At 39.8% G+C, this 91,581-nt stretch carries 85 protein-coding genes and 1 pseudogene; 48 read left to right on the top strand and 38 right to left on the bottom strand.

Annotated features, from left to right (window positions below):
- Positions 1-165 precede the first annotated feature (165 nt).
- Entirely contained in the window at positions 166-1,008 is an 843-nt protein-coding gene (locus tag NL42_RS13260) for a class I SAM-dependent methyltransferase (protein WP_461313082.1), read from the top strand.
- Between the two features lie 55 nt (positions 1,009-1,063).
- On the opposite strand, the gene NL42_RS13255 is transcribed toward NL42_RS13260, so the two are convergent.
- Positions 1,064-2,377, bottom strand: coding sequence for an alpha/beta fold hydrolase (locus NL42_RS13255; RefSeq protein WP_461313081.1), 1,314 nt, complete (start codon positions 2,375-2,377; stop codon positions 1,064-1,066).
- A 299-nt stretch (positions 2,378-2,676) separates the two neighbouring features.
- On the opposite strand from NL42_RS13255, the gene NL42_RS13250 reads away from it, so the two are divergent.
- On the top strand, positions 2,677-3,942 hold the full coding sequence (locus tag NL42_RS13250; RefSeq protein WP_461313080.1) for a glutamate-5-semialdehyde dehydrogenase: 1,266 nt from the start codon (positions 2,677-2,679) through the stop codon (positions 3,940-3,942).
- 73 nt (positions 3,943-4,015) lie between these two features.
- Here NL42_RS13250 and NL42_RS13245 read toward each other — a convergent pair whose 3' ends face one another.
- The 4 genes from NL42_RS13245 to edd all read right to left on the bottom strand — a co-directional run bounded on the left by NL42_RS13245 (position 4,016) and on the right by edd (position 8,594).
- Entirely contained in the window at positions 4,016-4,528 is a 513-nt protein-coding gene (locus tag NL42_RS13245) for a gluconokinase (protein ID WP_461313079.1), read from the bottom strand.
- A 17-nt stretch (positions 4,529-4,545) separates the two neighbouring features.
- Complete coding sequence (locus tag NL42_RS13240; protein ID WP_005036945.1) at positions 4,546-5,904, bottom strand: GntT/GntP/DsdX family permease; 1,359 nt, start codon at positions 5,902-5,904, stop codon at positions 4,546-4,548.
- Between the two features lie 186 nt (positions 5,905-6,090).
- The gene (gene eda, locus NL42_RS13235; RefSeq protein WP_461313078.1) at positions 6,091-6,720 is read right to left on the bottom strand and encodes a bifunctional 4-hydroxy-2-oxoglutarate aldolase/2-dehydro-3-deoxy-phosphogluconate aldolase; all 630 of its coding nucleotides are present in this window, start codon (positions 6,718-6,720) and stop codon (positions 6,091-6,093) included.
- A gap of 20 nt (positions 6,721-6,740) precedes the next feature.
- Positions 6,741-8,594, bottom strand: coding sequence for a phosphogluconate dehydratase (edd, locus tag NL42_RS13230; protein ID WP_461313077.1), 1,854 nt, complete (start codon positions 8,592-8,594; stop codon positions 6,741-6,743).
- 658 nt (positions 8,595-9,252) lie between these two features.
- Between edd and NL42_RS13225 the strand changes: the two genes are divergently transcribed.
- From NL42_RS13225 to NL42_RS13205, 5 genes are all read left to right on the top strand, one after another.
- A complete protein-coding gene (locus tag NL42_RS13225) occupies positions 9,253-9,372 on the top strand; it encodes a hypothetical protein (protein WP_461313076.1) in 120 nt (39 codons plus the stop codon).
- A complete protein-coding gene (locus NL42_RS13220) occupies positions 9,354-10,556 on the top strand; it encodes an acetate/propionate family kinase (protein WP_461313075.1) in 1,203 nt (400 codons plus the stop codon). The genes NL42_RS13225 and NL42_RS13220 overlap by 19 nt, the downstream gene beginning before the upstream one ends.
- A 41-nt stretch (positions 10,557-10,597) precedes the next feature.
- The gene (gene pta, locus NL42_RS13215) at positions 10,598-12,742 is read left to right on the top strand and encodes a phosphate acetyltransferase (protein ID WP_461313074.1); all 2,145 of its coding nucleotides are present in this window, start codon (positions 10,598-10,600) and stop codon (positions 12,740-12,742) included.
- Positions 12,743-12,971: 229 nt separating this feature from the next.
- Positions 12,972-14,498, top strand: a complete 1,527-nt coding sequence (locus NL42_RS13210; RefSeq protein WP_461313073.1) for a fumarate hydratase — start codon at positions 12,972-12,974, stop codon at positions 14,496-14,498.
- A gap of 142 nt (positions 14,499-14,640) precedes the next feature.
- On the top strand, positions 14,641-15,195 hold the full coding sequence (locus tag NL42_RS13205; protein ID WP_461313072.1) for a DUF2059 domain-containing protein: 555 nt from the start codon (positions 14,641-14,643) through the stop codon (positions 15,193-15,195).
- Positions 15,196-15,219: 24 nt separating this feature from the next.
- On the opposite strand, the gene NL42_RS13200 is transcribed toward NL42_RS13205, so the two are convergent.
- From NL42_RS13200 to tig, 4 genes are all read right to left on the bottom strand, one after another.
- On the bottom strand, positions 15,220-15,936 hold the full coding sequence (locus NL42_RS13200) for a DUF2846 domain-containing protein (RefSeq protein ID WP_005036950.1): 717 nt from the start codon (positions 15,934-15,936) through the stop codon (positions 15,220-15,222).
- Between the two features lie 154 nt (positions 15,937-16,090).
- Positions 16,091-17,404 (bottom strand): ATP-dependent Clp protease ATP-binding subunit ClpX, encoded by a 1,314-nt coding sequence (clpX, locus tag NL42_RS13195; RefSeq protein ID WP_005302193.1) that lies wholly within the window; start codon positions 17,402-17,404, stop codon positions 16,091-16,093.
- Between the two features lie 105 nt (positions 17,405-17,509).
- Positions 17,510-18,115 (bottom strand): ATP-dependent Clp endopeptidase proteolytic subunit ClpP, encoded by a 606-nt coding sequence (gene clpP, locus NL42_RS13190; protein ID WP_003654845.1) that lies wholly within the window; start codon positions 18,113-18,115, stop codon positions 17,510-17,512.
- Positions 18,116-18,308: 193 nt separating this feature from the next.
- A complete protein-coding gene (tig, locus tag NL42_RS13185; protein WP_336165992.1) occupies positions 18,309-19,643 on the bottom strand; it encodes a trigger factor in 1,335 nt (444 codons plus the stop codon).
- 414 nt (positions 19,644-20,057) lie between these two features.
- Here tig and NL42_RS13180 point away from each other — a divergent pair, with 414 nt between their 5' ends.
- From NL42_RS13180 to rdgB, 7 genes are all read left to right on the top strand, one after another.
- Positions 20,058-22,349 (top strand): TonB-dependent receptor, encoded by a 2,292-nt coding sequence (locus NL42_RS13180; protein ID WP_461313071.1) that lies wholly within the window; start codon positions 20,058-20,060, stop codon positions 22,347-22,349.
- A gap of 104 nt (positions 22,350-22,453) precedes the next feature.
- Positions 22,454-23,137, top strand: coding sequence for a Fe2+-dependent dioxygenase (locus NL42_RS13175; RefSeq protein WP_461313070.1), 684 nt, complete (start codon positions 22,454-22,456; stop codon positions 23,135-23,137).
- Between the two features lie 459 nt (positions 23,138-23,596).
- On the top strand, positions 23,597-25,294 hold the full coding sequence (leuA, locus tag NL42_RS13170; RefSeq protein ID WP_461313069.1) for a 2-isopropylmalate synthase: 1,698 nt from the start codon (positions 23,597-23,599) through the stop codon (positions 25,292-25,294).
- Between the two features lie 83 nt (positions 25,295-25,377).
- Positions 25,378-26,538 carry a homoserine O-succinyltransferase MetX gene (metX, locus tag NL42_RS13165; RefSeq protein WP_461313068.1) on the top strand — a complete coding sequence of 387 codons (1,161 nt, stop codon included), beginning with the start codon at positions 25,378-25,380 and terminating at the stop codon, positions 26,536-26,538.
- On the top strand, positions 26,538-27,131 hold the full coding sequence (metW, locus tag NL42_RS13160) for a methionine biosynthesis protein MetW (RefSeq protein ID WP_001217230.1): 594 nt from the start codon (positions 26,538-26,540) through the stop codon (positions 27,129-27,131). The genes metX and metW overlap by 1 nt, the downstream gene beginning before the upstream one ends.
- Positions 27,128-27,715 carry a tetratricopeptide repeat protein gene (locus NL42_RS13155; protein WP_016801941.1) on the top strand — a complete coding sequence of 196 codons (588 nt, stop codon included), beginning with the start codon at positions 27,128-27,130 and terminating at the stop codon, positions 27,713-27,715. Before metW ends, NL42_RS13155 begins: the two co-directional genes overlap by 4 nt.
- 174 nt (positions 27,716-27,889) lie before the next feature.
- Positions 27,890-28,516 carry an RdgB/HAM1 family non-canonical purine NTP pyrophosphatase gene (gene rdgB, locus NL42_RS13150; RefSeq protein ID WP_461313067.1) on the top strand — a complete coding sequence of 209 codons (627 nt, stop codon included), beginning with the start codon at positions 27,890-27,892 and terminating at the stop codon, positions 28,514-28,516.
- 241 nt (positions 28,517-28,757) lie between these two features.
- Here rdgB and NL42_RS13145 read toward each other — a convergent pair whose 3' ends face one another.
- Positions 28,758-29,633: an AEC family transporter gene (locus NL42_RS13145; RefSeq protein ID WP_461313066.1), complete on the bottom strand. Its 876-nt coding sequence runs from the start codon at positions 29,631-29,633 to the stop codon at positions 28,758-28,760.
- 251 nt (positions 29,634-29,884) lie between these two features.
- Between NL42_RS13145 and NL42_RS13140 the strand changes: the two genes are divergently transcribed.
- From NL42_RS13140 to NL42_RS13120, 5 genes are all read left to right on the top strand, one after another.
- Complete coding sequence (locus tag NL42_RS13140; protein WP_003654829.1) at positions 29,885-30,103, top strand: Sec-independent protein translocase subunit TatA; 219 nt, start codon at positions 29,885-29,887, stop codon at positions 30,101-30,103.
- A gap of 12 nt (positions 30,104-30,115) precedes the next feature.
- A complete protein-coding gene (gene tatB / locus NL42_RS13135; protein ID WP_461313065.1) occupies positions 30,116-30,550 on the top strand; it encodes a Sec-independent protein translocase protein TatB in 435 nt (144 codons plus the stop codon).
- The gene (gene tatC / locus NL42_RS13130; protein ID WP_004794778.1) at positions 30,547-31,317 is read left to right on the top strand and encodes a twin-arginine translocase subunit TatC; all 771 of its coding nucleotides are present in this window, start codon (positions 30,547-30,549) and stop codon (positions 31,315-31,317) included. Before tatB ends, tatC begins: the two co-directional genes overlap by 4 nt.
- Positions 31,318-31,493: 176 nt before the next feature.
- The gene (locus NL42_RS13125) at positions 31,494-33,674 is read left to right on the top strand and encodes a PhoX family protein (protein WP_461313064.1); all 2,181 of its coding nucleotides are present in this window, start codon (positions 31,494-31,496) and stop codon (positions 33,672-33,674) included.
- 175 nt (positions 33,675-33,849) lie between these two features.
- Complete coding sequence (locus tag NL42_RS13120; protein ID WP_461313063.1) at positions 33,850-36,042, top strand: PhoX family protein; 2,193 nt, start codon at positions 33,850-33,852, stop codon at positions 36,040-36,042.
- A 48-nt stretch (positions 36,043-36,090) separates the two neighbouring features.
- Here the strand turns inward: NL42_RS13120 and NL42_RS13115 are convergent, their stop codons facing one another.
- Positions 36,091-36,870 carry an NRDE family protein gene (locus tag NL42_RS13115; RefSeq protein ID WP_461313113.1) on the bottom strand — a complete coding sequence of 260 codons (780 nt, stop codon included), beginning with the start codon at positions 36,868-36,870 and terminating at the stop codon, positions 36,091-36,093.
- Between the two features lie 93 nt (positions 36,871-36,963).
- Between NL42_RS13115 and lgt the strand changes: the two genes are divergently transcribed.
- The 8 genes and pseudogenes from lgt to msrA all read left to right on the top strand — a co-directional run bounded on the left by lgt (position 36,964) and on the right by msrA (position 42,541).
- Positions 36,964-37,782 carry a prolipoprotein diacylglyceryl transferase gene (gene lgt / locus NL42_RS13110; protein WP_461313062.1) on the top strand — a complete coding sequence of 273 codons (819 nt, stop codon included), beginning with the start codon at positions 36,964-36,966 and terminating at the stop codon, positions 37,780-37,782.
- Positions 37,783-37,860: 78 nt separating this feature from the next.
- Positions 37,861-38,220 carry a hypothetical protein gene (locus NL42_RS13105; protein WP_016139329.1) on the top strand — a complete coding sequence of 120 codons (360 nt, stop codon included), beginning with the start codon at positions 37,861-37,863 and terminating at the stop codon, positions 38,218-38,220.
- A gap of 11 nt (positions 38,221-38,231) precedes the next feature.
- Positions 38,232-38,595, top strand: a pseudogene (locus NL42_RS13100) (hypothetical protein); the annotation flags it as partial.
- Positions 38,596-38,765: 170 nt separating this feature from the next.
- Positions 38,766-39,608 (top strand): thymidylate synthase, encoded by an 843-nt coding sequence (thyA, locus tag NL42_RS13095; protein WP_461313061.1) that lies wholly within the window; start codon positions 38,766-38,768, stop codon positions 39,606-39,608.
- A gap of 44 nt (positions 39,609-39,652) precedes the next feature.
- The gene (locus NL42_RS13090) at positions 39,653-40,162 is read left to right on the top strand and encodes a dihydrofolate reductase (RefSeq protein ID WP_461313060.1); all 510 of its coding nucleotides are present in this window, start codon (positions 39,653-39,655) and stop codon (positions 40,160-40,162) included.
- A gap of 14 nt (positions 40,163-40,176) precedes the next feature.
- Entirely contained in the window at positions 40,177-41,232 is a 1,056-nt protein-coding gene (locus NL42_RS13085; protein ID WP_461313059.1) for an Lnb N-terminal periplasmic domain-containing protein, read from the top strand.
- Positions 41,233-41,380: 148 nt separating this feature from the next.
- Positions 41,381-41,881: an SRPBCC family protein gene (locus NL42_RS13080; RefSeq protein WP_461313058.1), complete on the top strand. Its 501-nt coding sequence runs from the start codon at positions 41,381-41,383 to the stop codon at positions 41,879-41,881.
- A gap of 135 nt (positions 41,882-42,016) precedes the next feature.
- Positions 42,017-42,541: a peptide-methionine (S)-S-oxide reductase MsrA gene (msrA, locus tag NL42_RS13075; RefSeq protein ID WP_252610459.1), complete on the top strand. Its 525-nt coding sequence runs from the start codon at positions 42,017-42,019 to the stop codon at positions 42,539-42,541.
- Between the two features lie 56 nt (positions 42,542-42,597).
- Here the strand turns inward: msrA and NL42_RS13070 are convergent, their stop codons facing one another.
- The 5 genes from NL42_RS13070 to NL42_RS13050 all read right to left on the bottom strand — a co-directional run bounded on the left by NL42_RS13070 (position 42,598) and on the right by NL42_RS13050 (position 46,489).
- The gene (locus NL42_RS13070; RefSeq protein ID WP_016139336.1) at positions 42,598-43,002 is read right to left on the bottom strand and encodes an ExbD/TolR family protein; all 405 of its coding nucleotides are present in this window, start codon (positions 43,000-43,002) and stop codon (positions 42,598-42,600) included.
- Entirely contained in the window at positions 43,002-43,622 is a 621-nt protein-coding gene (locus NL42_RS13065) for a MotA/TolQ/ExbB proton channel family protein (RefSeq protein WP_042894723.1), read from the bottom strand. Before NL42_RS13065 ends, NL42_RS13070 begins: the two co-directional genes overlap by 1 nt.
- 39 nt (positions 43,623-43,661) lie before the next feature.
- Positions 43,662-44,477, bottom strand: a complete 816-nt coding sequence (locus NL42_RS13060) for an energy transducer TonB family protein (RefSeq protein WP_461313057.1) — start codon at positions 44,475-44,477, stop codon at positions 43,662-43,664.
- A 380-nt stretch (positions 44,478-44,857) separates the two neighbouring features.
- Positions 44,858-45,721, bottom strand: a complete 864-nt coding sequence (gene purU, locus NL42_RS13055) for a formyltetrahydrofolate deformylase (protein ID WP_016139339.1) — start codon at positions 45,719-45,721, stop codon at positions 44,858-44,860.
- A 75-nt stretch (positions 45,722-45,796) separates the two neighbouring features.
- Positions 45,797-46,489, bottom strand: a complete 693-nt coding sequence (locus NL42_RS13050; RefSeq protein ID WP_005302132.1) for a TetR/AcrR family transcriptional regulator — start codon at positions 46,487-46,489, stop codon at positions 45,797-45,799.
- Between the two features lie 112 nt (positions 46,490-46,601).
- Here NL42_RS13050 and NL42_RS13045 point away from each other — a divergent pair, with 112 nt between their 5' ends.
- From NL42_RS13045 to NL42_RS13030, 4 genes are all read left to right on the top strand, one after another.
- Positions 46,602-48,050, top strand: a complete 1,449-nt coding sequence (locus NL42_RS13045; RefSeq protein ID WP_461313056.1) for a coniferyl aldehyde dehydrogenase — start codon at positions 46,602-46,604, stop codon at positions 48,048-48,050.
- A gap of 167 nt (positions 48,051-48,217) precedes the next feature.
- Positions 48,218-48,454 (top strand): 50S ribosomal protein L28, encoded by a 237-nt coding sequence (gene rpmB, locus NL42_RS13040; RefSeq protein ID WP_000048256.1) that lies wholly within the window; start codon positions 48,218-48,220, stop codon positions 48,452-48,454.
- Positions 48,455-48,466: 12 nt separating this feature from the next.
- Positions 48,467-48,622 carry a 50S ribosomal protein L33 gene (gene rpmG, locus NL42_RS13035; protein ID WP_003654787.1) on the top strand — a complete coding sequence of 52 codons (156 nt, stop codon included), beginning with the start codon at positions 48,467-48,469 and terminating at the stop codon, positions 48,620-48,622.
- A gap of 150 nt (positions 48,623-48,772) precedes the next feature.
- Positions 48,773-50,482, top strand: a complete 1,710-nt coding sequence (locus NL42_RS13030; RefSeq protein WP_348949662.1) for a cation:proton antiporter — start codon at positions 48,773-48,775, stop codon at positions 50,480-50,482.
- Positions 50,483-50,519: 37 nt separating this feature from the next.
- Here NL42_RS13030 and NL42_RS13025 read toward each other — a convergent pair whose 3' ends face one another.
- The 10 genes from NL42_RS13025 to NL42_RS12980 form a co-directional block, all read right to left on the bottom strand.
- Entirely contained in the window at positions 50,520-50,798 is a 279-nt protein-coding gene (locus tag NL42_RS13025; RefSeq protein WP_003654767.1) for a hypothetical protein, read from the bottom strand.
- A 112-nt stretch (positions 50,799-50,910) separates the two neighbouring features.
- Positions 50,911-51,414, bottom strand: a complete 504-nt coding sequence (locus NL42_RS13020; protein WP_003654765.1) for a DUF6586 family protein — start codon at positions 51,412-51,414, stop codon at positions 50,911-50,913.
- A gap of 81 nt (positions 51,415-51,495) precedes the next feature.
- Positions 51,496-51,858, bottom strand: coding sequence for an ASCH domain-containing protein (locus NL42_RS13015; protein WP_461313055.1), 363 nt, complete (start codon positions 51,856-51,858; stop codon positions 51,496-51,498).
- 9 nt (positions 51,859-51,867) lie between these two features.
- A complete protein-coding gene (locus NL42_RS13010) occupies positions 51,868-52,107 on the bottom strand; it encodes an RNA recognition motif domain-containing protein (protein WP_003654760.1) in 240 nt (79 codons plus the stop codon).
- A 72-nt stretch (positions 52,108-52,179) separates the two neighbouring features.
- Positions 52,180-54,159, bottom strand: coding sequence for an ATP-dependent helicase (locus NL42_RS13005; protein ID WP_461313054.1), 1,980 nt, complete (start codon positions 54,157-54,159; stop codon positions 52,180-52,182).
- A gap of 115 nt (positions 54,160-54,274) precedes the next feature.
- Positions 54,275-54,847, bottom strand: coding sequence for an HdeD family acid-resistance protein (locus NL42_RS13000; protein ID WP_461313112.1), 573 nt, complete (start codon positions 54,845-54,847; stop codon positions 54,275-54,277).
- 135 nt (positions 54,848-54,982) lie between these two features.
- Positions 54,983-55,741 carry a hypothetical protein gene (locus NL42_RS12995; RefSeq protein WP_461313053.1) on the bottom strand — a complete coding sequence of 253 codons (759 nt, stop codon included), beginning with the start codon at positions 55,739-55,741 and terminating at the stop codon, positions 54,983-54,985.
- An 88-nt stretch (positions 55,742-55,829) separates the two neighbouring features.
- The gene (gene topA, locus NL42_RS12990; RefSeq protein WP_461313052.1) at positions 55,830-58,466 is read right to left on the bottom strand and encodes a type I DNA topoisomerase; all 2,637 of its coding nucleotides are present in this window, start codon (positions 58,464-58,466) and stop codon (positions 55,830-55,832) included.
- A gap of 35 nt (positions 58,467-58,501) precedes the next feature.
- Positions 58,502-58,951 carry a hypothetical protein gene (locus NL42_RS12985; protein WP_004794821.1) on the bottom strand — a complete coding sequence of 150 codons (450 nt, stop codon included), beginning with the start codon at positions 58,949-58,951 and terminating at the stop codon, positions 58,502-58,504.
- Between the two features lie 148 nt (positions 58,952-59,099).
- Positions 59,100-59,474 (bottom strand): winged helix-turn-helix transcriptional regulator, encoded by a 375-nt coding sequence (locus NL42_RS12980; RefSeq protein ID WP_461313051.1) that lies wholly within the window; start codon positions 59,472-59,474, stop codon positions 59,100-59,102.
- 99 nt (positions 59,475-59,573) lie between these two features.
- Between NL42_RS12980 and NL42_RS12975 the strand changes: the two genes are divergently transcribed.
- Entirely contained in the window at positions 59,574-60,584 is a 1,011-nt protein-coding gene (locus NL42_RS12975) for a zinc-binding alcohol dehydrogenase family protein (RefSeq protein WP_461313050.1), read from the top strand.
- Between the two features lie 54 nt (positions 60,585-60,638).
- Here the strand turns inward: NL42_RS12975 and NL42_RS12970 are convergent, their stop codons facing one another.
- The gene (locus NL42_RS12970) at positions 60,639-60,884 is read right to left on the bottom strand and encodes a SlyX family protein (RefSeq protein ID WP_003654743.1); all 246 of its coding nucleotides are present in this window, start codon (positions 60,882-60,884) and stop codon (positions 60,639-60,641) included.
- A gap of 32 nt (positions 60,885-60,916) precedes the next feature.
- On the opposite strand from NL42_RS12970, the gene NL42_RS12965 reads away from it, so the two are divergent.
- The 4 genes from NL42_RS12965 (at position 60,917) to NL42_RS12950 (ending at position 66,158) form a co-directional block, all read left to right on the top strand.
- Positions 60,917-62,827 (top strand): ATP-binding cassette domain-containing protein, encoded by a 1,911-nt coding sequence (locus NL42_RS12965; protein ID WP_461313049.1) that lies wholly within the window; start codon positions 60,917-60,919, stop codon positions 62,825-62,827.
- A 231-nt stretch (positions 62,828-63,058) separates the two neighbouring features.
- Positions 63,059-63,691, top strand: a complete 633-nt coding sequence (locus NL42_RS12960) for a LysE family translocator (protein WP_461313048.1) — start codon at positions 63,059-63,061, stop codon at positions 63,689-63,691.
- A 116-nt stretch (positions 63,692-63,807) separates the two neighbouring features.
- Positions 63,808-64,743, top strand: coding sequence for an LpxL/LpxP family Kdo(2)-lipid IV(A) lauroyl/palmitoleoyl acyltransferase (gene lpxL / locus NL42_RS12955; RefSeq protein ID WP_461313047.1), 936 nt, complete (start codon positions 63,808-63,810; stop codon positions 64,741-64,743).
- A 314-nt stretch (positions 64,744-65,057) separates the two neighbouring features.
- On the top strand, positions 65,058-66,158 hold the full coding sequence (locus tag NL42_RS12950) for a glycosyltransferase family 4 protein (RefSeq protein WP_461313046.1): 1,101 nt from the start codon (positions 65,058-65,060) through the stop codon (positions 66,156-66,158).
- A gap of 59 nt (positions 66,159-66,217) precedes the next feature.
- Here NL42_RS12950 and gltP read toward each other — a convergent pair whose 3' ends face one another.
- On the bottom strand, positions 66,218-67,504 hold the full coding sequence (gltP, locus tag NL42_RS12945; protein ID WP_004794835.1) for a glutamate/aspartate:proton symporter GltP: 1,287 nt from the start codon (positions 67,502-67,504) through the stop codon (positions 66,218-66,220).
- 699 nt (positions 67,505-68,203) lie between these two features.
- Positions 68,204-69,313 (bottom strand): endonuclease/exonuclease/phosphatase family protein, encoded by a 1,110-nt coding sequence (locus NL42_RS12940; RefSeq protein WP_461313045.1) that lies wholly within the window; start codon positions 69,311-69,313, stop codon positions 68,204-68,206.
- Between the two features lie 187 nt (positions 69,314-69,500).
- Here NL42_RS12940 and asd point away from each other — a divergent pair, with 187 nt between their 5' ends.
- The 5 genes from asd (at position 69,501) to truA (ending at position 75,320) form a co-directional block, all read left to right on the top strand.
- Complete coding sequence (asd, locus tag NL42_RS12935) at positions 69,501-70,619, top strand: aspartate-semialdehyde dehydrogenase (RefSeq protein WP_461313044.1); 1,119 nt, start codon at positions 69,501-69,503, stop codon at positions 70,617-70,619.
- Positions 70,620-70,767: 148 nt separating this feature from the next.
- Positions 70,768-72,108, top strand: coding sequence for a type IV pilus assembly protein FimV (locus NL42_RS12930; protein ID WP_461313043.1), 1,341 nt, complete (start codon positions 70,768-70,770; stop codon positions 72,106-72,108).
- A 59-nt stretch (positions 72,109-72,167) separates the two neighbouring features.
- A complete protein-coding gene (locus NL42_RS12925) occupies positions 72,168-73,481 on the top strand; it encodes a hypothetical protein (RefSeq protein WP_461313042.1) in 1,314 nt (437 codons plus the stop codon).
- Positions 73,482-73,536: 55 nt separating this feature from the next.
- Positions 73,537-74,508, top strand: coding sequence for an asparaginase (locus NL42_RS12920; protein WP_461313041.1), 972 nt, complete (start codon positions 73,537-73,539; stop codon positions 74,506-74,508).
- Between the two features lie 14 nt (positions 74,509-74,522).
- A complete protein-coding gene (truA, locus tag NL42_RS12915) occupies positions 74,523-75,320 on the top strand; it encodes a tRNA pseudouridine(38-40) synthase TruA (protein WP_461313040.1) in 798 nt (265 codons plus the stop codon).
- Positions 75,321-75,535: 215 nt separating this feature from the next.
- Here truA and NL42_RS12910 read toward each other — a convergent pair whose 3' ends face one another.
- Positions 75,536-76,546 carry an AraC family transcriptional regulator gene (locus NL42_RS12910; RefSeq protein WP_461313039.1) on the bottom strand — a complete coding sequence of 337 codons (1,011 nt, stop codon included), beginning with the start codon at positions 76,544-76,546 and terminating at the stop codon, positions 75,536-75,538.
- A 263-nt stretch (positions 76,547-76,809) separates the two neighbouring features.
- Between NL42_RS12910 and infA the strand changes: the two genes are divergently transcribed.
- On the top strand, positions 76,810-77,031 hold the full coding sequence (infA, locus tag NL42_RS12905; protein WP_001284370.1) for a translation initiation factor IF-1: 222 nt from the start codon (positions 76,810-76,812) through the stop codon (positions 77,029-77,031).
- Between the two features lie 51 nt (positions 77,032-77,082).
- Here the strand turns inward: infA and NL42_RS12900 are convergent, their stop codons facing one another.
- Positions 77,083-77,454 (bottom strand): lysozyme inhibitor LprI family protein, encoded by a 372-nt coding sequence (locus NL42_RS12900; RefSeq protein ID WP_461313038.1) that lies wholly within the window; start codon positions 77,452-77,454, stop codon positions 77,083-77,085.
- Positions 77,455-77,624: 170 nt separating this feature from the next.
- Here NL42_RS12900 and NL42_RS12895 point away from each other — a divergent pair, with 170 nt between their 5' ends.
- Positions 77,625-78,032, top strand: coding sequence for a hypothetical protein (locus tag NL42_RS12895; RefSeq protein WP_461313037.1), 408 nt, complete (start codon positions 77,625-77,627; stop codon positions 78,030-78,032).
- A 54-nt stretch (positions 78,033-78,086) separates the two neighbouring features.
- On the opposite strand, the gene leuB is transcribed toward NL42_RS12895, so the two are convergent.
- The 4 genes from leuB to leuC form a co-directional block, all read right to left on the bottom strand.
- Complete coding sequence (gene leuB, locus NL42_RS12890) at positions 78,087-79,166, bottom strand: 3-isopropylmalate dehydrogenase (RefSeq protein ID WP_003654715.1); 1,080 nt, start codon at positions 79,164-79,166, stop codon at positions 78,087-78,089.
- Between the two features lie 38 nt (positions 79,167-79,204).
- Positions 79,205-79,789, bottom strand: coding sequence for a hypothetical protein (locus tag NL42_RS12885; RefSeq protein WP_016139366.1), 585 nt, complete (start codon positions 79,787-79,789; stop codon positions 79,205-79,207).
- A gap of 112 nt (positions 79,790-79,901) precedes the next feature.
- Positions 79,902-80,549: a 3-isopropylmalate dehydratase small subunit gene (leuD, locus tag NL42_RS12880; protein WP_461313036.1), complete on the bottom strand. Its 648-nt coding sequence runs from the start codon at positions 80,547-80,549 to the stop codon at positions 79,902-79,904.
- Between the two features lie 18 nt (positions 80,550-80,567).
- On the bottom strand, positions 80,568-81,986 hold the full coding sequence (leuC, locus tag NL42_RS12875; protein ID WP_461313035.1) for a 3-isopropylmalate dehydratase large subunit: 1,419 nt from the start codon (positions 81,984-81,986) through the stop codon (positions 80,568-80,570).
- Between the two features lie 237 nt (positions 81,987-82,223).
- Here leuC and NL42_RS12870 point away from each other — a divergent pair, with 237 nt between their 5' ends.
- Both NL42_RS12870 and NL42_RS12865 read left to right on the top strand, forming a co-directional pair.
- On the top strand, positions 82,224-82,478 hold the full coding sequence (locus NL42_RS12870; RefSeq protein ID WP_171068112.1) for a DUF2061 domain-containing protein: 255 nt from the start codon (positions 82,224-82,226) through the stop codon (positions 82,476-82,478).
- 115 nt (positions 82,479-82,593) lie between these two features.
- Entirely contained in the window at positions 82,594-83,454 is an 861-nt protein-coding gene (locus NL42_RS12865; RefSeq protein ID WP_461313034.1) for a LysR family transcriptional regulator, read from the top strand.
- Between the two features lie 5 nt (positions 83,455-83,459).
- Here the strand turns inward: NL42_RS12865 and NL42_RS12860 are convergent, their stop codons facing one another.
- Positions 83,460-83,711 (bottom strand): hypothetical protein, encoded by a 252-nt coding sequence (locus tag NL42_RS12860; RefSeq protein WP_461313033.1) that lies wholly within the window; start codon positions 83,709-83,711, stop codon positions 83,460-83,462.
- Positions 83,712-83,792: 81 nt separating this feature from the next.
- Positions 83,793-84,452, bottom strand: coding sequence for an HAD family hydrolase (locus NL42_RS12855; RefSeq protein WP_461313032.1), 660 nt, complete (start codon positions 84,450-84,452; stop codon positions 83,793-83,795).
- 182 nt (positions 84,453-84,634) lie between these two features.
- On the opposite strand from NL42_RS12855, the gene NL42_RS12850 reads away from it, so the two are divergent.
- From NL42_RS12850 to katG, 3 genes are all read left to right on the top strand, one after another.
- Complete coding sequence (locus NL42_RS12850) at positions 84,635-85,120, top strand: RNA pyrophosphohydrolase (RefSeq protein WP_004794866.1); 486 nt, start codon at positions 84,635-84,637, stop codon at positions 85,118-85,120.
- Between the two features lie 85 nt (positions 85,121-85,205).
- Complete coding sequence (gene ptsP, locus NL42_RS12845) at positions 85,206-87,500, top strand: phosphoenolpyruvate--protein phosphotransferase (protein ID WP_461313031.1); 2,295 nt, start codon at positions 85,206-85,208, stop codon at positions 87,498-87,500.
- A gap of 521 nt (positions 87,501-88,021) precedes the next feature.
- Positions 88,022-90,178: a catalase/peroxidase HPI gene (katG, locus tag NL42_RS12840; RefSeq protein WP_461313030.1), complete on the top strand. Its 2,157-nt coding sequence runs from the start codon at positions 88,022-88,024 to the stop codon at positions 90,176-90,178.
- 71 nt (positions 90,179-90,249) lie between these two features.
- Here the strand turns inward: katG and NL42_RS12835 are convergent, their stop codons facing one another.
- The gene (locus NL42_RS12835; protein WP_461313029.1) at positions 90,250-91,302 is read right to left on the bottom strand and encodes an MBL fold metallo-hydrolase; all 1,053 of its coding nucleotides are present in this window, start codon (positions 91,300-91,302) and stop codon (positions 90,250-90,252) included.
- Positions 91,303-91,581: the final 279 nt, after the last annotated feature.

The raw sequence follows: 91,581 nt of genomic DNA, 5'->3' as shown, positions 1-91,581 counted from the left end.
CAAAACAAAAGTAGGTCGAACCGAAGGTTACTCCCGAAATGAAACATTTACACAGTAAAACTCCGCCGTGATGTACTAGTCAGCTTAAATGACATAATTTCAATACAAGATCTTATAGTCAGGCAATTAAGATCACAGAAAAACAATAAATTGAGCTCAGGACGAATGACACAACAACTTTCAAAACACCGCCATATCTCTTTTACAGCCCATTATACAGGCTATATCTGGTATCAAATGGGGATCTCTCATGAAGCACTTGCTACAACCAAAGGCAAATCACTGGCGTATTTGGTTCATCCGATAGAATCTTGGGCTGAGAAATATGTGGGCGGTAGCATGCGCACTACGCTCAAACAACGCCACACCATGCTTGATCACCATTTAGAACAACTCATTCAAGAAAGTCCTGATTTACAAGTTCTAGAAATAGCATGTGGCCTGTCTCCACGCGGTTGGTGGTTTAGACAGCATTACCCTTCAATTACCTATCGGGAGCTTGATTTACCCGATATGGCGCAAACCAAACAAAATGCGTTACAGCAAATTGAAAAAAATGCACCTGAAGTTTTATCAGTTGATTTATTTACAGAAGCTTTTGCACAAGCATTTGAAGTGTTTGCCCCCAATCGCCCATTGGTTGTAATCAGTGAAGGGTTAATTAATTATTTTGATAAAGATTTATTAAAACAGCTGATTCAATCGATTGCTCACTATGGCGCTTCTTTTAAAAATTTTCATTATTTAACCGACCTCTATCCTGAACCAGTTAAAAACAAACTTGCCAGTATTATCTGGAATAGTAGTAAATTATTGAAATTAATGTCTCGAAGCTCGTTTAGTTTTCACTTTAAAAACCCAAAAGAAGTTGAAGACTTTTTTAAAGATACAGAGTTTGATCAAGTTAGCGTGGAACAACCACAAATTTTCTTTGGACAAGCTTCTCAAGATAGTCATGAGCAACATTTAGGTGACTTGGTCTGGACTATTCACGCGCAAATAAAATGACAAATATAAAAAATGGAAGCTCGAAATAAACGAGCTTCCATCTATAACAATATTATTAAGCTGCTTGTTTTTGACGAGCAATAAAACGGCTTAAACGATCAGCAAGCTCAAAGCTACCATGTTTAAATAAAGCTCGAATACCCTGCTCTGTACTTTCAAAAATTAAGCACTCAATTGCAAAAGTACCTTCCTCATCTTCTAAATGCAGTGCCAAGTCACGCGGATGATCGTTCACAAAACCAAGCTGCGAAACATCATCCATTTTTAAATACATGCCGAAGAAAGTAACATCAACAATCTGCACAGATACCTGTACATCAGACTCTCGATGAGTAAGTTGAGTTTTTGGCTGCAAAACCCGAACTCGCTCTTCACCACGGCGTTCCATGTTTTGCATTTGTTCACGTGTCATGGGAATAATCCCATCCAGATTTTGGATAGATTCCCCTTTCAAGAATGAGGTGAACAAACTCATGGTTTCTTTACGGCGCTGCAATTGAGGTACATGGTCTGCGTTTGCGATCAGTGCAAATTCCATATCAGGGCATTGCAAAGCAAAGTTCGCATTTTCATGAGGCAGAGTAAAGCTATCATACTGCCCTGCTGCAACCAGCGTTTTACACTCTGGAATGGGCACATCAGTTAAACGCAAAAGACGATTACAGTTAATTTCATAACGTTCTCGCTCTGTGCCCGTAAATTCAGCCATTTGCCTAAAAAATAATTTTTTAGCTGTTGGTGACATGCGGGTTTTATCTAATTTTGCATGATTAACTAAATATAAAATTACAGCTTGCCCAAACTCTTCCATGCGGTTTTCTTGCATGAGCTTGAGCGACTCTTCCAAAATCATTCGCCAACTTTTTCGGGTCTTTTGCATAACACCCATCAAAATCATGCGGTCCATTAATTCTGGACGATGATAAGCGAAGCAAGATGCGATTACTGATCCCAAAGACATTCCCATCACAGAAACTTTTTGTAGTCCAACAATATCTAACCAGCGCCCCAACATTTTAGACAAATCAGGTAGCTCTAAAGTACCCGCAGATACTCCTGTATCCCGATTAGTAATTTGCTGATTTGCGCCCATAGAAGGTAAATCAATTAAAATGACAGGACCGCTTTCAAATAATTGTTCAACACAATATTTATAAGAATTAAAATTCTGGAAAGCACCACCCACAATCACAATTGGCGTATTGTGAATCGTTTTTGGATCGGCAATAGCCATATATTCAATTTTCCAGCCGTCAATCCATGTTGTCCGAGCAGGTTGTTTAAAACTATCTCTATGGTAGATATCGAAAAAGCCAAAACCGGCATAAGCTTGGTTGATCTCCGAATCCATTTGAATAATGGAATTCATATCCTTGCTTCCTCCTTGCTGTAATTTTTTTATGCTGCAAGAGTTCCTTCTTGAACACGTAACCTTTTATGCACAAAACTTTAAAATTTGTATTAGTTTGTATTGCACAATAACATTCTAAACAATTGTGTGAAATATACGCAATCGCTCAAATGACCGCTCATCTTGTTTAAGTCGCTAATAGTTTGCAAAATATTTAAATGTTTTTTTATGGCGGTCACATTTTTCAAAAAAAGCCATTCATTGTTCCGCATTTGACTGCTACTATCTTAGTCATTGGTAAATGATTAAAAAATGCTATGCACGATTCAATTGAACAATATATGCAAACAGTTGGGCAACAAGCACGTCAGGCCTCTCGTGTCCTTACAAGTGCTTCTACCTCACTAAAAAACCATGCGCTCTCTGCTATTTATACTGCTTTAGAAAATAATCAGGCAGCAATTTTGGCAGCGAATCAAATCGACATGGATAAAGGTCGTAGCAATCAGCTCGACAGCGCATTGCTTGATCGTCTTGAACTGACACCCGCACGTTTTAAAGGAATGTTGCAAGGTCTTAAAGATGTGATCGCACTTGTCGATCCAATTGGGGAAATTACTGATCTTGCATATCGCCCCACAGGCATTCAAATTGGAAAAATGCGAGTACCTCTAGGTGTTGTTGGGATGATTTACGAATCACGTCCAAACGTAACCCTTGAAGCTGCATCTTTAGCGATTAAATCGGGCAATGCCATTATTTTGCGTGGTGGTTCAGAAGCACTCGAGTCAAATAAAGCAATCGCTGAAGCAATTAAGCATGGCTTAAAAGTTGCTGGCTTACCTGAACATTCAGTGCAAGTGATTAACACTTCTGACCGTGCGGCTGTTGGTCATCTCATTACCATGACTGAATATGTAGATGTAATCGTTCCACGTGGTGGCAAAAGCTTAATTGAACGTGTAACTAATGAAGCGCGTATTCCTGTCATTAAGCATCTTGATGGTAACTGCCATGTATTCGTTGAAGCACAAGCAGACTTGCAAAAAGCCTTACCGATTACTTTAAATGCTAAAACACATCGTTATGGCGTTTGTAATGCGATGGAAACTCTGCTCGTTGATGAAAAAATTGCAAATGTTTTCTTACCACGCATTGCTGAACTGTATGCTGAAAAACAAGTTGAGCTCCGCGGCTGTCCAGAAACACGCCGTATTTTAGGTGCCTCTGTAAAACCAGCGACAGAAGAAGATTGGTACACCGAATATCTAGGGCCAATTCTTGCAGTTAAGGTAGTGAGTGGCATTGATGAAGCAATTGACCATATCAACAAATATGGTTCACATCACACCGATGCAATCGTGACTGAAAACTACACGTTGGCTCGTCAGTTCTTGGCTCGCGTAGATTCAAGCTCAGTCGTAATCAATGCCTCAACTCGTTTTGCTGATGGTTTTGAATATGGCTTAGGCGCAGAAATTGGTATTTCTACAGATAAAATTCATGCCCGCGGTCCAGTTGGTTTAGAAGGCTTAACTTCTCAAAAATGGATTGTGTTAGGTGACGGTCAAATTCGCCAATAACCGATTTAACACTTCAAAAAACGCCTGATCAATATCAGGCGTTTTTATTTTTATCATTTAAACTTTTCTATGATTATTCTTGGCAGACATCACTAACTACACCAAGTTGCTGCATGACTTGCGCAACAATCTGTTCCGGTGTCAAAGTAATATCAATCGTTATTGCTTCATGAAGATCTGGTTCTTCTAATGTATCAAGCTGGGTTTGTAGCAATGATGGATCAAAGAAATGACCTGATCGTGCTGCAAGTCTTTGTTGTAATAATTCATAAGAGCCTTTGAGGTACACAAACTTAACATTCTGATCTTGCCCTCTCAAAATATCGCGATACATGCGCTTTAAAGATGAGCATGTAAATACAGCTGTTTCACCATCTCTTTGTTTGGTTTCAATCACCTGACGAATGGCCTGTAACCATGGCAGACGATCATCATCAGTTAAAGGGATACCTTGGCTCATCTTACTTTTATTTGCAGCCGAATGAAGCGTATCACCGTCGAGAAATTCACAAGCCAAACGCTCTGATAATAATTCACCAATCAGGGTTTTACCTGTTCCACAGACACCCATTGCAATCACAATCATGGATTACTCACCTTTAATTATAAAATAGTGCTAAGCAGTAGCGTGAAAGATAAACCCAATACTGAAATGATCGTTTCCAATACCGACCAAGTCTTGAGTGTCTGCCCCACGGTCATACCAAAATATTCTTTGATTAACCAAAATCCCGCATCATTTACATGTGAGAAAACCAATGAACCTGAGCCTGTGGCAAGTACTAAAAGTTCTGGTCTAACGACAACACCAGCTGTAGCAGCAATCGGAGCAACAATACTACAAGCAGTAGCCATAGCGACTGTTGCCGATCCTGTTGCCAAACGAATCAATGCTGCAACTAACCAGCCCAACAATAACGGTGACAAATTTGCCTTCAAGGCTGTAGAAACGATCTCATTAGAAATACCACTGTCACGCAAAATACCGCCAAAACCGCCACCAGCACCGACAATCAACATGATTCCGGCAATAGAAGCCAAACAACCGCCACAGAATTTTTCGATCTGTTCACGGTTAAAGCCCTGCATCGTACCAAAGGTAATAAAGCTGACCAGCACAGCAATAAGTAATGCAATATCAGAAGTACCAATAAAACGTAGTAAATCGTTTGCGAAAGTTTGTGGGGCAAAGAAAAGATCAGCCCAACTTCCGATCAACATCAACACTACTGGCAACATAATCGTAAATAAGGTAATGCCAAAGCTTGGTAGCTCACGAGTTTCTTTCTTGTCTACCTCAACAAATTGCTTAAACAACGGATTGTTCTCAGGCAATTTGACATATTTATTGATCCATAGCGCATACAATGGCCCTGCAACAATCGCCGTTGGTACGCCCACTAACAAACTGTAGGCAATTGTTTTACCAATATCAGCGTGATATGCCTGTACTGCCAACAATGCTGCTGGATGTGGTGGAATCAAACCATGCACAACGGACAACCCTGCGACCATCGGCAAACCTACGACCAATAACGACTTGCCTGTTCTTTTGGCAATGTTAAAAGCAATTGGAATAAGGAGTACGAAGCCCACTTCGAAAAATACAGGCAGCCCCACAATAAGGGCAATAAACATCATGGCCCAGTGAATATTTTTCTCACCAAACCATTTAATTAAAGTAATTGCTATTCGCTCAGCACCACCCGACTCGGCCATCATTTTACCGAGCATCGTTCCGAGTGCGATGACAATCGCAAGGTGGCCCAAGGTTTTACCAGTACCAGCTTCATATGACTTAACAATATCGCCCATTGGCATGCCAACAGCTAAAGCTAAACCGAGTGAAACAATAATAAGAACAAGAAATGGATAAATTCTGAACTTCGCGATCATGACAACCAATGCAATAATCGCGATTACAGTGTAGATAAGCAACATGCCACCCTGAACGGTCTCCATGTGATACTTCTCCTTGGAATAATGCTATTTAGGCACACTGCCCAAACAAAGGTCTTCAACCACAGTAATTCCTACTGTTAAGACACTAAATTTTTATATTTAGGTGTGACCAGCACAAACTGGCCACCTCAATACAGCCTTAAAGTACATAGAATGCACTTCATTTTTTATAGATATTGACTACATTTACAGTGCTCTCAACTGACTCGCAATTTGCGCTAAACGAGTAATTTCAGCCCAATCTTGTGCAGCTACAGCAGCTTTAGGCGTTAACCATGAACCACCTACACACACTACGTTTGGTTGCTTTAAGAAATCTGGCGCTGACTCTGCCGTAATTCCGCCAGTCGGGCAAAAACGTAAGTTTGGAAATGGACCATAAAATGCTTTTAGCATCTCAACTCCACCTGCCTGTTGAGCTGGGAAGAACTTCACAATCTCATAACCTAACTCAATCGCCTGAATCAGGTCACTTGGTGTCATCACACCCGGTAATAAAGGTAAGCCAGCATCTTGTGCAGCCAAATGCAGATCTTTAGTCAAACCAGGAGATACACCAAATTGAGCGCCTGCTTTTTTAGCTTGAGCACAATGTTCTGGCTTGGTAATCGTTCCTACACCCACCACAATGTCATCCGCCAATTGGCTCGCACGCTCAATAGCAGCAAGACCCGCAGCGGTACGCAATGTAATTTCAAGGACTTTTACACCACCAGCATGTAAAGCAAGTGATACATCTTCACCTTGCTCGGCAGAATCAAATGCCAATACTGGAATGACTGGACCTAATTTGACTATATCTTCAATTTTAATCATTATTTTTCAGTTCCTTTGACTCAAATCTGCTCTGGTGAAGTTTCACCAACCAATGCACCAAATACAGATGCTCCATGTTCAGCTGGCGCAGCAGCAGCACGGAAAACACCAAATAATTCACGGCCAAAACCAACTTCGTTTTCTGCCTGATGTTCTGGCTGTGCAACAGGACGCGACTGCCAAGTCTGTTCATCTATTTCAACATCAAGTACGCCAGCCTCAGCATCAATAATCAACATATCGCCTGTTTGAACTTTAGCAATCGGCCCATTTAGCAAGGCTTCTGGAGATAAATGAATCACCGCAGGAACTTTGCCTGAAGCACCAGACATACGTCCATCAGTAACTAAAGCAACGTGGAAACCTTGATCTTGTAAAACACCCAATACAGGCGTTAAGCGATGCAATTCAGGCATACCGTTAGCACGCGCACCTTGGAAACGAACAACTGCAATAAAATCTCGATGTAACTCACCACGATCAAATGCTGCTTGTACTGCTTCTTGAGAATCAAACACAATTGCTGGAGCTTTAACTTTGCGATGTTCTGGTGCAACAGCAGAAATCTTGATAACACCACGGCCAAGACGACCTTGCATTAAACGTAATCCACCATCTGGTTGAAACGGCGCATCAATGCTACGTAAGACTTTATCATCAAGGCTTTGAACCACACCATCAACCCAAGTGAGCTTGCCATCAATCAGTTTTGGTTCTTTGGTGTAATGCTGCAATCCTTTACCAGCCACTGTCGTTACATCGTTATGCAACAAGCCAGCTTCAAGTAAGTTACGAATGAGGAAAGCCACCCCACCAGCAGCTTGGAAATGGTTTACATCGGCCTTACCATTTGGATAGATTTTTGCGAGTAATGGAACAACAGCCGATAACTCATCGAAGTCATCCCAGTCAATCAAGACACCAGCGGCACGAGCAATCGCAATCAAATGCAAAGTATGGTTGGTTGAACCGCCTGTAGCGAGTAATGCCACAATGCCGTTTATAATTGCTTTTTCATCAACCACATGACCAATCGGCGTGTAGTTTCCGCGCTCAACTGTTAAATCAAGTACACGAATCGCAGCTTCTGCGGTAAGCGCATCACGCAATGGTGTATGAGGATGAACAAATGCAGCGCTTGGCAAATGTAAACCCATCACTTCCATCAGCATCTGGTTACTGTTGGCTGTACCGTAAAAAGTACAAGTCCCTTGTCCGTGATAAGCAGCTGACTCAGCTTCTAGCAAAGCATCACGGCCAACTTGGCCAGTTGCAAATTGCTGGCGAATTTTGGCTTTCTCATCATTAGATAAGCCACTACTCATTGGGCCAGCTGGCACAAAAATAGTCGGTAAATAGCCGAACTGCAAAGCACCAATCAACAAGCCTGGTACAATCTTGTCACAAACACCCAAACATAAAGCTGCATCAAACATGTTATGAGACAATGCAATCGCTGTGCTCATTGCAATCGTTTCACGAGAGAACAATGACAGTTCCATGCCAGCATTACCTTGGGTAATACCGTCACACATCGCAGGTACGCCACCAGCAAACTGTGCTACTCCCCCATTTTCACGAGCGGCTGTTTTAATTAAATCTGGAAATGTTTTATACGGTGCATGAGCCGATAGCATTTCATTATATGACGACACAATGCCAATATTTGGTTCGCGGCCTACTTTAATAATTAATTTTTCATTATCTTCCATGCCGGCAAAACCATGAGCCAGATTGGCACATGAAAGTGCTCCACGAGCAGGAAATTTGCCTTGTGCATGTTCAATACGTTGTAAATATGCAGAACGAGTTTTTTGACTACGTGCGATTACACGCTCGGTCACTTTTGCCAATATTGGATTCGGCAAGTCCATGCTGGACGCTCCTGTACAACCGGATAAGCCGGAAAATAAAAATAGACCAAATGATATATTTTTTATGATCATTTGAAAAAGGATGAACAATATTATTCAGGCAAAAAGAGACATGCAACCCCAGCCAATTCTGCTGTAATAACCTCAGCACAAGCTTTAAAGGCATAGCAAGTCTATGTTTGAGACAAAAGATTTATTTAATATTTAGGTGTATTTACAGTTAAGCTTAGCCTTAAAAATACGGTAAAATTATTGTAAATCAATATAATAAAATAGATTTACCGCTATAGATGCGATGGGCTTTTCACTCTAATTTTTAGTTCTAATAACCCTATGTTTTATTCTTTTTAATTTCCACTAATACCGTTAAATCTTAATTTCAATTACGTATATTATTTGTAATATATGCTTAAAATTTAATTTAACGAAGTTGTTCACCCTTTTAATAAACGATCGGCTTCTGGCATTTAAAATGAATATTTGGTTCAGGTTTTATTTTTCATAAATGTATACAAAAAAACCGTTTCTATCTTCATAAAAAAACAAGGAATACAGTGGTTAAGCTTTATACTGGACAAATATTAGTGACAAATAATTTGATGGTCGATAGTGCTTAAGTCTAATGGGCTAAAGTCTATCTTGGACAGAAAAACAACACATGTTAAAACAGGACAACCCGTTCAATCTGTATCGAAAAATAATACATCTTGAACAGGAAGTTAGGAAAACTATTTTAAATCAGGACTTGGGTATTTCAACGTGGCTATATCAGTATTAGTTATCAATTGCGGCTCTTCATCTATTAAATACGCGCTGGTTTCAGATCGTCGTGAAGATCGTATTTACGGTTTAGCAGAAAACTTGGGAGCAGCTGACGCTCGTATTAAGGGAATTACAGTTGGGGGAGAACCACTTGAACTTTCAATTCCCTATGCTGACCATGCCAAAGCTTTAGAAACTTTACTTGCACGTCTTGCCAACTACAAACCGCAAGCAATCGGACATCGTGTTGTACACGGCGGCAGTTTAACCAAAGCAGAATTACTCACTCCTGAAATTATTGAACGTATTCGTGCAGCAACGCCTTTGGCTCCGCTTCATAACCCAGCACACTTAATTGGTATTGACGCAACCGTACGTCTATTTCCTGAATTACCTCAAGTTGCCGTATTTGACACTGCATTCCATCAAACCATGCCACCGCATGCCTACCGTTATGCAATTCCTAAGTTTTTATTTACAGATCATAACGTTCGCCGTTATGGCTTCCATGGTACAAGCCACGCCTATGTTTCTGACAAAGCGAGTGAACTCGCAGGCAACCTGAAAAAAGGTGGATGGTTAACAGCCCATCTAGGAAACGGCAGTTCAACTTGCGCAGTATGGAATGGACAAAGTGTTGATACGTCTATGGGCCTCACTCCACTTGAAGGTGTGGTAATGGGAACCCGTAGTGGTGACGTTGACCCAAGTTTACATAGCTTCCTTGCGAAAAACCTCGGTTGGGATTTAGCAAAAATTGATAAAGTTTTAAATAACGAAAGTGGCTTACTAGGCTTATCTCAACTGTCTAATGACATGCGTACAGTGATTGAAGCTGCTGAAAATGGCAATGAAGATGCTTGTCTTGCTATTGAAGTGTTTAGTTACCGTCTTGCTAAATCACTTGCTGCATTAAGCTGTGGCTTACCAACTTTAGACGGCTTAATTTTCACAGGCGGTATTGGCGAAAACTCAGCTTATATTCGTGAAAAAACCTTAGCTTATCTACCTCATTTTGGTTTGCAGCTTGATAAAGATCAAAACAACAACTTAAAGCGTGGCACTGAAGGGCGAATCGACAATGGAACAGGACCACAAATTTGGGTCATTCCAACAGATGAAGAAGGTCGTATTGCCAAAGAAACTCGTCAAGTTGTTGAAGCGGCAGAAAATACAGCATCTGTAGCAAGCCTTGCTTAATTAGAGCTCAGCGAAAACTCGATATTTATTTATAGGTTTATATGAATACAATTTTATTGATTCCTACAGGCGAAGGGGTTGGCTTAACCTCTGCCTGTTTAGGCATGATTTACGCACTTGATTGCAACGGGATTAAAGCTGGCTTTTTAAAACCATTTTCTCAAGAAGACCAAGAGCATCTTGATCGAACCACTTCATTATTCGGTCATTTATTTCAAAGTAAAACAGTTCAATCTATTTCGCATGAAAAATTAACTCAGCTTATTGCCGCTGGGGAATTAGATGAATTACTTGAAGAAGCTGTTAGCCTTCACCGTAGTGTTGCAGCAGACCACGATGTTATTATTGTGGAAGGCTTATTACCTAACGGACAAGACCACTTTGCCAGTGAACTCAACGCAAGTCTTGCACAAGCACTTGATGCAGAAGTCGTCTTGGTCAGTACAGCAGATATTCAAAATCCGAAAAAAGCCGCAGAAAAAGTAGATGCTCATTTACGTCAATTTGGCGGAGCAGCTTCAAATCGTACTGCGGGTGTACTTTTCATGCGTACCCGTGGATTAACCGAAGAAACAGCACAAATTCCTGTTGCGTTTGATCCATCGTTACGACCGACTGAAGAAATCGCAAAATTTACGACCGAACTGCAAAAATATAATCGTTATTTTGGCTCTAGCGATTTACCAATTATTGGACTAGTTCCATTTAGTAACACGCTAAGCGTACCAAGAACACTTGATATTGCGAATGTCATTGATGGGCAATGGGTACATCAAGGTGAAGCTAAAACACGTCGTATTTTGCATTCGAGTTTAATCGCTTCAAGCATTGAATATGAACTGAATAAGTTTATTGCAGGTGAATTGATTATTAGTGCATCTGAACGTACCGACGTATTACTGGCAAGTAGTTTGGCGACCAGTAATGGTATTCCTCTGGCAGGTTTGGTACTTACCGAAAGAGAAGCACCAGCACCTGAGCTTTTAGAGTTTTGCCAAAATGCGATCAAGCAAGGCTTACCGATTTTACATACACGTCTCAATACATTAGAAACTGCTCAGCGTTTATCTGACTTTGGTAATGAAATTCCCGTCGATGATACTGAACGTGCGGAACAAGTGACTCGTTTTGTTTCAAGTCATATTGATGTCGAATGGCTTAAACAGCACAGCAACAATGCAGCTACTCCTCGCCTGTCGCCATCGGCTTTTCGTCATGAACTGGTGCAAAAATCGATTGCAGCGAAAAAACGAATTGTACTACCTGAAGGTGATGAGCCACGCACCATTCAAGCTGCGGCAATTTGTCAGGCACGTGGTATTGCTGACTGTATTTTGCTGGCTAAACCAGATGCGGTACAAGATGTTGCAAAAGCACGTGGTATTGAATTACCTGCCGGATTGGCAATTGTCGACCCTGACAGTATTCGCGATCAATACGTTGCACCAATGGTTGAACTCCGTAAAGGGAAGCTCAACGAACTTCAAGCGAAAGAACAGCTCCAGGATACCGTAGTGCTTGGAACCATGATGTTGGCTTTAGACGAAGTAGATGGCCTAGTTTCCGGTGCAGTACACACCACAGCAAATACGGTCCGCCCAGCATTCCAGCTCATCAAAACGGCTCCAGATTATTCACTGGTTTCATCCATCTTCTTTATGCTTTTGCCAGATGAAGTTTATGTGTATGGCGACTGTGCGATTAACCCAGACCCGACAGCCGAACAACTGGCTGAAATTGCGATTCAGTCTGCTGACTCGGCTAAAGCTTTTGGAATTGACCCACGTATTGCCATGATCAGCTACTCAACCGGTACTTCTGGAACAGGTGCAGATGTTGAGAAGGTACAGCAAGCAACTCAAATTGCTCAGCAACGCCGCCCTGACTTACTGATTGATGGTCCACTTCAATACGATGCTGCTTCAGTTGAAAGTGTGGGACGTCAAAAAGCACCAGACTCACGTGTTGCTGGTCGTGCAAATGTATTTATTTTCCCAGATTTAAATACGGGTAATACGACTTACAAAGCGGTACAACGTGCTGCCAATGTCGTGAGCGTTGGGCCAATGCTGCAAGGTCTAAACAAGCCAGTTAATGACTTGTCTCGTGGAGCATTAGTAGATGACATCGTCTTTACTATTGCGTTAACAGCAATTCAAGCCGAGCAGCAAGCAGCTGCCAAATAATTAATATAATTTTATCCAGTTCTACCTCTCGCCATTTGATGTCCGCTCAAATGGCTTTTTTTATTTTAGTCACTCAAAAATAAATAATTTTCCGATTTCTGGCTTTTAAATCACTTCAAATCTTCTTATGCGACTTTCGGTCAAAAGATCAACCAATCTCCCACAACACTGTATTTTTGTCATATAATTTAGCCCGCTAGCTAACAGCCCGCTCAAGAGATTTTCTGGTATGACAACGATTATCAAACAAGATGACTTGATTACATCGATCAAGGACGCCCTACAGTTTATTTCGTACTATCACCCGCAAGACTTTATCCAAGCGATGAGCCGTGCTTATGATCGCGAAGAAAACCAAGCTGCAAAGGATGCAATTGCACAGATTCTAATTAACTCTCGCATGTGTGCGGAAGGTCATCGTCCAATTTGCCAAGATACTGGTATTGTTAACGTTTTCCTTGAAGTGGGCTTAGATGTTAAATTTGATTTAACAATGAGCTTAGACGATGCAGTAAATGAAGGTGTTCGCCAAGGTTACCTTGAAAATAGCAACGTTCTTCGTGCATCTGTACTTGCTGACCCTGCATTTGGTCGTAAAAATACAAAAGATAATACTCCTGCTGTAATTCACTACAAACTCGTTCCAGGTAACAAAGTAGATATTACTGTTGCTGCTAAAGGTGGCGGTTCAGAAAACAAATCTAAACTTGCGATGCTTAACCCATCTGACTCGATTGTTGATTGGGTACTTAAAACTGTACCAACAATGGGTGCAGGCTGGTGTCCTCCAGGTATGCTTGGTATTGGTATTGGCGGTACTGCTGAAAAAGCCATGATGCTTGCTAAAGAAGCGCTCATGGAAGAAATCAACATGGACGAATTACTTCGCCGTGGGCCAGAAAACAAAATCGAAGAACTTCGTCTCGAAATCTTTGAAAAAGTAAACGCACTTGGTATTGGTGCACAAGGTCTTGGCGGTTTAACCACTGTTCTTGATATTAAAGTTAAAGATTACCCATGTCATGCTGCTGGTAAACCAGTAGGTATGATTCCTAACTGTGCTGCTACCCGTCACGCTCACTTCCAGCTTGATGGTTCTGGTGTAGCTCATATTCAGGCACCAAAACTTGAAGACTACCCATCTGTAACTTGGGATTCTTCAAAATCTAAACGCGTAAACCTCGATACCATTACTCAAGCAGAAATGGATTCTTGGAAACCGGGTGATACATTACTTCTTAGCGGAACAATGTATACAGGTCGTGATGCTGCTCACAAACGTATGGTTGAAATGATCGACAACGGTGAAGAATTACCAGTTGATCTTAAAGGTAAGTTTATTTACTACGTTGGTCCTGTTGATCCAGTGGGTGACGAAGTCGTTGGTCCTGCTGGTCCTACAACTGCAACACGTATGGATAAATTCACACGTAAAGTATTAGAGCATACTGGTCTATTCGGTATGATCGGTAAAGCTGATCGTGGTCCTACAGCAATTGAAGCAATCAAAGACAATAAAGCAACTTACTTAATGGCAGTTGGTGGTGCAGCTTATCTTGTATCTAAAGCTGTTCGCGAAGCTGAAGTTGTTGCATTTGCAGACTTAGGTATGGAAGCAATCTACAAATTCGTAGTTGAAGATATGCCTGTTTCTGTTGCAGTTGATGTAAACGGTACATCAATTCATGCAATTGCTCCAAAAATCTGGCAAGCGAAAATTGGAAAAATTCCAGTAGTCGACGCTGCGGCAGGCTAATCAAGAAAAGCACCGAATCCGGTGCTTTTTTTATGCATTCTTTTTTTATTTTAAAATCTGAAAAGAATTGTAACAATTACTTCTTCAATCTGTGCTATTAATAAATGCACTCTCTCGCCATATATTGAATATAGGTCATTTCATGACTATTCGCCCTATTCTTAAAAATCTTTCAATTAGCCTCTGCCTAAGCTGCATCACCACAAGCTTATTTGCCTCTCCTGCCAAATTAAGTTCAGTAAAAGAACTCATGCAAATGAGCCAAATTGATTTCTTGCTTAAAGAATCAATTAATGAATTAACGCCTTACTATGATCAACAAGCAGAACAGATCATTGGTAATATCACAGGCATCAAAACTTTAGGTCCAAAAGAAAAAGAAGCTGCGAAAAAGCTTGGGTTACTATTGAAAGATTCAAGTAACCAACTCATCAGCAATCCTAAAACTACACAAGCCTTACAAGATATTTACTTAAAGACATATTCTGAAGAAGAGATCCAGGCGAATCTGAAGTTTTTAAAAACCCCAGAAGGCCAATCGATTACGCGTAAAAACGTGCAGATTATGGGGCAAATTTCAGAATATATGATGGAGTTAGGACAACAGACCTTTAATGACCCTAAAGCAAGAGATCATATGCAAGAAGAGATGCTTAAAATTATTGCCCCATTAATGAAAGATAAAGAAAAGTCTTAACTTTTCTTTATCTTTGACAGGTCATTACCAAGTTAAAGGATTCCATAATTTAAAAGGCTTAATCAGATGTACATCTGACTTTTCATCATATTTGGCAGGTTTTAATTCTTGTGGTTTATGTCGAATCTTACCTGACGCATCTTCTGCTACAAAGTTGTAGCTTGAAGATTTCAACTCGGTAAATGCTATCTCTCTACGGCCAATATTATCTTGCATTAACATAAATGGGCCAGTGTGTTCACCTCGGTCCATTTTATTTTCTTCATCATATTTCAAATAATAAGACGTTCCTGCCTCAACAGTTATATCCATATATTTTGGCTCTTGAAAATGAATACCCAATAAAGGTCGACTTGCAGAAAGGCGATAAGTCCCTGCTGGCAATTCAATCCAATAATAATGGTTATGTAGCAGGCTCGGAATTCGCTTGCCATTTACAAACAGGTTAATCGCAGCAATTTCCTGACGATTCCATTTTGTATCTGGTCGATAGAGATAAACGACAGCAGCTTGTGCATTTTGTGGTTTGATCGGAACAAATGTCTGACCCAATTTTTGATTAACCCAACCACCCACGGCAAAACCACCTACGTGATATTGGTCTAATAGTCCGGGTTCTTTTTCAACATCAACTTTAGGTAAAGTTGCAGTCAATTCACCCGTATTTTTTTCTAAATGAGATGAGCTTTGACAGCCCACAAACAATCCGGCACAGCACAAAGATACGATTAAATAACGCATGGCATCCCTCAAAGCGTTTTGTTTTTGATTTATTTTTTACAACGCAAAACTATGCGTATTTTGTATTTTTAAGATTAACACCGCGCACATAAATTGAAAACAAAAAAAGCATGAATCACTCGCGCGATTCATGCTTTTTAGATGAATGAAATCTCTATGCAGACTTCGAATCAATAACCTTTAAATCTGCCTTAGCAACACTTTCATGCGTTGCAGCTTCTTTAGGTTGACGCTCTGCTTTATAAACAGGTTCTGCTTCACCATTAATAACTGCTTCATTAATAATGACTGTCCCAACGTCAGTACGACTAGGTAAATCGTACATAGTTTCAAGCAGTACGTTTTCCATAATAGAACGTAAACCACGCGCACCCGTATTACGCTCAAGTGCTTTCTTCGCAATTGCACGTAATGCAGAATCTTCAAAAATCAGATCAACATTTTCCATAGTGAAAAGATATTGATACTGGCGAGTTAATGCATTTTTTGGCTCAGTCAAAATTTGCATTAATGCTTCTTCATCCAACTCTTCAAGTGTCGCAATCACTGGTAAACGACCAATGAATTCTGGAATTAAACCAAATTTCACTAAGTCGGTTGGCTCAACCTGACGGAACAATTCAGCAAGTTTTTTGGTTTCATCTTTGTTTTTAACATCAGCTGTAAAACCAATACCGCCTTTCTCTTGACGCTGCTGTACAATTTTTTCCAAACCAGAAAATGCACCACCACAAATAAACAAAATATTCGAGGTGTCAATTTGGATAAATTCTTGCTGCGGATGCTTACGTCCACCTTGCGGAGGAATAGAAGCCACTGTACCTTCAATCATTTTTAACAATGCTTGCTGTACGCCTTCACCAGACACATCACGCGTAATTGACGGGTTTTCAGATTTACGAGTAATCTTGTCAATTTCGTCAATATAGATAATGCCCTTCTGAGCTTTCTCTACATCGTAGTCCGCTTTTTGCAAAAGCTTTTGTACAATATTTTCAACATCTTCGCCCACATAACCAGCTTCGGTTAATGTCGTTGCATCTGCCATTGCAAATGGAACGTCTAAAAGGCGAGCCAATGTTTGCGCAAGTAAAGTTTTACCCGAACCTGTAGGTCCAATCAGTAGAATGTTACTTTTAGCAATTTCTACTTCTTTAGACACATGGCCATTATGACCAACTTTTAGGCGTTTATAATGGTTATAAACCGCAACAGATAACGTCTTTTTGGCAAGATCTTGACCAATTACATATTGATCAAGCGCAGCACGTATTTCATGTGGTTTTGGCAATGCCTTACTCGCCCAGTCCCCTGCTTCAACCTGTTGGCTGGTTTGTACAAGGTCTAAGCAGACATCCACACATTCATTACAAATATATGCGTCCTCACCTGCAATCAGTTTCCCGACTTCAGACTGCGTTTTACCGCAAAATGAACAATGTTTTTGTCCTTGAGGATGTTCGGACATATTCACTCCACAAATAGAATCTTAAATATTAGGGCAAGATGCACTGCATAAATAACTAAATGGAGATCTTTTTCAACATCTCAAGTTATTTATATAAGAAGGTCCTTATGGACGCTTACTTAACACCTGATCAACTAAACCATATTCTTTAGCAGACTGGGCTGTCATAAAGTTATCACGGTCGGTATCACGAGCAACTGTTTCGTAGTCTTGACCACTGTGCTCTGCCATTAAGCGGTTTAAACGTTCTTTAATAAATAGAATTTCACGCGCATGAATTTCAATATCCGATGCTTGACCGCGGAAACCACCCAATGGTTGGTGAATCATGACACGAGCATTTTCTAGACAATAACGTTTGCCTTTAGCACCAGCATTTAACAAGAATGCACCCATTGAAGCAGCTTGGCCCATACAATATGTTACGACATCAGGTTTAATAAACTGCATCGTGTCATAAATAGCCATGCCCGCTGTCACAGAACCACCTGGAGAATTGATATAAAGGTGGATATCTTTATCAGGGTTTTCAGCTTCTAAAAACAACATTTGGGCAACAATTAGATTTGCCATGTTGTCTTCAACTTCACCTGTTAAAAAAATGACGCGCTCACGTAAAAGTCGTGAATAAATATCAAAAGAACGTTCGCCGCGAGAAGATTGTTCAACCACAACAGGAACTAAAGCATTTTCAATTGTTGGAACATACATACGTTATTTATTCCTAAATTTTTTGTGACTTAACCTATGGCAACAATATGCGGGATAATTTCTCAAATTGCAAAAGGTTCGCACTGAAATATTATATTATTTATACCTAAGTACTTAATGTCGCACTCAAATTAACCACATATTGAAAAACGAAAAAGGCGCCTAAAGCGCCTTTTTCTGACTTCTTAAAAGATTAGCCCATACGGCGAGCTTGTTGTTCTTTTAACAAATCATCATAAGATACAGGTTTGTCAGTCACTTTAGCTGCAGCTAAGATGTGATCAACAACTTGATCTTCTAATACAACAGCTTCAATTTGAGCACGTTGTTGAGCATCATTTTTGAAGTATTCAATCACTTCAGTTGGATCTTCGTAAGAAGAAGCCATGTCGTCAATGTAAGCATCAACGCGAGTTTGATCAACTTCAAGTTTAGCGTCAGCTAAAACTTTGCTCACTAATACACCAAGCTTAACAGAACGTTCTGCTTGCTCTTTGAACAATTCGTCAGGAAGCATGCTCTTGTCAAAAGATTGCGCGCCTGCACCACCGAACTGTTGAGTGAACTGTTGAACCATTTGTTGACGTTGACGGTCAATTTCTTGAGCAACCATTGCAGTTGGAACTTCAACTTCGTTCGCAGCAACAAGTGCATCAAAAGCAGCTTGTTTAACTTGGTTACGTAAACCATTGCGAACTTCACGTTCCATATTCTTGCGAACGTCAGCTTTTAATTTCTCAACGCCTTCTTCTTCAGTTACACCGAAGATTTTCAAGAATTCAGCATCAATTTCTGGAAGTTTTGATTTTTCAACTTGCTTCACAGTGATTTTGAATTGAGCAGCTTTACCAGCCAAGTTTTCAGCTTGGTAGTCTTCAGGGAAAGTAACATCAATTACTTTCTCTTCACCAGCTTTCATGCCAACGATGCCGTCTTCAAAGCCAGGAATCATACGACCTGCGCCTAATACGAGTTTAAAGTCTTCAGCAGAACCGCCTTCAAACTTTTCACCGTCGATAGTGCCTTCAAAGTCAAAAGTCACTTGCATGTCTTTTTTCGCCATGCCCTTGGTAACAGCCCAAGTTTGACGTTGCTTTTGCAAGTTTTCGATCATAGCATCAACGTCAGCATCTTTAATTTCAGCTGTTTTACGTTCAACTTCTAAACCGTCGAATGCTTGTACTGCAACTTCTGGATAAACTTCTACAGTCGCTTCAAAAACTAAAGCATCTTCTTTATGTTCAACTTTATCAATGTTCGGCATACCTACCGCATTGATTTTTTCTTGTTGAATTGCTTCAAAAACGCTATCACGAATGATGTCATTTACAACTTCTTGATAAATGCCCGCACCGTATTCGCGGCGAACAACGTTTTCAGGCACTTTACCTGGACGGAAGCCGTTGATCTTCACAGTTTTGGCAGTGCGTTTCAAACGAGCTTCAAATTGCTCGTTAATACGGCTCGTCGGTACAGAAACATTTAAACGACGGGCAACGCCCGAAACCGCTTCAGTCGTTACTTGCATGGCTTCCTCGATAAAAATTAGTGAGTAGGAACAGTTTTTTTAAAAGTGCTGTATTATATGACAACTTTCCAGATATACAAAATTAACCGACCACTTCATTTAAGTTAAGGTCGTTATTCTCGTAAATTTCACAGTAATTTTATGATTCTTTAAATATTTTTCATAAAGCCTTAAGTAAAACTAATTTTTTAGTTATTCTTCATAAATCTAAAATTACAATCAAAATCCAAATTTAATCGCTTTTATAAACACTTACTAAGAATCAGTAGATTAGCTACATAAAAGTACAATTACCCATTCAATCATTCACTTTATCTTCACAATTCAATTGGCAAATCCAATTAACACAAACTGTACATATAAATAAGAATTATTATTATTCGCATAACCTTTTAGTTTTAGAGTCCTGAAGTCATGTCTTTGATTAGAACACGTAAAAAAATTGTTTCATCTGCGATAGCTTCATCGTTATCAATGATCGCAACAACAGCCATGGCACAAGAAGCAATTTCACAATTACCAACGATTCATGCTCAAGCGACTCAAGAAGAATCTTTAAAAGTAGATCAGTCAGCAAACTCTAAATTCGTAGCTCCCCTTTTAGATACTCCAAAATCAGTTTCAGTTATTTCAAAACAACTTATTGAAGATACGAAAGTAACAACTTTAGCAGATGCATTACGTACAGTTCCTGGCATTACTTTAGGTGCAGGTGAAGGTGGCAACCCAAATGGTGACCGTCCTTTCATTCGCGGCTACAATTCAGAAAGTTCGATGTATGTAGATGGCGTTCGTAATGCAACTTCTCAAAACCGTGAAATGTTTGCTGTCGACCAAGTTGAAGTCATTAAAGGTTCTGCATCTGCTTTGGGTGGTGCAGGTACTTCAGGCGGTAGCATTAACCTGATTACTAAAGTCGCTAAAAAAGGCGATTCACTTGAAGGTTCTGTTGCCGGAGGCACAGATAACTACGCTCGTGTCACTTTAGATGGCAATAAAGATTTTGGTAATGGAGTTGCTGCCCGCGTTGTAGTGATGGGTCATCAAAATGACAAAGCTGGACAAAGTAATGGTGCGGAATATAAACGTGCTGGTATCGCACCAAGTATTAGTTTCGGCTTGGATAGTGCTACTCGTGGAACACTCAGTTATTACTATTTAAAAACTGATGATACACCTGACTCAGGTATCCCTTACCAATATGACGCAGTGAAAAAAGCAACGGCTGGTAAACCAGTGGATGTTAAGCAAGGTGCTTATTACGGTTGGAAAAATCGTGATTTTCAAAAACAAGAAAACCAGATTGGCACACTTAAGCTTGAGCATGATCTAACTGATGATTTGACGCTTAGCAATACTGCTGTTTATGGTAAGTCTAAAAATAATTATTTGTGGACTCAACCAGATGACAGTCAAGGTAATATCGTAAATGGTAAGGTTTGGCGTCGTGTAAACACAAATATTACCGATACGAGCAGTTTTACTGACCAGTTATCATTAAAAGGTAAGTTCGATACAGGTTCGCTTAAGCATAAATTTAATATTGGTGCTGAATATAGCAAGCAAGATTCAGATCGCGGCACAAACATCGTAACTGATCCAAATACTTCAAAAATTGGTGGTAGTGGTGCAAATAATGCTTGTTCATTGCCTAACTCAAATGGCTGGTGTACTGACCTAAACAACCCTAATCCAAATGATCCATGGTTGGGGCATGTACAAGCAAATCCAAATGTTACCAATATTACGTCTAAGACCCAGTCAATTTACGCATTAAACAATATTGAAATTACACCTCAATGGTTAATTGATCTTGGTGTACGTTGGGACAAATTTGATACTGATGTCAAATATAATAAGGACTCAGGTTCAGGTACATCACTCATCAAAGCTGGTACAAAATACAGTTCAAGCAATGACTTCTTTAACTATCAAGCAGGTGTGACATTTAAACCTGTTGAGAATGGCTCTATCTATTTGAGCTATGCAACTTCAGCTAACCCTGTAGGCGTAGATGCTGGTGATGGTTCAGAAGGAATTAGTGTTCCAGGTCGTAACACAACCGATGAACAAGCAAGAGCGATTAACAATCTTAAGCCAGAAGAAGTTAAAACTTATGAGTTAGGTACTAAATGGGATGTATTAAATGACCGTTTAAACTTAACTGCTGCGATCTTCCGTACTGAAAAAACCAATACTCGTGCTTTAGGCACAGACGGTTTTACAAGAAATATTGGTGAAACACGTGTTGACGGTATTGAACTAGGTGCAAATGGTAACATTACTGAAAAGTGGGCAGTCTCTGCTGGTTACACGTATTTAGATAGTGAAATCGTTGACGGTGGATATGCTAAAGATAGTAACGGCAACTATGTTCCAAGCCCAACAAACGGCAATCAAGTACAAAATGTAGCTAAAAACTCAGCAACTCTTTGGACAACTTATAAAGTATTACCACAACTTACCTTAGGCGGTGGTGCAGTTGCTATGGATAAAGTATATGGTGATGCTGCAAATACCAAATATGTTCCAGGCTATGTTCGTTACGATGCCATGGCTCGTTATGACGTAAATAAAAATGTTAATTTACAGCTTAACCTAAACAACTTATCTGATAAGCGTTACTTCCCAAAAGCTTATGCTTCACATTATGTAACCGAAGCAGAAGGTCGTAGTGCCGTGCTAGCGATTAACTTTAAATACTAAGTTAACTTAGAATCCCATAATATTTTTATGGGTTCTGATATAAAATAGCCTCTATTGTTAGAGGCTATTTTAATTTTCTACTATTATTACTCGCAGGTATCACCGTGATCCACCATATTCCTAACGTATTGAGTAAAGAACAGGTCCAATATTTTCGTGATGAAATGGATAAGATTGAATGGGTCAATGGCAAAGTAACCGCTGGTACACTCTCTGCAACTGTAAAACACAACCAGCAATTACCTGAAGATCATCCACTCACCCATCATCTCAGTAATATTATTCTTGAAGCACTAGGCAAGCACCCATTATTTTTATCTGCCGCAATTCCACTTGATATCATCCCTCCACTTTTTAATCGTTATGAAAATCAGGAATCTTTTGGTTTTCATGTAGATAATTCTATTCGTCGCATACGGGGTACGAATGAGCGACTTAGAACTGATTTGTCATGCACTTTATTTTTAAGTGAACCTGATGAATATGAAGGTGGTGATCTTGTCGTAGAAGATACTTATGGCTATCACGAAGTAAAGCTACCAGCAGGAGATATGATTTTATATCCATCTACTAGTTTGCATGAAGTGACTGCGATTACTGCTGGCTGTCGTATCGCTTCTTTTTTCTGGGTACAAAGTATGGTGCGTGATGAAGCTGAACGTCACATGCTCTTTAATTTAGATCAAACTGTACAAAACCTTAGAATACAGTTGGGTGATAACCATAGCGAAGTGATTAAGCTCACTAATATTTACCATAATTTAATGCGAAAGTGGGCAGAGTTATAACTACATTTATTTTTGCCTTATTGAGATCATGTAATTTCTTTTACCTTAATATGGCAAAAATATGAAAATTATTTTCTCAAAAACATAAAACTGCGCAAAATTAGAAAATTATTTCCTAATTTCTAAGATTAAAATTACTATAAGAATTTTGCACAAGGTGTAATCGTTGTTTAGATGTGATATATCTAAATATCAAGATTACCAGCAAACCATCAAACTTATTATTTCACGGTCTAGAGATGAAAACGAATTACTTGTTTGCCCAGCCTACTCAAGCAAGACATCATCCGCAACTCCTGATGCTGCGCCAAGCGCGCGTATAAAAATTTTGTCTGCTTTCTAAAGCAGCACTTTGAAATTCCCTTTAATTTTTCTTAATTAGATACCATATATAACTGTAGAGACGTTGCCTTTTAAATATATCCAGAGCAACTACGCTACGAGACAAGGAGTTTTCTCATGATGTTGGCTGACCCAAGCAAAAAATACCGCCGTATGTACCAACGAGTGGATTTACCAGATCGCCAATGGCCAAATAACGAAATTACAAAAGCGCCAATCTGGATGAGCACCGATTTACGTGATGGTAACCAAGCAATTTTTGAACCAATGGACATGGAACAAAAATTCAAAATGTTCAAAATGCTTGTAAAAATCGGTTTCAAACATATTGAAATCGGCTTCCCTTCTGCATCTCAAATCGACTTCGACTTTACGCGCTTGTTGATTGAAGAAAATCACATTCCTGATGACGTATACATTGAGGTTTTGGTTCAAGCACGTGATCATTTAATTGAACGTACATTTGAATCATTGGCAGGTGCTAAACGTGCAATTGTGCATATTTATAACTCTAACTCTCCAACCTTCCGTCAAAAGGTGTTGAATGTAGACGTTAATGGTGCAAAACAATTAGCAATTAATGCTGCTCAAAAAGTTAAAGAATATGCTGCGCAATATCCTCAAACTGACTGGATTTTCCAGTACAGCCCAGAGTGTTTCTCTGCAACTGAATTAGAAGTCGCTAAAGATGTCTGTGATGCTGTCACAGAAATTTGGGATGCACGTCCTGACCATAAAGTGATTTTAAACTTACCTGCGACTGTAGAAGTTTCTACGCCAAATGTTTATGCAGACCAAATTGAATGGATGCATCGTAATTTGGCACGTCGTGATGGTGTAATCATTTCTGTTCACTGCCACAATGACCGCGGCTGTGGTATTGCTGCATCAGAACTTGCAATTATGGCAGGTGCTGACCGTGTTGAGGGTTGTGTGTTCGGTAATGGCGAACGTACAGGTAACGTTGACGTTGCAGCGATTGCGTTGAACATGTACACCCAAGGTGTAGCGCCAGAGTTAGATTTCTCTAACATTAATGAAGTGATTGCAACGGTTGAAGAATGTACTGGCTTACCGGTACACCCTCGCCATCCATATGCAGGCGACTTGGTATTTACTGCATTCTCTGGTTCACATCAGGATGCAATCAAAAAAGGCTTTGAGTACCAGAAAAACGAAGAAATCTGGGATATGCCTTACTTGCCAATCGACCCGAAAGATTTGGGCCGCGACTACGATGCAGTTATTCGTGTAAATAGTCAGTCTGGTAAAGGCGGTATCGCTTACTTATTAGAAGCGAACTACAACGTTGTGTTGCCTCGCCGTTTACAAATCGAGTTCAGTCAGGTTGTTCAACAATATGCTGATGATAATGGTACAGAAATTAACGCAAAAGAAATCTGGACCTTATTTAAAGACACGTATGTTGATGTGAAAAACCATCATTACACAGTCAAAAACTACAGATTATCTGACATTAATGGTACTCAAATCATCGAACTTGATGTTGTTGTCGAAGGTGAAACACAACAACTTCGTGGTGAAGGTAACGGACCGATTTCTGCATTCTTAAATGCGCTTCAGTTACCAATTGACGTGTTGAACTATGAAGAACGCAGTATTAGTTCAGGTGCAAATGCGAAAGCGTTAACCTTGATTGAACTTCAAGTGAAAGGTACTGGTAAAGGCTCATTTGGTGCAGGTGTTCATGACAATACAGTCACCTCATCAATTGAAGCAATTATTGCATGTACTAACCGATTGATTGATCAAGGCGTTTTAAGTACAGATCAGGTTGTTGCCGCCGCTGTTTAATTAAAAAAAAGACTTTGGAAAGGATACCTAGCTTGGTATCCTTTCTTTTTATTCCTGAAAGATTTAAAAGGCGAAATGTTCCCGTGTCTTTTCCAGCTGATTCAGTGGGGTTAGTCACTCCGCAAAAGTTCCAATTTGAAGAACCATTACATCTTGAATGTGGGCGTGTTTTGCCACGTTTTGAATTAATGGTTGAAACTTACGGCACTTTAAATGCAGATAAATCAAATGCCATTTTAATCTGTCATGCTCTTTCCGGACATCATCATGCAGCGGGTTATCACCATGAAGATGATAAAAAAGCTGGATGGTGGGATGGCTGTATTGGCCCGGGTAAAGCAATCGACACGAATAAGTTCTTTGTAGTTTCACTCAATAATATTGGCGGATGTAGCGGCTCAACTGGCCCAACGTCACCAAATCCTGAAAATGATAATCGCCCTTATGGACCAGATTTCCCATTAGTAACGGTACGTGACTGGGTAAAAACTCAAGCCATGCTTTCTGACCGGTTGGGTGTAAATATTTGGTATGCCGTTATTGGTGGCTCTTTAGGGGGCATGCAGGCACTACAATGGTCGGTTGACTATCCTGACCGCTTACAAAAATGTGTCATCATTGCCAGTGCGCCAAAGCTTTCAGCACAAAATATTGCCTTTAATGAGGTTGCTCGCCAGTCAATCTTGTCTGATCCGGACTTCCATCATGGTCGTTATTTAGAAAATGATAGCTACCCGAAACGCGGCCTGATTTTGGCTCGCATGGTAGGTCATATTACCTATCTTTCAGAAGAAGCCATGAAACAAAAATTTGGTCGTGATTTAAAATCAGGCAAATTTATGTACGGTTTTGATGTCGAGTTTCAGGTTGAAAGCTACCTTCGTTACCAAGGCGAACAGTTTAGCCGTAACTTTGATGCCAATACTTATCTCATTATGACCAAAGCATTGGATTATTTTGATCCATCACGTGAATACAACCACTCATTAACAAACGCGATGGGTAAAACAAAATGTCAGTTCCTGATTGTTTCTTTTACAACAGACTGGCGTTTTACACCAAGTCGCTCTCAAGAGATTGTTGATGCACTCATTACCAATCATAAGCCAGTAAGTTACCTCGATATTGATGCGGAACAAGGACATGACTCGTTCTTATTCCCGATTCCATTGTATGTAAAAACAATGCGCGCTTTCTTAGGCGGTGAAGAACTCTTAAAATCGACGTCACTGGAGGCAAGCTAATGCGTATTGATCAACAACTGGCAGAAAAGTGGATTAAACCAGGCTCAAGCGTACTCGATTTGGGATGTGGTGATGGTGAATTACTCGCTCATATGAGCCAAAAGCATCAAATTCGTGCTTATGGTTTAGAAATTGATCAAGAAAAGATTGCAATTGCCGTCAGTCGCGGGTTAAATATTATTCAACAAGATTTGAATCTCGGTTTGAGCCGTTTTGCTGACCAGTCTTTTGACTATGTGGTTATGGCACAGGCTTTGCAAGCTGTAGATGCACCGGATGTTTTATTAAGAGACATGGTGCGTGTGGGTAAACAGGCAATTATTACTTTTCCAAACTTTGCGCATTGGAAGACTCGTTCTTTTCTTGCATTAAAAGGTATGATGCCTGTATCGGATGCTCTACCATATATGTGGTATAACACCCCCAATATTCATTTATGTACATTTAAAGATTTCGAAGCACTTTGTGCGGAAAATCAGATACAAATTATTAATCGACTCGCCGTCAATGGAAATCAGCAGGGAAGCCTGTTAAGCAAACATGTTCCTAATTTGTTTGGTGAAGTCGCTATTTATCGAGTGAGTGCACTATGAAAAAGACATTATTTAGCACACTATTTGCAGGACTGCTAAGTATGCAGGCTCATGCAGATTATATCGCCCAGCCACAATCGGTTGCGAGTCAGGCTGCACGCTTTTCAACAATGGGGGTTAATGACCTTCAGAAAGCTGCAAAAGCTGGTCAAGCAGGCGCACAATTTTACCTTGGTACGCACTACCAATATGGTAAAGATGTAGAAAAAGATGAAAAACAAGCTTTCACATGGTTTAAAGCAGCAGCTGATCAAGGTTTATCGCCAGCACAATTAAACGTAGGCCGTATGTATGCCGACGGTATTGGTGTTAGAAAAGATGAGTCAATGGCTCGTAAATACTTCGAGAAAGCGGCAAGCAATGGTGATAACCGTGCAAGCTATAACCTCGCGATGATGGAAGAGCAAAAGAAAAACTACGTAGGTGCTTACCAGTGGTATGAGCTTTCAACTCGTGATGGCATGCTCGACAATAAAGTAATTAGCCTATCAGAAGGTAAGAAAACTGCTCTTGCAGCTAACTTGACTCAAGAACAAATCCGTACAGCACGTGACCGTGCAGACAAATGGATTCAAGCACAATAATAACGGTTCATCCGTAAAAAACCTTACTCGACTAAAACCACCTTGTATGCTCTACAAAGTGGTTTTAGTTTAGATCATGCCATTTTATATTCTATTTATTTCCCTCTATATCCCCTCTTAAAAAACACGTAACATAACTCACGTTCGATATTAGCTATAAAGTTTGGTTTTATTATGTCTACCCCACATTGGTTTGATCAGGGCAGTTTAGTTCTTGCCAGCAATAACAAAGGTAAAGTCGCAGAGTTTGAAAAACTTTTTGAACAGCTTAAATTACCTGTAGAAATTATTCCTCAAGGTCGCCTTAATATTCCTGATGCAATTGAAGATGGCTTAAGCTTTATTGAAAATGCCATTATTAAAGCTCGCCATGCCTCTAAAATTTCAGGTAAACCTGCGATGGCTGATGACTCAGGCATTTGTGTTCCTGTCTTAGGCGGTGCACCTGGTATTTACTCAGCACGCTATGCTGGAGAACATGGTGATGATGCAGCTAACAATGCAAAATTATTAAATGATCTTTTACCATATCGTAAGAATGGTGAAGTGATTGAAGGCATGTTTGTGTGTGTACTTGCTTTGGTAACGCATGCTGAAGATCCTTTGCCACAAATTTTCCAAGGCATCTGGCACGGCGAAATTTTAGAAGCGCTACGTGGTGAAAATGGCTTTGGCTATGACCCACTATTCTGGTTGCCTGAGCTACAAGTTTCTAGCGCTGAACTATCTAAAGAAGACAAGAATAAGATTAGTCATCGTGGACAAGCGATGCAGTTATTTAGAGAGAGCTTGCAGAAGTAAAACTTTATATCGGTTTTAGTTTAACTTTAAAGCCATTTGCTATCGTGCTAGGCGACATGGATGTCGCCACGTCACTGCCTTGCGCAGATTCCCAAAGCAGTGCTTCGGAAATCGCTCAGGATGTGTCGTCAGTTCGACAAATGGTTTTGTTACTTTTGACGAAACAAAAGTAAATATTGCCTACATACACAAAATAAGCATATAACCACTATTCAAAGGCCGTCTGGTCTAACCATCTTCCTTAGAAATAAAAATGCAAAAAAACCGCATAAATCGCAATACACACACAACTCACAATCGTCCCTGAGGCGATATAAGCCGCAGATCTTCCTGTTCCTTGGTAATGTGTTTCTAGCGCTACAATATTGGCTGCTGGTGGCAGACAGAACATTAAAAACATGACTCCAATGTGCTGACTTATATTTGGAATCGGTAGAAATCTATACGTTAGTCCACAAAGAATAAGTCCACACACCACTTTAAATGTTTGAGCTTTCGTACTGTAGATTAAGTCTTTTAAATGCACACGTGTACGACGCAGCCACATTCCCAATACACACATTCCAGCAAAAGTCATTACAAATTTAGCTACCTCATAAATCCAATGTATAGCTGGATGTTCAATATGTTGAGCACCAAGAAGTCTAAGTAGAAGCGCGCAAAAGATCGAAATACATGGTGGAGAAGTTAAAACCTTTTTTAATATATTGAGCTTACTTTGTGGAGCAGTAGTGACTGCCGTAACAGCCCATGCATTTCCAAAAAGAGACATGCCAATATATAACGCCACAATAGGTGCCGTAGCTTGGGGGCCAAATAAAGCCATGGCAAAAGGAAAGCCGAGCCAGCCCATGTTGGTATAACTTACGCAAAGTGCTAATAATCTGTCTTTAAATAAAGCTAAATAAGCAAAGAAAATAATAAATGCTGAACCAAAGCTAAACAGCATTAAACTCAAACTACCCGGTTGATAAAATACCATGTTGTAAATAATAACAACTGGAATAAGCAAGCGTGCAAGCCATGCTGAAAGAATAGGTTTTAAAGTTTCTGAAATAGAAGTCTGGGCAAGTAAAAGTCCAGTGATAAACGCCAATATTGGCAGTAATAACGCCACGCTTTATCCTTTCACCCATCAAAATCAGTTTGTTATGCTACACCTTTTCAAAATGAAATGTACTCTCCTTTTCAAGTAATTTAAGCTTCCCTTTCTCAGCTATCTCTAAAATAAAAATCAAATACAGCCTTTATAGAACTACCTTTTTAGATTTTGACTAACGGCTATTGTCTTAAAAATGACATATAAATGTCACATTGTTGTCATGGCAACCTGTTGATATAAAGCGAACTGAAAAGAGGTATAAGATCATGGCCGGTTTATCTATTTGGCACGTTGTTATTTTTGCAATTGTCGTTATTTTATTATTCGGTACATCTAAATTAAAAAATATCGGTAAAGACGTAGGCGGTGCAGTAAAAGACTTTAAAAAATCAGTTCGTGAAGAAGACGAAGCTGCTGCTCTTAATACTCCACGTACAATTGATGCCCAAGTCAAAACCCCTGACAGCACATCAGTGAAAAGCTAAAGGTTTTCTACCATGCTTGATGTAGGAATGACAGAGCTACTCTGTTTTGCAATTATTGCAATTTTAGTTTTAGGTCCGGATAAACTTCCAGAAGCCGCACGCTTTGCTGGTCGTTGGTATGTACGTCTAAAACGTTATATTACCAATTTGCAAAATGAGATTGATCAAGAGTTGCGTCTTTCTGAATTTCGAAAAGAAATGCAAGAAGAACTCAACCGCATTGAAGCACTAGAACGCAAAGTACAACAACAACTTGAAGAAATACAAAAACAGTCTACTTCAGACAACTCAGAAAAAACTGAGGTAGCTGAAACGATATCTCAGTCTGCGATGTACTCCCCTGTATCGGGCCATTATGAAGTGCCCTTTCTTGCCAAATTTACACCTTTGGCATCTCAAAGCGACACTTTAGAAACACCCCCCGTTAAATTGAAGATTGCCGTATGAACCAACTGCCTTCAACGACTGTAAATACGCAAGAAAATTTAGACCAAATGCCAATCATGAACCATTTGGTCGTTTTAAGACGTCATTTATTTAGAATTGTCGGGGTAACATTATTTTTATTCTTTTGCTTATTACCCTTTCGAAATAATACTTACCAATTATTATCGGAACCTTTAAGGCTGCAACTTCCTGCATCATCTTCAATGATTGCAACAGATGTAACTGCAACCTTTATGGCGCCTTTTAAGCTCAATTTATTTGTCGCACTTGTGCTGGCAATGCCATTTATTCTTTATGAAATCTGGACTTTTGTCCGCCCAGCGTTATATCAAAAAGAACGTCATTTAGCACTTCCGTTACTTATTGGTAGCATTGTTTTGTTCTATGCTGGCGTTGCTTTTGCATATTACATTACACTTCCTGCAATTTTACATTTCTTTATTAGTGTATCGCCTGAAACGGTAGCACCTATGACGGATATTAATAGCTACCTAAGCTTTTGCTTAAAGTTATTTTTAGTTTTTGGTGTGACTTTTGAAATTCCAATCGCGACGCTTCTATTGATTTTAATAGGTGTGGTAAATACAAAAAGTCTTGCTGAAAAAAGACGTTTTATCATTGTGGGATGTTTTTTTGTAGCCATGTTCATTACCCCACCAGATGCAATTTCTATGGTGATGTTGGCGATCCCGATGTGGTTGCTTTTTGAACTTGGATTATTGTTCGGTAAAATTCTTGAGAAAAGAAAAGCTCAATCTGCTGAATAAAAAATTATGTTTTTAAAAAGCCTGAAATTCAAAGTTCAGGCTTTTTTATATAGACCACTTTTTAATCTACAAACCCATAAACTGTCTTCAAAGTGACTTAAAAGTGTAAGAAAAGTGTCATTTACAGTCCATAGAATCAACTCAACAAATATACTCACAAAAGTTACGGATTTATTATGACAACTGCTTCTAACCACCCAACACGTCGCGATATTTTAAAATGGTTTACGGGGATTCCTTTTCTTCCATTAGGTGCGATGGCTACGGCAGCAACGTTAGCAGGATGTAACGATAGTAATGATGATTCAGACGTTACGACTCCATCAAAACCAATTAACTTTAAAAATGCAACGTTCACATCAATGCCTGCGCCTTCTACTGTAGCAGAAATGGCAACAACAGCATGTGCATCAAAGCTTGCCATTTCATGGGAAGATGGCAGTAAAACTGAATATCAACTTGCTTACAAACCATTCTTTTTAACAGGTACAGAAGTTCCTGATGGTAAAGGCGGAAAGATTATCGCGGGTGGTTATGTTGACATCAATAATAAGCCGATTATTGATAAATCAGTTGCTGGTAAAGAGCGTCAATTCTTCTCTGACTGTCCAGATGGTAGTTCTCTGATTAGCTTCAAACAAGCAACTGGCAAAGATTTCACAGATGCAGAAAAAAAAGCATTGGGTGTAACTGGTAACCCAGTGTTCCATGTAGTTCAGTTTGAATATCTATCGAAAGACCAAAATGGTGGTGATACGTACGGTAAATTATCATCTCCGATTGCAGTACTTACTTTAGATCAAGACCCGAAAACTGGTCATTTGACTTTAATCAAATATCACAATGTAGACACTTCAAGTGCGCATGGTTTATGGATTACTTGTGGTGCAAGCTTGTCACCATGGGGAACTCATTTATCAAGTGAAGAATATGAGCCAGATGCCTTCAACCAAAAGTTAGGTCAATCACTTTCAACACTTAAAGCATTTAGTAAAAATGTGTATGGTGATGAAAATGCGGCTAACCCATATAACTACGGTCATTTACCAGAAATTACGGTAAATGCAGATGGTACGGGTCGTGTGACAAAGCACTACTGTTTAGGCCGTATTTCACATGAGCTTGTACAAGTTTTCCCAGATAATCGTACAGTTTTGATGGGTGACGACTATACCAATGGTGGTCTCTTCATGTTCGTTGCAGATAAAGAGAAAGACCTATCTGCCGGCACACTTTACGTTGCAAAATATACAACAGTACTTACAGATACAACGACGGGTCAGATCTCATGGATCAAGCTTGGTCATGCAACAAGTGTAGAGATTGAGAACCTAATCAAGAGCGGTATTAAAGGAACTGATATTTTCGAATCGGTTCTACAAATTGCCAAATATCCAAGTGATGCAACGACAGCAGAAAAAGATGCTATTGATGCAGGCGATAAAGGTACGCCTGAACAACAAGTTTTAGCAAAAGCTGCGAAAGATCGTTTAAAACTCCAACAAGCTGCTCAAAAAGCAGAATTAGAAGCACAAGGTTTCAAATTTACTTATTTGAGCAAAACTGGTGTTTATCTCAAGCTTAAAGATAACAGCGACAAAACTAAACTTGCAGCAGCTTTCCTTGAGACACACCGTTATGCTGCTTACGTTGGCGCTTCAATGGCATTGACTAAGAACGAGGGTACGACTGTAAATATTGCAGATAAACGAGCATATTCGGCTTTAGCTAACATTGTTGATTCAATGGTTGAAGGCGGTAGCGGTTACCTTGCTGAGCACAACGTTAAATTCCCGAAAATCACGGCTGGTGGTATTTTGGAGCATAAACTGACAGGCGGCCAAAAAGACAGCTTAAATGTAGCAATTAACAGTGAATGGGTACCTAGCCAATCTAGTCTTCTCATTAAAGGTAAAGACATTAGCTTTGACAGCCTAGGTAACACTGCTGACCCAGAACAGATCGCTAGCCCTGACAACTTGAAGTTCTCTGAAAAGCTACGTACGTTATTTATCGGTGAAGACTCTGGTAACCACTTAAATAACTTCTTATGGGCTTACAATGTCGACACTAAACAGCTCATCCGTATCTTGTCTACACCAGCAGGTGCAGAATCAACAGGTCTACACGCAGTCGATGAAGTAAACGGTTGGACTTACATCATGAGTAACTTCCAACATCCGGGTGATGAATGGAACCGTTTCTATAAAGAAACTAACGGTGTTCGTACTGGTATCAGTGCAGATTTACTTTCGCAAATTGATACAGCGATTAATACAAACTACAGCAATAAATTTGCAGCAGCGGTTGGCTATATCACTGCCGACCCAATTGCTCCATCTGTTGTGAAAAAATAATCTCTTTCACCAAAATAGAAGAAACCTGCCTTATGCAGGTTTCTTTTTTGACTAAACGATCAATTATTTCACAAACCTATCATCAAAACGTCAAAGCCTCGTCACACTACCCAACTAAGCTAATGAAGATTTTTAGAACAATCGCTTTATTTCTTTAATTACTTAGGAATTTCCCATGACAGAGCTGACGCCATATCATGAAGACCAAGAACTGGATAATAATACTTCTGACAATATCCACTTTCGTGACATTTTAGAACAACATGTAAGTCGCCGTAGTTTAATTACTAAAGCAGCAAGCGGTGCTGTAGCTTTAACTTTAGCCTCTACTTTAACAGGCTGTAATGATAGTAATGATGACTCAGGTTCTAACAACGGTGGAATCCCACCTGTAGATCCAAATAAAAAACCAGAGAAATTAACTTTTACAGCAGTTGCAAAAAATCATAACGATATTGTGACTGTACCTGAAGGCTATGAAGCAAATGTCATTTACGCTTTAGGTGATTCAATCAATCCTGCTTTTGGCGACTGGGACGACAATAATATTCCATCTGGTCCAAGCTTCCAGTTTCGCTCGGGCGACTGCCATGACGGCATGCATTTCTTTGGTTTAAATACTTCAAAAAACAACTTTGATGAAAGTATTTCGGCTGAAGGTTTGTTGGTAATGAATCACGAATATATCAACCAGACCTTCCTTCACCCAAAAGGCCCAACAAAAGTTAATGGACGCCGCCCTGAAGATGAAGTCATTCGTGAAACCAATGCACACGGCGTATCTGTCGTTCACATCAAAAAAGATGCAGCAACTCAAAAAGTAGTAATTGATAAAAAATCAATTTTTAACCGCCGTATTACAGCGTCAACAGAGATGAATTTTGCAGGTGTTGCTGCTGGGTCTAGTTTGCTTGCAACTCGCTTCTCGCCTGCTGGTCGTCAAACTCGTGGTACTCATAATAACTGCGGTAACGGTTATACGCCTTGGGGCACATACTTAACTACCGAAGAAAACTTTATCGGTTACTTTGCTCGTAGTACGACTGATGACGCGTTACGCACTCCAGAAGAAATTATTGCACTGAAACGCTATGGTTTAAAGGCAGGATCCGGTTCACGTTACGGCTGGGAAACAGCAATTGGTCAAGTTGAATCACAAGACTTGTATGATCGCTGGAATGCCGATGTAAAAGCTGCACAACCGACACAAGACTACCGCAACGGACCAAATACGTTCGGCTGGATGGTTGAGATTGATCCTTTTGATAACCGTCTAAACCCAGTTAAAAGAACATCATTAGGTCGTTTTGCACATGAAGACAGTGCTTGTCGTGCCGTAGCCGGTCAACCATTAGCGTTTTATATGGGTGATGACTCTCGCGGTGAATACATCTATAAATTTGTCTCGACTGCTGTATGGGATGCTAAAGACGTAAACGGCGGTTATACAGCTGGCGACAAATATATGAACGCGGGTAAATTGTATGTTGCCAGATTTAATAACGATGGCTCAGGTCAATGGATTGAACTTGCCTATGGCAAAAATGGCTTAAATGAAAGCAACACTACTTACCCTTTCAAATCTCAGGCAGACGTTGTCACATTTGCACGTTTGGCTGGCGACTCAGTTGGTGCTACAAAAATGGACCGCCCAGAATGGTGTACGGTCAACCCAGTAAACGGCGAAGTCTATGTCACCCTAACCAACAACTCAAATCGTGGTAAAGATTACGCGACCGATGCAGCTAATCCACGTAACTACACAGACCTCTACAACGGCACTAAAGAGCAAAAAGGTAATGTGAACGGCCATATTATCCGTTTTAAAGAAACCGATGACAAAACCACTGCTGAAACCTTCAAATGGGATATCTACCTATTTGGCGCAGAAGCATCTATGGCTTCAAATATTAACTTATCGGGTCTGACAGACAATAATGATTTGTCATCTCCTGACGGAATGTGGTTTGACCCACGTGGCGTACTTTGGATTCAAACAGATGATGGCGCTTACACCGATGTCACCAACTGTATGATGCTTGCAGCACTACCGGGTCAAATTGGTGATGGCACTGCTGCCACTACGTCAAATGGCCAACAAACGCTAGTCGGTGCTAAAGTTACAGACTCAACATTACGTCGTTTCTTGGTTGGACCAAAGCAATGTGAAATTACAGGTATTGCCATGACATCTGATCACAAAGCTATTTTTATTAATGTTCAACACCCTGGCGAAGACTCGAAAAGTTACGAAACACCAGACAGTAACTGGCCAGCAACGCAAAAAGATCCAAGCAATAAAACAGCACGTCCACGTTCAGCAACTGTTGTGATTACCCGTAAAGATGGCGGTGTGATCGCAGGCTAATTCGTAGAAGAATAAAAATGCCGGTCAATTGATCGGCATTTTTAATTGCTATCGATTTAAAAGAATGTGCTGCTGAACAATTTGACCGCTGTGCTCACCTTGTTGGGTCTTTTCCAACCAAAGCCATTCATTATTGGTCATTCTTAGAAAATTCGAACAACGTGTGCCATACACAGGACTTTGAATAAAGGTTGATGACAATAACTCTTCCATCTCTGCTTGAATGCCAGTATTCGGTAATAAAGTAGTTGTGACCTTACGCTCATCTTCCAGAATATCCCAAGCCGCATGTTGCAAAGTTGGCTCTTCAGTCTGATGCTGAAGCATAGGCAAAAACTCTTGCGTAAAACGTGTTCGTAAATGTTTAGTTTTTTCCCAATGTTCAGACATTAAGCCATTCGAAACCACATACACACCGTTAGCCAATACTTGCGGTGCTTCACCACGGTTACTCATATAAACCGCTTGATCAGCATTTCCCATAAACAGGTTAAAGCCAGCAAAATTCTGTTGTTGCTGTTCTAATTGTTGAGCAAATCGAATCGGCAATAAATCAGATTCTAAAAAAGCCTGAACCAAATGCCCCCGAGAAGTCTCATAAGACTTTTGATCCCGCCCATCACGGAAGTTAGTCAAAACAGCCCATCGACCTTGAGGCGTAACGCCCATCCACGTGCCACCCGACTGCAAATCTTGTCCCGCAACAATGGGCGTATGTTCCCACTGATGCAACAAAGCTGTTGGACGATGATAAAACTCATCCCGATTTGACATAAGACACAAGGGCATATCATCCAGAACATGCCATGCTAAAGCCACAATACACATTAATTCTTGTTCCCTATCTTTACACATTGAATGTACAACATTTTTCACATCATTCCGCTACAATCTGTCAAAACGTAAGATCAAGGAGCAGCAATGCTGACCTATCCTAATATCGATCCGGTCGCAATACACTTAGGACCTCTTCAAGTCCATTGGTATGGACTCATGTACTTATTGGCATTTTTATGTGCTTGGGGGCTTGCTTCCTACCGTGCCAAACAACGTGATGGCTGGACATCAGATATGGTTTCCGACCTAGTGTTCTATGGTGCTCTAGGTGTTGTTCTGGGCGGTCGAGTCGGCTATGTCCTTTTCTATGAGTTTGATAAATTCCTCGAAAATCCAATCTGGCTATTTCAAGTCTGGACAGGCGGTATGAGCTTCCATGGCGGCTTCTTAGGCGTCATGATTGCAATGTTATTTTGGTGTAGAAAATACCAAAAAACATGGTTCCAAACCCTCGACTTTATTGCCCCTTGTGTACCGACTGGCTTAATGTTCGGACGTATTGGTAACTTTATTGGTGGAGAGTTATATGGCCGTGCGGTAACAGATCCAAATTATGCATTTGGTATGATCTTCCCAACGGACCCATTACACCTAGTTCGCCATCCATCACAAATCTATCAAGCGCTTTGTGAAGGTTTAATTCTATTCATTATCTTGTGGTGGTTTAGTTCAAAACCGCGTCCACGTATGGCCGTTTCTGCCCTATTCCTAATGGGATATGGTGTTGCCCGCTTTGTTATGGAATTCTTCCGTCAGCCTGATGCCGACCAAGGTTTCATTCTATTTGGCTGGATGACAAAAGGACAGATTCTAACAATTCCAATGTTGCTGATTGGCCTTTGGATGATGTGGTATGCCTATCAAAAGAAAATTTATGACTGGGGTCCACAAAAGAATAGTTAACATCTAAATCAGAGGAGTTTCGGCTCCTCTTTTCTTTTTTATGCTACAGTTTTTATTCTCCCAAGATGAAGATATACCATGCTGGAATTCTGGTTTAACACGCAAGTCCCGACATTTAAAAAACTAGTAATTTTGATTATTACACTGCTTATTTGTATTGCGCTCTATCAATACCAACCGCTGCCTTTAGATACGATTCTGATGTTTACTGGAACTGGGGTAATTTTTTTAATCTGCCGTTACTTTAAATTGCACTTTGCTCAAAAAAATCCGACTGGGTTATTTTACCGCCTGTTGACTTGGATACCTATCGCACTGTTATTTGCCCTTATTTTTGTTAAAACAATGCCTAACTTACTCATCTGGGGCGTTCAGGGAATTGCTTTTATGGCACTTGCCGCTTTTATTTTTTCACCTCAATCACTTTTTAAGAAATAGGTTTAGTTTTCATGTTGGCTTATTGGTACAACGCTCCGCGCAATATCAAACTCATCTTTATTGTGGCGGTTTGTATGGCAGTTTATGTCGCTAATCAAGTTCAGCCGCTATCTCCTATTTATACTGTACTCAGCCTTATTTTCGGTTTTGGTTTACATGCTGGACATTACTTAAATAGCAAAACTTCCAATAACGAATCGTATAAATCGAGCTTTAGACTTTTAAGCAGCATTTACCCTATTTTTATCGTTGTTATTTTGATGTATCTACTACCTGCTCAGCATAAATGGATTCTTGTGACGCAAGCTTTAGGCTTTGTACTGGTTGGCTTTTTTCTTGTTTCGATTCATCAAAATCGTGCCAAACGATTTGAATAATTACGTCTATTGAAATGTCATAGAACTATTTTTAGATTTTCATCTTGAGCTACAACAGGTATCATCTTCAATGGTTCATGATGAAGCAGCTCTATATTGCGTTATTATTTATCGTTGAGCTATCTCCCCCTTTTATTTTATGGAAATTAATCCGAACTCGAGAGTGTTATGCGTGCATATTTAGACCTTCTACAACATATCCTTGATAATGGCGGTGACAAAGGCGACCGTACAGGCACAGGAACCCGTTCTGTATTTGGTCATCAAATGCGTTTTGATCTCTCTAAAGGTTTTCCTTTACTCACCACAAAAAAAGTTCACTTCCGTTCTATTGTGATTGAGTTACTTTGGTTTTTAAAAGGCGACACCAACGTCCAATATCTAAAAGACAATAAAGTTTCAATTTGGGATGAATGGGCAACAGCAGATCAAACTGCTCGTTTTGGCCGCCCAGAGCATGAGCTTGGCCCTGTCTATGGTCATCAATGGCGTAATTTTGGCGCAACCAAAAATGCGGATGGCACTTATAACCAAGATGGTTTTGACCAAATTAAATGGTTAATTAATGAAATTAAAACCAACCCAAACTCACGTCGTTTAATTATTTCTGGTTGGAACCCGAACGAAGCTGGACAAGTAGCCTTACCACCTTGCCACACGCTTTTTCAATTTTTCGTACAAGATAACAAATTGTCATGCCAACTTTATCAACGTAGTGCAGACGTGTTTTTAGGCGTGCCTTTTAACATTGCGAGCTATGCTCTACTTACCCATATGATTGCTCAAGTGTGCGGTTTAGGAGTCGGTGATTTTGTATGGACTGGTGGTGATACGCATCTTTATATCAACCATTTTGAGCAAGCACAACTTCAATTGACACGTGAACCTTTACCGCTCTGCCAATTGAAACTAAATCCAGAAGTAAAAGACTTATTTGATTTCAAATTTGAAGATGTTGAAATTGTAGGTTATGAGTCGCATCCTGCAATTAAAGCACCAGTTGCAGTATAACAACGACTCAAATTTCATTAGGTTACGGTTTAGAGAATAAGATTATGGCATGGCAAAATGTAGAAGTTGTTCACGTTGTGGCAATGGATAAAAACCACTGTATTGGTAAAGGCAATGCGTTGCCATGGCATATTTCTGCCGACTTAAAACATTTTAAAGAAATCACACAAGGCGGTGTGGTTGTGATGGGTCGTAAAACTCTTGAGTCTATGGGCCGTGCGCTGCCAAACCGTGTGAACTGGATCATTACCCGTGATATTAACTGGCACTTTGACGGTGTTAAAATTGCCTATTCAATTGAAGATGCTTTAAATGCAGCTTTAGAAGATGTAAAAAATACTGAAAAGCAGGCATTGTTCATCATTGGTGGCGGTGAGATATTCAAGCAAACTTTGTCAATTGCAGACCGTCTTGAACTTACTCATGTTGACTTAGATGTGCAAGGTGATGCACATTATCCAACAATACCGAGTGAATTTCATAAAACTGCAAGTGAACAGCAAGTTGATGAAAAATCAGGAACTTCATTCGAGTTTGCCACTTATAAAAAATAATTCAATGGATGCCTATGCACAATATCGGAACACGTGAATTTATTATTGCTCTACTTTTTGGACTGTTACATAGTCTATTCACGCTGTTTATTGTGTTCTCTAGTATTTGGGTATGCGTAGCACTCTGGGTTCAACAGCCTTTTGGCTGGTTAGGCAGCCGCATACTCATTGGCATCTGGATTGCTTTTGCGCTGAGTATGGCGGGCCTATATGTTGAAGGCCATCTTGTTAGCAGACGTACAGACATCCTGATTTACCTTTTAGCATTTACTTGCTCTCTCGTTTGGTATTTTTCAATTACTGCACGTCAAGATCGTGACTGGAACCCTGAAGTTGCCAATATGCTGAGCTATGAAAAGCACGGCGATGTAATCACTTTACATAATGTCCGTAACTTCAACTGGCACCCTGATGGAACTTATGATGTTCGCTGGGAAACTCGAACTTTTGACCTTAACCAGTTGAATGGCATAAACATCATTGCCTCTTACTGGATGGGACCACAAATTGCCCATACACTGGTCAGCTTCGAATTTGCACACCAACAACCTTTAGTCTTCTCAATCGAGATTCGCAAAGAAAAAACTGAAGAGTTTTCGGCAATCGGCGGTTTTTTTAGAAAATATGAACTGAGCTTAATTGCGTCTGATGAAAAAGATATTGTCTATACGCGTAGTAACGTCCGCAAAGAGCAAGTTTATAATTTTCCTATCAACATGCCACGGTCCGAGCAAAAAGCTTTATTTTTAGAATATCTTAAAAAATCAGATGAATTGCGTACAAAACCAGAGTGGTACAATACACTCACGAGTAACTGTACGACTCTAATTTTTGATATGGTTCAAGCGATTAACCCATATCAACTTCCTAAAGATTATCGTCTAATTGCTTCAGGTTACTTACCTAATTATTTATATGATCTTAAAGCACTTAATCAAAATGTCAGTTTAAAACAGTGGTATCAAATTGCGCATATCAACCCACGCACTGAAAATTTTGAACAGCTTTCAGATCAGAGTAGTGAACACTTCTCTCAAATCGTTCGACAAGGTTTACCTAAAGCTGACTAGAGTGTGTTTGATATTTTATAGACTCATTTCGCCAACTATCAGAAGAACGCTTTGATAGCCTTGAAAACTATCTGCAAGAATTACAAAGTGATTCTATAACTTCTTCAAATTTAAAATCCCCCAATTTTTTAATTAAAGGAAAATAATCATGACAGAAACGATTGCACCATTTAGTATTTCTAGAGTATTCAATGCACCTCGGGATCTTGTATTCAGGGTACATACTGATATTAATCACTTACAAAATTGGATGAGTCCGAAAGGTTTTAAAATCATCCACACTTCAATGGATTTTAGAGTTGGAGGCACTTATCACTATGGGTTAGAAGGGCCCGATGGAACGCAAATGTGGGGGAAGCAAGTGTTTCGTGAGATTGTACCCAATGAGCAATTAACGTTTATTCAATCTTTCTCAGATAAAGACGGTAACAACACACGACATCCCATGTCACCAACATGGCCATTAGAAATGTTAGCCACCACAACTTTTGAAGATATTGATAATATAAAAACAAAAGTCACAATTACTTGGCAACCATGGAACTCTGACGATGTTGGGAACTCAACTTTTGATTCTGCTCGCAATGGAATGGTACAAGGATTTAATGGAACATTCTCCAACTTAGAAGCTTATCTAAAAAGCCTTTAAATATAGAAGATCTGTTAGTGGCTATCGAAAACTGAATAAGTTATTCTCTTTTCCTTTACTTTTTTATACATGCTTTACTTTGTATTTTAAATACATAAACCCTATTGTAATAGGCAGGAAATAGAGGGAAAAACAATGCAACAGGCATTATTTGGCGGCGGCTGTTTTTGGTGCGTCGAAGCTGTATTTTTACAAATACGCGGTGTAGAAAAAGTAACTAGTGGTTATGCAGGTGGGCACACGACTAATCCTACCTACGAGCAAGTATGCCAAGGAGATACCCAGCACGCTGAGGTGATCTTAGTAGATTTTGATGAAGAACAAGTAACATACTCCCAGTTACTCGATGTATTCTTCGCGACTCATGATCCAACGACTTTAAATCGCCAAGGTAATGATATGGGCACGCAATACCGCTCTGTTATTTACTATTATAATGAAGAGCAAAAGCAGGCAGCTGAACATACAATTCAAACGCTAAAAGATGATGATCTTGATATTGTGACTGAACTGTCCCCTGTTCCGACGTTCTATCCAGCCGAAGAATATCATCAGAATTACTATGCAAAGAATCCTTCACAAGGTTATTGCAACTTTGCGATTCCACCTAAGTTGCTCAAGCTATATAGTAAATTCCAGCATCTTATGAAAGATCAATAAATTACAGCAATAAAAAGCAACCGAATCGGTTGCTTTTTTATTAGGTCAACTAAATTTTAGTTTTCACTGACAAAGGCAATATCGCTCAGTCCGGCTTCACTGGCGCGAGACATTACCTGTGCAACAGTATCGTACTTCGACTCTTTATCTGCACGAAGCTGAACTGTTGGTTTAACAGCGCCCTGACCTGCTTCTTGAAAACGTTTTTGAAGCTCATCAAGGCTAATTACTTGAGTATCCCAAGCCACTTCACCATTTGCATTAATACTAATCGTAATTGCTTTTGGTGGTGGGTCAATAATTTCAGCAGTTGTTTTAGGAAGCGTTAATGGAATCGATGGGTTGGCAACTGTTGCTGTGACCAAAAAGATGATCATTAACACCAACATAACATCGATTAGCGGAATGAGGTTCATCTCATTTATGCCACTATCGTGGTCTTCACCCAATTGAAAAGCCATTAAGCTTGACCTCCAACATAACTTTGCTGTGCAGTTTTAACATCAGACTTTACAGTTGAGTCTTGCTGCAACATCGTGTCAATTAACAGGCTGTGCGCTTGATCTTGTAAATCATGAGCAAGACCACGGTTAGCACGTACACAAATGTTATAAGCCAATACCGCAGGAATCGCAACTGCAAGACCAAGACCTGTCATAATAAGCGCTTCACCTACTGGTGTAGCCACTTGAGCCAAACCTGCTTGTCCACTTTTACCTACTGCAACAAGTGCATGGAAAATCCCCCATACCGTACCAAACAAACCAACGAATGGTGCAATTGAAGCAATTGTTCCTAAAACAGAAATACCTTTTTCAGCATTGACTTTTTCAGCAGAAATTTGACGAAGTAGAGCCTGTTCTGCAACTGCTTTACGCTGTTCAAAAGTCAAAGGTTGTAACTTTGCTTTTAGCGAAGTAATAGCCTGAGAAAGTTGAGCATAAGCTTGTTGCTTTAATTGGCGAGTCCCCATCAAACGTAAGATGAAAACTGTCCAAGTAGCAATCGACATTGCCAATAAGATGAAATACAGGGTTTTACTCACTGCATCTGCATGTTGCCAATAGATTGAAAAGTTCATATGAACTCCTACGTAATAAAGTTTAATCTGCTAATACAATTATTTTTTAACAACACTTGCATCAAATTGTTGTTTGATCACAAAAGGAGTCACAACACCATTAGGTTTATACGAATTAAACCTAGCACTATAAGTTTGCTTAACAACATAGGCATCAAATTTCTCATTACCAGTCGATTTAGTAACCTTTACACCCGTCACCTTACCCGTACCATCAGATGAAATTTCGACTTCTATGACTTTTACTCCATCTTCAGGCTTAAAGTAATAAGAAACTTTTTCCGCAGAGATTCTTGGAGATTTGCTCCAAGATACATCACCTGCGGCCACTCTTTGAGGTTTACTGCGATTTTCTTGATCACGAGCTTGTTGATCTCTTGCAGCTTGTTCACGAGCTTGTTGATCTTTTAAAGCCTGTTCGCGAGCTTGTTGCTCTTTTAACGCTTGTTCCCGCTGGAGCTGCTCTAATCTCTGCTTTTCCAACTCTTGCTGTTTCTTTAATTTCTGTTGAGTATCATCTTGTTGAATAACCTTAGGCTCTACCTTCTGTACTTTCTGAGCAATAACTTTTGGCTTTTCAACAGGTTTAGGCTCTACCTTCTTCTCTACAGGTTTAGGCTCTACCTTGGGCTTGATCGGCTCTACTTTTGAAGGAGGAGGTGAGGGCACATCTTCTTTGATTGTTAAAAAACGTACCTGTAAAGGTTTTTTATCGATTGGCTTTAATTCAGCAGGCTTAATATGGCTAACTGCCCATAAGACCCCGATATGACCAATTGCAACTGCAATTAGTGCTGTGATGACTTTCTTTTTCATCGGATTGGGAGCGTTTAAGGCTGCGGAAGATTGACTCATAAGAATCTAATTACCTAATGGATGATGATTTCAGATTTCTATTTATAGAAACGATTTCAAACATCGGATAGAACAATAAAGTGCCACAATAATAAATGAGAAGTGTTTTCATTTGCAACTATTTTTTGAGAAAAACATTTACTCTGTGTCATAGCTTTGTGCCTGCTCAGTGTCTTTACTTTAGTTTTCTCATAGTTACATCAATAGATATCCCGTGTTCACAATTTGTTTAGCCAAACTTAAATTGTTGTGCTATTTACATCATGAACAGATCTAATTCTATGATAAACCCATTTATTATTGATATGTTATATTGTTTCAAATTAATTTTAAATATAAAAAAACACGCGAGATGCGTGCTTTTTTAGAATAAGCGTTATTTAAAAAACAACGGTCTTATTACCATCAACAATAATACGATCTTCTAAATGCCATTTCACTGCACGAGCCAATACATTACGCTCTACATCTTCACCTAGCTCACGTAATTGCTCAACATTATAGTTATGGCTCACACGCTCAACGTCTTGCTCAATAATTGGACCTTGGTCAAGGTCAGCTGTCACATAGTGAGCTGTCGCACCAATCAACTTCACACCTTTTTCATAAGCTTGCTTATATGGATTGGCACCCACGAAAGCTGGCAAGAAAGAATGGTGAATATTGATGATTTTCATTTCCCATTTCGCAACAAAATCTTCACTTAAAATCTGCATGTAACGTGCAAGAACTAATAAATCATTACCTTGCATCATTTCATCAATTTGCGCATAAGCTTCAGCTTTATTGTCTTTGGTAACTTTAATTACAGAAAATGGAATACCGAAGTTTTCGACAGATTCACGTAAATCTTCATGATTTGAAATGACATGAGTAATTTCACAAGGTAACGAACCGCGTGCATGGCGCCATAACAACTCAAGCAATGCATGGTCAACTTTAGAAACTAAAATACCAACTTTTTTAACATCACCTACGAAAGCAAGACGCCATTGCATGCTATAACGCTCTGCAACGTTCGCAGCAAAAGTTTGAATTAATGCATCTTTACGCGACTGTAAATGATCAAGTTCAAATTCAACACGCATGAAATAACGTCCGCCCTGAGCTTCCGTCGCATACTGATCAAGCGCGGTAATGTTTGCACCTTGATGATACAAAAAGCTCGATACCGCTTGTACGATCCCTGGCTTGTCTTCACAAGTAATCAGTAAACGGGCTGTATTGGCAGTGGTCATATTCATTTGGTTAATATCACTTAATTGAGATAAATTTTTTAATAGGCCGAGTATTCTAGCGCCCTAAATAAACAAGCACAACTATTCGTCTTTTAAGGACGATAAGCTAGCAAATAGATCTGAAGGGCCAAGAGATTCAAGCAACTGCTCATAAGTTGCTCGGCTTTCACCCATAAGATAAGGACCTTCAAGGAAAACCATTTGGCGTAATGCTTGCCAAACCCATTTTTCTTCTAAATGGTTATTGTCACTAATATGACCAGACATATACAAAAAGTTTGTCCAGTTTGTTAATACAATCCACAAGTTAATAATGAGGGCTTCAATTTCCGAAGCCGTCATTTTCATAAGACCTGCATCTACAAAGGCTTGATAAATCTTTTGCCCCTGCTGCATGACCTGTCCCGCAAAACGCGGATAAATCTTTTTAAAGTCTTCGTTACTTTCAACTAAATGATAAACATCACGATGAATAAAACGGTAGCTCCATAACTGGCCACTGAGCACTTGAAAATAGTTAATTTTATCATTGGTCGTTAATGGTCTATCGTCAGGTAAAGAAAGCACTTCCAAAGTCTCGGCCTGATATTGATACATTAATTCCTTAATGATTTCATGCTTGTTCCGAAAATGATAATACAAGTTTCCAGGACTGATACCTAACTCCGCAGCAATATGATTGGTTGTAACCGACCGTTCACCTCGTTCGTTAAAAAGCTGTAAACTGATTTGTAAAATCCGGTCTTTTGTCTTCAGAGCTTTAGGTTGAGACATTTTAATAACCTTTAATAATTCAAATGGTTAAGACTTGAACACATAAACTGACTTGACTATTTAGAGTATTTACTCTAAAAAATAAACATATCAATGTATTTGGTAAGTACCGATGAACAGTCAAACAAAAACAAATCCAGAGACTCAGCTTCCTTATGATGTTAAGCATTTACATGATTTGCTTGAACAACAAAAGCGTGCTTATTTACGTCATCCGGTACCCACTGCTAAAGAGCGTATTGATCGTTTAGCTCGTCTTAAAAGAGTCTTGGTAAAATATCAAGATCAGATTGCCGACGCAATTAACCTTGATTATGGCAATCGTGCAGTTATGGAAACAAAAATTGGTGAGTTACTCACCAGTTTGGAACAAATCAAATATTACAGCAAACATCTAACAGCGTGGATGAAACCTTCAAAACGCCATATCAGTGTATTACATCAACCAGCAAAAGGTTGGGTACAATATCAACCTATGGGTGTAATTGGTATTATTACACCGTGGAATTACCCATTACTTCTTTCAGTTGGGCCATTAATCTGTGCACTGGCAGCAGGCAACCATGCCATGATCAAAATTTCGAGTGCCTCTCCTAACTTTGGGCGAGTCCTTGAAAGTGCATTAGCAGAAGCTTTCCCACAAGAATTAGTTGCTGTGGTGAATGGTGGTGGCGTTATTTCAGATGCTTTTAGTCATTTGCCTTTTGACAAAATGATTTTCACAGGCTCAACTTCTGTTGGTAAAACAGTGATGGCAGCCGCAGCTCAAAATCTGGTTCCTGTTATTCTTGAATTAGGCGGGAAATCCCCTGCGCTTGTGCATGCATCTATGGATATGAAAGATGTGGCTCAACGTATTGCTGTAGGTAAATTATGGAATGCGGGTCAAACTTGTGTTGCACCTGACCATATTTTCTTACCACGCGGAAAAACTGCTGAATTCATCGAAAACTTTAAATTGATTGTGGCTGGCATGTACCCTCATTTCCGCAATAATCAAGATTACACGTCTATTATTAATGACAAGCAATACAACCGTATTCAAGGCTACCTTGAAAATGCCCGCGATCAAGGTGCTCGTATTGTTGAAATTAATCCACAAAATGAAATTTTAGATGATATCCGTAAAATTGCGCCGACTTTAGTTACAGGCGTAACGACTGCAATGGATATTATGCAAAATGAAATTTTTGGTCCTATCCTACCAATTTTAGAATATGACCAAATAGAAGAAGTCGTCGAATTCATTAATAGTCGCCCACGTCCTTTAGCGATGTATTATTTTGACTATGATCAGGCGCGTGCTGACTATATTGCACAACATACCCACTCAGGACATTTCGGAATCAACATGGTCATTACCCATGTGGCTCAGGATGATTTACCGTTTGGGGGAATTGGTGCATCAGGTATGGGTAAATATCACGGACCAGAGGGCTTTTTTAGCCTTTCTCATGAACGTTCGGTAATGTCCAATCCAAAACTTTATAGCCTTAAATACATTCTTCCACCCTTCAATAAGCCTATTCATCGTTTCATTTCGAAAACCTTGTTGCGCTAACTGATCAAGGCATGATCTGTTATACTAAATCATGCCTCGTTTTTACCAATTCCGCTTGTCTTTTAATCGTATTTTTGGTATAAAACGCCCCTTGAATGAATTCATCCGTTTACATTTAGTATGACTGGCCACAGATTTGCTGTTGGCTGAATCAATGGAGTTACACCATGTCTAAGGTTTGCCAAGTTACCGGCAAGCGTCCAGTCGTTGGTAACAACGTCTCACACGCCAACAACAAAACCAAGCGCCGGTTCGAGCCGAACCTGCACCACCACCGTTTCTGGTTAGAAAGCGAAAAACGTTTTGTACGTCTTCGTTTAACCACTAAAGGTATGCGTATTATTGACAAATTGGGTATCGAAAAGGTTGTTGCAGACCTTCGTGCTCAAGGTCAAAAGATCTAAGGAGTCTGAACAATGCGTGATAAGATTCGTCTCGTTTCTACAGCTGGTACAGGTTATTTCTATACCACGACTAAAAACAAACGTACTATGCCGGAAAAAATGGAAATCAAAAAATTTGATCCAAAAATCCGTCAACACGTGATTTTCAAAGAAGCTAAAATCAAATAATTTTAGCCTCGAAAAAAACGACTTCACAATGAGGTCGTTTTTTTTTGCATTTTTTTTATACCTGGCTTTTTTTTGTTAAACTTTCCACATATTTCGCCTTGGCATTTTTTATGCTTGTCTTTAGCCTAACTCACGTAAAAGGAGTTTTTAGTGCCGCATGACGTAGATTTAATTGTTTTACTTGCTGTTGGTTTCGGTGTTGCCCTCTTCTTTGGTTATCTTGCAGCCCGATTACGACTTCCCCCTCTTATCGGCTATTTAATTGCCGGAATTATTATTAGCCCAAATACACCTGGCATAGAAGCAGATATGCATCTTGCTAACCAGCTTGCAGAACTCGGGGTCATGTTCCTGATGTTTGGTGTAGGGATGCACTTTTCATTAAATGACTTGCTGCTGGTTCGACGTATTGCTGTGCCAGGCGCGATTTTACAAATTGCGGTCGCCACTCTATTAGGAGTTGGCGTATCCATGCTATGGGGATGGAGCTTTGGTTCTGCACTCGTTTTTGGTTTAAGTTTGTCATGTGCGAGTACCGTTGTATTATTAAAAGCTCTAGGAGATCGGGGTCTTTTAGATTCAGTCAACGGTAAAATTGCTGTGGGCTGGCTGTTAGTCGAAGATTTGGTGATGGTACTTGTTTTAGTACTCCTTCCAGCTACAGCAGTTTTACTGGGCGGGAAAGCACCAGAAGGTGCAGATGGTAATATCTGGTTAACCCTTGGGCTCACTTTATTAAAAGTAGTTGGCTTTATTGCCTTTATGCTGATTGTAGGTAAACGCGTTGTTCCTATTATCATGCAGTTTGTTGCTCGTTTAGGTTCAAGAGAGTTATTTACTCTGACCGTTGTTGCAGCCGCTGTTTCAATTGCCTACGGATCTTATGCCATTTTTGGGGTTTCAATGGCATTAGGGGCTTTCTTTGCGGGGATGGTTGTTAAAGAATCAGACTTTAGCCACCGTGCAGAAGAAGAAACGCTTCCATTACGCGAAATTTTCTCAATTCTGTTTTTCGTTTCTGTGGGCATGCTTTTTGACCCACATATTCTTGTTGAACGTCCGCTCCATATTTTGGCCGTTATCGCCATTATTATGGTAGGTAAAACACTTGCTGCAATGGCTTTGGTTTTATTCTTTCGCTATCCACTTAATACAGCGCTTACAGTTGGCGCGAGTTTGGCCCAAATTGGTGAGTTCTCATTTATTTTAGCAACTCTCGGTGTCTCATTAGGTTTATTAACTTTAGAAGCACAAAACCTGATTCTAGCTGGTGCTTTATTTTCAATTACGCTGAACTCTTTTATATTCTCTGCAATTGAACCAGTACAACGCTGGATTCGTGAGCGCTCTCACTTAGCTCGTCTTCTTGAACGTAGTGGTGACCCATTAGCAATGTTACCTGATGAAGTCGATCAGGCTTACTTACGCGATCAAGTCGTCATTGTAGGATATGGCGGTGTGGGACGACGTATCACTGAAAATTTAATTAACGAGAATATTAAGGTCGTTATTGCAGAAGAAAATCGTGAAATCGTAGAAAAACTGCGTAACTCGAATATTGCAGCAGTCAGTGGTGTTGCGACTGAGCCAAGTGTTTTAATTCAAGCACATATCATGCATGCACGGCTCTTGGTGATTTCACCTATGGATATTCTAGATATTCACCGTATTGTGGCGATTGCTAAGCAATTAAACCCTCAAATTCAGGTGTTAATTTGCGCAGAAAGTAAAGAAGAAGCGGCTATCATTCGAGATGAGAATATTGGGGAAGTATTCTATGCTAAAGAGGAAATGGCAAAGAATATGAGCCATCATATAGTAAATCAGATCGAGCTTGCCCATCAGTCAACTATTCATTAACTGATATAAAAAAGCGTACTCAAGAGTACGCTTTTTATTAGCTCAAGAATTTAGGCTGTTCGTCTACTACCTCAGCCTGCCACTCATTTACCTGCTTCTCAAGCAGTCCAAACAATGCAGCCTGAATCATATGTTGGGCAACCACAGGTGTTTGTTCACCTAAAATTGCTTTTACTTCATCGCTAAATTGAATTTTGACCAAGGGTTCATTCTCAGAACCGGCATTACGCAAGGCAAGTTCACCACCTTCGAGTTGGACTAATTCCAACACTGCTTCTTGATTTCCAAATAACTCTTTCAATTGCTGTATAGACATATACTTCCTCCATGTTTCAACATGGTGGCAAAGCACCCTTGCACTTTGCATCTCTTGTCTTATTTATATAGGCACATCCACACCAAATTTCAAGCACTAGGGCAGTTTAATTTTAGAACTCGACCATTTCATTACGAAAACCATCAATTAAATGGGTTAATTCTCGATGCCATTCACGCAAAATTTTGACATCAGGCAACCAAGATTGAGGACCTTGAGTTACTTTGATAATCAGGTTAGACGATGTCTCTTCTTCAGGGGTCGGCTCTTTTGGTTCCGGCGCATATTGGCACATACGATAAGCTCGCTTTAACTCTGCAACGAAACCATCTTTTGCCAATTGCTGCAAAACAGAGACTTCAGGAGAAACCTGCCCTTTTGCCGCCATATGTTCCTCAATAGATTTTAAGGTAGGTTGTAAATCATTTAAACGATAATAACGTACCAATTCTTGCAAGAAAGCTAACATTGCACCATGTAGGTGGAATACAGCTGCTTCACGGTGAGCTTGTATCTGCTGCACATGATCGGTCTGTTCAGCCTGTTGACACGCTAAGCGCGCAAAATAGAGCTTCTGATTGGTACGATCGGCATGATAACGAGCAACACGTGACATAACTAAACTTTCCTGTTCTAAAATCGCTATTGCAACAGCTAATCTTTAGCTTAACGACTCCATTAATAAAATCAACGTTATTTATGGTAAATCCAGCTCAACTTGATAAATTTTACGTTTAGCTAAAGTTTTTAATGGCTGCCTTATAGGGCGAACATTACTTAAAACCCAAGCAAAATATCCCTCGTCCCAAGCATTTGCACATGCGGGCTCAATTTCATCATTTCGCCAAGCATGAATAGAGTCGATATCAACCAAAGCGACAGCAACTCCCTGTTCTTCATCAGTATCTTTGACCAAAAAATTTTGGTTCTCGACAATTAATAGATCTTTGATTGGCAGTTTTGTAGGTACCCATGAACGCACTTCAAGTGTTTTTATACCTTCAGCGATACGAGTACCATTTGGCGCGACAATCGAAAGAGCTAAAAACTGTCTTTTCACACTGAAGACTTATTCTTCAGCTGCTTTAACGCGAATTCCATTGCCTTTAACTTTAAGCAGGTTTAAGCCTTTAATTGCCTTAATTGCTTCACGAGGGTTAGGCATTTCAACAAAACCAAAACCTTTCGATTTACCTGTGTCTTTATCAGTAACAAGAACACACGTTTCAACTTTACCAAATGCTTTGAATAACTCTAAAATTTCAGTTTCACTCACAGCACGATCTAAATTACGAACTAATATCTTCATTTTCTAACCTTAATTGGCAATAAAAGGGAGCAGCCAATATATTTAAGTAATCACAGTGTCTTATACAGTAGTTTAATCCAGATCGATACCAAAACCTAAATTTACTGCAGGTGAACGGTTCCATTGCTTTTTAGCAAATGGCTGAGGTACTTGCCTATGAATCTTTGCCTGAACCAAATGTGCAGAAAGATCATTTAGGAAATAACTTTCGATTTTACGACCTTGTTCGTCATAATTGTCTTCTGACCATGTATTGAGGTTTTGCTTAGTCAAAATTAATTCATTTTCTGCACGTGTTAATGCAACATACAATACACGGCGCTCTTCTTCGACATCATCAAAATCGCCCTGTGCCCTTGCATAAGGATATTGATTTGGCGATACATGAGGTACATAGCAGACTTTCTGTTCAGCACCTTTAGCTGAATGGATCGTAATTAAAGTGACCAAATCCTGATCAGCTGCTTTTTCAATTTCAGAAACTGAAATAGGTTCAAGCACATATTCTTCAAGAAACTCACCTAACGATGCATGTTTACGCGCAAGTTGCTTGACCAAATCAAAGTCTTTTAAGCGGCGTGACCAATCTTTAGTTTTATAATTTTGCTCTAGCTGTTCCCCTAAAGCATCGAGTGCTAAGCCAATACTTGCTTCAACATGCTGCTGTAATACATCTAGCTGTTTTAAAATTAAAATCGCTTGTAAAGGAACTTTTCCATGACGTTCTAGACGATTGCAGCGCTCCTCAACATCAACAATTCCCATCAGATCTTGAGCGAGCTTACTTGCACCAACATCACCAATACCATCCCACAAGGTTAAAAAACGCATCCACGCCAAATCATCGTGAGGATTGCTCACAATACGTAGCAGGCTAAGTACGTCTTTCACATGAGCAGACTCAAGAAGTTTTACCCCACCAATAAAACGGTAAGGTAATTCAGCAGCAATAAAAGCTCCTTCCAGATATCGTGCACTATAGCCAGAACGCACCAAGATCATATGATCGTGCCAGCTTGCACCTTGCTGATGTCGCGTTATTAAGTCCTGTGCAATCCAGTTTGCTTCTTCATACTCATTACCAAACAAATGTAGCTGAGGCTTTTGGCCTTGACCACGATGGGCTTGCAGCTGTTTTTGATAATCAATTGGGCTATTTGCTAATAACCAATTTGATAAATCCAAGATTTCTTGGGTCGAACGGTAATTTAAATCCAGTGTATGAATGACTGCGTCAGGTATCCGCTCTTTAAAAGAATGGATATTTTCAAAGTCTGCACCGCGAAAACCATAAATCGACTGGGCATCATCGCCAACACAAAACAACTTCACTTTGCCAATCAATGGTTGTAATAAAGCCCACTGCAAAGGATTGGTATCTTGCATTTCATCAACCAGCAGTGCCTGACAAAAACCTGCAACCCAGTTGGTGAGTGCTTCAGAATTTTGCAAATGGACAGCTACAATTGAGAGAATATCGTCATAATCTAAAAAATTACGTTCTCTTTTACGCTGCTCATAGGTTTTCATTAAATCTGCAATTTGAGTCTTATGCTCATATGCATCTGGAAGCTGTTTGATTAATGCTTCAGAAAGCTTTGTTTGAGTATTTCTCGCATAAGAATATAAATCACACAGCTCTGCGGCTTTAGGCAAGACATTATCTTTATCTTTGCCTCTTAATAAGCGAAACATGAGCAACTGATCATCACGATCAATAATACTAAATTGATTTAACCCAAAAGCTTGGGGGTTACGGCGCAGTAAATACATACAAAAAGTATGAAAAGTTGAAGCTCGCAGCCCCTTTGCCTGTGCTCCCACATGTTGTTCTACTCTCGCAACAATTTCACTCGCAGCACGACGAGTAAACGTTAAAATCTGGATTTGGTTCGCTGGCAAGCCTTGATCAATTAAATAGGCTGCACGAGCAACAATAGTTTTAGTCTTGCCACAACCAGCGCCCGCCAAAACTAAACAGTTTTGTGCAGACGTAGTAGCTGCTTTTTTTTGCTGAGCATTTAGTTCATTAATTAATTTTGCAAGACTCATAACACATATCGCTAAAACACCAAGACATAGTTTAACAGACCGAGGCAACAGATGGGTCTGCCCATCCTAAAAACAAAAAGAGCACTTAAAGTGCTCTTTGGTTGAATATTATTTTTTAAGATACTGTTTTTGAACTAGAAGGAAGATGTTTAATGGCTGAAGCCAAACCTAGAAAGTTAACTCCCTGAAATAAAATATCAATAGCAAGGAACATTCCTAATACCCAAAAAGGTGAATCTTTAGAAACTAAAATTAAAATACCTGTAGCGAGCGTTAATAACCCTGAAAACAGGGTCCAACCCCATCCAGTAATTGGCTTAAGTAAAATTGCATTTATAGTACGTATAGCTCCAGCAATGATCAGCGCTATAGATAATAGGCTTGTCAGCACCACTGCTGTAGTGACTGGAGTAGAAAACGCATAATAACCAGCCATTAAATAAAGCACACCAAAGATGGCCCACAACCATCGGCTTGCGCCTTTAAAAACACTCATAGCCGCGACGAGATGCAAAACACCGCCGACCATCATGAGTATTCCAAATAAAAAAACGACAGAAAAGGTCGCAAATGGCAATGAACTAAATAAAATCAGGCCAAAACCAATCAGCACAAAGCCCAATATCAAATACCATTTACGGTCAGCATGTAACTGATTACGTACTAAATCATTACCTACAGTTTTCATCATGGCTACTCTTATTATCAGGTATTAGAATTTCATCTACCCAATAATAGTGATGCACTTCACATTTTTTGTCTGTATAAAATCTGCATCGTTTCTTAACAATTGATGTGCATAAAGCAGTATTTATCCACAGTTTTATTGCACCCAGCCAATTTCTTGAGCTGTAGGTAAACCTATTATTGTTTCATGTAAGCCATTCGGCATTTTGCTACTCTGTTCAGATAAAGGCGTTTGACCACCCATGATTTCGGCATCGGTTTGTGGATATAGAGGCACTTTTTCAGGTTGAGCATAACCTAAAGGGTAAATAGGTTGTCCTGTTTTTAAATCATATTTGTCTTGTGCCCCAAAGCCATGTAATAGCTCATGAACAATCACAACCTGATTTTGTGAAGCTTGTGTTTTGGTCGCAAATAAATTAACACTACCAATGCGACCTTTTTCTAAAGCAGTCGAATGGATCAGGACTTTCTGATAATTTGGATCATAATAATTTAAGTAAAGTTTGAGTGATGCTCCACTGTCTTCGGGTTGTTTTTGTCGCCATGCATAGAAACGAAATTTTAAGCTCCACCACATAACATGCAAAATATTAGCATTTTGAGGAACCTCGGGCGGTCGCTGCTGCAACTGTTGTCCTAAGCGAATTGTAAAGTTTCCTGATTGTCCACGATAATGCTGTGACCACTCACTTAAATAGCTGTTAATTGCCCAAAAATCTTCATTTTTCAACTGATGAATATAGCTTTGTGTTGTCTCTAAACCATCTGCATTAACTGGATGTAAAACAACCACAACTGGCCGATTCCAATCTTGATTTTGATCTCGCCATGCTTGAACAGCAACAATCAATAAAATAATTAATAAGCATAAAACCCGAATGTTTTTCCACATTCTTATTCCCCATAAAATTAAAATTTTCTTTTATTGTTTTAGAAATAAAAAATGCTAGCTTAGCTAGCATTTTTTATATTGGACTTGATTAGCCCTCAACCCATTTACCATCTTGATAAATTAGGCTCCATTTGGTTTGTTTACCTTCAGGGGTTTCTGAACCGACATATTGTGATTGATTCTTACGACTGAATTTCACAATTGTTGGATTACCTTCAGGGTCTACATCTGGCGCTTGTAAAATAAATTGATATTTTGGATCAAGCTGAGCTGCCACACTACGTAACTCTGCAACTTTCGGCGCACGTGTTTCACGAATTTTCGGGAACTTACTCGCTGCCAAAAATAGACCCGCTGCTCCATCACGCAACACAAAGAAGTCATCATGTTTCGCTGAACGTAGGTGTTCCATCTTAATAGGTTCTACACGTGGAGGTGCAGGTTGACCACTCTTCAAGACTTTACGGGTATTGTCACAGCTTGTACAAGCGAAATACGGGCCAAAACGACCAGTCTTAAGCTGCATTTCACCATCACATTTATCACATGGGATCGTTGGCCCATCATAACCCTTAATCTTGAACTCACCTTCTTCAAGCTCAAAACCATCGCAGTCAGGATTGTTACCACATACGTGCAGTTTACGACCACCATCAATCACATAGCTGTCCATGGCAGTGCCACATTTCTCACAGCGATGCTTAGACATCAAGTCCGCGGTTTCTGCACCATCATCATCAGATAGAGCAGCTAACGACTCAACAGGTGTTAAGTTCAGTGTACCTTTGCAACGTTCTTTAGGCGGCAAGTTATAGCCAGAACACCCTAAGAACACACCCGTTGTACCCGTACGAATCTGCATTGGACGTGAGCATTCAGGGCAATGTACTGCTGGCACTTCAACCGGTTGGTTACGGCGCATTCCCTGCTCACCCTGAGCGTTGGTTAGGCGTTTCTTAAAGTCACCATAGAAAGTGTCTAGTAACTCTTTCCAGTTACGCTCACCCGTTGCGACCTTATCAAGCTGACCTTCGAGGTCTGCCGTAAAAGCATAATTCATCAAGTTATTAAAACTTTCATCCAGACGATCCGTCACAATTTCACCCATTTTTTCGGCGAAAAGACGACGGTTTTCTAACTTAACGTAACCACGTTCCTGAATGGTAGAAATAATAGCTGCATAGGTCGAAGGACGGCCAATACTACGTTTTTCAAGTTCTTTAACTAAAGATGCTTCAGTAAAACGTGCAGGTGGTTTAGTAAAGTGCTGACTTGGATCTAACTTTTCTAACTTTAAGATTTCGCCTACTTTAATAGCAGGTAAAATAATGTCGTCATCTGACTTATTCGCGCCACGTACTTTAGTGAAGCCTTCAAATACAAGCGTACGGCCTTTTGCCTTTAACTCAACATTCGCTGCTTCAACAATCAAAGTAGAAGATAAATATTCTGCTGGCGTCATTTGACATGCAACAAACTGACGCCAGATCAAATCATATAGACGTTGAGCATCACGCTCTACACCCGCAAGCTGATCGCCAGTAAGCGCTACATTTGACGGACGAATCGCTTCATGGGCTTCTTGAGCACCCGCTTTGTTACCATAGCGGTTTGGCTTTGCTGGTATATATTTTTCACCATATTGGCTTTCAATATGGGCACGTACCATGCTTACTGCATCATCACTCAAGAAAGTTGAGTCAGTACGCATATAGGTAATAAAACCAGCTTCATATAAACGCTGAGCCAACATCATGGTTTTCTTCACAGAAAAGCCTAAACGTGTACTCGCAGCCTGTTGCAAAGTTGAAGTAATGTAAGGTGCGCTTGGATTGACCTTAGTTGGTTTATCTTCACGCTGTGCAACTTTATATTCAGCACCTTTTAAAACATCTAATAAAGCATCAGTTTCAGCTTTATTTTTCAGTTTAAGGGTTTTGCCAGCCTGTCTAAATGCTTCAAGACGAATATCATCTTTTTTGGACTGAGTATCTGCAAAAACTTGCCAATATTCTTCTGGAATAAAAGCACGAATTTCACGCTCACGCTCTACAACCAGTTTCACCGCTACTGACTGCACACGTCCCGCAGATAAACCACGGGCAATTTTTTCCCAAAGTAATGGTGAAACCATAAAGCCCACTACACGGTCTAAGAAACGGCGTGCTTGCTGAGCATTCACACGGTTTAAATCTAGACGTGTTGGCTGTTTAAATGCTTCTTGAATGGCATTTTTAGTAATTTCGTTGAACACCACGCGGTGATAACGACTGTCATCACCACCGATAACTTCTCTTAGGTGCCAAGCAATGGCTTCCCCTTCTCTATCCAAGTCCGTTGCGAGATAGATTGCATCGGCATCTTTGGCGAGTTTTTTGAGTTCAGCAACAACATTTTCTTTACCGGGCAGAACTTCGTAATGAGCTTCCCAACCATGTTCAGGATCAACCCCCATACGATTAACTAAAGCCTGACTAGCTTTTTGTTCTTTTTCGGCTTCGGTGAGTTTAGTCCGGGCAGCCGGCTTTTTCTCTGTTGATTTACTGCCGCCTGTTGGCAAGTCACGTACGTGACCTACAGAAGACTTTACAATGAATTGCGAACCCAAATATTTATTGATGGTTTTCGCTTTGGCAGGCGACTCCACAATCACTAAGGCACGTTTAGGTGCAGCAGGTGCAGTAGATGCTGTGCTTTGAGATGCAGAGCGCGAGGTATTCGCCATATAAAATGTTATTCCTATACCAATAAATTTAAAAATCAGGCTTTAGCCAAGGTCAACAGATAAGCCTTCATCTCATCTAATTGTGTTGCTCTAAGGTCTGATTCCTCATCCCAATAAAGCCCTACACAGTTTGCCTGCATATCAATAGCATAAATCCCTTTTAATGCAATGGGAGAATCATTAAATTTCTCATCGCCCTGAACCACTTTTAATTTGCCGTCTATAACGCGAGCACGCATTAAAGATAAACGGGCATCAGGAATCAATACACTATAATAAGCAACCATGCTGGCACGTTTTTCAGTGGCCATTGGGACATGTGTCCATTCAGGTGCAACAATTACACGTGGATGCAACCCTATTTTGCGGGCTTTATCTCGCATAATACCAAGTGCCTTTTCACGTGGGCTCACTCTTAAACCAAAAATGGAGCCTAGTACGAAAAGAACAATGATAACGGTAACCCAAATTCCCATATTGTCCATAGCAAAACCTATTAATCTCTTTTATTAGAGTTGCATAAGCTGACCAGAAAACGCAAGTTACATCATAAAAATAATGCCCGATAAGATCGCAAGACCCAAAATATCAGTATTTCACAGTGCAAATTGCAATGTTGTCACTCAAATATATTTAAGAGTTCTGACCATCAACAAGTGTCAACTTTCCAAATTGGTCGATATGGGCATCCCCCCACAGTTTTAAAGCAAATAAAATTTGCTCAAGACTTTGACCTAATTCAGTCAGGCAATATTCCACTTTAGGCGGAACCTGAGGATAAACTTCCCGATGAATAATTCCGTCTTGCTCTAACTCACGTAACTGATTTGTCAGCATTCTTTGGGTAATGCTCGGAACACGCTTTCGAATTTCATTAAACCGTAAGGTGCCTTCATTAAATAAATGCCAAAGAATGACACATTTCCACTTTCCGTCAATCAAACTAATGGCTGCCTCAACTGAACAACCCGGATAACAGTCAAAACTTGAATGTCGTAATTTTGCCATTTTACAGTATCCTTTTTGACACTATGAGCGTTATTTGTCTGTAGTCACCAAATTTAAGCTTACGTTATGATCAAACTCCCAACAAGAGGAATTATTGTTATGAAAGCTGTGGCATATCAGAAAGCAGGTCCCATTACATCGCCAGAGGCACTCGTTGATATTGAACTCGACACTCCCGTGGCAGAAGGCCATGATTTACTTGTTCGTGTTCAGGCGATTTCAGTTAATCCAGTAGATACAAAAATTCGTAACAACGTAAACCCTGAAAATAATCAATGGAAGACTCTTGGTTGGGATGCAGTAGGTGTCGTTGAATCAATTGGAGATCAAGTGTCTCAATTTAAAGTCGGAGATGAAGTCTGGTATGCAGGTACACTCAATCGCCAAGGCAGTAATAGTGAATTACAGTTGATTGATGAACGCATTGTGGGTCATAAACCAAAAACTTTAGAAACAACAGAAGCAGCTGCTCTTCCTTTAACTGCTATCACAGCGTGGGAAATGCTATTTGATCGGTTACAAGTACCCAAAGTTGCCCCAGAAAATACATCTATATTAGTGATTGGCGGAGCTGGTGGAGTAGGTTCAATCACAATTCAGCTACTCAAGCAGTTGACTAACCTCACGATTATTACGACAGCTTCACGAGCAGAAACTAAAGAATGGGTTAAGCAACTTGGTGCTGACTATGTATTAGATCATCGTCAGCCTTTAACAGCACAAATCAAGCAATTAGGTTTAAATGCACCTTTATACGTGTTCTCGACCACTCAAACAGATCAGCATTTATCAGATATCGTAGAGTTGATTGCGCCACAAGGTCATTTTGGTTTAATTGATGATCCTGCACAGTTAGATATTAAGCCTTTTAAATCGAAGTCTGTATCGGTGCATTGGGAGTTTATGTTTACACGTTCAATGTTCCAGACTGAAGATATGGAAAAGCAAAGTGAACTATTAAATGAAGTCAGCAAACTGGTTGACGAAGGAAAAATCAAGACCACTGTTTCGCAAATTTTAAGCCCAATTAATGCTCAAAACCTAAAACTGGCTCACCAACAAATTGAAAGTGGTACGACAAAAGGGAAAATTGTATTGCATGGTTTTTAAGCAAAATCCATAAATACCCCTAATAAAATGGCAAGTATTGAATTTGCCATTTTATTAATAGTGGGGAGGTTTATTGGTTAACGGGTCAAAAGCGGCAATCCCTTCTGATAAATCCGATGATTCCATACGTTGATAAAGAAATTGCATTTGTTTTTTTAAATCAGCTATTTCTTGAGTCTGAATAGCGAGTTGTTGATTTAATTCTTCAACTAAATCATCCAAAAATGTAATTCGCACTTGCAAATCTTCAATGGGTGCGGACAATGACGCTTGATCATCATGATATGGTGGTTTAGTCATTTAAATCCTCATTTGAGATTCTGGAAAACATTATGGCCTATATTACCCTAAGGGATGTCCAACTTGCTTTTGGCGGACCTGCCCTGCTCGATGGCGCGAACTTTAATCTAGAACGTGGCGAACGAGTCTGTTTAATTGGTCGTAATGGTGAAGGTAAGTCTACTTTACTTAAACTGATCGAGGGAAGCCTATTACCAGATTCTGGTGAAGTTTCCATTCAAAATGGTCTAACTGTTTCAATGTTAGCCCAAGACGTTCCAATGGACTCTGGCAAAGTAGCTGACATTGTGGCAGATGGTGCAGGAGAAGCTTCAGAAGTACTCAGAGCTTATCATGAAGCGACCGACGCTTGTATGCTAGGAGATATGGAAGCCTGTGACCGTATGGGTAACCTTCAGCATAAGCTAGACCAGCTAGATGGTTGGGCATTAGAAAATAAGGTAAATGCTCTTTTAAGTAAAATGGGACTTGATCCAAATGCAGACTTAGCAGACCTTTCTGGTGGACGTAAACGCCGTGTTTTGCTCGCACGCGCTCTTTTAACACAGCCAGACGTATTACTTCTAGACGAACCAACGAACCATTTAGATGTTGAAAGTATTGAATGGTTAGAAAAGTTTTTATTAGATCAAAATAATTTAACGCTTCTATTTATTTCGCATGACCGTTCATTTGTAGATAGCATTGCAACTCGAATTGTGGAACTTGATCGCGGAATTCTACGAGGCTATGAAGGCAATTATTCACGCTATTTAGAGCTCAAAGCTCAGCAAATGGAAGCAGAAGAAAAACAGAATGCTTTATTTGATAAAAAGTTAGCTGAAGAAGAAGCTTGGATTCGCCAAGGTATTAAAGCACGTCGTACGCGTAATGAAGGCCGTGTTCGTGCTTTAAAAGATTTACGTGAAGAATCGAAAGCACGCCGCTCACAACAAGGCAAAGTGAGTATGGCAACTCAAGATGCAAATCGTTCAGGTAAATTAGTATTTGATATCGAACATTTAAGCGTAGCTTACGATGACAATTTACTGATCAAAGATTTCTCTACCCTTGTTATGCGTGGTGATCGAATTGGCTTGGTTGGTGATAACGGCGTTGGTAAAACGACATTGATTAAAGCCATTTTAGGTGAACTCGAACATGGCGGTTCAGTTAAAACAGGTACACAGTTAGAAGTTGCCTATTTTGACCAGTTACGTAATGCCTTAGACCTTGAAAAAACAGTCATGGCAAACGTTTCAGAAGGTTCTGACTTCGTTGATGTGAATGGCAACCGTCGTCATATCTACAGCTATTTACAAGACTTCTTATTTTCACCTGAACGTGCTCGCACTCCAGTAAAAGCACTCTCAGGTGGTGAACGAAATCGTATCTTACTGGCTAAATTGCTGCTTAAACCATCAAATCTGATTGTAATGGATGAGCCAACCAATGACTTGGATATGGTGACTCTTGAGCTTCTAGAAGAAATGTTGTCTGATTACAAAGGCACGTTGCTTCTCATTAGCCATGACCGTGCGTTTATGGATAACGTAGTAACATCTACATGGGTATTTGATGGTAAAGGCAATATTGCTGAGTACATCGGTGGCTACCAAGACTATTTGCAGCAACGTCCAGATGACAAAGTAGTCGATCAGAAATCTGACGTTAAAAAAGCTCAGGCAAAAGCTGAAGCAGACAAAGCTGCTGCTCAAAGTACTGTAAAAAAAGTCAAACTGAGTTATAAAGATCAGCGTGAACTTGAACAATTACCCGCTGAAATTGAAAACTTAGAAAAGGAGCAAGCAGAACTTTCTGAGAAACTTGCAGATGGTTCATGGTTTGTTAAAGATGCTGATGCAGCAACCAAAGCAAGCCAACGTCTTACAGAAATTGACGAGTTATTACTTGAAAAATTGGAACGTTGGGACGTGCTTGAACAAATGAGCAAAGGAAACTAATTAGTTCTACTTTCCCAAAAGAACGTAAAAAGAGCTCACTTAAATTAAGTGGGCTCTTTTTTATATTATTAATCTAAGCTTTTAAAAACTTAAAGCTTATAAATCACATTCATATAATGGATTATATTTTCGAAATTTTTAGTATTTTAAAATAGCCTTGTGCTTGAATATAAGACTTATAAAAATAATTATGTTATACCTAACAGCATAATAATATTGGAGTGTTTTCGCATGCTGGAGCTTTCTCAAATTTTGGCATTTGGACTAATTTGTTTGGCGATGGTACTCACTCCAGGCCCCAATATGATTTACCTTATTTCCCGTTCGATTAGTCAGGGCAAAATCGCAGGATTCATTTCGTTGGCCGGTGTCGCTGTTGGTTTTGTATTTTACATGCTATGTGCTTCTTTCGGGATCACAGCACTTGTTGTCGCCGTACCTTTTGCTTATGACACCATTCGTATTGCTGGTGCAATTTATCTACTCTGGCTTGCATGGAAAGCATTACGTCCAAATGCAGCCCCTATTTTTAATGTAAAAGATTTATCAGTAGACTCCCCAGCTAAACTATTTTTAATGGGTTTTGCGACCAACTTGCTTAATCCAAAAATTGCGATTATGTATTTATCTTTACTGCCACAGTTTATTCATCCACAACACGGCAGTATTTTAGCGCAGTCTATTCAACTCGGGACGATACAAATTTTTGTTAGTGTTTCAGTAAATGCGCTTATTGTGTTTTCTGCAGGTAGTATTGCCCTTTTCCTACAACAAAAACCTCTTTGGGCAAATATACAACGCTGGCTCATGGGAACCGTATTGGCTGGACTCGCTGTTAAAATTCTTTTAGAAAATCGCCGATAATTCATCCTTCTTATTTCAAGCTCTCTTAACACTCAATTGAATAGTGTATTACGACGATAAATTCAGTTCGTGATACACTTTTGCCTGTTTTAACTTTTTGAACTCTTTATATCGTTATGAGCCAAAAGCAGCCTTATACGCCCGGTGAATTTCAATGGTCCTTTTTATTGCCTAAATATTGGGGTGTTTGGATTGCTATTGTCTTTTTAATGCTTTTGGCTATTTTACCTTGGGCCATACAATGGCGTCTGGCGCATGGCGTAGCTCATCTGGCTTGGAAATATCTAAAATCACGCCGTAAAACCACTATTCGTAATTTAGAAGTCTGCTTTCCTGAATGGTCTGCCGACAAGGTTCAACAACAAGCTCAACAAGTTTTCATCGATATGATGCTTGGGGTATTTGAAACCTTAAATGCATGGTACAGCCCACGCTGGTTTAAAAACCGCGTCACGATTGAAGGTTTAGAACACATTACCAATGCCCAGGCTCAGGGCAAAGGTGTTTTATTACTGGGGACTCACAGCACGCTTCTTGATGCAGGTGGCTATGTTTGTGCTCAATATTTTGAACCTGATGTTGTCTATCGACCTCAAAATAACCCATTGCTCGATATGCTCATTTATCGTTGCCGTGCCACGATTTATAAAGCACAGATCGATCATGATGATATGCGTGGTTTAATTCGTCACCTTAAAGATGGCGATGCTATTTGGTATAGCCCAGATCAAGACTTTGGACTCAAACAAGGTGTTATGGCACCGTTTTTTGGTGTACCTGCTGCCACAGTAACTGCACATCGCCGCTTATTAAAAATCTCAAAAGCAGTGGCTGTGCCTTTATATTTCTACCGCCATGGAGATATTAAGAACCCGAAATATCATGTTCTGATTGAACCTGCGGTCGACAATATGCCAAGTGAAGACGAAGTCGATGATGCAACACGCGTCAATAAAATTATTGAAAATCAACTTCGCATCGCACCGACTCAATATATGTGGTTCCACCGTCGATTTAAGACACGTCCTGAGGGATATGAAGAGATCTATTAAGATAAAGCTGTGATAATTTTAAATTGATAGTAAGCACAACATTATTTATATGACTCGCGGGAACATCATCCACAACCTGAGCAATGCAAAAGCGTTAGCGCTTTCGCATTGCGCAAGACAAACGAAGTGCGTAGCATTTCTCAAGCATAGCTTTCGTTTTACGGTACGGCAAAGATAATGAATCTTTGCTATTCGTACCTTAGGTTTTGCCTACTTTTGCCAAAACAAAAGTAGGTCGAACCGAAGGTTAATCTCTAAATTTCGACTTCAAAATCGTAAGATCCCGCTTTGCTACAACCTAAAGGCAAAAAACAATGAAAGTGATGCAACTTCTCCCAGAACTCAATAGCGGTGGCGTAGAACGCGGCACACTAGAAATTGCACGTGCGCTCGTTGCACAAGGCCATCAATCAATAGTTGTTTCAAACGGCGGACGCTTAGTCTCACAGCTCGAAGCTGAAGGTTCTACTCATTTAACGCTACCAATTCATAAAAAATCACTTTCAAGCTTGTGGCAAAGCCGCCCTTTACGCCAGCTGATTGAACAGCATCAACCTGACATTGTTCATGTACGCTCACGTGTACCTGCTTGGCTTACTCACTTTGCCTTAAGAAAAATACCTGCGAACAAATCCCCTCACCTCATTAGCACGGTACATGGCTTTTATTCAGTCAATCGTTATAGTGCGATTATGACGCAAGCCGAAAAAGTGATTGCTGTTTCAGATAGCGTAGTTAAATACATCACTGACCATTATAAAAACTGCCCTCCCCAAGATATTGTTCGGATTTATCGAGGAATTGACCCAACCGCGTTTCCACATAATTATCAGCCATCAGCACAATGGTTTAATCAAGTTTTTAATGACTTTCCTGAACTCGAAAATAAGTTTTTGCTTTGCTTACCTGGCCGTATTACACGTTTAAAAGGACATGAAAGCTTAATTGAATTGATGCAACAACTTCAGTCGCAATATCCTCAGCTACATGCTGTAGTTGTTGGCGGTGCCGATGCAAAAAAACAGGCCTATTTAAGCGAGTTGCAAAGTACCATTCAAAGCAAAGGACTCGCAGATAGAATTACCTTTGTAGGTCATCGCTCAGATATTCGCGAATGGCTCGCTTTTAGCGATATTGTGCTCTCTCTATCCAATCAGGCAGAAACATTCGGTAGAACAGCATTAGAAGCACTTTCAGTCGGTACTCCAGTCATTGGCTGGAACCGTGGAGGCGTGGCCGAGATTTTATCGAATGTCTATACACAAGGTCTTGTTGAAGTAGGAAATGAAAAGGCTTTACTGGAAACTGTGGAAAAGCATATTGAACAGCCTCAAGTCGTTGCCCCTGTCACCATGTTTAGCTTAAAAGATATGTGTGATCAGACACTGGCACTATATGAGTCTGTACTGAAATAACCCCATAAAAAAAACCCGCGATCAACGCGGGTTTTTATTACAACAATAAAAAGTCAGCTTTATTTAAGCGATGCTTCATAAGCTGCTGCTTTTTCATAATCGTATTGTTTTTCCCATTTACTAATCACAAGTACTGCAAGTGCATTACCTACAACGTTCAATGCGGTACGTGCCATATCCATGATACGGTCAACACCAGCAATAAATGCCAAGCCTTCTACAGGAATACCAACACTACCTAATGTTGCTAATAACACAACAAACGATACGCCAGGAACACCCGCAATACCTTTAGAAGTAATCATTAAAGTTACAACTAAAATAACCTGTTGGCTAATTGACATTTCAATACCGTAAAGCTGCGCAATAAAGATTGCCGCGATACTTTGGTAAAGCGTAGAACCGTCAAGGTTAAATGAATAACCTGTTGGGATTACAAAACTAGAAATTGCTTTAGGCGCGCCATAAGCTTCCATCTTTTGCATAATACGCGGTAAAACTGTTTCAGAGCTTGCAGTTGAATATGCCAAAATTAATTCATCTTTCAAAATCTTAAACAAAGTAAAGATATTGATGCTGAACATTTTTGCAGTTAAACCAAGTACCACCAAAGCAAAGAACAAGATCGCGCCATATACCAACACGACTAACTTGCCTAAAGGGATAAGCGAAGCGAAACCGAAGTTTGCAACCGTTACTGCAATCAAACCAAACACACCCACTGGCGCATATTTCATGATGATGTGCGTTACACGGAACATTGTTTCCGATACAGCATGAAATACGTTTAATAATGGATCTTTAGTTGTTGCTGGTAATGAAGACAAACCAATACCAAATAACACAGCAAAGAAAATCACAGGTAACATTTCGCCATGCGCCATTGAACTAATAATGTTCGTTGGGATAAGCGATAATATTGTCTGCATAATGCCATGAGACTGTGACTGAACTTCTTCAGTTGTATGCTTATATTGAGAAATATCAGTTTGAACCAGTTGAGACATATCAATGCCTGAACCTGGATGGAAGATATTCGCTGCAACTAAGCCCACCAAAATAGCAATAGTGGTAATAATTTCAAAATAGAGAATGGTTTTAAAACCAAGTCGCCCTAAACTTTTCGTACTGCCAACACCTGCAATACCTAAAATCAAGGTAGAGAAAACGATTGGAATAACAATCATTTTAATCAGGCTAATGAAAATCTTACCAAGTGGCGTAAGAACATTAGTTACAATACTGTCTTTGATTTCAGGCTGGTTATGTAAAACAGCCCCGACAACTATCCCTAGGATTAAAGCAATTAAAATTTGCCAAGCAAGGCTAAATTTAAAATTCTTCATAAGACAATCCTTATGCACCGCAAAGTATCAAATATGAGAGGGAGAAGACCACTAACTAAGAGTGAAACCTCAATATGTACAGTAATTTCCAAACAGAAATTTAAATGCACAAACAAATCACAACTCGCCGATCTGACGAGATAAACAACAATGCCTGTTGACGATCCAACATGTCAACGATCGGCACATTCTATTGAGATTTGCTAATTAAACAACCCCAATTTATCTCTAAACAGATGAAAACCCATATTTATTCATCAATAATCTATAAAAACAAAAACTTATCTGAAAAAAAAATTGTATCTATTTTCATTAGAAATTGCTCAGATATAGATGAGAACTTATAGGCGCTTACCTATCATTAGATAGGTTTTAAAATTAAGATTAACTTAAAAATATTTCTTTTTTTACGATAAACTAAATAGGGTATATATAAAATATTAACCCGAGTTCTGCGTCCTGCAAAACTCGGGTAAATGAGGTTGTGCTTTCAGGTTAATCGTTATTTTTATCGTTTCCGTTCCAACATCTAATCCGTGATGCTATTCCATATCAGCTTTGTGTATCCTTACGTGGGATTGTCCATTCCCGTTTCCGTGTGCCGATGAATGTAGAATAAGGTTTTTATCACCCCCTGCCTATTCGCCCTAGACTCAAATCTTTGTACGATATTGCTTACATCAATTTGTATCTTCTTTTTCATTTATAAGGCTGCGCAATTTTATCGGTCACAATTTTTTCTTCCTTTTCAGCCTTTGCAATCCCTTCTTGTATGGCACTTTGGGCCTCTTCTTCATCAGTTTGAGTTTGCTCTAACTCTTCTTGAATATGTTCAAATATTCGCCCAGTCTGTAAAACAACATATACAGGAAAGTGATCAGATCCAATATGTGGTAAACGCTGCATTTTTACTAAACCAAAATCGGTACTATGAAAAATATGATCTAAAGACCAACGTAGCAATGGATAATCTGCATGAAACGTATTAATAAAATGTCGCCCAACTCGTGGGTCAAGTAACCCGCTAATCCGCTGGAATAAACGCGTAGTACGTGACCACGCTACATCGTTTAAATCTCCCATCACAATACAGCTTTCATCTAAGTCTTTAATCTGGTCGCCAACAATTAAAAGCTCTGCATCACGTAAAGTCGAATCTTTCGCCTCGGTTGGGCTCGGCGGCTTCGGATGTAAACAATAGAGTTGTACTGGCATACCAGATCGTAAAGTCACAGTGGTATGAATAGAAGGAATTTCATCACTTAAAATAAATTTAACTTCAGTATTCGATAAAGGTAACCGACTGTATAAATGCATGCCATATAAATTATCTAAAGGCACGGGAACACGATAAGGATAATCTTCTTCAATTTCTTTTAAAGCATTTTCCCAAGTCTTATCGCTTTCAAGTGTAAGCAGTAAATCTGGTTTTAATGTGCTGATCTGCTCAAGAAGCAAATGATATTTATCATTTGGGGTTAAAACATTCGATACAATTAATGAAATTTGTTTTTGTGGGTCTAACTGGGACGATTTGACCTGTTTAACCTGTTTTTTCCAGAGCAAGGTATAAGGCAAAACCATTTTAAGCTGATAGGCGATGGCAGCGATAAGCACAGCAAGTAATATTTCACGCCATAGATTCCATTCGGTCGGCCAAAATAGCATACCAACAAAGGCTAATAGACCAACAAATAGAATCTGCAAACGAGGAAAATCGGCGCCACGAAACCACCACTCATCACGAGGAATAAGTGACCAGAAACTTAACCAAATCACTAGACCAGCTAGAACTTCGATATAAATCATTGAATTTTCTCTTTTAAGATGATTTGGTTTTTAAAGTTTTTGTCATCTTTATCAATTTTGTATGTAACATAAACAAGATATTCTACTCAATAAACATGGTGTTTTGTTTCTGTAACGCTTGCAGTTGTGGACACTTTTGATACACTCAACTCCCCCTAATAATTTTAACGCACCGAGGCAAAATGACATGAAAGTAGGTCTGGTCGGTTGGCGCGGGATGGTCGGTTCCGTCCTAATGCAACGTATGGTTGAAGAGAATGATTTTGCTCATATTGAGCCATTTTATTTCTCTACCAGTAATGCAGGTGGTGAAGCTCCTTCATTTGGTGGTAAGACTGCCCCAGCACTTATGGAAGCTACAGACATTAATAGTCTGAAGCAAATGGATGTCATTATTACCTGTCAAGGTGGTGACTATACGTCTGAAGTTTTCCCACAGTTAAAAGCAACTGGTTGGAATGGCTACTGGATTGATGCAGCCTCTACTTTACGTATGTCAGATGATGCGATCATCGTTCTTGACCCAGTAAACCTTAACGTTATTAAAGACGGCTTGGTTAACGGCACCAAAACTTTCGTAGGTGGTAACTGTACAGTATCGCTTATGTTGATGGGTGTAGGTTCACTTTTCCAAAACAATTTGGTGGAGTGGATGACTGCTATGACTTATCAAGCAGCATCAGGTGCTGGCGCACAAAACATGCGTGAGCTAATTACTGGTATGGGCTATTTATATAACAATACTAAAACGTTGTTAGATGACCCTAAATCTGCAATTTTGGATATTGATCGTCAAGTTGCTGAGTTACAACGTGGCGAAGGTTTCCCATCTGCTAACTTTGGCGTGCCATTAGCTGGATCATTGATTCCTTATATTGATAAACAGCTTGAAAGCGGTCAGTCAAAAGAAGAGTGGAAAGGTCAAGTTGAAACCAACAAGATCTTGGGTAATTCACAAATTGTTCCAATCGATGGCCACTGTGTCCGTATTGGCGCGATGCGTTGTCACTCTCAAGCACTGACAATCAAGTTGAAAAAAGATGTTCCTCTTGATGAAATCGAAGACATGATTCGTACTTCAAACCAATGGGCGAAAGTTGTACCAAACACTCGTGAAGCGTCTATGACTGACCTTACACCTGTTGCTATAACTGGTACCTTAACTGTACCTGTTGGCCGTTTGCGTAAACTTAATATGGGTAAAGAATATTTAGGCGCATTCACAGTAGGTGATCAGTTACTTTGGGGTGCTGCTGAACCTTTACGTCGCATGTTACGTATCTTAGTAGAATATAAAAACTCATAATTTAGTCTGAATTATTCAGTCAAAACAAAAAGCCGATCACATTAGATCGGCTTTTTCGTAACTGGTTTGTGAAAATTTTACAATTTATTTACATTTCATTATTGTATAATTTTGAACGACTTTACGACTTATTAGGTCATGGATTGAGATGACTGTTTATAACAAATTAAAAATTGCCATTTTCACCATTATGTCTTCGCCTTCTGTTTATGCGATTACATTAGACCCTATACAAATTCAGTCCGCTCCCGGAGATTTGTTATATGCAGAAATGAATTTCCAACAAGCTGACCCCAACTCTACCTTGCAAGTCAGTTTAGCGACTCCTGAAGATTTAAGTGCTTTGGGCGTCACTCATCAGCCTCCGGGAAATCTTAATTTTTATACACGCCAAAATGGTCAAGGCTCTGGGGTTATTGTGATTACCTCGTCTCGCCCTGTGATTAATCCTGAACTCAATATTGTTGTAAAAATTAGTGAAGGTTCTGCAACGCGTTTGCAGCATATCAAAACTGTAATTAAGCCTTCTTCTATAAAAAAGACCGAAAGTACTTTATCCCCTCAGTTTGTTGTGAATGAAAAGGATATTGCTTTAAATCTACCAGAAAGCACCCAGTATGCTTCATCAACTTCGGCCCCAACCACAACAAACTCGAATAGTGAACAAAACCTTAATATCAGCTCTGGAACTGTTCCTGTAATAAATACGAATTCAACGTCCCCACTTGGTGAAAACTCTTCGGCTCAGGTAGCTCAACAAATTGCACCAAACACTACGCCTGATCAAACACAAATTAAACCTACTATCACTAAGTCAGATGCAAACAATTCGCCAAAAACGACGGTTAAAAATTTAGCAGGACACAAGAAGCCTGTTCCACCCAAAAATCTCAGTCAAAATACTGCAAAGAAACAAAACTTAAGTCCGTCTAGAGGACCAGTAACTTCAGGTAAATATGTAGTACAGCACAATGAGTCTTTATGGAGCATTGCTAATCGTATTGCGGCGAAAACTAAACAGCCTGTTGCAAAAGTCATGCATGATATCCAACAACAAAACCAGCATGCTTTTATTCAAGGTAATGTAAACCGCTTACGTCAGGGAATTTCTCTAAAACTTAGCCAGACTCCTGTCGCTAAAGCTCAGCAAAATAAATCCAAAACAGAAATAACGCATACTGCAAAATCACCTTCTGGCCAAGCTAAATACCGCCTGCAAAAAGCAGAAATGAGTATCGTGGCTGAAAACAGCCAAAATTCTACACATGGAAGTGCTAAAAAGAGCACACAACAAAGTCAAAACAATACTGAGTTAGCAGTAAAAGTTATGACAAAAAGAGAAAAAACCGTTACATTACAAAGGAATGTAACCAAATTAAATCAAACTTTACGTTTAAAAGACCAACGTATTCAACTTTTGAATGCACGTTTGGCAGAGTTACAACAGCAGTTAAAAGCACAGCAACAAACTCACAAGCAAAAACATTAAGTTAAAACCAGAGTTAGCTCGCTTCATATTGCAAATATTTATTTTTTAAGGGGAAAGTAATGTTATATGTGATTCCGTTCATCATATTACTCGTGGTCGCTGTTATTTTAAAAAAACGCGAGAATAGCCAGAAACAAGAGGCCACCTCTCCTAAAACGGTAAATAAAAAAACCAATAAAAAAGTAAACTCTAAATCGAGTAAAAACTCGCGTGAAAAAAGTAAAGTAAATGTAGTGGAAGACACTCTTCCACTTATTCCACAAAGCACCCCTGTTCCAGAAGCTGTACGTCAAAAAATCAAACAGCTCATTCAAGAAAAGCAATATTCAGCTGCTGAAGCTCAAGTGAATCAGGCGTTAAAAAAAGACAATACTCAGCACGAGCTTTATTTATTATTACTTGAAGTTCATATTGTACAGAAAGATGAATTTGCGACAACGCAACTGATTAGCCATATTCGTAGTTTGGCATTAAATGAAATAGTGACTCAAGCAGAAGCTAGACAAAAAGAATATGAGGCATTACGAAAAACAGAACATGAGTCATCTAGCCAATCTGATGCCATCGATTTTCCTCAAGCTCAAACATACGAAGAGCCAAAAAACACACCAGACACAACAGCTCAGTTTGACCAGTTAACCACAAGTTCTTCTGAAGCTTCTTTTGATGACTTGCAGAAAGACTATGCACCGCTAAAACAAGAACCTGCTGTTGAAGTTAAACCTTTAGAATTTAACTTTTCATTCGAAAAAACTGCTGCTACAGAAACTACCAGCCAACCTGTACATGAACCAGAAGTATCAACATCTCAGCAAGTACCAGAAGTATCGTCATCTCAAGAAACTGAGCTAGCTGATTTAGAGTTTTCTTTTGACTTGGCACCTCTGCATGAAACTGAGGAAAAAACTCAAGCACTAGAGGTAAAAGCAGATCAAGAAAATAGCGTCAATGCATTAGATTTTAACCTTGACTTAAATCCTTCAAGTTCAGAGACAAAATCTGTTGAACAAGCCCCATCATTAGATGAACTTACACTCGTAGAACAAACGCCATTAGAAGCAACTTCAATCGCCCCTCTTGAGTTTTCGTTAGATGAGCCAGCGTTAGTTACAGCACCAGAGATTGAAACTCAAAACTATATAGAGGCAGTCAATGAAGAGGCGATTCAAACTCAAATAGAGGATCCACTTCTAGACGCATTTCCAGAATTAAAACAGTTAGATGAAAATGAGCTCGACTTACAACTTGCAGAACAATACATCAAATTAGGTGCTTACCCAGCAGCACACGCCTTGTTAGCAAGTAATGAGCAAAAATTCAACACAGAGCAACAACAACGCGCGAAAAATCTACTAAATCGCATAGCTTCTTAAGGCCGATCGTTTTACCATAAGCAGTCAAAGATGACTGCTTTTGTGCCTGAAAAAGATGAAAAAAATTGCCTTATTTTATATGGGTGGTACTTTTGGCTGTGTAGGTGAACCTTTAGCACCTATGCCATATGACCAATTCTTACCTCAACTTGAAAAAGTTATACCACCCCACTTAACGGTTGACTGTTTTGCTGCCCCAAATATTGTAGATAGCAGCGCTTGTACAGCGCCCGATTGGCTACGTCTTATTCAACGCATACAACAGCTCCAGCTCGAAGGTTATCAGCACTTCGTCGTTATTCATGGTACAGATACTCTTAGTTATGCTTCTGCGACTCTAGCTCGTTTTCTAGGACAGAGTTGTCATGTCGTTATTACTGGTAGCCAATACCCGTTACTCAATGTTCAAAGTGATAATACTCGTGAATTTACTGATGCAATTGAGAACTTATATCTTGCATTAGAACAAGTAATTGCCCTACCTGTAGGTACTTACCTTGCTTTTCATCATCAAGTATTTCACGCTCAAACTGTATTAAAGACACATACGACTGAACTTGACGCTTTTTCTGGCCTTAAAGCTGAGTCTGAATTTACACCTCAGCAAAACGGGTTAATTTTGCAAGATACGCAAATCGAGCGTGCAGCATCTTTTCAAATTTTGAATTGGATGATGCAACCTATTGCAACCACTCAGCTCGTTCAACAATTACGAAATTTACTGCCAGCCCCACCTCAATTTTTAGTATTGCAAGGTTTTGGTACTGGAAACATAGCTGTTAATCAAGAGTTACTAGCAACATTAGATGAGCTCTATACACGTGGCTGTGTTCCGATTCTTACGACTCAGGTGACATTTGGTGGTATTGATCAACGCTATGCAATTAGTGAGTGGACGAAAACTGCAAAAATTGTCATTAGTGATGCACATAGTCATGCAGATCTCTATGCAAAAGCACTTCAAATCTATTTAAAATACTCAACCCCAGAACAATGGCTCAGCCATTGGAACGAAAATTTGCATTAAATAGAGGTAAAGCCATGCAACGTTATGCAGTCGGTATTGAATTTAGCGGAGTTCAATATCGAGGTTGGCAAACACAACAGCCAGGCGTTGCCAGCGTACAAGAAACCATTGAACGTGTGCTTAGCAAAGTCGCAAATGAACCTATAGCACTTCATGGTGCTGGTCGTACTGATGCAGGAGTACATGCGACAAATATGGTGGCACACTTCGACACGAATGCTATTCGTCCAGAAACGGGGTGGTTAAGAGGGGCAAACAGCCAGCTGCCTAAAGATATTTCCATTCAGTGGATTAAGCTGATGGATGAAAGTTTTCATGCACGTTTTAAAGCGACTGCTCGACGTTACCGCTATATTATATATAACACGCCTCATCGCCCTGCACTCTTGCATAAACAGGTTACTCACATTTACCAACAGTTAGATGTGAAAAAGATGATTGAAGCAGCAAGTAAATTTGAAGGCACTCATAACTTTGAAAGCTTCCGTGCAGCAGCCTGCCAATCAAATCAGCCTGTTAGACATGTAAAACATTGCCGTCTATTTGAACATGGACGCTATTTGGTTTTAGATATTGAAGCAGATGGTTTCTTACACCATATGGTTCGCAACATTGTGGGATGTTTACTCGAAATTGGTCAAGGGATGTATGAAGTTGATCATATCGATACAATGTTTGCTGCACAGGATCGTAAGGCGGCAGGAGTAACAGCCCCACCCGACGGTCTTTATTTTATTCAGTGTAATTATCCTGAGCAGTTTGATTTACCGCAGCCACCGCTTGGGCCACATTGGCTTAATTTACCAGATTAAAACATTAAATAAGATACTCAACAAAGTCATACGCAACCTGCCCTAAATATATAAGTATATGTTTTTGCAATGCATTAGATATTGATAATTATCTAACAGGTTTTGCGTATGACAATGGTTTTGGTTACTTTTCCCGAAAGAAAAGTAACTCTAGCTGAAGGCCAATCCAGTTATTAAAGTCTCAATGGCACGACTCCGTCATGACATAGAATAAATTAACGGTGTTGTTTACGCTTACGGTACTCAACTGGTGTCTCATTCGTCCAACGCTTAAATGCGCGGTAGAACGTACTTGGCTCAGAGAAGCCAGTTAAATACACAATACGCTCAACACTCTCGTTGGTATTTGCCAAAAGTTTTTTAGCTAATCGACAACGATAATCTGACAAGATTTGCTGAAAACTAGTATTGGCTTCGCTTAGCTGAGTACGTAAGCGACGTGGAGTAATATTCAACTGAGCAGCAACCGTTTCTAAGGTTGTTTCTCCACTTTCCAACGTTGAACCAATTGCGCGACGAACTTCGCCCACTAAATCATAGCGAGCCAATTCCTGTAGTTTTTCAATCGCGAGCTGTTCATGCAACTGCAATAACTCAGGCTCTGCTTGCCAAAGCTGAAAATCTAGAATAGCTGGATCAAAATATAAACGTGTCTCTTTCTGGCCTAAACTGACTGGGCAGCCATACACTCGGAAATATTCATCCTCAAAAGCACCTTCGCTAAAATTAAAATCGATGAAGATGGGATGAAATTGCCCTTCAGTAATAAATTTAAAAAATCTAAGGATGCCTGAAATTGCACATTCAGAGAAGTGACGATTAACAAGATTATCGGCACCGATCTGTTGGCCATTGGTTAAATAACAACGCCCTTCTTCAATAACTAGTTTTGCATCAAATGCGTCACTAATGAGTCGCTGATAAGCTAAAGCCCGTTTTAGCCCTTCACCAAAAGTTTCACTACTAATAAATAGATGTTCAATGACCTGACCACGGTACAAAGGCAAATGCTCGCCTAAATGCAAACCGATATCTGGATCTTTACTGACTTCCTGAGCGGCAGTCCAAAAGGCGTACTGTGCACTTAACGGTGTACGTGCATTTGTATCAACCTGATTTAAAGCAACTCCCGCTTTGGTTAATATTTCTTCTGTTGGCAAACCCGCACGACGAATCGCTTGATAGCCAAAGCGTAATACAACTGATGCATCTGTTAGCTGACCCACGCAGTGCCCTTCCATGTAGATACTTCATTGATATTTAGGGCTGTTGACCTTTACGCAATTAACAGTCCCTAATAACTATGATTTTAGATTAGCGTTGATTGACCAAACTGACAACAGAATTACTCTTCTTTTGTGAAAAAAATTACATCTTTTTTTATTAGTCATACTTTAACCAGATGCTTGAGTAGAAGTATGTCTATCTTGTTTTTTTTAAATAAATTGACTATAATTTGCGCCTTTCCAATTTGATCATCAGGTAGGCTATGGCCAATAAAGAGGAACTCATTGAGTTCGAAGGCGTTGTCACCGAAACGCTTCCTAATACGATGTTCCGTGTACGTCTTGAAAACGGTCACGAAGTTATTGCACACATTTCTGGTAAAATGCGTAAACACTATATTCGTATTCTTACTGGCGACAGTGTAAAAGTCGAAATGACTCCATATGACCTCACTAAAGGTCGTATTACGTACCGTGCTCGCTAATTAGTGAATGCAAAAAAGCCACTTTATGATGTGGCTTTTTTATTGCGTTGTTTATTCACTTAAGCGACTGGTTTTACATCCCACCGTTTGGCATTCACGCAATCTTTCTTGCAGCCAATGGTTTCTTTCTTGCGTTGTCTGTAAACGACATTGCACGTCTACGCTATTCCTATTTGAATCTGTACAATCTGCATCACGTTGACGTATCCACGCGAGCTGAGACTTCTTAAGAATATTTTTCTGTGCCGTATTTAATTTTACGCGCAATGCTTGATAGTTCTTATTCAGATCTACATCCGCACTCGCATAAATTTTATTTGTACAGTAAATATCATCGTAAGTATTTCGGGCACTATCGCAATTATCTGCATAGACCGCAGTCATTCCAAAGCTGCATAAAAAAGCAAAAACTATTTTTCTCATACTTTTCTTCCTTAAGTTTTCTATGAAATTATTATTAAAACGATTTGAATGTCAGGATATGTGTAAAGGTAAGTTGACCTTTCATTTATCATAATCTTCCTTTTTTACTTTACAAGTATTCAAATCCAACCTATTGTTCTTTAATAATAAATATTTTTATTGAGATAAAAATGAATATAGATACCCGATGTCAGATCGGTCTACTTTGTTTAATCATGATGAACGTGAGCGGTTGTACTAGTCATCCCCGCCAATCTATAGATTTACAAGAATATTTAAAGAGCTTTCTAGGTAAGTCATCGACTACCATTCGGCAAGATATCAATCTACGTAGTCTTGGTTTTCAAGTCGCGAATACTCCACAGAAAACATCCAATCAACTTATCTATACGATTTTACGTCCATTAAACATTCCAATTCCGATGGTAACTAATGTCGACATGAGAGGTAATTCTGTCGCTATACAATCAGGTAATTTGGGTGGCAATTCTTACGATTTGAATTTCAACTGTAAAGTTATTTTCCAACTTAAAAATGATATTGCCGAGTCTATTCAATATGAAGGCAAAGCCTGCTAAAACATAGGCACAAAAAAACGCAGCGTTGAGCTGCGTTTTTTAGCGAAGTAAGTTTTAAGCAAGCACGGCTACAACTGCTTCACCCATCTCGGCTGTACCAACTTTTGTCATACCTTCAGACATAATATCTGCTGTACGCAAGCCTTGATCAAGTACTTGACCTACAGCATCTTCAATTGCTTTTGCAGCAGCTTCTTCACGGAATGTATAGCGAAGCATCATTGCAACAGAAAGAATTGTTGCCAATGGGTTAGCCACATTTTGACCCGCAATGTCAGGTGCAGAACCATGACAAGGCTCATACATACCTTTGCCATTTTCATCTAACGATGCAGATGGCAACATACCGATTGAACCTGTAAGCATTGCCGCTTCATCAGATAAAATATCGCCAAACAAGTTACCCGTTACAATCACGTCAAACTGTTTTGGTGCACGTACAAGTTGCATTGCAGCATTGTCGACATACATATGTGAAAGCTGAATGTTTGAATAACTCGCTTGCTGCAAATCAGTAACTGTTTGCTTCCAAAGTTCTGTAACTTCTAAAACGTTCGCTTTATCAACCGAACAAACTTTACCACCACGCAAACCTGCAAGCTCAAAAGCAACTTTTGCAATACGCTTAATTTCACTTTCAGAATAAACGTCTGTGTTATAGCCTTGTTTTTCGCCGTTTTCGAGTTCACGAATACCACGTGGCTGACCGAAATAGATACCACCAGTAAGTTCACGAACGATCAGAATATCTAAGCCAGCAACAATTTCAGGCTTTAAGCTAGAAGCATCTGCTAATTGCGGATATAAAATCGCTGGGCGTAAGTTAGCAAACAAGTTGAGTTCACTACGAATTTTTAAAAGCCCACGTTCAGGACGAATAGAACGCTCGATCGCATCCCATTTTGGTCCGCCTACTGCACCTAATAAAATCGCATCAGCTTTTTTTGCTTGTTCACTCGTTACAGCTGGATACGGTTCACCATGCGCATCAATTGCTGCACCACCCAATAGGCCATGTTCCCAAGTCAACGATAAATTAAATTTTTCATTTACTGTATTTAATACTTTTTCTGCTGCCCCAACAATTTCGGGACCAATACCATCACCAGCTAAAATTAAAATCTGTTTAGACATGAACTTTTTCCATTTTCCAAAAACAAGCAGCGTTATGATTACCGCGGTGTTAGTTTTTTCTGTTCAAGGAACTCGCCTAGCCCTGTTGTTACATCAAATGGTCGACAAAAACGGCGAATTACACGCCCATCCTGATCTAAGTCGACACATAATGGATCTGGTACAGAAACATTTAGCAAACTACCCGAACGGTTAGTTTTGTCTCGGTACATTTTAAATGTATAGCGATGGTTGGCATTAAACTGGTGAATCACATGGATTGTTTCAGCCCGATCTGGAGAAATCGGATAGAAACGGATCACCACTTCATATTGTTTAGCGGGCACAGATAAATATAAACTGTTAGTTTGGCCAAGCACTGAACCGTGCAATCGTACAATTCCTTGATGAATTGCCTGATTACTAATTCGTCGTGTTTGCGCATCCACTACAGTAATATCATTTAGTCGTTCAAATTCACAACTCTTCGCGCCCGAACAATATATTGCTGCATTCTGCCCCAAATTTTCTTGTTCAGCCTGCTTAATACGAACAGTATCCACTACATTGTACGTGCTCTGACAAGCACTGAGTGTTATTGCGCACAGGCTCAACAAAAAGCTATGAGTAACGTTCCTCTTCATTGTTCAAGCCCAATCCTCATCTAGTGCATAATTTTAAGGTGTTTTTATGCTTTAGCATGTTAGCAAGAGTTTGAACACTACGCCATGGCTATGTTTAAAATGTACCAAAAGGTTAATTTAACTCTTGGAATACCCAAGGACGAACTTGTTTAGTTTTTTCTTCATAAGCACGAATTGCTTCGGCATTTTGAAGCGTTAAACCAATATCATCCAAGCCATTTAACAAGCAATGCTTGCGAAATGGGTCAACTTCAAATTTAAAAGCTTCACCTGTTGGCGTGCGAACTTCCTGAGCAGCTAAATCAATTGTTAATTGATATCCTTCATTAGCAGCACATTCTTTAAATAACTGATCAACAATTTCTTCTGACAAAATGACAGGTAACATGCCATTTTTGAAACAGTTATTAAAGAAAATATCAGCAAAGCTTGGCGCAATAACCGTACGGAAACCGTATTCATTTAATGCCCAAGGTGCATGCTCACGGCTTGAACCACAGCCAAAGTTGGTACGAGCAATTAAAACATTTGCGCCTTGATAACGTGGCTGGTTCAAAACGAAATCCGGATTTTTGGGACGAACTGAATTATCTTGTCCCGGATAGCCTTCATCTAAATAACGAAGTTCATCAAATAAGTTATCGCCAAAACCTGTACGTTTGATTGATTTCAAGAACTGTTTTGGAATAATTAAATCTGTATCAACATTGGCACGATCTAATGGTGCAACGATACCTTGTTCAACTGTATAAGCTTTCATGGTTTGCTCCAGACCGAATTAAAATGAACGAACATCAACAAAGTGACCTGCAATTGCAGCCGCTGCCGCCATTGCTGGACTCACCAAGTGAGTGCGACCACCATTACCTTGACGACCTTCAAAGTTACGATTAGACGTCGATGCACAGTGCTCACCCGGTTGTAACTTATCTGCATTCATTGCTAAACACATTGAACAACCTGGTTCACGCCATTCAAAACCAGCTTCCAAAAAGATTTTATCCAAGCCTTCTTTTTCTGCCTGCTGTTTAACTAAACCAGACCCCGGAACAATCATCGCTTGCTTAATGCTAGACGCCACTTTACGGCCTTTAACCACTTCAGCAGCAGCACGAATATCTTCAATACGAGAGTTAGTGCAAGAACCAATAAAGACACGATCAAGTTGAATATCAGCTAATGCTTGACCTGCATTTAAGCCCATATATTGATAAGCACGCGTCCAGTCATTACGTTGAACGTCATCTTTCGCTTGTTCTAAAGTTGGTACAGCTTCTGTGACTGGAATAACCATTTCAGGTGAAGTTCCCCAAGACACTTGTGGCTCGATCTCTGCACCATTTAATTCAACGACTGCATCAAACACCGCGTCTTCATCTGAATGCAAAGTGTCCCAGTAAGCAACTGCTTGTTCCCATTGCTCGCCTTTTGGTGCATAGCTACGACCTTTCACGTATTCAACAGTTTTGTCATCAACTGCAACCATACCGACACGAGCACCCGCTTCAATCGCCATGTTACATACCGTCATACGCCCTTCAATCGACATATCACGGAAAACTTGACCACCGAACTCAATTGCATAGCCTGTACCACCAGCAGTACCAATTTTAGCAATGATTGCCAACACAACATCTTTTGATGTTACGCCTTTGCCTAATACGCCATCTACACGTACTAACATGTTTTTAGATTTTTTCTGAATCAAACATTGTGTTGCTAACACATGTTCAACTTCAGATGTCCCAATACCATGCGCCAAGCAACCGAAAGCACCGTGAGTAGCTGTATGTGAATCACCACATACGACTGTCATGCCGGGTAAAGTTAAGCCCTGTTCAGGTCCAACGACATGCACAATACCCTGACGGATATCATTAATGCTGAATTCAACAATATTAAAAGCTTTACAGTTGTCATCTAAGGTTTGAACTTGAATACGAGACGTATCATCTTCAATACCTGCAATGCCTTGGTCACGTTCTTTTTTAGACGTTGGAACGTTATGGTCCGGTGTAGCAACGTTTGCACTTAAACGCCATGGTTGACGACCGGCAAGTTGCAAACCTTCAAATGCTTGTGGACTAGTCACTTCATGCAATAAATGACGGTCAATATAAAGTAAACATGAGCCATCATCACGCTGTGAAACAACGTGGTCATCCCACAATTTGTCATATAAAGTTTTGCCTGCCATGTCGTCTTGCTCCATTGGACTGGGTAATTCTAATCTTTCTTCGATTATAGCCAGAGTTTCACATAAATCTAATTTATCATTTTTATAAATTAGAAAACTTTTTGGAATCAATTATAATCCCGGTTATAACTATCAAATTTAATAAATCGTTTTTGTTAATGATTATCATTTGCATAATCAATTTTTAATCTTATACTCTCATCTCTATACTAAAAATATCTAAAGTGGCTAAAGAGAATGATCATGGCTAATATTCAAAAATTTGTTGTAAATAATCAACGTACATTAAAGAAAACCTTCAGCTATTACATTATGCATATTAGCGTAGCGATGATAGTTGCATACTTTGTAACAGGTAATATTTGGATGGCTTTAACCCTAAGCATGCTCGAACCAACAGTACAAGCATTTGCTTTTTTCTTCCATGAAAAAGTATGGGCAGCTAAAGATCGCCGTATAACTGCCTTAGCAGAAGAGGAAACAACAGCTTAGGCTAAGATTAGTGCGGTAATTCACAACTTTCTCACTGGTTTTGCTGCAAGCATGATACGATTTTGGCTCGGCAACTTTAGCCCCTCGATTTTTCTATTCCAAGTTGAGTTGTATTATGAATCTTGCAGCCTTTGAAGCTTTTGTAAAAGTTATGGAAACAGGGTCTATCTCTGTGGCAGCAGATCAATTATTTATTACTCAACCTGCTGTAACCAAACGGATTCACAGTCTAGAAGAATATTTTGGTGTAAAACTATTTGAGTCCGCAGGCCGAGGTGTTCAGGCAACTCATGCTGCACATTCATTACTACCCAAAGTTAAAAACTGGCTAAATGATCTTGGAGATATCCACCATACGCTTAGCCATGAACAAACCCAGATACAAGGTCGTTTAAAAATTGGAACGAGTCATCACATTGGCTTGCATCATTTACCCGCGCCCCTTAAACACTTTGTTCAGCAATTTCCGCAGGTCACCTTAGATGTGCATTTTGTTGACTCAGAGCAAGCACATGAAAAAGTGCTGGCTGGTGATTTAGAGTTAGCATTTTTAACCCTTCCTCCTTCAGGTGATGAGCGCCTTAACTACATTACAATCTGGAATGATCCTTTAGTTTTTGTTGCTGCTCCATTTCATCCACTTGCACAAAAAGAGCATCTGACCTTACAAGACCTTATTGAATACCCAAGCTTATTACCCGCGGCACAAACTTACACTGCTCAAATCACGTTAGCCGAATTTGAAAAGCAAGGACTGAAACCCAAAATCACCATGAGCAATAACCCTCTTGAGTCTATTCGCATGTTGGTGTCGATTGGTTTGGGTTGGTCAGTTTTACCAAAAACTTTGCTGAACCAAGATATGCAGCAACTTGATTTAGATGTCGAAATGAATCGTCAATTAGGCATGGTATGGCATCCTGCACGTACTCAATCTAGAGCTATGCAAGAATTGATTAAAATGATGCAGGAATAATTGAATTAACGACTATATTTTTTAAAAAGGATATAAATCAAAACAGCAAAAGGTAGCAGCAAAAATAGTATGCCCCAACCGAAGAAAATCGCGGCAACGACAATGCCAATTAAAGTACCTGAAAATAATAGAAAAACAATGTAAATAAAAAGTTCACCAATGAGTGTGATGAAACCGTCAATCAGTTGCCCACCAAATTCTTCAAGAAGATTACCTTTACGGGTCTTCTTTTTTTCGGTCTCATTCTGATTATCCATCATATCCTCACTCATCATCATGACCGATTTAAATCGCCCTTGCTCTCAATGCCACAAAAGCGATTCAAATATTGAGGAATATCATGCCTGTGAAATTGACCAGTCCTGAATATCCCAATTATTTTCTTGAGCCAGTTTTTCAAGGCGATCATCAGGATTTACTGCAATTGCATGCGTTGCATATTCAAGTAAAAAACGATCGTTGATTGAATCTGAATAAGCCCAAGACTCAGACACGCTACGACCTTCCAACCATCCATCTAGACGTGCAAGCTTGCCCTTTTGATAACATGCTAAACCCGCAACTTTACCCGTATATTTCCCATCAGCAACTTCAGCATTGGTTGCTAAAATTTCTGTAATCCCAAATTCACGGAAAATTGGTGCAGTAATAAAATCACTTGTTGCAGTGATTCCGACAATCGTATGTCCTAAATCTTGATGTTTTTTGATTGCATCAAAACCTTTTGGACGCATTTGTGGGCGAATCACTTTTTGCATGAACAACTGGTGAAGTTCAGTTAAATAATTATTGTCGTGCTTTGTTAAAAATCCAAAGACAAATTCATTATAAGCATAGGGGTCAAGTTGCCCTGCTTTGTAATCTTCATAAAATTTATCATTCATCTGACGATGATGAACCGGATCAACCAAACCTTCATTGACTAAAAATTCACCCCACGAGTGGTCTGAATCGGTATTTAACAAGGTATGGTCTAAATCAAACAACGCCAGTTTCATGAAAATTCTCGTTTAAACTGAAATTTAAGAAAAAAAATGTAAATCTATCTCCGCTAGTCGATAGAAATTCGTTAAGATCGTAGCAATTTAAACATTTTACTTTGATCTTTTCGAGCTGGACATAAAAAAGTGTTTGTCCCCGCGATTAAAGTCAACGATATAGACAATATTTAGGTAGCCAAATGATCGATTCAGAAGGTTTCCGACCGAATGTCGGGATCATTTTGGCAAACGATGATGGACAGGTTTTATGGGCAAAGCGCATTGGTCACAATGCTTGGCAATTTCCACAAGGAGGCATTCAGTTTGGAGAAACTCCTGAACAGGCACTTTTTCGAGAACTGAGAGAAGAAATCGGCTTATTGCCCGAACATGTCCAGATTATTGCGCAAACCAAAGGATGGCTGCGTTATCGTTTGCCACATCGTTACATTCGGTCAGACTCTGACCCCGTATGTATCGGACAGAAACAAAAATGGTTTTTACTGAAATTAACTGCGCATGCAAAAAATATTCAGTTAAACCTCTCCGACCCACCCGAATTCGATGAATGGCAGTGGGTTAGCTATTGGTATCCTCTTGGACAAGTGGTGAACTTCAAGCGTGATGTTTATCGTAAAGCCATGGTGGAGTTGTGTACACAGTTGCCGATGCAACAATTACCCTAAAAATCATTTATCTAGCAAATGATTTTTATTAAAAGTGCTGTTATAAATACATTCATAGTCTAAAAAAATACTGGAGTATACATCCATGTCAAACATGCAACTCGACACTCTACGGCGCATTGTCCAAGAAGTTAATGCGTCCGTCAGTTTGCATGAATCATTAGACACCATGGTCAATCAGGTTGCTGAAGCCATGAAAGTGGATGTTTGCTCTATTTATTTACTCGATGAACGCAATCAGCGCTATGTATTGATGGCCTCTAAAGGCTTAAACCAAGAATCTGTAGGCCATGTTTCACTGCAACTCGGTGAAGGTTTAGTCGGTCTGGTCGGGCAACGTGAAGAAATTGTTAACCTTGACAATGCTCCAAAACATGAGCGTTTCATGTATTTACCTGAAACAGGTGAAGAAATTTACAACTCATTCCTTGGCGTACCTGTCATGTATCGCCGTAAGGTTATGGGTGTTTTGGTTGTACAAAACAAACTTCCTCAAGATTTTAGCGAAGCAGCCGAGTCATTTTTAGTCACTCTGTGTGCTCAGCTTTCTGGTGTTATTGCCCACGCTCACGCAGTTGGAAATATTGACGTATTTCGCAAACCAAGCAATGGCCCTGCCTATAAAACCTTTCAAGGTGCTTCAGGTGCAGGCGGTGTTGCTTTAGGTCGCGCTATTATTTTATATCCACCTGCCGATTTAGCGTCAGTACCTGACCGTGAAGCAGAAGATATTAGTCATGAACTTCGACTTCTAGATCAAGCCATTTCTTCAGTTCGTTCAGAGATTCGTTCTTTAGATGAGAAAATGCATGATTCTTTAATGGCAGAAGAACGCGCTTTATTTAGTGTTTTCTTAAGAATGCTAGATGAAAATGCGTTACCAGCAGAAATCAAAGAACTCATTCGTGATGGACATTGGGCACAAGGTGCAGTACGTCGTGTAATAGAAAAACACACTGCCCTATTTGCACAAATGGAAGATGACTATCTACGTGAGCGAGTTTCTGACCTTAAAGATTTAGGCCGACGTATTTTAGCCTCGTTGCAAGAAGAAGACTCTAGCCACCGTGAACTGAGCCCAGACAGTATTTTAATTGGTGAAGAGATTAGTACTGCGGCACTCGTTGAGCTGCCTGTAGACAATATTGCAGCAATTGTAACTTCAGAAGGTGCAGCCAATTCACATATGGTGATTGTGGCCCGTGCATTAGGAATTCCAACTGTAGTTGGCGTAACTGAACTTCCTGTTAACACGCTCGATGATGCAGAAATGATTGTGGATGCTTATCAAGGCCGTGTTTTTATAAATCCTCCACGCCGTTTACGCCAACGTTATAAAGAAATTCAAAAAGAAGATGAGCAGATCGCAAAAGATCTCAAACAATACGAGACCAAAGAAGCGATTACTCCAGATGGTGTATCTGTTCCACTTTATGTAAACACAGGCCTTATGATTGATGTGGTTCGCGGAGTACAACGCGGCGCTCAAGGTGTTGGTCTATATCGAAGTGAAATTCCATTCATGTTACGGGAACGCTTCCCGGGTGAAGAAGAACAACGTGCAATCTATCGTCAACAGTTGAGCCACTTCGCCAACAAACCTGTGGTGATGCGAACTCTGGATATTGGTGCCGATAAAGACTTACCGTATTTCAGTATCGAAGAAGAAAACTCGGCATTGGGCTGGCGTGGTATTCGTTTCACGCTGGATCATCCCGAGATTTTTTCGTCGCAAATTCGTGCAATGCTCAAAGCCAGTATTGGTTTAAATAATTTGCATATTTTATTGCCAATGGTGACTACAGTCAGTGAAGTCGAAGAAGTGCTTTACTTACTTGAGCGTGACTGGATGGCGGTGCAAGAAGAAGAGCAAGTTAAAATTACCAAGCCTAAAATTGGGATTATGGTTGAGGTACCAAGTGTATTGCTACAAATTGATGAGTTTGCTGAACTCGTCGATTTCTTCTCTGTGGGTTCAAATGACTTAACCCAATATTTACTTGCGGTTGACCGTAATAATCCACATGTGGCAAACGTTTACTCGCATTTCCACCCTTCTATTTTACGTGCTTTAACTCGTTTGGTTAAAGAATGTCATGACCACAAAAAACCAATCAGTATTTGTGGTGAAATGGCAGGTGATCCATTATCGGCAATTTTACTCATGGCGATGGGATTCAATACCCTTTCAATGAGTTCAAGTAACATTCTGCGAGTACGAAAAGCAATTTGTCATGTACCTATGACAGATGCACAAAAATTACTTGGTGATGTTATGAAAATGAATAATCCGCTTATTGTGAAAAGTTGGCTTGAGTACTATTTTAAAACTCATGGCCTAGCCGACATGGTCAAATCGAATCGAATCGTAAATGTTTAGTATCTAAAGAAAAAGGAGAGCGATGCTCTCCTTTTTTATTTTAAATAACTTAATAAAACTGAATACAAAAATTTCTTTTCACTCTCGCTTGCATCCTACTTTTTTGAACAAAATTAAAATCGGTTTTTTAAATCAATACTGACAATTTAATCCATTTGAAAAATAAGCCTTCTACTTCTACTATATTTAAAGAGCGTTATTAAAAGATCTTACGTTGTTCCAACAATTGAAGAGGTAATTCTATGCATCGTTATTTTCAAGCTTCAACTTATTTTTCCTCTTGTTTTTTAACCTTCATACAGTAAATTGGAGGAATAACAATTAAAGGAATCTGATGCATTATTAAATAAACATGATGGGCCAACATCTTAGTGAAAAGAATTTTTTAAACGGTTTCTCTCACCATTTGTTCACTCATTTCTTTATTTAATAAACATGAGTTTTTAAACCAGAAATCCAGGAAAATGAGCCCTACTACTTTATTAAGAGCTCAATAATTATTACCCAGAGAGAATATAACCATGTCAGACGAATCAAAATGTCCTTTTTCAGGTCATAACTCAAAACCAGAAGCAACGATCGGTGGTGGCACGCCTAGTTTACATTGGTGGCCAAAACAATTACGTGTTGACTTGCTGAATCAACATTCAGAACGTTCTAATCCACTCGGTAAAGATTTTAATTATCGTCAAGAATTTCAAAAACTCGACTACTACACACTCAAAGCTGATATCAAAAATGTATTAACAGATTCCCAAGATTGGTGGCCAGCCGATTGGGGAAATTATACGGGCTTATTTATTCGTTTAGCATGGCATGCTGCCGGTACATATCGTATGGGCGATGGCCGTGGTGGTGCTGGTCGTGGTCAACAACGTTTTGCACCATTAAATAGTTGGCCTGACAATGCGAGCTTAGATAAAGCACGCCGCTTACTATGGCCAGTTAAACAAAAATACGGTCAAAAAATATCGTGGGCAGATTTATTTATTCTTGCCGGTAACATTGCGCTTGAGTCTTCTGGCTTCCGCACCTTTGGTTTTGGTGCAGGTCGTGAAGATGTTTGGGAACCAGACAACGATGTAAACTGGGGCGATGAAAAAGAATGGTTAGCTCATCGCAACTCTGAAGCATTGGAAGGCAGCAATCTAGCTGCAACCGAAATGGGTCTAATTTATGTGAACCCTGAAGGTCCACAAGCCAGTGGCGATCCAAAATCGGCTGCACCGTTTATTCGTGCGACTTTCGGCAACATGGCAATGGATGATGAAGAAATTGTTGCATTAATTGCAGGTGGCCATACTTTAGGTAAAACCCACGGTGCTGCCTCTGCTGACCATGTTCAGGCTGATCCTGAAGGAGCGCCAATTGAACAGATGGGCTTTGGCTGGTCAAATAGCTTTGGTACAGGTGTTGGTAAAGACGCGATCACTTCTGGTTTAGAAGTCATTTGGTCACAGACTCCAACACAATGGAGTAATTACTTCTTTGAAAACCTATTCAAATACGAGTGGGTACAAGAGCGCTCACCTGCTGGTGCAATTCAATGGGTAGCAGCAGATGCTGAAGCGATCATTCCTGATCCATTCGATCCATCAATTAAACGTAAGCCAACAATGCTTACTACAGATTTGACCTTACGTTTTGATCCTGAGTTTGAAAAAATCTCTCGTCGCTTCCATAACGATCCACAAGCTTTCGCTAATGCTTTTGCCCGCGCATGGTTCAAATTAACTCACCGCGATATGGGACCAAAAGCACGTTATCTAGGTCCTGAAGTTCCAGCTGAAGATTTAATTTGGCAAGATCCGTTACCTGCTGCTAGCACTGCACCATCGGCTGCCAGCATTGCTGATGCAAAAGCAAAAATTGTTGCACTAGGGCTATCTGCTGGTGAGTTGGTTTCTCTTGGTTGGGCTTCAGCGTCAACTTTCCGTGGTGGAGACAAACGTGGTGGAGCAAACGGCGCACGTATTGCCTTATCACCGCAACGTGATTGGGAAGTAAACCAAAAAGCTGTTGAAACTTTAACTAAAATTGAAGAAATCAAAGCCTCAACTCAACTGTCATTGGCTGATTTAATTGTGCTAGCAGGTAACGTTGGTGTAGAGCAAGCTGCTCAAGAGGCAGGTTTCAATATTAGCGTTCCATTTGCCCCTGGTCGTGTTGACGCATTACAAAGTCAAACTGATGTCGAGTCTTTCCAATTACTCCTCGGCCTTGCCGATGGTTTTAGAAATTGGAAAAAAGAGGGAGTCAATGCAGCAACTGAAGCTTTATTAATTGATAAAGCACAGCAACTGACTTTGACTGCACCAGAGTTAACTGCATTGATTGGTGGTTTACGTGTACTGGGCACCAACTGGGATGGTTCGCAACACGGTGTATTCACTCATCAGGTTGGTGTACTCAGCACAGACTTCTTTACGAATCTACTCGACATGTCTACTGTGTGGGCACCTGTTGATTCAACAAGCGAAGTATTTGAAGGCAAAGACCGTAAAACAGGCACAGTAAAATTTACTGCAACACGTAATGATTTAGTCTTCGGTTCAAACTCAATCTTGCGTGCACTGGTAGAAGTTTATGCTCAGGCAGATGGTAAAGAAAAATTTGTTCAAGACTTTGTAGCGGCATGGACTAAAGTCATGAATCTTGATCGTTTCGACTTAGCTTAATTTAAGTCAAAATCATAAAAGCCAGTTCAAATTGAACTGGCCTTTTTACTTAAATATAAAATGATATCCTTTTAGACAGTCAATTTATGCCCTTCTCGAATGCAATAAAAAGGATTCGCAAGTTTCGATGAAGCTTTAATTGCTTGAGCTAGCGCATGTTCAGGATCTTCTCGATCTTCGTCAGTCAACTGGAAAGTTCGATAATGAATCGCAACAGAACGATGAGCTTGCAAATCTAAATGTGCATGCACAGCATCTTGAGGGTTCATATGAACATAACTCATTAACTTGCGAGGTTCATAAGCTCCGATCGGAAGCAAAGCAACACGCGGCGCCCCATAACGTGCATGAATTTGCTTAAAATGCCCCGCATAACCCGTATCACCAGCAAAGAAACAATGGCCTGTTTTAGCAACAACCGAAAAGCCGCCCCAGAGCGCTTTATTCTGGTCGCGTAGACCACGACCGGAACCATGCTGTGCAGGTGTATAGATTATTCTTAGTTCGTGATATGGAATTTCTTGCCACCAATCCATCTCAATCACATGAAACTCTTTGGGTAGATAGAACCCATTCCCGAGTCCAGTGTAAATCGGCATTGCGAATTTTTTATGTAGCCATTCAAGCGTAGCCAAATCCATATGATCATAATGATTATGGCTGAGTAGAACACCATGAATTGTCGGCAACTGTTCTAACGCAAAACCTGCGGGACACACACGGCGAGGTCCACGACCCTGTGAAGGGCTTGCATAATCACACCATACTGGATCGGTAATAAAGTTATAAGGCCCGATCTGAATCAATACCGTCGCATGCCCAACAAACCAAACTTGCCAATCATCTAAATCCGCCTGAGGACGATTTTGAGGCAAGGCCACAGCCGTATTTACACGGGTATCGTATTCATTTTGAATATCAACGTTCCATGTAAAAGACTCACGCGTAACTAACCAACGTAATAGCTCTTTTGAGCCTCTAGCCGGTGATTTAGGCTGTTGGTTATAAAAACGTGTATCAGATTCATGCCCTGACTCGGGATGATAAAAAGGAGGTTTTATCCATGTATGCGTCCAACAGGACTGAGTCGGCAATTGATATGTTAATGTCGGCTTGTCTTTCATGGGCTTTTCTATGTTTTAGCATCGGCAGAATGGATGTGTTCAGGTTTCTATCTTAACAATTAAAACAAATTAAGCTATGGCACTTACACTTATTTATCATATAAATATCCCTTTTATTGTGGTCAGAGCCAACATACGTTGAATTAGATTGCCATAAAAAATACATAGATGTGTTGAGTTTATGCGTCGATAATTACCATTCTTATTAAGAGCACTTGTATAACATAACAATCATTAGTCACGTGAAATGGTCAGAGAGTTAGTCAATTTTGCCTTGGG

Source organism: Acinetobacter sp. GN11 (assembly GCF_054823985.1).
This window is presented reverse-complemented; position numbering and strand designations above follow the sequence as displayed.

Coding starts and splice junctions, on each gene's coding strand:
- NL42_RS13260 (WP_461313082.1), top strand. CDS start 166: ATGACACAACAACTTTCAAAACACCGCCATATCTCTTTTACAGCCCAT.
- NL42_RS13255 (WP_461313081.1), bottom strand. CDS start 2,377: ATGAATTCCATTATTCAAATGGATTCGGAGATCAACCAAGCTTATGCC.
- NL42_RS13250 (WP_461313080.1), top strand. CDS start 2,677: ATGCACGATTCAATTGAACAATATATGCAAACAGTTGGGCAACAAGCA.
- NL42_RS13245 (WP_461313079.1), bottom strand. CDS start 4,528: ATGATTGTGATTGCAATGGGTGTCTGTGGAACAGGTAAAACCCTGATT.
- NL42_RS13240 (WP_005036945.1), bottom strand. CDS start 5,904: ATGGAGACCGTTCAGGGTGGCATGTTGCTTATCTACACTGTAATCGCG.
- eda (WP_461313078.1), bottom strand. CDS start 6,720: ATGATTAAAATTGAAGATATAGTCAAATTAGGTCCAGTCATTCCAGTA.
- edd (WP_461313077.1), bottom strand. CDS start 8,594: ATGGACTTGCCGAATCCAATATTGGCAAAAGTGACCGAGCGTGTAATC.
- NL42_RS13225 (WP_461313076.1), top strand. CDS start 9,253: ATGTTAAAACAGGACAACCCGTTCAATCTGTATCGAAAAATAATACAT.
- pta (WP_461313074.1), top strand. CDS start 10,598: ATGAATACAATTTTATTGATTCCTACAGGCGAAGGGGTTGGCTTAACC.
- NL42_RS13210 (WP_461313073.1), top strand. CDS start 12,972: ATGACAACGATTATCAAACAAGATGACTTGATTACATCGATCAAGGAC.
- NL42_RS13205 (WP_461313072.1), top strand. CDS start 14,641: ATGACTATTCGCCCTATTCTTAAAAATCTTTCAATTAGCCTCTGCCTA.
- NL42_RS13200 (WP_005036950.1), bottom strand. CDS start 15,936: ATGCGTTATTTAATCGTATCTTTGTGCTGTGCCGGATTGTTTGTGGGC.
- clpX (WP_005302193.1), bottom strand. CDS start 17,404: ATGTCCGAACATCCTCAAGGACAAAAACATTGTTCATTTTGCGGTAAA.
- clpP (WP_003654845.1), bottom strand. CDS start 18,115: ATGTATGTTCCAACAATTGAAAATGCTTTAGTTCCTGTTGTGGTTGAA.
- tig (WP_336165992.1), bottom strand. CDS start 19,643: ATGCAAGTAACGACTGAAGCGGTTTCGGGCGTTGCCCGTCGTTTAAAT.
- NL42_RS13180 (WP_461313071.1), top strand. CDS start 20,058: ATGTCTTTGATTAGAACACGTAAAAAAATTGTTTCATCTGCGATAGCT.
- leuA (WP_461313069.1), top strand. CDS start 23,597: ATGATGTTGGCTGACCCAAGCAAAAAATACCGCCGTATGTACCAACGA.
- metW (WP_001217230.1), top strand. CDS start 26,538: ATGCGTATTGATCAACAACTGGCAGAAAAGTGGATTAAACCAGGCTCA.
- NL42_RS13155 (WP_016801941.1), top strand. CDS start 27,128: ATGAAAAAGACATTATTTAGCACACTATTTGCAGGACTGCTAAGTATG.
- rdgB (WP_461313067.1), top strand. CDS start 27,890: ATGTCTACCCCACATTGGTTTGATCAGGGCAGTTTAGTTCTTGCCAGC.
- NL42_RS13140 (WP_003654829.1), top strand. CDS start 29,885: ATGGCCGGTTTATCTATTTGGCACGTTGTTATTTTTGCAATTGTCGTT.
- tatB (WP_461313065.1), top strand. CDS start 30,116: ATGCTTGATGTAGGAATGACAGAGCTACTCTGTTTTGCAATTATTGCA.
- tatC (WP_004794778.1), top strand. CDS start 30,547: ATGAACCAACTGCCTTCAACGACTGTAAATACGCAAGAAAATTTAGAC.
- NL42_RS13125 (WP_461313064.1), top strand. CDS start 31,494: ATGACAACTGCTTCTAACCACCCAACACGTCGCGATATTTTAAAATGG.
- NL42_RS13120 (WP_461313063.1), top strand. CDS start 33,850: ATGACAGAGCTGACGCCATATCATGAAGACCAAGAACTGGATAATAAT.
- NL42_RS13115 (WP_461313113.1), bottom strand. CDS start 36,870: ATGTGTATTGTGGCTTTAGCATGGCATGTTCTGGATGATATGCCCTTG.
- lgt (WP_461313062.1), top strand. CDS start 36,964: ATGCTGACCTATCCTAATATCGATCCGGTCGCAATACACTTAGGACCT.
- NL42_RS13105 (WP_016139329.1), top strand. CDS start 37,861: ATGCTGGAATTCTGGTTTAACACGCAAGTCCCGACATTTAAAAAACTA.
- thyA (WP_461313061.1), top strand. CDS start 38,766: ATGCGTGCATATTTAGACCTTCTACAACATATCCTTGATAATGGCGGT.
- NL42_RS13090 (WP_461313060.1), top strand. CDS start 39,653: ATGGCATGGCAAAATGTAGAAGTTGTTCACGTTGTGGCAATGGATAAA.
- NL42_RS13085 (WP_461313059.1), top strand. CDS start 40,177: ATGCACAATATCGGAACACGTGAATTTATTATTGCTCTACTTTTTGGA.
- NL42_RS13080 (WP_461313058.1), top strand. CDS start 41,381: ATGACAGAAACGATTGCACCATTTAGTATTTCTAGAGTATTCAATGCA.
- msrA (WP_252610459.1), top strand. CDS start 42,017: ATGCAACAGGCATTATTTGGCGGCGGCTGTTTTTGGTGCGTCGAAGCT.
- NL42_RS13070 (WP_016139336.1), bottom strand. CDS start 43,002: ATGGCTTTTCAATTGGGTGAAGACCACGATAGTGGCATAAATGAGATG.
- NL42_RS13065 (WP_042894723.1), bottom strand. CDS start 43,622: ATGAACTTTTCAATCTATTGGCAACATGCAGATGCAGTGAGTAAAACC.
- NL42_RS13060 (WP_461313057.1), bottom strand. CDS start 44,477: ATGAGTCAATCTTCCGCAGCCTTAAACGCTCCCAATCCGATGAAAAAG.
- purU (WP_016139339.1), bottom strand. CDS start 45,721: ATGAATATGACCACTGCCAATACAGCCCGTTTACTGATTACTTGTGAA.
- NL42_RS13050 (WP_005302132.1), bottom strand. CDS start 46,489: ATGTCTCAACCTAAAGCTCTGAAGACAAAAGACCGGATTTTACAAATC.
- NL42_RS13045 (WP_461313056.1), top strand. CDS start 46,602: ATGAACAGTCAAACAAAAACAAATCCAGAGACTCAGCTTCCTTATGAT.
- rpmB (WP_000048256.1), top strand. CDS start 48,218: ATGTCTAAGGTTTGCCAAGTTACCGGCAAGCGTCCAGTCGTTGGTAAC.
- rpmG (WP_003654787.1), top strand. CDS start 48,467: ATGCGTGATAAGATTCGTCTCGTTTCTACAGCTGGTACAGGTTATTTC.
- NL42_RS13025 (WP_003654767.1), bottom strand. CDS start 50,798: ATGTCTATACAGCAATTGAAAGAGTTATTTGGAAATCAAGAAGCAGTG.
- NL42_RS13020 (WP_003654765.1), bottom strand. CDS start 51,414: ATGTCACGTGTTGCTCGTTATCATGCCGATCGTACCAATCAGAAGCTC.
- NL42_RS13010 (WP_003654760.1), bottom strand. CDS start 52,107: ATGAAGATATTAGTTCGTAATTTAGATCGTGCTGTGAGTGAAACTGAA.
- NL42_RS13005 (WP_461313054.1), bottom strand. CDS start 54,159: ATGAGTCTTGCAAAATTAATTAATGAACTAAATGCTCAGCAAAAAAAA.
- NL42_RS13000 (WP_461313112.1), bottom strand. CDS start 54,847: ATGAAAACTGTAGGTAATGATTTAGTACGTAATCAGTTACATGCTGAC.
- NL42_RS12995 (WP_461313053.1), bottom strand. CDS start 55,741: ATGTGGAAAAACATTCGGGTTTTATGCTTATTAATTATTTTATTGATT.
- topA (WP_461313052.1), bottom strand. CDS start 58,466: ATGGCGAATACCTCGCGCTCTGCATCTCAAAGCACAGCATCTACTGCA.
- NL42_RS12985 (WP_004794821.1), bottom strand. CDS start 58,951: ATGGACAATATGGGAATTTGGGTTACCGTTATCATTGTTCTTTTCGTA.
- NL42_RS12980 (WP_461313051.1), bottom strand. CDS start 59,474: ATGGCAAAATTACGACATTCAAGTTTTGACTGTTATCCGGGTTGTTCA.
- NL42_RS12975 (WP_461313050.1), top strand. CDS start 59,574: ATGAAAGCTGTGGCATATCAGAAAGCAGGTCCCATTACATCGCCAGAG.
- NL42_RS12970 (WP_003654743.1), bottom strand. CDS start 60,884: ATGACTAAACCACCATATCATGATGATCAAGCGTCATTGTCCGCACCC.
- NL42_RS12965 (WP_461313049.1), top strand. CDS start 60,917: ATGGCCTATATTACCCTAAGGGATGTCCAACTTGCTTTTGGCGGACCT.
- NL42_RS12960 (WP_461313048.1), top strand. CDS start 63,059: ATGCTGGAGCTTTCTCAAATTTTGGCATTTGGACTAATTTGTTTGGCG.
- lpxL (WP_461313047.1), top strand. CDS start 63,808: ATGAGCCAAAAGCAGCCTTATACGCCCGGTGAATTTCAATGGTCCTTT.
- NL42_RS12950 (WP_461313046.1), top strand. CDS start 65,058: ATGAAAGTGATGCAACTTCTCCCAGAACTCAATAGCGGTGGCGTAGAA.
- gltP (WP_004794835.1), bottom strand. CDS start 67,504: ATGAAGAATTTTAAATTTAGCCTTGCTTGGCAAATTTTAATTGCTTTA.
- NL42_RS12940 (WP_461313045.1), bottom strand. CDS start 69,313: ATGATTTATATCGAAGTTCTAGCTGGTCTAGTGATTTGGTTAAGTTTC.
- asd (WP_461313044.1), top strand. CDS start 69,501: ATGAAAGTAGGTCTGGTCGGTTGGCGCGGGATGGTCGGTTCCGTCCTA.
- NL42_RS12930 (WP_461313043.1), top strand. CDS start 70,768: ATGACTGTTTATAACAAATTAAAAATTGCCATTTTCACCATTATGTCT.
- NL42_RS12925 (WP_461313042.1), top strand. CDS start 72,168: ATGTTATATGTGATTCCGTTCATCATATTACTCGTGGTCGCTGTTATT.
- NL42_RS12920 (WP_461313041.1), top strand. CDS start 73,537: ATGAAAAAAATTGCCTTATTTTATATGGGTGGTACTTTTGGCTGTGTA.
- truA (WP_461313040.1), top strand. CDS start 74,523: ATGCAACGTTATGCAGTCGGTATTGAATTTAGCGGAGTTCAATATCGA.
- infA (WP_001284370.1), top strand. CDS start 76,810: ATGGCCAATAAAGAGGAACTCATTGAGTTCGAAGGCGTTGTCACCGAA.
- NL42_RS12900 (WP_461313038.1), bottom strand. CDS start 77,454: ATGAGAAAAATAGTTTTTGCTTTTTTATGCAGCTTTGGAATGACTGCG.
- NL42_RS12895 (WP_461313037.1), top strand. CDS start 77,625: ATGAATATAGATACCCGATGTCAGATCGGTCTACTTTGTTTAATCATG.
- leuB (WP_003654715.1), bottom strand. CDS start 79,166: ATGTCTAAACAGATTTTAATTTTAGCTGGTGATGGTATTGGTCCCGAA.
- NL42_RS12885 (WP_016139366.1), bottom strand. CDS start 79,789: ATGAAGAGGAACGTTACTCATAGCTTTTTGTTGAGCCTGTGCGCAATA.
- leuD (WP_461313036.1), bottom strand. CDS start 80,549: ATGAAAGCTTATACAGTTGAACAAGGTATCGTTGCACCATTAGATCGT.
- leuC (WP_461313035.1), bottom strand. CDS start 81,986: ATGGCAGGCAAAACTTTATATGACAAATTGTGGGATGACCACGTTGTT.
- NL42_RS12870 (WP_171068112.1), top strand. CDS start 82,224: ATGATCATGGCTAATATTCAAAAATTTGTTGTAAATAATCAACGTACA.
- NL42_RS12865 (WP_461313034.1), top strand. CDS start 82,594: ATGAATCTTGCAGCCTTTGAAGCTTTTGTAAAAGTTATGGAAACAGGG.
- NL42_RS12860 (WP_461313033.1), bottom strand. CDS start 83,711: ATGGATAATCAGAATGAGACCGAAAAAAAGAAGACCCGTAAAGGTAAT.
- NL42_RS12855 (WP_461313032.1), bottom strand. CDS start 84,452: ATGAAACTGGCGTTGTTTGATTTAGACCATACCTTGTTAAATACCGAT.
- NL42_RS12850 (WP_004794866.1), top strand. CDS start 84,635: ATGATCGATTCAGAAGGTTTCCGACCGAATGTCGGGATCATTTTGGCA.
- ptsP (WP_461313031.1), top strand. CDS start 85,206: ATGTCAAACATGCAACTCGACACTCTACGGCGCATTGTCCAAGAAGTT.
- katG (WP_461313030.1), top strand. CDS start 88,022: ATGTCAGACGAATCAAAATGTCCTTTTTCAGGTCATAACTCAAAACCA.
- NL42_RS12835 (WP_461313029.1), bottom strand. CDS start 91,302: ATGAAAGACAAGCCGACATTAACATATCAATTGCCGACTCAGTCCTGT.